82 protein-coding genes and 2 other RNA genes (1 of these 84 running past the window's edge) are annotated in these 115,343 nt (G+C 37.9%); 43 read left to right on the forward strand and 41 right to left on the reverse strand.

Annotated features, from left to right (window positions below):
- The first annotated feature begins 128 nt into the window (after positions 1–128).
- From AC2SLL_RS01515 to yfaE, 4 genes are all read left to right on the forward strand, one after another.
- On the forward strand, positions 129–302 hold the full coding sequence (locus AC2SLL_RS01515) for a hypothetical protein (protein WP_486529916.1): 174 nt from the start codon (positions 129–131) through the stop codon (positions 300–302).
- 851 nt (positions 303–1,153) lie between these two features.
- A complete protein-coding gene (locus AC2SLL_RS01520) occupies positions 1,154–1,348 on the forward strand; it encodes a hypothetical protein (RefSeq protein WP_486529917.1) in 195 nt (64 codons plus the stop codon).
- Between the two features lie 162 nt (positions 1,349–1,510).
- Positions 1,511–2,644, forward strand: a complete 1,134-nt coding sequence (gene nrdB, locus AC2SLL_RS01525; RefSeq protein ID WP_486529918.1) for a class Ia ribonucleoside-diphosphate reductase subunit beta — start codon at positions 1,511–1,513, stop codon at positions 2,642–2,644.
- Positions 2,645–2,991: 347 nt separating this feature from the next.
- Positions 2,992–3,249: a class I ribonucleotide reductase maintenance protein YfaE gene (gene yfaE / locus AC2SLL_RS01530; protein ID WP_486529919.1), complete on the forward strand. Its 258-nt coding sequence runs from the start codon at positions 2,992–2,994 to the stop codon at positions 3,247–3,249.
- Between the two features lie 264 nt (positions 3,250–3,513).
- On the opposite strand, the gene AC2SLL_RS01535 is transcribed toward yfaE, so the two are convergent.
- The gene (locus tag AC2SLL_RS01535; RefSeq protein WP_486529920.1) at positions 3,514–4,848 is read right to left on the reverse strand and encodes a S1C family serine protease; all 1,335 of its coding nucleotides are present in this window, start codon (positions 4,846–4,848) and stop codon (positions 3,514–3,516) included.
- A 720-nt stretch (positions 4,849–5,568) separates the two neighbouring features.
- Here AC2SLL_RS01535 and AC2SLL_RS01540 point away from each other — a divergent pair.
- Entirely contained in the window at positions 5,569–6,366 is a 798-nt protein-coding gene (locus AC2SLL_RS01540; protein ID WP_486529921.1) for a Nif3-like dinuclear metal center hexameric protein, read from the forward strand.
- Positions 6,367–7,387: 1,021 nt separating this feature from the next.
- Entirely contained in the window at positions 7,388–8,623 is a 1,236-nt protein-coding gene (locus AC2SLL_RS01545; RefSeq protein WP_486529922.1) for an MltF family protein, read from the forward strand.
- A 354-nt stretch (positions 8,624–8,977) separates the two neighbouring features.
- Here the strand turns inward: AC2SLL_RS01545 and AC2SLL_RS01550 are convergent, their stop codons facing one another.
- From AC2SLL_RS01550 to AC2SLL_RS01635, 18 genes are all read right to left on the reverse strand, one after another.
- Positions 8,978–12,328 carry a LysM peptidoglycan-binding domain-containing protein gene (locus AC2SLL_RS01550; protein ID WP_486529923.1) on the reverse strand — a complete coding sequence of 1,117 codons (3,351 nt, stop codon included), beginning with the start codon at positions 12,326–12,328 and terminating at the stop codon, positions 8,978–8,980.
- A 371-nt stretch (positions 12,329–12,699) separates the two neighbouring features.
- On the reverse strand, positions 12,700–13,194 hold the full coding sequence (locus AC2SLL_RS01555) for a hypothetical protein (RefSeq protein ID WP_486529924.1): 495 nt from the start codon (positions 13,192–13,194) through the stop codon (positions 12,700–12,702).
- Positions 13,195–13,731: 537 nt separating this feature from the next.
- Positions 13,732–14,955: a CNNM domain-containing protein gene (locus AC2SLL_RS01560; RefSeq protein WP_486529925.1), complete on the reverse strand. Its 1,224-nt coding sequence runs from the start codon at positions 14,953–14,955 to the stop codon at positions 13,732–13,734.
- Between the two features lie 81 nt (positions 14,956–15,036).
- Positions 15,037–15,330 carry an HU family DNA-binding protein gene (locus AC2SLL_RS01565; protein WP_486529926.1) on the reverse strand — a complete coding sequence of 98 codons (294 nt, stop codon included), beginning with the start codon at positions 15,328–15,330 and terminating at the stop codon, positions 15,037–15,039.
- 445 nt (positions 15,331–15,775) lie between these two features.
- Entirely contained in the window at positions 15,776–17,455 is a 1,680-nt protein-coding gene (gene rpsA, locus AC2SLL_RS01570) for a 30S ribosomal protein S1 (protein ID WP_486530169.1), read from the reverse strand.
- Positions 17,456–17,729: 274 nt separating this feature from the next.
- Positions 17,730–18,437 carry a (d)CMP kinase gene (gene cmk / locus AC2SLL_RS01575; RefSeq protein WP_486529927.1) on the reverse strand — a complete coding sequence of 236 codons (708 nt, stop codon included), beginning with the start codon at positions 18,435–18,437 and terminating at the stop codon, positions 17,730–17,732.
- Positions 18,438–18,837: 400 nt separating this feature from the next.
- Positions 18,838–19,407 (reverse strand): tRNA adenosine(34) deaminase TadA, encoded by a 570-nt coding sequence (gene tadA / locus AC2SLL_RS01580; RefSeq protein WP_486529928.1) that lies wholly within the window; start codon positions 19,405–19,407, stop codon positions 18,838–18,840.
- A gap of 10 nt (positions 19,408–19,417) precedes the next feature.
- Positions 19,418–20,086: a uracil-DNA glycosylase gene (ung, locus tag AC2SLL_RS01585; protein ID WP_486530170.1), complete on the reverse strand. Its 669-nt coding sequence runs from the start codon at positions 20,084–20,086 to the stop codon at positions 19,418–19,420.
- Between the two features lie 106 nt (positions 20,087–20,192).
- Positions 20,193–22,844, reverse strand: a complete 2,652-nt coding sequence (locus AC2SLL_RS01590; protein ID WP_486529929.1) for an AAA family ATPase — start codon at positions 22,842–22,844, stop codon at positions 20,193–20,195.
- Between the two features lie 630 nt (positions 22,845–23,474).
- On the reverse strand, positions 23,475–23,927 hold the full coding sequence (locus AC2SLL_RS01595) for an ATP-dependent Clp protease adaptor ClpS (protein WP_486529930.1): 453 nt from the start codon (positions 23,925–23,927) through the stop codon (positions 23,475–23,477).
- Between the two features lie 344 nt (positions 23,928–24,271).
- Positions 24,272–25,042, reverse strand: a complete 771-nt coding sequence (locus tag AC2SLL_RS01600; protein WP_486529931.1) for a hypothetical protein — start codon at positions 25,040–25,042, stop codon at positions 24,272–24,274.
- 266 nt (positions 25,043–25,308) lie between these two features.
- Positions 25,309–26,376: an N-acetyl-gamma-glutamyl-phosphate reductase gene (argC, locus tag AC2SLL_RS01605; RefSeq protein WP_486529932.1), complete on the reverse strand. Its 1,068-nt coding sequence runs from the start codon at positions 26,374–26,376 to the stop codon at positions 25,309–25,311.
- Between the two features lie 154 nt (positions 26,377–26,530).
- Positions 26,531–27,685, reverse strand: coding sequence for a uroporphyrinogen decarboxylase (gene hemE / locus AC2SLL_RS01610; protein ID WP_486529933.1), 1,155 nt, complete (start codon positions 27,683–27,685; stop codon positions 26,531–26,533).
- 146 nt (positions 27,686–27,831) lie between these two features.
- On the reverse strand, positions 27,832–29,013 hold the full coding sequence (proB, locus tag AC2SLL_RS01615) for a glutamate 5-kinase (RefSeq protein WP_486530171.1): 1,182 nt from the start codon (positions 29,011–29,013) through the stop codon (positions 27,832–27,834).
- A gap of 295 nt (positions 29,014–29,308) precedes the next feature.
- A complete protein-coding gene (obgE, locus tag AC2SLL_RS01620) occupies positions 29,309–30,529 on the reverse strand; it encodes a GTPase ObgE (protein WP_486529934.1) in 1,221 nt (406 codons plus the stop codon).
- Between the two features lie 489 nt (positions 30,530–31,018).
- Complete coding sequence (locus AC2SLL_RS01625; protein ID WP_486529935.1) at positions 31,019–32,461, reverse strand: glyceraldehyde-3-phosphate dehydrogenase; 1,443 nt, start codon at positions 32,459–32,461, stop codon at positions 31,019–31,021.
- A 501-nt stretch (positions 32,462–32,962) separates the two neighbouring features.
- Positions 32,963–33,202, reverse strand: a complete 240-nt coding sequence (locus AC2SLL_RS01630) for a hypothetical protein (protein WP_486529936.1) — start codon at positions 33,200–33,202, stop codon at positions 32,963–32,965.
- A 330-nt stretch (positions 33,203–33,532) separates the two neighbouring features.
- Positions 33,533–34,717 carry an NUDIX domain-containing protein gene (locus AC2SLL_RS01635; RefSeq protein WP_486529937.1) on the reverse strand — a complete coding sequence of 395 codons (1,185 nt, stop codon included), beginning with the start codon at positions 34,715–34,717 and terminating at the stop codon, positions 33,533–33,535.
- Positions 34,718–35,050: 333 nt separating this feature from the next.
- On the opposite strand from AC2SLL_RS01635, the gene hemP reads away from it, so the two are divergent.
- Entirely contained in the window at positions 35,051–35,215 is a 165-nt protein-coding gene (gene hemP, locus AC2SLL_RS01640) for a hemin uptake protein HemP (RefSeq protein WP_486529938.1), read from the forward strand.
- 285 nt (positions 35,216–35,500) lie between these two features.
- On the opposite strand, the gene AC2SLL_RS01645 is transcribed toward hemP, so the two are convergent.
- Together AC2SLL_RS01645 and AC2SLL_RS01650 are read right to left on the reverse strand one after the other, a co-directional pair.
- Positions 35,501–40,558, reverse strand: coding sequence for a translocation/assembly module TamB domain-containing protein (locus AC2SLL_RS01645; RefSeq protein WP_486529939.1), 5,058 nt, complete (start codon positions 40,556–40,558; stop codon positions 35,501–35,503).
- A gap of 308 nt (positions 40,559–40,866) precedes the next feature.
- Positions 40,867–44,259: an autotransporter assembly complex protein TamA gene (locus tag AC2SLL_RS01650; RefSeq protein ID WP_486529940.1), complete on the reverse strand. Its 3,393-nt coding sequence runs from the start codon at positions 44,257–44,259 to the stop codon at positions 40,867–40,869.
- A 422-nt stretch (positions 44,260–44,681) separates the two neighbouring features.
- On the opposite strand from AC2SLL_RS01650, the gene AC2SLL_RS01655 reads away from it, so the two are divergent.
- Positions 44,682–46,004: an MFS transporter gene (locus AC2SLL_RS01655; RefSeq protein ID WP_486529941.1), complete on the forward strand. Its 1,323-nt coding sequence runs from the start codon at positions 44,682–44,684 to the stop codon at positions 46,002–46,004.
- A gap of 312 nt (positions 46,005–46,316) precedes the next feature.
- Here AC2SLL_RS01655 and AC2SLL_RS01660 read toward each other — a convergent pair whose 3' ends face one another.
- Complete coding sequence (locus AC2SLL_RS01660; protein ID WP_486529942.1) at positions 46,317–46,508, reverse strand: hypothetical protein; 192 nt, start codon at positions 46,506–46,508, stop codon at positions 46,317–46,319.
- A 310-nt stretch (positions 46,509–46,818) separates the two neighbouring features.
- On the opposite strand from AC2SLL_RS01660, the gene AC2SLL_RS01665 reads away from it, so the two are divergent.
- The 5 genes from AC2SLL_RS01665 to AC2SLL_RS01685 all read left to right on the forward strand — a co-directional run bounded on the left by AC2SLL_RS01665 (position 46,819) and on the right by AC2SLL_RS01685 (position 54,601).
- Complete coding sequence (locus AC2SLL_RS01665) at positions 46,819–48,591, forward strand: DUF389 domain-containing protein (RefSeq protein ID WP_486529943.1); 1,773 nt, start codon at positions 46,819–46,821, stop codon at positions 48,589–48,591.
- Between the two features lie 428 nt (positions 48,592–49,019).
- Positions 49,020–51,734 carry an alanine--tRNA ligase gene (gene alaS, locus AC2SLL_RS01670; protein WP_486529944.1) on the forward strand — a complete coding sequence of 905 codons (2,715 nt, stop codon included), beginning with the start codon at positions 49,020–49,022 and terminating at the stop codon, positions 51,732–51,734.
- A 398-nt stretch (positions 51,735–52,132) separates the two neighbouring features.
- Positions 52,133–53,416, forward strand: coding sequence for an aspartate kinase (locus AC2SLL_RS01675; protein WP_486529945.1), 1,284 nt, complete (start codon positions 52,133–52,135; stop codon positions 53,414–53,416).
- A gap of 454 nt (positions 53,417–53,870) precedes the next feature.
- Positions 53,871–54,116, forward strand: a complete 246-nt coding sequence (gene csrA, locus AC2SLL_RS01680; protein WP_486529946.1) for a carbon storage regulator CsrA — start codon at positions 53,871–53,873, stop codon at positions 54,114–54,116.
- Positions 54,117–54,226: 110 nt separating this feature from the next.
- Positions 54,227–54,601, forward strand: coding sequence for a HopJ type III effector protein (locus tag AC2SLL_RS01685; protein WP_486529947.1), 375 nt, complete (start codon positions 54,227–54,229; stop codon positions 54,599–54,601).
- A gap of 241 nt (positions 54,602–54,842) precedes the next feature.
- On the opposite strand, the gene AC2SLL_RS01690 is transcribed toward AC2SLL_RS01685, so the two are convergent.
- Entirely contained in the window at positions 54,843–55,151 is a 309-nt protein-coding gene (locus AC2SLL_RS01690) for a YeaC family protein (protein ID WP_486529948.1), read from the reverse strand.
- A gap of 86 nt (positions 55,152–55,237) precedes the next feature.
- Positions 55,238–56,224, reverse strand: coding sequence for an NAD(+) kinase (locus AC2SLL_RS01695; protein ID WP_486529949.1), 987 nt, complete (start codon positions 56,222–56,224; stop codon positions 55,238–55,240).
- A 515-nt stretch (positions 56,225–56,739) separates the two neighbouring features.
- Here AC2SLL_RS01695 and AC2SLL_RS01700 point away from each other — a divergent pair.
- The gene (locus tag AC2SLL_RS01700; protein ID WP_486529950.1) at positions 56,740–57,459 is read left to right on the forward strand and encodes a Bax inhibitor-1/YccA family protein; all 720 of its coding nucleotides are present in this window, start codon (positions 56,740–56,742) and stop codon (positions 57,457–57,459) included.
- Between the two features lie 103 nt (positions 57,460–57,562).
- On the opposite strand, the gene AC2SLL_RS01705 is transcribed toward AC2SLL_RS01700, so the two are convergent.
- A complete protein-coding gene (locus AC2SLL_RS01705) occupies positions 57,563–60,556 on the reverse strand; it encodes a heavy metal translocating P-type ATPase (protein WP_486529951.1) in 2,994 nt (997 codons plus the stop codon).
- A gap of 543 nt (positions 60,557–61,099) precedes the next feature.
- Between AC2SLL_RS01705 and mrcB the strand changes: the two genes are divergently transcribed.
- The 6 genes from mrcB to purH all read left to right on the forward strand — a co-directional run bounded on the left by mrcB (position 61,100) and on the right by purH (position 69,346).
- Complete coding sequence (mrcB, locus tag AC2SLL_RS01710) at positions 61,100–63,508, forward strand: penicillin-binding protein 1B (protein ID WP_486530172.1); 2,409 nt, start codon at positions 61,100–61,102, stop codon at positions 63,506–63,508.
- Positions 63,509–63,617: 109 nt separating this feature from the next.
- Positions 63,618–64,511: a tetratricopeptide repeat protein gene (locus AC2SLL_RS01715; RefSeq protein WP_486529952.1), complete on the forward strand. Its 894-nt coding sequence runs from the start codon at positions 63,618–63,620 to the stop codon at positions 64,509–64,511.
- Between the two features lie 67 nt (positions 64,512–64,578).
- A complete protein-coding gene (prmA, locus tag AC2SLL_RS01720) occupies positions 64,579–65,493 on the forward strand; it encodes a 50S ribosomal protein L11 methyltransferase (RefSeq protein ID WP_486529953.1) in 915 nt (304 codons plus the stop codon).
- 243 nt (positions 65,494–65,736) lie between these two features.
- Positions 65,737–66,792, forward strand: coding sequence for a DUF3426 domain-containing protein (locus AC2SLL_RS01725; protein ID WP_486529954.1), 1,056 nt, complete (start codon positions 65,737–65,739; stop codon positions 66,790–66,792).
- Between the two features lie 279 nt (positions 66,793–67,071).
- Positions 67,072–67,392: a helix-turn-helix domain-containing protein gene (locus tag AC2SLL_RS01730; protein WP_486529955.1), complete on the forward strand. Its 321-nt coding sequence runs from the start codon at positions 67,072–67,074 to the stop codon at positions 67,390–67,392.
- Positions 67,393–67,741: 349 nt separating this feature from the next.
- Positions 67,742–69,346 carry a bifunctional phosphoribosylaminoimidazolecarboxamide formyltransferase/IMP cyclohydrolase gene (gene purH / locus AC2SLL_RS01735; RefSeq protein WP_486529956.1) on the forward strand — a complete coding sequence of 535 codons (1,605 nt, stop codon included), beginning with the start codon at positions 67,742–67,744 and terminating at the stop codon, positions 69,344–69,346.
- A gap of 156 nt (positions 69,347–69,502) precedes the next feature.
- Here the strand turns inward: purH and AC2SLL_RS01740 are convergent, their stop codons facing one another.
- Positions 69,503–71,377 (reverse strand): SurA N-terminal domain-containing protein, encoded by a 1,875-nt coding sequence (locus tag AC2SLL_RS01740; RefSeq protein ID WP_486529957.1) that lies wholly within the window; start codon positions 71,375–71,377, stop codon positions 69,503–69,505.
- A gap of 138 nt (positions 71,378–71,515) precedes the next feature.
- Positions 71,516–71,788, reverse strand: coding sequence for an HU family DNA-binding protein (locus tag AC2SLL_RS01745; RefSeq protein WP_486529958.1), 273 nt, complete (start codon positions 71,786–71,788; stop codon positions 71,516–71,518).
- 696 nt (positions 71,789–72,484) lie between these two features.
- On the opposite strand from AC2SLL_RS01745, the gene AC2SLL_RS01750 reads away from it, so the two are divergent.
- The 8 genes from AC2SLL_RS01750 (at position 72,485) to fdx (ending at position 79,721) form a co-directional block, all read left to right on the forward strand.
- The gene (locus tag AC2SLL_RS01750) at positions 72,485–73,129 is read left to right on the forward strand and encodes a hypothetical protein (protein ID WP_486529959.1); all 645 of its coding nucleotides are present in this window, start codon (positions 72,485–72,487) and stop codon (positions 73,127–73,129) included.
- A 404-nt stretch (positions 73,130–73,533) separates the two neighbouring features.
- Positions 73,534–74,043, forward strand: a complete 510-nt coding sequence (locus AC2SLL_RS01755) for an Rrf2 family transcriptional regulator (protein ID WP_486529960.1) — start codon at positions 73,534–73,536, stop codon at positions 74,041–74,043.
- Positions 74,040–75,266 (forward strand): IscS subfamily cysteine desulfurase, encoded by a 1,227-nt coding sequence (locus AC2SLL_RS01760; RefSeq protein WP_486529961.1) that lies wholly within the window; start codon positions 74,040–74,042, stop codon positions 75,264–75,266. The genes AC2SLL_RS01755 and AC2SLL_RS01760 overlap by 4 nt, the downstream gene beginning before the upstream one ends.
- 135 nt (positions 75,267–75,401) lie before the next feature.
- The gene (gene iscU / locus AC2SLL_RS01765; RefSeq protein WP_486529962.1) at positions 75,402–75,794 is read left to right on the forward strand and encodes a Fe-S cluster assembly scaffold IscU; all 393 of its coding nucleotides are present in this window, start codon (positions 75,402–75,404) and stop codon (positions 75,792–75,794) included.
- A gap of 189 nt (positions 75,795–75,983) precedes the next feature.
- Positions 75,984–76,304 (forward strand): iron-sulfur cluster assembly protein IscA, encoded by a 321-nt coding sequence (gene iscA, locus AC2SLL_RS01770; RefSeq protein ID WP_486529963.1) that lies wholly within the window; start codon positions 75,984–75,986, stop codon positions 76,302–76,304.
- A 411-nt stretch (positions 76,305–76,715) separates the two neighbouring features.
- The gene (gene hscB / locus AC2SLL_RS01775; protein WP_486529964.1) at positions 76,716–77,270 is read left to right on the forward strand and encodes a Fe-S protein assembly co-chaperone HscB; all 555 of its coding nucleotides are present in this window, start codon (positions 76,716–76,718) and stop codon (positions 77,268–77,270) included.
- Between the two features lie 80 nt (positions 77,271–77,350).
- On the forward strand, positions 77,351–79,300 hold the full coding sequence (gene hscA / locus AC2SLL_RS01780) for a Fe-S protein assembly chaperone HscA (protein WP_486529965.1): 1,950 nt from the start codon (positions 77,351–77,353) through the stop codon (positions 79,298–79,300).
- Between the two features lie 82 nt (positions 79,301–79,382).
- On the forward strand, positions 79,383–79,721 hold the full coding sequence (fdx, locus tag AC2SLL_RS01785) for an ISC system 2Fe-2S type ferredoxin (RefSeq protein ID WP_486529966.1): 339 nt from the start codon (positions 79,383–79,385) through the stop codon (positions 79,719–79,721).
- 162 nt (positions 79,722–79,883) lie between these two features.
- Here the strand turns inward: fdx and AC2SLL_RS01790 are convergent, their stop codons facing one another.
- The 4 genes from AC2SLL_RS01790 to AC2SLL_RS01805 all read right to left on the reverse strand — a co-directional run bounded on the left by AC2SLL_RS01790 (position 79,884) and on the right by AC2SLL_RS01805 (position 86,591).
- A complete protein-coding gene (locus AC2SLL_RS01790) occupies positions 79,884–80,318 on the reverse strand; it encodes an HIT domain-containing protein (RefSeq protein ID WP_486529967.1) in 435 nt (144 codons plus the stop codon).
- 744 nt (positions 80,319–81,062) lie between these two features.
- Complete coding sequence (mfd, locus tag AC2SLL_RS01795) at positions 81,063–84,821, reverse strand: transcription-repair coupling factor (protein ID WP_486529968.1); 3,759 nt, start codon at positions 84,819–84,821, stop codon at positions 81,063–81,065.
- A 419-nt stretch (positions 84,822–85,240) separates the two neighbouring features.
- On the reverse strand, positions 85,241–85,756 hold the full coding sequence (gene rraA, locus AC2SLL_RS01800) for a ribonuclease E activity regulator RraA (protein WP_486530173.1): 516 nt from the start codon (positions 85,754–85,756) through the stop codon (positions 85,241–85,243).
- A 136-nt stretch (positions 85,757–85,892) separates the two neighbouring features.
- Entirely contained in the window at positions 85,893–86,591 is a 699-nt protein-coding gene (locus tag AC2SLL_RS01805) for a Rossmann-fold NAD(P)-binding domain-containing protein (protein ID WP_486529969.1), read from the reverse strand.
- A gap of 425 nt (positions 86,592–87,016) precedes the next feature.
- Here AC2SLL_RS01805 and rpsF point away from each other — a divergent pair, with 425 nt between their 5' ends.
- The 4 genes from rpsF (at position 87,017) to ssrA (ending at position 88,795) form a co-directional block, all read left to right on the forward strand.
- Positions 87,017–87,418 carry a 30S ribosomal protein S6 gene (gene rpsF / locus AC2SLL_RS01810; protein WP_486529970.1) on the forward strand — a complete coding sequence of 134 codons (402 nt, stop codon included), beginning with the start codon at positions 87,017–87,019 and terminating at the stop codon, positions 87,416–87,418.
- Positions 87,419–87,444: 26 nt separating this feature from the next.
- Positions 87,445–87,672, forward strand: a complete 228-nt coding sequence (rpsR, locus tag AC2SLL_RS01815) for a 30S ribosomal protein S18 (protein WP_486529971.1) — start codon at positions 87,445–87,447, stop codon at positions 87,670–87,672.
- A gap of 19 nt (positions 87,673–87,691) precedes the next feature.
- Entirely contained in the window at positions 87,692–88,198 is a 507-nt protein-coding gene (gene rplI, locus AC2SLL_RS01820) for a 50S ribosomal protein L9 (protein ID WP_486529972.1), read from the forward strand.
- Positions 88,199–88,436: 238 nt separating this feature from the next.
- Positions 88,437–88,795: a transfer-messenger RNA gene (gene ssrA, locus AC2SLL_RS01825) on the forward strand.
- Between the two features lie 191 nt (positions 88,796–88,986).
- On the opposite strand, the gene AC2SLL_RS01830 is transcribed toward ssrA, so the two are convergent.
- Together AC2SLL_RS01830 and ffs are read right to left on the reverse strand one after the other, a co-directional pair.
- Positions 88,987–89,436: a hypothetical protein gene (locus tag AC2SLL_RS01830; protein WP_486529973.1), complete on the reverse strand. Its 450-nt coding sequence runs from the start codon at positions 89,434–89,436 to the stop codon at positions 88,987–88,989.
- Between the two features lie 479 nt (positions 89,437–89,915).
- Positions 89,916–90,012: signal recognition particle sRNA small type (gene ffs / locus AC2SLL_RS01835), an RNA gene on the reverse strand.
- 299 nt (positions 90,013–90,311) lie between these two features.
- On the opposite strand from ffs, the gene AC2SLL_RS01840 reads away from it, so the two are divergent.
- Positions 90,312–91,037, forward strand: a complete 726-nt coding sequence (locus tag AC2SLL_RS01840) for an SIMPL domain-containing protein (protein ID WP_486529974.1) — start codon at positions 90,312–90,314, stop codon at positions 91,035–91,037.
- Positions 91,038–91,360: 323 nt separating this feature from the next.
- Here the strand turns inward: AC2SLL_RS01840 and AC2SLL_RS01845 are convergent, their stop codons facing one another.
- Positions 91,361–92,026 carry a hypothetical protein gene (locus AC2SLL_RS01845; RefSeq protein WP_486529975.1) on the reverse strand — a complete coding sequence of 222 codons (666 nt, stop codon included), beginning with the start codon at positions 92,024–92,026 and terminating at the stop codon, positions 91,361–91,363.
- A gap of 306 nt (positions 92,027–92,332) precedes the next feature.
- Positions 92,333–93,742 (reverse strand): type I glutamate--ammonia ligase, encoded by a 1,410-nt coding sequence (gene glnA, locus AC2SLL_RS01850; protein ID WP_486529976.1) that lies wholly within the window; start codon positions 93,740–93,742, stop codon positions 92,333–92,335.
- A gap of 643 nt (positions 93,743–94,385) precedes the next feature.
- On the opposite strand from glnA, the gene AC2SLL_RS01855 reads away from it, so the two are divergent.
- From AC2SLL_RS01855 to AC2SLL_RS01870, 4 genes are all read left to right on the forward strand, one after another.
- Complete coding sequence (locus AC2SLL_RS01855) at positions 94,386–94,997, forward strand: anthranilate synthase component II (protein ID WP_486529977.1); 612 nt, start codon at positions 94,386–94,388, stop codon at positions 94,995–94,997.
- Between the two features lie 291 nt (positions 94,998–95,288).
- On the forward strand, positions 95,289–96,419 hold the full coding sequence (gene trpD, locus AC2SLL_RS01860) for an anthranilate phosphoribosyltransferase (protein WP_486529978.1): 1,131 nt from the start codon (positions 95,289–95,291) through the stop codon (positions 96,417–96,419).
- A 70-nt stretch (positions 96,420–96,489) separates the two neighbouring features.
- Positions 96,490–97,362: an indole-3-glycerol phosphate synthase TrpC gene (gene trpC / locus AC2SLL_RS01865; RefSeq protein ID WP_486529979.1), complete on the forward strand. Its 873-nt coding sequence runs from the start codon at positions 96,490–96,492 to the stop codon at positions 97,360–97,362.
- Between the two features lie 350 nt (positions 97,363–97,712).
- A complete protein-coding gene (locus AC2SLL_RS01870) occupies positions 97,713–98,441 on the forward strand; it encodes a Smr/MutS family protein (protein WP_486529980.1) in 729 nt (242 codons plus the stop codon).
- Between the two features lie 243 nt (positions 98,442–98,684).
- On the opposite strand, the gene AC2SLL_RS01875 is transcribed toward AC2SLL_RS01870, so the two are convergent.
- On the reverse strand, positions 98,685–100,430 hold the full coding sequence (locus AC2SLL_RS01875) for a mechanosensitive ion channel family protein (protein ID WP_486529981.1): 1,746 nt from the start codon (positions 100,428–100,430) through the stop codon (positions 98,685–98,687).
- 374 nt (positions 100,431–100,804) lie between these two features.
- Here AC2SLL_RS01875 and AC2SLL_RS01880 point away from each other — a divergent pair, with 374 nt between their 5' ends.
- Complete coding sequence (locus AC2SLL_RS01880; RefSeq protein WP_486529982.1) at positions 100,805–102,787, forward strand: TonB-dependent receptor plug domain-containing protein; 1,983 nt, start codon at positions 100,805–100,807, stop codon at positions 102,785–102,787.
- Between the two features lie 56 nt (positions 102,788–102,843).
- Here AC2SLL_RS01880 and AC2SLL_RS01885 read toward each other — a convergent pair whose 3' ends face one another.
- The 4 genes from AC2SLL_RS01885 to hemW all read right to left on the reverse strand — a co-directional run bounded on the left by AC2SLL_RS01885 (position 102,844) and on the right by hemW (position 107,793).
- Positions 102,844–103,536: a TetR/AcrR family transcriptional regulator gene (locus AC2SLL_RS01885; RefSeq protein ID WP_486529983.1), complete on the reverse strand. Its 693-nt coding sequence runs from the start codon at positions 103,534–103,536 to the stop codon at positions 102,844–102,846.
- 166 nt (positions 103,537–103,702) lie between these two features.
- A complete protein-coding gene (locus tag AC2SLL_RS01890) occupies positions 103,703–104,722 on the reverse strand; it encodes an endonuclease/exonuclease/phosphatase family protein (RefSeq protein WP_486529984.1) in 1,020 nt (339 codons plus the stop codon).
- A 186-nt stretch (positions 104,723–104,908) separates the two neighbouring features.
- On the reverse strand, positions 104,909–106,501 hold the full coding sequence (gene glpK, locus AC2SLL_RS01895; protein ID WP_486529985.1) for a glycerol kinase GlpK: 1,593 nt from the start codon (positions 106,499–106,501) through the stop codon (positions 104,909–104,911).
- A 32-nt stretch (positions 106,502–106,533) separates the two neighbouring features.
- Entirely contained in the window at positions 106,534–107,793 is a 1,260-nt protein-coding gene (hemW, locus tag AC2SLL_RS01900) for a radical SAM family heme chaperone HemW (RefSeq protein ID WP_486529986.1), read from the reverse strand.
- Between the two features lie 412 nt (positions 107,794–108,205).
- Between hemW and AC2SLL_RS01905 the strand changes: the two genes are divergently transcribed.
- The 4 genes from AC2SLL_RS01905 (at position 108,206) to accC (ending at position 112,798) form a co-directional block, all read left to right on the forward strand.
- Positions 108,206–109,240 carry a hypothetical protein gene (locus AC2SLL_RS01905; RefSeq protein ID WP_486529987.1) on the forward strand — a complete coding sequence of 345 codons (1,035 nt, stop codon included), beginning with the start codon at positions 108,206–108,208 and terminating at the stop codon, positions 109,238–109,240.
- 240 nt (positions 109,241–109,480) lie between these two features.
- On the forward strand, positions 109,481–110,842 hold the full coding sequence (locus tag AC2SLL_RS01910) for an MATE family efflux transporter (RefSeq protein ID WP_486529988.1): 1,362 nt from the start codon (positions 109,481–109,483) through the stop codon (positions 110,840–110,842).
- A gap of 171 nt (positions 110,843–111,013) precedes the next feature.
- Positions 111,014–111,433, forward strand: a complete 420-nt coding sequence (accB, locus tag AC2SLL_RS01915) for an acetyl-CoA carboxylase biotin carboxyl carrier protein (RefSeq protein WP_486529989.1) — start codon at positions 111,014–111,016, stop codon at positions 111,431–111,433.
- Positions 111,434–111,448: 15 nt separating this feature from the next.
- Positions 111,449–112,798: an acetyl-CoA carboxylase biotin carboxylase subunit gene (gene accC / locus AC2SLL_RS01920; RefSeq protein ID WP_486529990.1), complete on the forward strand. Its 1,350-nt coding sequence runs from the start codon at positions 111,449–111,451 to the stop codon at positions 112,796–112,798.
- A gap of 94 nt (positions 112,799–112,892) precedes the next feature.
- On the opposite strand, the gene AC2SLL_RS01925 is transcribed toward accC, so the two are convergent.
- On the reverse strand, positions 112,893–114,131 hold the full coding sequence (locus tag AC2SLL_RS01925; protein WP_486529991.1) for an argininosuccinate synthase: 1,239 nt from the start codon (positions 114,129–114,131) through the stop codon (positions 112,893–112,895).
- Positions 114,132–114,529: 398 nt separating this feature from the next.
- On the opposite strand from AC2SLL_RS01925, the gene pyrC reads away from it, so the two are divergent.
- On the forward strand, positions 114,530–115,343 hold the 5' portion of the coding sequence (gene pyrC / locus AC2SLL_RS01930; protein WP_486529992.1) for a dihydroorotase. The gene runs 296 nt beyond the window's last position; only the first 814 of its 1,110 coding nucleotides appear in the window; the start codon lies at positions 114,530–114,532; its stop codon lies beyond the right edge, outside the window.

Raw genomic sequence — 115,343 nt, forward strand, 5'->3', positions numbered from 1 at the left:
TTACATAGCACGATTGGTTATGTGTCGCCTTTTGAGTTTGAGAGACGATACTATGATAGTTTTAGTGAGTCAGACAAAGCTGCCTGACTCAAGCAATCCACTCTCCGATATAGTCGGGGCGGTTCAAAATGTCTGATGAAGATTTTGATATGGTGTCTGCAAAAATGTTTGACTTACTTAATTTTATAGTCAGAAAAGGGATTTCAGAACCTTTGGAGCTTGAACAGTTGTATGAAATGACCCCAGAAGCTCCTAGAAAAAGTGCAGAAGCTACAGATGCTAAAGCTAATTTAGGTAAGTAAGCTTAGACTTGGTATAATCACGTAAAAACATGAATAAATAGTATTTTTGCTTTTTATAAAATTTATCAGTTGTTATTGTATTAATAGGCGATAATTTATACAAGGAATTGAAATGAAAAATAAACTTCTGAATATATTAAGTGATGTTTTGTTCGGTAATAATCAATCTGACTATCAGAAAACTACCTCAATTTATATATTAAAAGCAATATGTATTTTTATGAGTGTCTTATATAGTGCTATTAATATCAATATAGTAAGTAGTCTAATGATAATACTTTCATTTATTATAGTTGCACTTAAATTTTCAAGTTTGAGTTTTATAATTTGGCAAGCAATAAAGTATGATAATAATTTTAGAAATAAATTGCACTTATAATTGGGTTTAGGCTACGCACATTTTGCTAACTGAGCTTGGCTAAAGCCTCAGAAACTCACGGATTAGATAGTGCTTACGTTATCAAACAGTTCAACTGTTCTATTAATAGAATAGTAAGCTCAATTTTGGACAATAGCTTAATTCGTCGTGGGTTATCACCCACGCTACCGTAAATCGTACAAAAGTTCAGCTAAACTAACAAAGCACCCCGAAAGTACACTTAACCTTTCATTAAAACAGACTTATTAAAGAACTGTAGCGTGGGTGCAACACAGTGGAACCCACGGATTGAATAGCAATTGCGTTTTTAAATAGTTCAATCAATTTTTAAATATAATATTAAGTTCAATTTTGCATAATAGCTTGGCTCGTCGTGGGTTATCACCCACGCTACTATAAATCGTACAAAAGCAAGTGTAGCGTGGGTGCAACACAGTGGAACCCACGGATTGAATAGAGCTAACCGTAGTCTATGACTTACTATGATGTTTTAATTAATCTCTATAGTCGCCGTGTGATGCGGTTTAGCCCCGATTGTAACGGATATACTTGGTACAGCATGGCGATGCAGGTGCTTAGCCAGTGGCGTTATCGTAGCGCAGGAACGACACTGGCTTTTAGCACCTGCCGCCGTGCTAGCCAAGATAGTAGTGAAAAGCGGGATTAGCTACCAACCCTCAATTAAATATTTTTAAAACTTTTTTAAAACAAGCGTTTAATCAGTCATAGAATATTGGAAATAATGAAAACAAACGAGTTAAACGTTCATAATATAAGCCATACTTAATGCAATACACCCACATTAATTTAATGTTATAAAGGTAACGCCATGACATATTCAATATTTTGCCAAACTAAAAATGATACGATGAAAGAACCCATGTTTTTTGGTCAGCCTGTCAACGTGGCCCGTTATGACCAGCAAAAGCATCCGATTTTTGAGCAACTCATCGAAAAGCAGTTGTCATTCTTTTGGCGTCCTGAAGAGGTTGATGTGTCAAAAGACCGTATCGACTACGGCGAGCTATCCAGTCATGAACAACATATTTTTATCAGTAACCTAAAGTATCAAACTCTACTCGATTCAATTCAGGGTCGTAGTCCTAACGTGGTGCTGTTGCCACTGGTGTCTATTCCAGAATTAGAGACATGGATTGAGACGTGGTCATTCTCTGAGACTATACATTCACGTAGCTATACCCATATTATCCGCAACATCGTTAATGATCCTAGTGTTGTGTTTGATGATATTATGGAAAATGAGCATATCCTGCATCGTGCTGAAGATATCGCAGAATATTATGACGAGTTATACCGATACTCACAGCTTTACAGCTTATTCGGCCCGGGTACACATATTGTCAATGGTGAAGAAAAGTTCGTCGATTTACGCAAACTTAAAAAGATGCTTTATCTGTGCTTGATGGCAGTAAACGTCTTAGAGGCGATTCGATTTTATGTGTCATTTGCCTGTTCGTTCGCTTTTGCAGAACGTAAACTGATGGAAGGTAATGCCAAAATTATTAAGTTAATTGCCCGTGATGAAGCGCTACATCTGACCAGTACCCAGCACATGCTTAATATTATGGCAGCGGGTAAAGATGATCCAGAAATGGCGGAAATTGCTAAAGAGTGTTATGAGGAAAGTATAGAGATATTCCGTACGGCAGCTGAGCAGGAAAAAGAATGGGCGGGATATCTGTTTAGAGATGGTTCGATGATTGGACTTAACAAAGATATTCTGTGTCAATATGTGGAATATATAACCAATCTACGTATGGAAGCGGTCGGCCTACCGGCAATCTTTCCAAACTCTAAAAGTAATCCGATTCCATGGATTAATACATGGTTGTCCTCTGACAATGTACAGGTTGCCCCTCAAGAGACAGAAATAAGTTCGTATTTAGTGGGTCAAATTGATTCAGATTTATCAGACAGTGATTTCGATGATTTTGAACTGTGAAGAATTTGAACGCTAGTAACTCTAGGATGTAGAGTTGCAGCGTTTACCTAGCTATATTTATGGGTATATTTAATTGGGTATAGTAAAAATTGTTGGTAGCTCGGCTGTCATATTTTATTCATGAAGCTAGGTTACGGTAAATGCAGGACAAACTAACTAAACATTTGGACTTGATGTTTTGGGTTAAGTATTTTTTTAGAATCTGCTTAGGCTATTTTTATATAGTCGATTCAATTTAATTTTGCTACACGACAACCGACCGCAGATAGTACAAGTAGTACATCTAGGGCGGTTAACACCCTAGCAGGTTTAAAGTGGATTGACTATAGATGTAGTATGGTTAATTTATGACTTGGGTTTTTACCTCTAAAACACGCTTTTATTTACATGAAGATGAGACGTTATTAGATGGCTTGTTACGGACTGGTCATGATGTGAACTTCCAGTGTCGTGAAGGGTATTGTGGGAGCTGTCGGGTCAAACTAACTGCTTCATCGTACCCCGTCAATTACGTCACACCGCCCTTGGCAATGGTCGAAAATGATGAAATATTAACCTGTTGTTGTCAGGTAAAGGGTATGATTCATTTAAAAGATTTACACTAACGGCTTCGATTATCGAGCAGATTAATCCTCTTAGTCTGATCCACAATAACATTTGAATACTTACCCCATCACACACAAGAAGCCCGCACTATTATTGCGGGCTTCTTATTTATAACCTATCAACTCTGGACGCTAATTTGGTAGCCAGAACTTATGGAAGGTCTAAATTAAGCGAAAACATAGCAACAATCACATACTTAAAAGTAGACCAAACGCTTTTGTCACCACAAGACTACTTCATATAGTCGTTTAATTGTTAGTCGTTTAATTGTTGGGTCTTGCGCCTTTTTCAAATAGCTCAATTAATTCTTCACGTAATTTAGCTCTATCCTCTAAGCTCATCGGCGATTCGAGGCCAGGCTCTATCAGTTCTGACTCGTCTGGTACGCCCTCCTCACTATCGGGCGCAGGTAAAAACTCAGGTATTTGCTGCATACCTTTCTGGGTAGGACGTTCTGCAAGAGTAATATTGATAGTCATCGTATTAGACTTACGTACAACCTGAGCAGATAACACAGTATTTGGCATTTTTCGGGCAACATACTGAATAAGACTGTTAGCATCTTTCATCTCTTTGCCATCAATCGACAAAATAACATCACCCACTTGTAAATTACTTTTAGCAGCTGGGCTATCGGGTATCACATTCAATACCTCAACCCCTGTGCTACTATCAAATGAAGTAGGGTCACGTAGCTGGGACTGCACTTCAATGCCTAACCAACCACGGCTTACTTTACCCTCTTTAATAATGGCATTCATTACCTGCTCTACCAAAGCCGTCGGGATGGCAAAGCCAATACCCATTGACCCACCAGAACGTGAAAAAATAGCCGTATTAATACCCACAAGCTCGCCTCTAGCATCCACTAATGCCCCGCCAGAGTTGCCTGGGTTAATCGCTGCATCGGTTTGAATAAAGTCCTCAAAGGTATTAATACCAAGCCCTGTACGACCCGTGGCTGAAATAATGCCTTGCGTAACCGTCTGACCCACACCAAAAGGGTTACCAATAGCCAATGCCACATCGCCAACCTCAATGGGTGCTTCTCGGAACGATAGCGGGTTAAGCCCATCCATATCAACTTTAATAACGGCTAAATCACTATCTGGGTCTGTACCAACCACTTTAGCCACGGCTTTACGACCATCATTTAATGCGACAACAATCTCGTCGGCTTTAGCGATCACATGGGCGTTGGTCACAATGAACCCATCTTTAGAGACGATAACCCCTGAACCAAGGTTAGTTGAACTACCTCCCTGCTCTGGTAATTGACCGTGAAACTCATAGAAGCGGCGCAAGATTGGGTCATTCATGTAAGGATGCTCTGTGACTGCCTGAGTAGTGTAAATATTGACCACAGAATGCGACGCGCGTGCCACAGCATCATGATAAGATGAGATGGGCTCTGGCTTATCTAGTGTGTTATTAGAGCCTAAGGGGATGCTTGTCGTATCACTACGCGGTGGCTGCCAAGTATTTTGCTGGCTGGCTTTTAAATCAATATATACCCAAATAAATGCCATTAATACAGCCACCAATAATAACCATGGCAGTATTTTCCATAAGACATTTGTGTTTGATTTTGCGGACATATCGCTCCTTAGGGTTTAAAATTCAACTTTTATTACTAATACATCTATCATTGGTAGACAGTAAGTTGATATAACGGCACTATTGAAATTTTGCGGTACTCGGTAAAAGATTACGCAGTAGCAGCGTAAAGATAGCAATACAAAATAAGCAGGAATGCATATTAACAGCGTCAATTATATCAGTGTTCACAACCAAACTGGATGACACACTAAGCTTTATGATGAATACAAACTTATGCGAAATTCTATAGAAAACATATACCAACAAGCAATGTAACATTTGTAATCTATATAATTAGGTTTGACGCTATTTGATCTAAATTGCTATTTTATGCCCTTACTGTAGCCACTAACCAAGATAGTTTACACTAGGTAAAATCTCTACAAATTATTTAATAATGAGTCAACACATCATTAATTCATTACTTACTTATTATAGTTTGAGTCTATCTAGAAAAAAATCCAGTAATTTACTCGACCAGTAAGTAGCAACCAGTAGCCCGCAATTAACCTGCAATTAAATAGTTAAGCAAGCATAATGGTTAATATAAATGAGATAGCTCATTAAATACCTAAATTAAATACCTAAAGCTTAGCAAATCTTATACCAATATAAGATAAAAGTGGGAATATAAGATAGAAGTAAGATAATTAAATACACAAACTATCATTATAGTAAAGTTTATATTAAAAGATGATCTCACAATAAATGAGGATAATATGATTCACGGTCAAACAACCCCGTTAGAATTAGAACGTTGGTGTAATACCTATTTGAGAGCAGATGATTTCAATGACTATTGCCCAAACGGATTACAAGTTGATGCAGATGCGCCAATCAAAAAAATTATCACTGGCGTTACCGCTAGCCAAAATTTAATTAATGCGGCTGTGACTCAAAATGCAGACGCTATTTTAGTCCATCATGGCTATTTTTGGAAAGGAGAACCCCAACCTATTACCGGAATAAAAGGAAAACGCATTCGTACTTTAATGCAAAACAACATCTCATTACTCGCATACCATTTGCCACTCGATGCCCATCCAGAAATCGGCAATAATGCAGTGTTAGCCAATCAGCTTGGCCTAACCATTACTGGGGCACTCTACCCTACAGAAAAACATCCCGTTGGCAATATTGCAGAAGGTAATCCTCAGTCTATTGGCGAATTAATTACTAAAGTAACGGAGATATTAGGTAGAACGCCACTGCATATTTCAGCTAACGGTAGTTCAACAACGAACGATCAAACATCTGATAAATGGATCAAGAAAGTTGGTATTTGCACGGGTGGTGCTCAAGATATGATTGAACAGGCTGCAAAAATGGGCTGCCAGCTTTATATATCTGGTGAGATATCTGAGCGTACCACGCACTGCGCACGAGAATTGGGTATAGATTATTTGGCAGCGGGGCATCATGCCACTGAGAGAGGCGGTATCAAAAATCTGGGAGAGTTAATTCAGAAAAGACTGGGTATTGAGGTATTATTTGTTGATGACCCAAACCCTGCTTAATTATTCACGTTAATACTCCTCCGCCACTACTAGAGTGACAAATGTTTTGATTTAGTAAATCGTAGGGGTTTAAATTATAACTCTATAATTGTTTCACTAAATATTATATAATTGAGCAGTTACGGGTCTGCCTTTTTTATTTTATTCGGCGTTTTGAACCCTATTCAAGTTGAATATTAAACTTGAATTAATGTAGTAACAGCCCAATATAGAGTACACTTAAACAAAATATTGCCTATGTAATATTTTGTCTAGATATTTTTAGATGTATTTTCTTTTTGCTATAAACTGGCAAATTTTACAAATCATCGCAAGTGCGGATTTTAGTTGCTTTAGCTATTTAGTTACATTTGATGGATGTTATTTTAGAGTTATCAAACTCAATCATAATATTTAATCGTAACTATTTGCCTCATTCAACTAATGCACAGGTTTAGGCTATCTTAATCTTAAAACCTGTATTCATAAGCTAAAGTTAGGGGATTTTTAAAATAAAATGAGTCAATACGAAGCAAAATTGGGTTAAATAGTCATTCTGTTTAATGCTAATTTTAACGAAGTAGGGGCTTGTTTTTGCAGAAAACAGCCAATTATAAGTTATGAATGCAGGTTCTAAGACTGTGTATAAGATTTATTAAGAATAATGATAGGTTGCATCAATACCCTATAGATTAAGGTATTAAAACCTCATTAATGCAAATTAATATTTTATATTTGCATCTGTACAAGATTGACGCCCTTTCTTGTATATATCTTAAACGTCTTAAGTTCGTCTGCTAGCAACTCTTGTAGATAGAGTAACGCAGTATTCGCTTTTTAATTACTGCCTTATTACGCTTCTCAAGACCTATGCCCAGCACATTAGCTAATATGATGTGTTTAAACGCATTGATCGATTAATTTTAAAATCAATGCGCTAAATGGCATTAAATGTTGCTCATATATGTGGTTTTAACGAGAATTCGATGCAATGGTGTATCAGTCTCTACACATTATGGATGGTTGGACAAAGGAGACATCCATGCAACGCATGACCTATTGGTTACAACGCAAAAGCACTTACCTATCAAAACCTCTTAAAACTTTAAATACTACTAAAAGCCTTCGCGGTTTTTTATCAGTACCTTCTATAAAAAGACTTGACGCTTACCAAATACCACCTGCTAAAAGATTTTCAAAAACAAAGAAATTTGCTCAACTCTCTAGTATTGCATTTTTATCCTTACCTGCCCAAAGCATTACCTTGACTATGACTCAAGGCAGTGATCATGCTGCGTATGATAAAGTGCAATCTTCAAACACACTTGTGGTGGCATCAGTAAAAGGTGAGAGTACATTTTTTTCGACTGATGGCTTTCAGCACGGATTTGGTTACGACCTCGCTCGTACTTACGCTCAACAATTGGGCGTGGAAATTAAAGTCATAGATTTTGAGAACGATGCCAAAGCTTTAAAGGCGGTGAACCTTGGTCAAGCAGACATGGCTTTAACCACAGCCAGTACTCGAGATACGGAAAATGCGGGTCTATCCGCAATGAATGTTAGCTGTGGCTACGATCAATCATTAGTAAATAATGGTTTACACCCAAAAACAAACTGGAGCTTTAAAAATGGCACTGACCCATTAGCCATTGAAGCCAGTCATTTTTTATGTGCGAATGATCAGTTAGTCCGTACCGCAAAACTTGCAGATTTTTATGATCAGAACTTATTAAAAGACGACTATAATCGTGAACACTTTGAGAAATCACTGAATACCAATCTACCAAGCTATAAGACCTCATTCCAAGAACAAGCAAACAACTATGATCACGATTGGCAACTCTTGGTGGCTATGGGGTATCAAGAATCACATCTTGATGCTAACGCTGTATCGCCTACCGGCGTCAGAGGGCTAATGATGCTTACCAATAGCACTGCTAAAGCTATGGGAGTATCTAACCGGGTTGACCCCTACCAGAGTATTGGTGGCGGTGCTCGCTATCTTGAGCAAATGAAAGCAACTTTCAGTGATGTTCCAAATCCAGATAGATTATGGTTTGCTCTTGCTTCATATAATATGGGACCCAATGCGGTTAAAAAAATTCAGCGCAAACTTGAAACGAAAGGTTTAAATCCAAACAGCTGGGCTAACGTATACGCATATTTATCAAATAATGCCTCAAGAAACTCACGTTATATTCAATGTATGCATTATGTGACTAACATCCGTAGTTATTTGGAAGTATTAAAAACCAGACCGACAGAATTAACCTAAGGCTTGACTTCTTGCTCCTTACTTTCAGCTCTTTAAATAGAGTCAAATACCATTGATTCAGGTAGTAAGGTAGTAGTAAGATAACTGGCATTAGTAACTATATTATTAATTACTACATCAGTAAAATAAACGAAGGTATCGCCGTAACAAACTTTGAAATGTTTTTCTATGATTGATAATCATCTTCCACACTTAAACTTCGCTATAATTGAATAGTTTATATTGAAAGAGCCCACCTATTAATAGAATAGTTGGGCTCTTTTATATATAACCGCTTTTAAATGTATATAACTTTGCCAAATTGACTATCAAAAAGCATCAGTATCATAACAAGACACTTATTAGCTCACAAATTTATTTAACTGGCACTTTAATTACTTGACCTTTTTGCAACATCGTATTACTGTCGATGCCATTTAATGTTGCTAATTGAGAGCTTGATATGCCATATTCTCTGGATAACTTAATTAAGCTATCTCCTGCTTGAACCCTATAAGTTGTTATCGTCGCGGGAATAGCTATCTTCTGACCAATTTGAAGTTGGGCATTGGTCGTTAAGTCATTTGCGGCAGCCAACTTACTGACACTCATCTTATACTTATTAGCCAACCCAATTAATGAATCCCCTGATTTTACCGTATAATTGGCTGACGAATTTGACCTAACAACCTCTGACTTCCTAGCGCTTGTTGAATGAGAAGGTATATTCTTAGAACTATTGGCAACACGGCTTGGCACTTTTAAGCGTTGACCAATACGTAGCTGACTATTGGTGTTCATATCATTAGCAGAGGCCAAATCTGCCACTGAGACATCATATAACTTTGCTAAACCAATAAGCGTATCTCCAGATTTAACTCTGTAAGTATTTTTATAATCAGCGCTTGGGCTCGATGAGGTCGATTTATCATTTGACTGGCTAGCACCATTTGGAATGCTTAATCTCTGACCAATCCTTAACTGCGAATTAGTTGAAAGATTATTCGCGTCAGCCAAGCTAGAAACTGAAACCCCCAATCTATTGGCCACACCAATTAAGGTGTCGCCAGAGCTCACTGTATAATTAGTCAGATTAGTAGCAGAGGTAGTCTGATTGACTTTTGAAGATGGTTTCGACTGCGCGTCTGTTTTCTTAGAGTGAATATCGTCAGCACCTGGAATGACAATGGTACTACCAAGTAGTAGCTGCGAGCTGGTCGACAAGTTATTGGCTGCTGCTAACTCACTGAGAGCCACATTGTATTTGTTAGCAATACCAATTAAGGAATCCCCAGATTGTACTTTATACTTTATCGATTCATTATTTAACACTACCGCAACTTTTTGTTTATCAACAGGTAACTTAATACTCTGACCCCGTTGCAAACGTGTATTTTCAGAAAAATTGTTTATTTCAGCAATGTCACTGACCGATATCCCAATTTTTCTGGATATACCGATTAAAGACTCTCCTGCTTTTACTTTGTAATTAGTAGTCTTACCGCTGTATTTTGAATTACTACTACTAGATGTCGTTGCTTTTTTTGACGCATCAGACTGTTTGTTAGCAGGTACAACTAGACGCTGTCCTACTAATAATTGTTCAGAAGCGCTCAAATCATTCATTGCAGCAAGCGTAGATAAAGACACACCAAATGAGTTTGCAAGTCCAATTAGGCTCTCTCCACGCTTTACTGTATACGACTGTGTATCGCCTTTATAGTCTGATTTTGCACTTGCACTATTTTTAGCTTCGCGCTTTGAAGATTCTACCATGCCTGGGATTAACCACAGCTTATCACCAACTCTAAGATCAGCTTTAGTTGATAATCCGTTATAGCTTGCTAATCGAGAAACACTAAGCCCCACTCTGTTTGCTGTACCAATCAATGTATCTCCTGGACGAACAACATAAGTATTAGGTTGACTATTAACTGCGTTAGCGTCTTTAGGTTTTGCTGACTCACTAAGTGGTACAACAGGTTTTGCATTATAGAGATAAAGCTTAGTGCCAGATAATAGTGTGGCATTTGGATTAATATGGTTCCAATCGGCAATATCTCGCCAATATAGGCCAGCTCTAGAGGCAATATTAATTAGGGTATCACCAGGCATAACGGTGTAGGTTGTACGTTTACCTGAGGGTTTAGGGGCACTTTTTTGCGTGTCTTCATTATTAGTCGCGCCAAAACTTATACGCTTCTCTTGGCCTTTGGCCTCTAAGATTGACTGCTGAGTTTGAACAGCATCCAGTTTAATATTACCGTCAATAGAACTTACCACCTCACCGACATCGGAAGTCTGACTCTTAATCTGAGCGGATATAAACTCTTTTTCCGAAGCTGATAGAGGCGGCTCTTGTACAATAGTTGCATTCTTTGTAATTTGAGCTGACGTAGTTGGCAAGGTGTTAGAGGTAGCCAGCTCTGCTTCTATTCTCTTTTTCTCAGAAGCACTTAGCGGTGGTTCAGTGTATGTCGTTGTTGTAGGTGTTGGTACGATATAGGTACTGTTTTGTACAGGCGCACTGGCTTTACTAGCGAACTCTGCTAACCCCTCAGAGGTTCTTACCATTTTTTTATATTCAGTATCTGGAATACTCGCCGTAAAGGTACCGCTTCCAGAACCACTTAGCTTACTTAATGTATTATCAAGGGTAATATTAACCTCATTTGGAATAATAATACGATTCGGTCCTGCCATATCAACTGTTGAATTAGTAAGAGCTGGGTTTAACATGCGTAGCTCATCATAACTTACATTAGTGAGTCTAGCCACCTCATGCAAGCTTACGCCGTAGTTAACGGGCACACTGCGGAAATGCTGTCGATTCGCAATTGCAGGTAAATAGATGCTATGTTTACTGGTATCTTTCACAATTTGTGCTACTGCTAAAAAGCGAGGAACATAATTCATTGTTTCAGTTGGCAAGCTTAATGACCAAAAATCGGTAGGTAACCCCTGGGCACGGTTGGCATCAATTGCCTTTTGCACTCTTCCTGGACCCGCATTGTAAGCAGCTAAAGCAAGCTCCCAACTACCAAACTGATTGTACAAAGAGGTTAAAAAGTCGTAGGCTGCACGCGTTGACTCAACAACATCCCGTCTACCATCATAGCTTGGTGTTTGAGTTAAGCCATAAATACGGCCTGTACTTGGAATAAATTGCCATAGCCCCGCAGCTGCGGCATTACTTGTACCCGTTGGGTCATAAGAGCTTTCAATGACTGGTAGTAGAGCAAGTTCGGTCGGTATATTCCGACGTTCAGCTTCACGCACGGTATGATATAAGTAGCGGCTGGCTCGTGCCGTAAGCCTATTAATATATTCCTGTCGAGTTATGAACCAACTTTTCTGCGCCTCAATCCTTTGATTGTTCTGATATTGGGACTGATTAAAACTAAAACCAGCACGTACCCTATCCCATAAGTTACCAAACTTTTGGATGGCTAATTTGTCATCTTCGACCATCTTCATGTCAGTTGCTTCTAGCAAATTAGCCAACTCTTCGAGGCTCTCATCATCGAGTAAAGACGTACTATAGCCATCGCCTGCTGGCACTGAAGACACTGCTTCTGACTGAGCGACAGGGATACGATGCGATGAATTAACACCGCTGCTATTACCCATATTGGAATTGCTACTACAAGCAACCATCAATATCGAACTGACGGCAATGACTAAAGGAAGCTTAAAAAAATGCAGAGAGGTAGTTTTAAAATTCATGGTAATGATGACCCATTAATGATCCATTAATATAGATACATAGTGATGTGATTTATTATATGTTATCCAAAAAATTATCTTATCGTAATAAATTCTGTAGTCATAAGGACTTTAATAATAATGCTTGTATTATAGTAAGTGTCATATTAATACTCATTATTTACTACGCTTTTTTGGATTAGCTTTTTGGATTTCATATTGGTTAGTGTATAAAAATTAACTTACCAGAAAGTTCATGCAGAGATATAGCAGCAATAAATAGGTCGTTATCGCTGCATCATTGAATGCAACTTAAGACAGTATTATAGGCTTGTTATTGAGTTATTTGTTTTATTTCGTCATTTACATTTAGCTTTTGTTTTATTCAACTTTTATTCGATCGAAACTTGTGCAACCGCTCTCAATAAAACGGCATTATTATTATCCGCTTTTAAAGTCGCACGTGACGAAGTAGTAAGTGTGGTTTGAGTGCCATCTTTAACCCACTTTTCCACAGTAACAACGTTAGCCTTAGCTTGATTACCACTAATTACAATGTTAGACACTTGAATATCATATTGATAATTACTGGTTTGCGACCAACTGTCCTGTAAAAGTCTAAGGTAAGCAGACTTATCGAGGCTGGTTGTTTTGCCTTTACGCGACATAGATATAAGTGCATCGTCTGCAACTAACTTAGCTACTTGTGAAATATTTTTACTGTTAGCCGCTTGGCGCATAGTAGTCGCATAATTATTGACCGACGCTTCTGTTATAGTTGCTGCATGTGCCCCAACGGCAACAGTTACCATTAAGACACTAGCAATCGCTACTGGTAGTGAAGCGTTTAATATGTTTGATGTTGATGAATAAGTTCTATTGAACATGAGTCTTCCTTTTTAGTTAACTTTTGATACTTAGTAATAAATAACTTCGCATATTATGACTATAGTAAGTGCTCTTAAGTAACCCTATTTGATCAATAATATTTAAACATAAGAACTTAATCATATTACTCAATCGATTTCATAACAAAATACTGTACCAGTTATATACACATGATTATTTAATACGAGCTTTCAATACCTTAAGTAATACTAAGACCTGATCATGGCATAGATATTACTGATGACCCTAATGGTTTGAATTACAGTCCTTTAGCATATCCTCATGGTAGTACATTTAAGATAAGGCAATCTTAATCTCGCGTAATATTTAGTCACAGAATGACTCATACTGAATATTTATTTAAAATCTAAAATCCACCAGTTTAAACATTTGATGACAAATAATGTGTACTGTCCATATCTCTAAAACTCAACAAGAAACTAGGTATTATCGTATTAGGTAATCTATGTTAATGACAGTAGGGCTAAGAAAAATTTTGCCAACATATGTGCAAATATATGTATTAGGAAAGACCCTTATTGAATAATCTTATCTTCTGGATTATCATTCTCAACCAACATTCCTAACCTTGCAGATCTTTTCTGCATCAATTGCCTAGCAAGATCTTGCATATCTTCAACTCTGTCTATCTCATCAACAATCTCTAAACCCAATAAGGTCTCAAGCACATCTTCTAAGGTTACAAGCCCCTTAACTTCGCCAAATTCGCCCACAGTGACAGCAATATGGATACGCGTATTGAGCATTAAGTCCAATAAATCAAACAACTTCATTTTAGAGAAAACAAACGTTATTTCACGTTTATAGCTCTCTAAAGGTTTATCCATGTGGTTGTTTGCTTTAGCCAAAAGTAAGTCTGTTTTTAATACAAATCCTGTAACATTATCTAGATCTTTATCATAGATTGGTAGTCTGGAAAATATAAGTTTGGGACGGTTTGCTAATAGCTCTGCAACAGTCATTGATTGCTCAAACGCATGTATGACTGATCGTGGGGTCATAATATCTTCAGCTTTAATCGCCCCAAAAGCCAATAGGTTTCTAATAATACGCGATTCTAAAGGATCTATTTGACCTGACTTTTCTCCCACACTAGCAAGAGCTGCAAACTCATTGCGGCTAAAAGTGTGTGCTTGCTGACCACGCGTAAGTAGCTTTGTCAGTTTTTCAGAGACCCAAATTAAAGGATATAAAAGAAATATAATACCTTTAACAAAATAAGCAATAGGCCCAGATAATTGACGCCAATATATGGTGCCCATAGTTTTAGGAATGATTTCTGAACCAATCAGTATCAATAACGTCATCGCTGCAGAGAAAGCCCCAAACCATTCACTACCAAATACAATGATTGCCTGTGCGCCAGCACCTAAAGAGCCAATGGTATTCGCAACTGTATTTAAAGTTAAAATAGCAACAATAGACTGATCTATGTTGTCAATCTTAATATCTTGCAACATCATAGATTTTTTAGGGTTTTCTTCAGCGATTGAGGCCACATATGAGGGTGTCATCGTTAATAATGAGGCTTCAGAAACCGAACAAACAAAGGAAACCACGACTGACAATACGATAAATAGTGTCAAAAACACTACATGAATGCTATATCCAGAGCTTTGAATCGCTGCATCAGCATCTTGTCCAGCAGCAAAAGCTAGCAAGGGTGCGAGAATAATAATTATAAGAATTGGAGTTAAAAAACGAGGAACCCATGCGGTTGTTCGGAATCGATCTTTCAAGTCAAGAACCTAATATAGTTAGACGTTATAAAAAAAGATATAATAAGTACCAAGGATAGCATTAAACGTTATCTATTACATCTATTTATCATTTACACCCTCACGCAGTGCTTTACCTGGTTTAAAATGTGGAATGGCTTTAGCTGGCACTATCACAGTTTTACCCGATTTAGGATTACGGCCTTTTCTAGATTTACGGTGATGTAAACAGAATGTACCAAACCCCCTGACTTCAATCCTATCATTAGCTACCAAGCTTTTTGATAGTAAATCTAAGATTTCGCGTACTGCTAAATCCACTTCTGAATCTGCAACAAAGTCGCATCTTGCAGCTATATTATGCATTAAATCTGATTTATTAATAACTTCTGTCATATCCATTTGACCTTTCAAGGCTTCCCTATTCTAATTAATCTAAAATACTTAAATTATAGCTTAAAGGCTTCCCTATTCTAATTAATCTAAAATACTTAAATTATAGCTTAAAAATTAAACTGTCAATCTATAAAAAATAAGTTATCTGCTACCAGTAAATCCAACCAAAACAAATACGTTTAGACTTCAAATTCAAAGTCTATAGAAACGTGTTCTTATAAACATCTTATCTAGCATTAAGTCTACCACAGAAGAAATAAACTCATAAAACAAACTAAAACTTTTAAGTAACAGTATCATTTATAAGACAGAGCACTTTTATACTATAAGTTAAATTTTTGTAAAATGAAATAACTATTATTTCCTATTTAAACCAAAAGGGAGTAACCGAAGTTACTCCCTTTTAATTTAAATTTCATTACAATATAAATCTATAACAATAGACTTACTGCATTTGCTCTTTGATTAAGTCGCCAATTGTTTTAGGCTGAGCTTCAGTAGATGATGTAGCAGTACTACCCAGTTCTTTAATCGCTTGACGTTCTTCGGCTTCGTCTTTGGCTTTAATTGATAAGCTAATACCACGTGACTTCCGATCCACACTGATAATTTTCGCTTCAACACTATCGCCTTCATTTAAATGCTTAGTCGCATCTTCAACTTTATCACGTTGAATCTCAGAGGCACGTAAGTAACCTTCAACGTCATCCGCTAAAGTAATAACAGCCCCTTTAGCATCAACTTCTTTTACCGTACCAGTAACGAGTGAACCGCGATCATTATCTACTAGGTATTCGTTAAATGGGTCAGAGGTTAGCTGTTTAATACCTAAACTAATGCGATTAGCTTCTGCATCGACTGAAAGCACCATAGCTTCAACAGTATCACCTTTGTTGTAGTTACGAATTGCTTCTTCACCCGTCTCATTCCAAGAGATATCAGATAAGTGAACCAAACCATCGATTCCGCCATCAAGACCAATAAAGATACCAAAGTCAGTAATTGACTTAATAGTACCCGTTAGCTTATCGCCACGGTCAAATTTCTTATCAAACTCTTCCCATGGGTTAGGCATAGTTTGCTTGATACCTAAGCTAATACGACGACGCTCTTCGTCAATATCAAGGATCATTACATCAACTTCATCACCAATCTGTACAACTTTAGAGGGGTGGATGTTTTTGTTTGTATGATCCATTTCTGATACGTGAACTAGACCTTCGATACCGTCAGAGATTTCTGCGAAGCAACCATAATCAGTTAGGTTAGTTACCCGGGCTTTAACGATGCTACCTACTGGGTAAGTACCGCCAACATTATCCCAAGGATCCGTACCTAATTGCTTAAGACCTAAGCTAACGCGGTTACGTTCACGATCAAACTTCAGAACTTTAACTTTAAGGTCTTGACCCACTTCTACAACTTCAGATGGATGCTTAATACGGCGCCATGCCATATCAGTAATATGTAATAGACCATCGATACCGCCTAAGTCTACGAATGCACCATAATCAGTTAGATTTTTAACGATACCATCAACCTCGATACCTTCTTCAAGCTTATTAAGTAGCTCTTCACGTTCAGCTGAGTTCTCAGCTTCCATAACCGCTTTACGGCTAACGACAACGTTATTGCGCTTTTGATCTAGTTTAATAATTTTGAACTCAAGCTCTTTGCCTTCAAGATGCGTCGTATCACGAATAGGACGAACATCAACTAAAGAACCTGGTAAGAATGCTCTTACTGAACCAATATCAACTGTAAAACCACCTTTAACTTTACTAGAGATGATACCCTTAACGATCTCATCGCCTTCAAATAATTTTTCAAGTGCGTTCCATGTTTCTACACGCTTAGCTTTTTCACGTGACAATAGGGTTTGACCCATACCGTTATCAACGGCTTCTACCACCACATCAACGCTATCGCCCACTGCTACTTCAAGCTCGCCATTGTCATCTAAGAACTCTTCACGAGCAACAACACCCTCAGATTTCAATCCAGTATCAACTGTAATCCAATCGCTATCGATTGCTACAACAGAGCCGCTAATTACCGAGCCACGCTCGATATCAAGACCCTGCTCTCCTAGACTCGCTTCAAATAGTTCAGCAAATGATTCCATTGATTCCATTATGTTTACCTTAATATAGCCGTATCCTGTCCAGCACAGTACGGTTCAAGTTTATGAGCACAAAAGATTTACGCTGGTTTTACTCTTCTACACTCATTTAATAAATGGTTAATTATAATATCAATTTGATATTCATGCCCAATAGTTATTATGCCTATGCACAATAAATAAAAAATAGGCTAAAATCTGTAAAATCTTAGTGCGACTTATCCCTAAAATAATAGGAGTAACACCTTAATAAATAAAAATTTTAAGTCACTGTCATTTAACCACTAAAGCAAATGCCTTTTTCTTGACAGAATTTTTTTATCACTTGATAAACCTGCTCCGCATTCATCTCAGAACTATCGACAATTAAAGCATCTGTTGCGGGTACCGATGGGGAGATACTGCGATTTTCGTCTCGCCTATCACGTTCTTCAATGTTTGCTAATATGGTATCATAATCAGCATCTTGCCCCGATTCTTGTAATTGCAAAACTCGACGGCTTGCTCGTGCTTCAGGGCTTGCTGTTAAATAAACTTTTGCATCTGCATCTGGGAAAATCACTGTCCCCATATCCCGACCATCTGCAATCAACCCTCTTTGAGAAGCCATATTCTTTTGCAACTGTAGAAGTGCCGCTCTAACATCTGGTAGTGAAGCAACTTTAGAAGCGTAGCCTCCAACAGACTCATTACGAATTTTGCCTGCGACATTAACACCATCTACAATGATATCAACTCGTCCTGTGTTATCATCGGCTACAAACTGAATGTCTAAATTAGCAGTCAGTTCAGTAATTTTTTGCTTTGCATCCTCAGTCGGCTCATTATCTGCTAGGAGACCCGCTTCAAAAGCTTTCAATCCTGCAATACGATATAGAGCACCTGAGTCAAGCAGATTAAATCCAAGTACTTGAGCAAGCTTAAAGCAGACCGTGCCCTTACCAGCACCACTAGGTCCATCAATTGTGATAACAGGATAATTCATTGGATATGGCTAGCCCTTAATGATATCAACTAGTATCGCGCTATATTACACTCAAAAATTAAACTCAAAACTTATCGATAAAATCTAGATAATATACTTTGACAAACTTATGCGAGAGTACGATAAATACAAATAGGGGCGGATTATAGCAAATATCAACTTCAAAATCCAGATATTATTTATAGCTTGGACAAGAGTAAGATACTCTAATCTATAAAGGAAACGGCGTAACTTTTTGATGAGATGATAATTTGATTAGATGATAATATCTATACTTATTTAATACAGGTAAATATGATTTTTTAAGTGGAAGCTAACATAAAAAGATTACTTATAACTTATGATAGGTAGATAACTCATAGTAAGGTCCATGGATGAATGACTATTACTTTAAAGAGTATTATTTAGAGTTAAGTTTAGGCCTATGTTTATACGCCAATGCCTTTTGCCGCCTTACCTTAAAAAACTGTTTCAACAGTGACTGACTTTGCGACTGTAGAAGCCCTGAACGAATCAAAATTTTGTGATTATAACATTCAAGACCGGTAAGGTTTAATTGGCTGCCTACCATTCCAGAACGGGGTTCATGAGTAGCAAATACAAGTCGCCAGAGCCTTGCATGTATTAAGGCACCAATACACATTGTGCAAGGCTCTAGGGTCACGTAAAGTGTTGTGTTTGGAGGGAGGCGATAATTCTCAATATTTGTACACGCTAAACGTAACGCCACAATTTCCGCATGTGCAGTAGGGTCTGAACAGCTGATTGGTCTGTTATACCCTTCCCCTATTATTTCATTATTACACACCATAACTGCGCCAACAGGTACTTCACCCTGATCATTACCCTGCTTTGCAAGTATAAGCGCCTGCTGCATAAATCTAAAATCATCCAGCGTCCAAAACTTAGCATCTGCTAGAACAATAGGTCTAGCAGCAAACTTGTAATCAGGTAATAATGATCTATTCATAAACACAAATTTATTGAGGCAATTGCCAGTCAATCGGCTGCTTACCATGCTGTATTAAATAGTCGTTGGCTTTTGAAAAAGGTCGAGTACCAAAGAAACCACCACGGTTCGCTGCCAATGGAGAGGGATGAACAGCTGACAACACAAGATGTTTATCTGTATCAATAAATTTACCTTTTTGTTTCGCTTTACTGCCCCATAAAATAAACACAGTATGCTGGGTCTGCTTATTAATAGCTTCTATGACAGCATCAGTAAACTGCTCCCAACCTATACCTTGATGGCTACCTGCATTACCCTCTTCTACAGTGAGCGATGTATTTAAAAGTAACACGCCTTGTTTTGCCCAATGCGTCAAATCGCCATGTGCAGAATAAGTGGTGCCAATATCATCAGCCATCTCTTTAAGAATATTATTTAAAGACGGCGGCTTAGGTATTATTTTAGGGACAGAAAAAGACAAGCCCATCGCTTGACCTGGGCCATGATATGGGTCTTGTCCTAGAATTACCACCTTAACATTATTGAAGGGTGTAAGATTAAATGCATTGAACATCTTAGAAGCTGGTGGATATATAGTTTTACCAAGTTTATATTCTTGCTTTAAAAAATCCCGCAAGCTGTCCATATTTTGAGAGAGTAACTCATCTGCTAATACCTGTTTCCAATCCTCAGGCATTTGTACACGCGCTAAAATCGCTTGTTTCTCAGTCTCTGTCTTAATATTTAATATATCCTTCGATGCTTCAGAAAATGTCTGCATATAATAACTCTAAACGGTTTGATTAACTCTCTTCGAGCCCTTCTACAAATTTTTTATTATGATGAGTATGCTTTTCAACAACCGTCAGTAAAATGCGGCTATTTTCAGCAGCAGCTTTGCCGTTTTCATCCAGTGGCTGCTCAAAGGGTGTGTCACTCAATGTAACATGAACCGCGCCACCTTCAGATAAATTACCAAACAGCACCATATTGGCTAATGGTTTTTTAATCTCATTCTGGATTAACCGCTGCATTGGTCTTGCACCCATCAAACGATCATAACCCTTCTCAGCAAGATAATCACGTACCGCATCATCGATTTCAAGTACCACTTGTTTGTCATCAAGTTGCGCTTGTAATTCGACTAAGAACTTATCCACTACAGATACGACCACTATCGGATCAAGTGGATTGAACTGAATAATAGCATCTAGACGATTACGGAACTCAGGCGTAAAAACTCGATTCATTGCTTCTGTATTGTCTTTACTATGATCTTGCTTAGTAAAGCCCATAGAGGCACGGCTAATATTCTCAGCACCGACGTTTGTCGTCATAATTAGAATGACCTGCTTAAAGCTTGCCATTCGACCATTATTATCTGTCAACGTACCATGATCCATTACTTGTAACAGCAAGTTAAACACATCTGGATGTGCTTTTTCAATTTCATCCAAAAGTAGCACACAATGGGGATGTTGGTTAATCTTTTCCGTTAATAAACCACCTTGATCAAATCCAACATACCCAGGAGGTGCACCAATTAACCGAGAAGCCGTATGCGCTTCCATATACTCTGACATATCAAAGCGTATTAGCTCAATACCCATCAAGTTAGCCAGTTGTTTAGACACTTCAGTTTTACCAACACCCGTAGGTCCTGCAAACATGAACGAACCGATTGGTTTATCCGCTGGTTTTAACCCCGCCCGTGATAGCTTTATCGCATCAGACAAGGTTTTAATAGCTTCATCCTGACCGAATACCAAACGTTTTAAATCACGCTCTAAATGCTCAAGTAAAGACTTATCATCATTAGATACAGATTTTGGTGGAATACGAGCAAGTTTGGCAATAATTGCTTCAATATCTTCAACATCAATGACGGTAGGTTCCACATTTTCTGACTCTGTCTCCAAAGTCGAATCCGTATCTGACACATTCTTTTTATCATTGACCAAATTACTGTCTGGGTCTAGGTCAACCGGATCTTTTGAGTTGTCAGAGGCTAAAGCGATGTCTGAGTCTTTTTCAACCTCTGATATATCAGTTGCATCTTCTAGTAGTTGTTCTTCTTTGCCTTCTTGGCTGTCTTCTTGTTTATCAACTTGTGTACTAGGTGGCTGCTGATTTTTATCAGACTGCGCTAAATGAAATTCGTTTTTCGTAATTTCATCAATTAATTGATTTTCGTCTTCAATTTGATCCAAGTCTGGCGTGATGCCTAAGCGTTTATAAGCACCAGCTTCATCGATAACATCAATGGCTTTATCTGGTAAAAAACGTTCATGAATATGTTTAGCTGACAGTTTAACAGCACTGACTAAGGCAGCATCTGTATATTCGACATTATGAAACTCTTCATAACGAGGTTTTAACCCTCTCAATATCTCAATGCTATCTTCAATATTTGGCTCATTCACATCAATTTTTTGGAAACGACGTGATAGCGCATGATCTTTTTCAAATACTTGTCGGTATTCTGTATAGGTAGTTGAACCAATACACCTTAATTCGCCGTTTGCTAGAGCAGGTTTGATAAGGTTAGAGACATCCATATTACTGCTCATTGATGAACCAGCCCCAATGATCATGTGAATCTCATCAATAAACAAAATAGCATTAGGCTTATTTTTTAGAGCGTCTAATAGCCCTTTCATACGCTTCTCAAAATCCCCTCTGTATTTTGTACCGGCAACTAATGAGCCTATATCTAGACTATAAATCACACAGCCCTGAAGAGGTTTAGGCGCTTTGTCGTTAATAATAAGCCAAGCAAGTCCTTCGGCGATTGAAGTTTTACCAACACCCGGCTCCCCTACGAGTAACGGGTTATTTTTACGCCGACGGCATAAAACTTGTGCCGTTCTCTCAATTTCAACCTCCCGACCAATTAAAGGGTCAGTCTTACCTTCAGCCGCACGCTTATTTAGGTTCGTAGCAAACTCTGCTAGCAGATCTTTTTTGGCTCTATCATCTTTCTTAGCACCCTCTTCACCCTTAGCTGACGTGCGTACCTCATCCTCTTCATTGCCATGTGACAAATACTGAGTTAGCTCTAGACGACTTACGCCTTGTTTTTTAAGTAAATATACAGCATAGGTATCATGTTCTGAGAACATAGAAACTAAGATGTCTGAGCCTTGCACAAGACGTCCAGAACCAATGGATTGCACATGAAAAATAGCACGCTGCAAAATACGATCAAAACTTTGGGTAGCTTGTGGGGTTTGCTCGGTATCTTCATCAATCGTAGGCGTGTGCTTCTCAATGTAGGCTTCCAGATCAGTACGTAACTCAGCAATATTTGCACCACAAGCTTTTAATGTAGTTGAGGCATTATTATTTTCAAGCAAAGCCAGAAGAAGATGCTCCACCGTTAAGTATTCGTGTGATTTTTGTCTCGCCAACGTCATGGCTAACCGTAATGAAACTTCAAGATGACGACTTAACATAGAACTTTCCTGATATTTTTATTTAAATAATGTAATTGAATAATAAGATAATAAGTATTTGTTTAAAAATGGGAATGTACATCATTAATATAGTCCAAATTCTCGTTATAAATCAAAGACAATTAATGATAACTCATACCTAGTAGGTAGGGTTAACAACTACAAATATCAAGTCGTTATATAAGATGTATTTAAAGATGGCAAAGGTTTTAAGTAATTATTAATATAAAATGAAAGGGTAATACCACGTGAAAGGGTTGTTAAAGGGAAGAAGCAGGTCTAATATTGGACTTTTAAAGAAGAGCAACTCATAAAGAGTTTTAGTAATGTCTAAGAACCGCTCTGCTCTAATAGAAACGCTTTGCTCTAATAGAAAATAGAAAAATAAAAGCAAAATGTGCTATATAACAAGTTTTTACTAGGTAAAACCTCTAAGAAAATCTTATCCTCAGGTTTAGGTTGAGTTATAATCAATCAAGAATACACTCATTAATAAATATAATCTAAGTATATATAATGAGATGTAAAAATTATGTAAAAATTTAATGAAATTATATTTCAGTTATTAATGTGTATTTTAAAAGTGATTTAACCTATAGAGAAAAGAGAAAGAAGTTAATAGATGCACTATTACTCTTGATGAGGTTCTATTTGAGTTAAAAGTGGATAACCTTCCTTACGCGCAATCGTATTAACCTTTTTTGCTTTTGTTTCCGCAATATCTTTAGGATATATACCAGCAGTACCACGTCCATTATGATGGATATCTAACATGATTTGAACGGCTTTATCGATTGAATGCTTAAACTCAGATTCTAAGATATAAACCACAAACTCCATAGGCGTATAATTGTCATTATACATAATGACGGCATACATGGGTGGCTTAGCGATTTCTGGTTCAGCAATTAATACATCAACATCTTTTTGATGCTCTTCATCATCATCCGACATTATGTCAGGCAATCTCTTTACAAGATTAATTACTGGTATGGCAGCAGGATGATGCCAGTCGCCCATTTGGTTTGATTGATTTAAAAGGCACGTAATTGGGGCGTCATGTGATATTTTTACATTTGTCATAATGGGTATCGATTCTATGCCGAGTATCCTATATTCATTCAAATGAATTCTAACTACTTTACGCAGTTAACCAGATTAATATCTTATTCAACTTTATTTTAGCTCACTACTATATTAGTTTTTTGACATGCACTATTTATGATTTATGGATCTTAATTTATGGTATTAAAATAGTATTAAAGAATGAGTGAACATTATCAAAAATTAAACCTACCTTCTGGCATTACGTCATAAACATTAGAGATGATAATTGTGTACTCAATAGATTTTAGGGTAACTATCTTTAGTTTATAGATAACTAAAGAAGTTAATATATTCATTATGTATAACACCCCTGAATATCATTAATCATCTGTCACAGGACGTTGATCCGTTTTAGGCACTTCAGAGAGCGACATTGGCATTTTATCCACTGGACTGGATAAACGCCAGTTATATATCTGCTCAACTTGTTCGTTATTCGCTGTTAAAATAAGTTTGACCTGACGAGGCTGAAAACCAGTAGGCATTATAAATCTACCTCTAATTCTTGAAATACCCTTAATATCGTAGGTAAGTGGTTGCAATGGCACTTCTACTAGACTGGTCTCATCAAGCAGTATTAACTGTGGTCTTAGCTTATGTGATTTTCCATCTGCAGCCAGCATTGCAACATCAAATCGATACTCAAACGCATTTTCAGGTAATGGTTCAATTTTGGCACCCATAACTTGTAAGGGTAATCCTTTTTGCTCAATCAAAGCATCGGCATAAAAATCGTTGACTTGCTGCAACTGTAAATTAACCACTTCTATATCTTCAAGTTTCTTACGCATAACTCCAAGGTTATTTAAACTAATATCTCTTTCTTGTTTAGCTGTATTTAATGATTGATTAAGCGAGTCAACTTTGCGAGTCAGCTCTTTAACTTCTTGAGAGGTCAGTTCCGCATTAACACCATGTGCGTTAATATTAGACTGAGATGCATTAAATCCCCTTTGATACCCAAATTTATGCCCAAAAACTGCCATAATGATGCCTGTCAATATGACAGCGCAGGCAAATAGCGCTAATAAAAAAGGACTCAACACATTAGGTGATGGTCTCTTAGCAGATGTGGGATTAGACTTGCTCATCTCAGTTGACATTTCATTTCGGCTCGTATTAGGTGTGTCTGTCTATAAATTGAAATTTGCGAAAGTTGCAATGCTGCATTGCCACTTTCTTTTCAACAGACTTTTGGGGCACGCTATTATACCTAACTATTATTATTATACCTAACAATTGCTCACAGCCTATCACACTCTTACGACTGCGTTAAAAACACTGCGAGCTTATTCATCAAAATTACAAAGTTTTAATGTAAAAATTTTCTACTATGGATAATAGTGGCACTATTAGATTAGGGTACTATAGGAATTTGGTTAAGACCAAGTGTTTCATCAAAGCCAAACATTACATTCATACATTGAATAGCTTGGCCTGCAGCCCCTTTAACTAAATTATCTTGAACCACCAAAATAGTCGCCTCAGATCTGCTATTGTTTTGATATATTGAAATATGCATTCTATTACTCGCCCTAACACTACGTGTATCAGGCAACTTTCCAGCTGGTAATACTTCAATAAACGGCTCATCTTTATAAGCAGCTTCATACAAGCTTTGTAAATCCTGCTCAATACCCATTTCGGTTAAGCTCAAATGAATCGTGGTAAACATACCACGTATCATAGGAACTAAATGCGGCACAAATCGAATACTATGGGTAAATACACTCTCTAAAATCTGATGTACGCCCTGTTCTATTTCTGGCAGATGTCGATGTCCACTAACGCTATACGCCTTAAAATTATCGGTTGTTTCTGCATAGTTTAAATCAAGCTTAGCTTGCCTACCTGCACCTGATACGCCAGATTTAGCATCAATAATAATACGTTTTTCAACCAGTGCTTCATTCAGTTTATTTTGTGCTTTGATAATCGGATTTAATCCCAATATTGCTGTTGTGGGGTAGCATCCTGGATTTCCAATAACTTTAGCGGATTTTATAGCATCACGATTAACTTCCGGTAGACCGTAAGCGGCTTCTTTTAGTAAATCAGGACAAACATGTTTATGCTTATACCAGTTCTCGAAGTCCTCTAACGACTGGAGTCTAAAGTCGGCTGCCAAATCAATAACCTTAACTCCGTTATTAACCAATGCTTGAGCCTGCTGCATGGCGACACCATGGGGTGTCGCAAAAAACACCACATCACACTTTGATAGTGCCTCAACAGTACCTTCGCCTAAGTCGCTATATATTAAATCTGTGAACCCACTTAAACTAGGAAATATTTCAGTGACTGGCTTGCCTGCTTCACTACGTGAAGTAAGCCATTTAATGGACACTTTTGGATGAACTGATAGCAATCGAATTAGCTCAACACCTGTATATCCTGTTCCACCGACTATAGCTGCTTGTAGCATGGTATCTCCTAACCCTTTTTGAGCATCAAAATTCGATAAGAAAATTAAATATTCTAAATTGAAACCGTTTTATCATTATCAGAAACTAGATATGTTTTCTTCTAATAGAGGTTCTAAACTCAACATTTTAAAACATATTCCCTATTACCAATGTTTATATTTGATATTCGTGTACAGCATCAACAAATATCTTCGCATTATCAGGATTTACCCATTGGGTAATCCCATGACCCAAATTTGCAACATACCCTGATTTCTCGCCAGTAGAATAGGCATCATCAAGCATTTGCTTAACATTTTGTTTTATGGTTTCTGCCGAACCATACAGCGTTGCAGGATCTAAATTTCCTTGAATGGCTTTGTTCGTTCGCTTATTTTTATGTTTTGTAGTCAGCCCTTCTTGTTCATTGGCTAAAATTCTTCTAGCGCGATCTATTGGCATTGTCCAGTCTAGCCCTAAACAATCTGCCGCACTATCCGCTTGAACATCTAACCATAGCCCGCCCCCTTTAGTAAATAACACAACGGGAACATCTGGATGACGCTGTTTTAATTGAGCAACCACTCTTTTATTGTACTGATGAGAAAATTCAATAAATTGACGGTGTGCTAGTGCACCGCCCCAACTATCAAATATCTGCACTAATTGCGCACCAGCATTAATTTGAGCATCAAGATAGTCTACAATCGCAATCGCGATATGGTCTAAAACTAAATGCAAAAACTCAGGCTTACTGAATAAAAGCTCTTTGGTATGACGGTAGTCTTTTGAGCTGCCACCTTCAATCATATAAGTCGCAAGTGTCCACGCACTGCCAGAAAAACCAAACAAAGGCACTGCACCATTTAACTCTTTACGGATGCTTGTCACTGCCCGCATAACATAATCAAGTGAATCATTAACATCTAAAGTTGGTAACTGCTTTAAGTCTGCTTCCGTACGAACTGTTTTCTTAAACTTAGGACCCTCACCTGCCTCAAAATAAAGACCAAGCCCCATAGCATCTGGGATGGTTAAAATATCACTAAATAATATAGCGGCATCCAAATCAAAACGCCTAAGAGGCTGCAATGTAACTTCCGTCGCCCGTTCAGTATCTTTACATAGGCTTAAAAAGTCTCCAGCTTCTGCTCGAGTAGCTTTGTATTCTGGTAAATATCTTCCTGCTTGACGCATCATCCAAACAGGCGTGACATCGACCGTCTCAAAGCGTAATGCTCTCAATAAACGATCGTTTTTTAAAGGGGCAAATTCATCACTTATTACAACAGAATCAATTTCAGGGGAGGAAGCATTAATTATTGTCATTTTTTTCTCTTATCGAAAGCTTGAAAGTAGCCTCATAATGTCAGCACTTAGTATTAACACTTTTATCAAAAACGGACTCAGAAGTGTATACCCATAAACTTAATTTTTAATTATGTGCCGATGACATAGTGAAGTGAATACACATATTATTTATTGACTATCGCCATATCATCACGATGAATCATAACCACACGGTCTTCGGACTCGCCTAAAATCTTATCAAAGTTTTGGGTACGCTCTCTTGCCACACGTCGCGCTTCCGAGGCAGCAAAGTTAACTTGACCAACGGCAACTCGTTCTTTTGTATTGATATCGACAACAGCCACTACATCCCCTTTATCAAAGTCGCCTTGTATTTCGACCACCCCAACTGGAAGCAGACTTTTATTTTGAATAGTAATGGCATTGACTGCACCAGAGTCAATAAATAGCGTGCCTGCCATACGTAAATGTGCAGCCAGCCACTGCTTGCGTGCAATTATTTTGTCAGCTTGGTTGGTTTTAAGCAACGTACCCACAGGTTCGCCTTGCACAATACGTGTGATAACCTTATCTTTGCTACCATTTGCTATAACGGTAGGACACCCGCCCATCGCTGCTAGCCGTGCAGCGCGTATTTTTGTGAGCATACCGCCACTACCAAGCTTACCACCTTCACCTGCTATATCAAAAAGATAGTCTGCCATTGCACGCTCTTGCAGTATCATTTTTGCATCCGGATTATCTCTTGGGTTATCAGTAAACACACCTTCTTGGTCAGTCAAAATAATATATAAATCTGCACTAACCATAGCAGCTGTCATAGCAGCAAGCGTATCATTGTCACCAAACTTTATTTCATCAACTGTGATAGTATCATTTTCATTAATGACAGGTATAACACGCCAATCTAGTAATCTATCTAAAGTATTAGCAGTATTGAGATACCTTTCTCGGTTAGCTAAATCATCATGGGTTAGTAAAATCTGTGCACTTTGTATGCCACTTTGAATCAATGCTGACGACCACGTTTGAAGAAGCCCCATTTGTCCAATAGCTGCACAAGCTTGCAGTGCTTCTAACTTCTTAGGACGCTCTTCCAAATTCATCCTTACCACGCCCTCAGCAACCGCACCTGAAGACACAATAATGACCTCTTTACCCTCTTTATGAAGCTTAGCAAGTTGGCTAGCCCATTCATATATGGCAGTTCGATCTAATCCCTTGCCATTATTAGTTAACAAAGATGACCCTATTTTTACAATTACTCGTTGTATACTAAAGTCACGTTCTTGACTAATAAATCGTTCATCATTTGCATTAGTCGGTTTTGGAATGCTTACTTTCATAGGGTTAGAATGTGAGTCTTCGCGTTTCTTTTGAATACTCATAAATCTCCTAAAAATTTAAATTAAATTCAAAACTATTAACGACTTAAATATAAATGACACATTATTGACAATAAAACCAAATTCGTTTGAGTGTTTATAGGTCAATAATGAATGGGGTAATGATATGTTAGGGTCTAGCCAACACTATCGTGCTTTTCAATGATACATCATCGTAGCTCATTTACATGAGTAAATATGAAAACATCAGGTTAAATTTATTTACATGCTGCAAGAAACTATTACCCTGTAACATTTATGGTGCATAAATAATCTCTACACCATCATTATCGTCGTCAGCATCATCGTCATCTAATCCAAGCTCAGCTGCCGCCTCACGTTGCGCTTTCCTAGCAGCTCGATAGGCTTCTTTTTGCTCTTCGGTATTCAGCCTTACTTCCGCCTCTAAGCGTTCAAACCGTTCTTTTTGCGCTTCAGCAAATATTGGATCTTCCTCTTCACGCTCTCGTTCACGTTCAATCTCATTCATTAAATGATACTTAACGTCATCCACACCTTCACCGGTCAATGTAGAGGTACGAAATACCATTCCTGTCCACCCAAGTTCAGCAACAATGTGAGTACACAGTTCATTTAGTTCTTGAGCATCCGGCACTTGATCAATTTTGTTTAAAATTAATATTTGCGGTAGATTGGCCAACTCGGGAGAAAACCTTTCTAACTCATTAAGAATAACCTCAGTATTCTCAACAGGGTCGCTACCATCAATGGGTTTTATATCAACTATGTGTAGTAGTCTACGAGTTCGAGCAACATGCTTTAAAAAACGAATGCCAAGGCCAGCCCCTTCAGATGCCCCTTCAATCAACCCTGGAATATCAGCCATAACGAATGATCGCTGTAAGCCAACATCTACGACACCTAGATTTGGCACTAAAGTGGTAAATGGGTAATCTGCTACTTTAGGCTTGGCTGAAGAAACTTGTCTAATAAAAGTTGATTTTCCCGCATTAGGTAACCCAATTAATCCAACATCAGCCACTACTTTTAGCTCAAACTTTAATTCTTTTAGTTCACCGGCAAAACCCGAAGTTGCTTTACGCGGCGCTTGATTGGTTGAGCTTTTGAAATGAGTATTTCCTAATCCACCATCTCCACCCTTAGCAATAAGTAACTCTTGACCCATTTCAGTCAAGTCTCCGATAACTTCGCCTGTCTCGTTATCTATAATGGTGGTACCTACTGGTACACGCAGATAAATATTGTCTGCACCTTTTCCTGAGCAATTTTTACTATGTCCATTTTCGCCTCGACCAGCATCATAACGACGGGTATATCTGTAATCTACGAGTGTATTGGTATTATCATCTGCCACAACAATAACATCACCTCCCTTCCCCCCATCTCCACCATCAGGGCCCCCACGTGGCACATATTTTTCACGACGAAAGCTCACAATGCCGTTACCGCCATCTCCTGCTTTGACAGTAACAATTGCTTCATCAATAAATCGCATTGGTCTTGCTCCCTTAACTTCTCTTAATATATAAATAATTCTTGATATATAAATAACATTAAATTGCTATAAATTATAGATTATTCCTAACCTTAAACGCATCTATTTTAAAGCTTTAATAGCATAAACACTGGAAATGTACGACAAAGTTTAACACCATGACCTGTAGACTAACTGTTCACTTAATATTATATAAATATAGCTAGTGTGTAATAATCGATATATAGGTAATATTTTAAAAGACCCTCAAAACTCATCACGTTGACCCTTCATATACCTATGCGTTACTAAAAGTATAAATCATAAGTTTATAAACATTGAACTTATAAGCACTAAATCTATACGCGGCATTTAAAACAGTATTAAAATTTCATGCCATATTCTACAGCATTATAAAAAAATAAATACCCGATAACCTTAAAGATTATCGGGCATTGTTAAAAATGATCTCGGTCACTCATTTAGCACACTTATTACAGCCATATTTAATTAAACGCTGATATTAATATAATTAATGCCAGCCATTTGCGCAGCAACTCTCAATACTTGAGTGCTATAACCTACCTCATTATCATACCAGATATAAACAGTAGCATGATTATCAGTAACTATCGTAGCTTGTGCGTCAACAATACCAACTTGCTTGGTTCCGATAAAATCGGTGGATACAGCTTCGGTCGAATCAGTATAAGCAATTTGTGATTGCCACTTATCGCTATTTGCCACCTCTTTAAAAAAACTATTTAACGCATCTGCGCTTTCAGGAGCTTCCTTTAGATTTAAATTTAAAATGGCCATGCTTACATTTGGCGTTGGCACACGGATAGCGTTACCAGTAAGTTTGCCATTTAATTCAGGTAGCGCTTTACCGACCGCTTTAGCAGCCCCTGTACTAGTAATAACCATATTTAATACAGCACTACGACCACGACGGTCAGCCTTGTGATAATTATCAATGAGGTTTTGATCGTTTGTAAATGCGTGAATCGTTTCTACATGGCCATTCTCAATACCATACTTATCATTTAACACTTTTAATGAAGGAGTAATGGCATTGGTAGTACAACTGGCAGCACTAACAATAGTATCATCGCCAATGGTATCACTATTAACATTGTATACGATATTCTTAATGTCGCCTTTAGCAGGAGCAGTCAGCAATACTTTTTTAACACCTTTAGCATGCAAATGTTTACCTAAGCCTTCCTCATCTTTCCAGATACCGGTATTATCAATCACGATTGCATCGTTAATGCCGTAGCTGGTGTAATCAATTTCACTAGGGTCATTAGCATAGATTACTTGAATAAAGCGGCCATTAACAATAATACCTTGATTCTCTTCATCAACAATGACTGAACCTTTGAACGTACCATGGACAGAGTCACGCTCTAATAGAGAGGCGCGTTTAGCAATATCTCCCTGTTTACCCGGACGCACCACAAAAGCTTTTAATTGCAATCCTTTATCAGTCGCAGCTTCATCTAGCAGCAATCTGGTTAGGATACGGCCAATACGTCCAAAGCCGTATAATACAACATCAGTAGCGTCACTATTTGCTGTCTGGGTTTTATCAATCTTATTAATTGCGTCAACAACCCTAACGTTATGTTTAAGTAGTTGCCCTACTTCAACAGTCGCAGTTTGTAAATCATCTACGTCTCTAATATCTTCTACAACTGCCAATACGGCATCAATGGTTAAGGCAGCGCCATTATTGCGAGTAGAGGATTGCTGGAATTTAGTTAACAGATCAGCGGTTGACAGCCCATTGAGAGACTCACCAAACAACGTCACTTTTATATCTTTATTAGTATAAAGATCATGTAATAGACTAACCAGCTTAAGCGCTTTTGTTTCTTGTTTTTGGTATGCAGTCAAGTGGTCTTGATGCAACTTACGGCACGAATCAGCGTTACTCACAATAGTCATCCTATAATAATCAATGAAAAATCAGTACAAACTGTCAATCAACAGAATGTTAACTGTTTTATTTAACTTACTTACCTTTTGAGGTCAATTTTAAATGAAAATCCCTATTTAAGCCAGTTTAATGAATACCTAAACTATACTAGGTAAATTTTTATGGTTGAAAGGGTAAAAGTGAGCGGATATATAATACTAACCTACTAAAAAAAACTTAATACAACAATGGCATTAGAAATGTTGCTGTATTAAGGTTAATTTTAATAAATGGCTAGCTATGTAAAAAAGATAGATAACATCGTCAATTAGAGAAACACTTAGAAACTATAATGTAGAAACTATAATGAAAATACTTTTTGTAATTTACATAACTCAGTTAGTAGAGCCTAGAGCCTTAAAATTATCATTAAATATTTATTACTAAATATATAGTTACTTGACCATGACATAATATCAAACGCCTATTTCAGGACATATCAATTTCAGAACGTATTAATCAATATATTTTTAATAAGAAACACTATTAGTCATTTGATTGTCAATAGGTGTAGAAGGTGTTACGTTTGCTACTTTATCTGTCATTAAAGAGGTATCTGAACTACTTTGCGCAGATGTAGATATTGTGGCTGCTTCAGCAAGCGATGAATATGCAGCTAATGGCACTAATATAGCCAAAGCGATACCGGTATGCTTTAGTAAAGTTGTCATGAAACGACGTTCATGAAAAGCATTATTTAAATCAGACATAATAGTATACCTCGTGTTATAGCGTCATTTATCTTAAATAGATTCTTCAAATTTAAAAACTTAAGTCTTTTAAAATATAAGTGTTTTAAAATAAATGTTAACTTGAGAAAGTTCTCAAATCATATATTTTGATTAGGTAGTAATGGTAATAGGTAGTAACTTGAAGTTAGTATAGCTTCCTCTACTTTTAGCACCATACAAATAATGTATATATAAGCAACGGTTTGTAAATAATGTATATAAATATAAATTTTTGAATACGAATCTTTATTGATAATAGGGTCTGCTGAACCTTTAAAACGCTTTCAGCAGAGATAAATCATATTAGCTTTAAGTCATGAAATAACGTATACCTGCAACTTTATCGCCACCATGTTGCCGAACGGTTATTAAATCACTAGGGTCCAACCCTCCTAACCCAATCACAGGCACATGCATTGCTTCCGCAAGTTCTGAAAATTTTTCATATCCTAAAGGTTTATGATTAGGATGAGACTGAGTCACTGAGATTGGAGAGATAAAAGCACCAACGACTGGAGATAGATCCTCTTCAATTCTTTGTTGAGCCAGTGCATTTGCTTGCTGAATACTTTCAACATCATGGCAACTTACCACAATCGGTAAGTTAAATTGCTGACTGTCAAACTGAGATAAGGTTTTCTTATCTTTTACTAGCGTTGTCAATTGATTATGGGTAAGGTGCTGGGCAATAATCTGCTTAGGTAATCCCATACCTTGTGCTGCCATTTTTTCACTAAGAACCGTAGCCGCATCTTTATTAATGATTAATGTTAAGTCCGGTCTTTTTTCTATTAAAGAAATGATAGCGTGTTGCTGTTGCTCCATAGTCGCCCGCTTGAGTCGAACATAAACACACCCTTTGTGAGGAAGCTTTTCTGAATGAAAGACTAACCATTGAGTTAATATATCAGTGCCATTTAGAGATTGATAACCTTCAAATACAGCTAAGGCATCATTTGTTTTATCAACATCATTATCACCAACATTTAATGCATTAAATAATAAGTCATACGTTATTACAATTGTATTAGGCAACTTTAACCACTCTAAGATAGATTTGTTGGCATCCGGCAGCTTATATTGCCCCTCCACTAAGCTTTTTAAGCTAACCCATTTTAGAGTTTGACCTTCACACCCTTCATTTTTTATTATCAGCTGTTGATACTGTTGCTGCGATAGCGTTACTCTGAACACATGCAAGCAAACCTTTTTTACCCACGTGATGTGATCGACTTTTTGTTCAACATAGGTGTGGTTTAGAACGCCTAGTTGATTAATGACATTTGTACTATCAATTATTAAACCAACTTCTTCCTTTACCTCTCTTATTAAAGCTTGATCAGGTCTTTCGTGAGGCTCAATTTTACCTCCAACAAATTCATATCGATTGCCTTGATGTTGCTGACCATTTCTAAATCCCAGTAGATATTGATCATTATAGTGGATAACACCTATTGCTACGCTGATCGGTTTACCTTTACTATTTTTATACATTAGCAACCCTACTTTGCAAAGATTTAAAGCGCAAAAAAATGAAAGCGGATAAATTTAATTAAAAAAAACTTGCAATATCCAAGGTAATTGTGAATAATAAATATAAATGATAATTATTATCAAATAGAAAAAAGACTCAACTTGTGAATTGAATATATCTTATTAACGTTTTTCTTATTCAATTTTTTATCATGCAGTCAATTTTCTTAGTAGATATAACCACAGTAGATCTAAAAGATGACTGGATAAAGTAATTATCATTGCAATTTCAAACCTAGTTTAATCGAGTTTCCATTTACCTAAAACAGCAACTTCTTTTAAAAGGATTCAGCCATGTCTACTATTATCTCACGCTCACTACGTCTACGTGACAACCAGCTCCCTATGCTTCAGTCTCAGCATTTGTTTGCCTTAACAAAAGAGGTAAGAATTCAGCATGAGGGCGAGGAATATCGTTTAAGACTTACCAGAAACAATCGTCTTATCCTAACAAAGTAAATAGTGCTTAAACCACTTTCTTTTACACGCATCACGATATATAAAAAAAAGTACAGCTCCCATGAGTTGTACTTTTTTAATGCATCACTTATTCAATTTCAATATGAAATGATTTCAAATAAAACGATACCTTGCAGCGAATGATTGAGAAAACCATTACAACTCTTACCTAGTAGGGCGTTTAATCATGACAAATTTTGCGCTAACGGCAATAAATTATCAATACATTAAACCTGTTAATAAAATCCATATTAACTAAGCGCGTATCAATTAAGTACATAGGGATTAAAACTGGAAGCTATAGACAAAATCAATAGCACTTTCTGCTGATGAGGTTGCTTCCACATAAATTCTATTAGTTAACTGGTAACGCAACGTTAAAACACTTTGGGCATTAAACACCCCCACACCATAACGTATATACAAGTCTGGTGTAATATAACCCGTCACATTAACATTCGCATCTTTGTCAGAGCCTGAAGCATCAATCGTCAATCGCTGTAAACCTAAGGCATTACCTAATGTATTCGTTAAACTACGAGTGCCACTCAAACCTAAACTTAAACCTGCCGCAGCTAGGTGATTGGTTACCTCAGACTTAAAGCCCTCTTCACTGGTCTGCGTGGCGCCTGGGTTCGATATCCTACCTGTTATTAACGCATTCATCGCTTGCTGCTGTGTTAATCCTGCATCATTAAACACGACAATATTAGGATCTGAGGCGTTACCTTTAACTCTAACACCTACTGTCTGACCTTCAATTTTTTTAATTGCTTCAATACTCAGACGAGGATTCATGACATCGCCATTAAATCGAACTTGACCGTAGTTTAGCTCAAGGTTTTGACCAAACGCATCGATATCACTTCGACGACTGACTTGGACAACGCCAAGTGCATTCATCACACCCTGACCTTTTTGAGTGACATGAATGGCACCGGCAAGGGGTAATACAGCGCCAAATCCGCGAAATTCAACATCGTTACCTAGGTCAATACCAATGTCAGCATTGATAGACCAAGGTTTAGATATCGCTAAAACTTCATCGATATTACCAATGAGACGACGATCTAATACCACCACATCACTAGATTTAGTAATGACATCCTCATTTGCTTCAGGTGGTCTTATTGTTGCCGTAGGCACTGACACAGCACCAACAATATTAACGTACTGCTGCTTAGGCTTAACAATGATATTGAGATCCGGACTGACTTCCGCAAACAAAAGTGGTGGCTGGGTAAGTACTAAGCGCTCACCTTTTAAGCGTAATTTAGCTTGCAAATCCTGTTGCCAATTAATTGAACCTCCCAGACTACCTGTTCCCTCTCCACTCATAAAAGTGCCATCGAGGGTTGCACTCTGGCCACGTATTTTTGCCTTAGCATTAATATTAGTTAGATTAACTGGTAAATCTAGTATTGAAACACTGGCATTTTTAAGGTTCGCGTCGCCAAAGAATACAGGGCTAGTTAGCGTTCCACCCAAGCCACCTGCCATCGTAATATTGCCTTTTAAAGTGCGCATACCCGGAAAGAAGGGTTTGATGATCGCAAGATTAAACTCGTTTAACACCAATGCACCTGATATTGGTTTATCTTCTTTAAAAGGATCAACCACGATATCCGCGTATCCTCGTGCACCTGTACCACTATTTATATCTGTTCGTAACTTCAACCCATCCTCAAAAGACTTAACAATTAAAGAGACGCGTTTGTAAGGCAACGTTACCGATGTCACATCTTCTTGAGTCATGCCCACTTTACCATTATCGGAATATAAAGTAGCATTAATTGAAGGGTTGCTACCCTGCTGCCATGCGACAACGGCTTTACCATTAAGCTTAGCTTGCCAACTTAAATCCTTGGGTAAAAATGGGGTAAATAAAGTGGTATCTATCTGCTGTATGGCTAGATTTATCTGACCTTTATGAGCAGATGCAATCAATTTTTCACGTAAGCATAATTTACCAGTTTGATCTGTTGCTTGCCAACAATGTGCCGCCAACTGAATTTGCGGCGAGTCTCCAGTAAAAGAGGCAATAAGCTGAGCTGGCTGATTTTGTTTTAGAGATACATGTTTGGTAGAAATATTACCATTACCAATTACACCGCTCCAGCGCCTAGCACTTCTCTCAAACCCACCTTTGACTGTGGCCTTAATCCCTACTTCAGTTGTACCTCGTCTGGTTGTGCCATTTAACGACAATGAATGATTTTGCTCAGTACCACTGAATACCATTTGAATGTTATTCAAGTTAGCACTTGAAGCCTCCAGACCGTCTGCATTAATAACAAGTTTGCTGTTACTCTTCGCAAGATCGACAATTTTTCCTTTAATTGACCCGTTGCTTAGAACAAAATTTGGCAGAGTCATTTTTTTACCAATCAAATCAACATATAGTGTTGGCAATGATCTGCCATCTGGTTGAATAAGCGTTATACCACCCACCAAGGATCCTGTCAGGTTGTCTGAGAGTTGATATAAACTGCTAATATCAACCTTAGCTTGTAAACGTTCTGCATTACCATTAGCCACTATTTGATTATTCGACCATTTAACTAATAAATCATCCACCTGAAGCGTATCAATAAGGGCGTTAACTTGGGAAGCTTGACCTTTAACATCTGCGGCTCTTATCGTTTTAAGATAAGCGTTCATATCTTTAGGTAGGTGCAAAATGGTATTTAAATTTCCTCTGGCAACAAGCGGTTTGCCCTTTAACTGACCATTTGCTTCTAGTTGGCTTATTTGAATCCGTTGTTCCGAATCTTTCCAGCGACCAGTACTTACAACTCGACCTGTCAGACTACTAGGCATATCTTTAACAAAATAGCCCACATTAAATTGATCCATAACAGCATTTATATTCCATGCAATACCATCAGTAACATCCACTGTTCCCTTAGCAAGCAGCTGACCCGCAGCGCCAACATGACTAAACTGACGTACTTTAATGGCTTTAGCATTACCACCAGCATCAATAATAAGTTTACCTTGTGGTAGAGTTGGTGTATCTACGCTACCATCAAATTTAATATTAAAGGCTTCTAACACTCCATTGTCACGTTGATTTTTGACTGTTTTTTTGTCACGCCATTGACCCGATGTGATTAAGTTTCCAGAAATAACACCTTCAGTTTTTGGAGTAAAAAAACCAATATTTAGAGCGTTGGCATTCGCCTTAACATCCCATGCTACCCCATTAACAAGATTAACTTTTCCTGAGGCTATCAGTCTTCCCGCTTCGCCTTCGTGATTGAATTTATTGATGGTTATGTTCTGTAAAGTGCCCTTAGCATCTACCTCATACTGACCTTTTGGAACTCCTTGCGAGCCTAGAGTCCCCTTATATCTTGCATCAAAACTTTGTAACTTACCTTCAATAATGTCAACTGCTGCATCTGCTATACCAGCCACTGTTACATAGCGGTTTTCAGCCACAGTCGCTTGGCGACTTCTGTTGTCGTTACGCTTATCAACGGCTGTACTGGATGAGCTAGGCGCAACTTGCGAGGTTAAAATGGCATTTAAATCAGCACCCTTGACAGTAATAATATGACGCTGTCCACTCAAAGTTTTCCCTTTAACTTTTTTGCTGATATCAATGAACTGACCTTTAGCATCTATATTACCAACTAACCGTTCGACTGGCACATCTTTATTATAATCATTAAGCAGAAGCGCTTTAGTACGAGCCGTTATTTCCCAACTTAGTGGCTTATTTTTGCTAGCTAATAAGATATTGCCTTGTCCATTTAAATTGCCGATGACACCATCATAGTCAAGCGATCGAATATTGATTCGATTATTAACCTTACTCAATTTCAGCTTATAGTATCCAACTGGGGCTGCATTAAGTTCATTGATTTTAGCATCTGCATCGACCCATATACGACTATCTCGGACAATAACATTTCCTCTTCCTACTGGACTATTTATATTACCAATACTTGGCACATTAACACGGCGGTAGTTCTGCCAACTACCCGTAATAAACCATGGTGCTTCAAACCTTGGATTCTTTGGTTGCTCGCCTCTCACTATCTTAGCGTTAATATGTTCGCCATCTCGTTGCTGTAAATCAGCATTCATCTGTAGCAAACCATCCCTGTTTTTGGTATACAATATAAACGCTAACTGACCATCAATTACTTTTGGAGCATAGGGAACAGCATCTTTTGGTACGAATGCTCTGATGTCAAAGTCACGACCATTGGCCAAGAGTTTGGCGGTAAAATCTTTCTCCCAATCTAATATGCCTTTGACATTTACTCGACCTTCAGGGGTATCTGCTAATAGATGTTCAATATGCATCTTGCTATTATTTATACGCGCCCGTCCATGATACTCTCCAGTCGGTATATTTTCTGCAAGAATGCGACTTTTGATGCGTAAATCAATATCTGAGATAACGCCAGAAGCCACTGCTAAGCCATTTTGTAATGTTATATTTTGGCTTTGAGCATAGGGTAATGTGGCTTCATCCCATGTCAACTTAGCATCAAACGGGGCATTTTTATCCATGCCTTGTACCACAAACTCGCCATTGACATTGCTATCGTTGTATTTACTACTGACTAATCCATGTGTACGTTTTAGACTGCCCGAGGCTTGGACTTTAAGTGGGTCAATATAAATATCTTCGAAGCTATCTAGCGTGACTGTGGCATCTAGATCTAACGGATAGTTATCATATAAATCTATAAAACCAGTTAAGTCAGCAATATTAACCACGTCACTATACTGGAAATGTCCATCTCCAACCTCTAATTTTGTACCTACCCAATTTAAGTCATCAGCAGAAACATCTGTTACCACGATAGGCTCATTACCAACTTGATTATAGGTAATGCTGTTGATACGTGCTCTATCAAATCGCAAATTAACAGGCAACTCTAACTTGTTGTATTCAAAAGGCTCACCTGTAGAGGGCTTACGATTGACAATTTCTATTTTATCAACTTCAGCATCTCTGAGATGCACCTCTTTCATAAAAATAGCACGCCAACCAATTTTTACGTAGGTGTTTAAAAAGTGAATATCTATGTCTTTATTGACACTTAAGGCAATATCTTTGACAACCAAACCATCACGCAGGTTCCCTCTTTCATATTCAATATCTACCCCTGTCTCTGAGATGATTTTCTCAACTATAAACTTAGTACCGCGTGGTGTGCCTGCCATGAAGTAAAAAACAATGCATATAATCAAAAATATGGCAACTAAAAATGCCAATAGCTTTAGTAAAAAGGATAACGGGTAATGGCGTTTTACCCGTTCTGCATCACGCTGAGCAGGATCTTCAGGTTTTTTAGGAGAGGGCGTTTGCGATAGGGTCATGGATAAAACAACTTTTTAAAATAATCATATTAAAGTGATCATAAAAACAAATAACAGTAAGTTAAATATTTATATAACTTAAACTACAATCTGCCTTAAAATATATCGAGTATTGGCTAAGCTGATTGTCACGCTGATAAAGCAAAAAACTGCCCTATAGTAATGTATATTCAAACTTGGGGCAATGAAATCGGATAACGACACTTTGTCATATTTGTTTGGTTGCTATGCCAAACATCAGTAACCCTATGCTCCAAGTTTCTACTCTTGATGAACCTACTCAATATTTAGCATTTAGCGTTCTCAAACTATTGTAGAGGCGAACCAATAAAGAAGTGAAGACGCACTGGAATACTATCTTCTAACACACCAGCAGCTAAATCCAACCTAACCATACCAACCGGTGAGGCCCAGCGTACACCGACACCGACACCCAGCTTAGTATCGTTTGAAAAGTCAGTATCATAAGCATTACCAACATCAGCAAACACTGCCCCACGCAAACCAGGCTTGAACTCATAATTATACTCAGTACTACCTAATGCGAGAACTTGACCACCTTTAAGATATCCTTTTTCAAGAGGGGATAAACTATTGTAGTCATACCCTCTAATACTACGGTCTCCACCAGCGAAAAATCTGAGCATATAAGGTACATTATTAAAATCGTCAGCCCAAATATAGCCCCCCTCAATACTTCCCACAAGTTGGTGCCTATTATAATCGCCAAAGCTATAAACGCCATTTATTCCCGCTCTAGCAATGGCCATATTCGTATCCGTTACTGCATTTTCCGAACCCGCTTCAATAGAATAAAACTGATGCCAGCCTTTAGTTGGGTTAGTCAAATCATCAGTAGATGTTTTGTCAATCGCATAACCCAATAATAGGGCTTGCTGATCAAACTGAGCACTCTCACGATTAAATGGGACCGGTAAGTCTGCTCTTTTAGTACCCTTAATACCACTTTCTAGTTCATCTAGACGATAGCGTACTGAATAAGTTCTGTTCCATCCTGAATCACTACGGATTTTACGCGCGAGCCCAGCTTCTATGGTATTGGTCAGTAGGTCTAAATTACCTTTACCTTGATTAGCGTCTTTTTGTACAAAGGATAGTCTTGCTGATAAAGTATCATCAAGCGGATGCTTCCATGGGCGTTTAGCATGAAGACTGATAGACTTGTTAATTTCAGATGCGCCCACTTCTATCCCTGCTTGATAACCATCACGATTAATAAGATTATGCTCAAGTCTCGCCACTGCTCTCACGCCTGTATCGGTGCCATAACCAATACCCAAATCAACATCTTTAGGCTTGTCTGCAGTAACAAAAACATATAGGGGTACCGCTTTGTTTTCAGCAACATCTTCGGACGTTTTGCGATTATCAAGCCTACTTTGAGCACCGTTTGCTAATATTTGAGCATCAGATAAGTCGTCTTCATCATCAGGTAATATTTTCTCTACAGCATTACTAATAGCGTTACTTACTTTTCCTAACAGGCTTTTTGCATCTTCTTTTTCGGTATCTAGAACTCTATCATCAGGCAACTGAGACAAACGTTCAGCCTTAGTTTTAATTGCCTGTAACCGCTCGCTGGTTTGATCATCTATTGAATACTCAATTGGCTGCATTTCAGTGTCATCTTGCGGTGCGTTTGTGTCAGCTTGTAGATCAACTAAAACGCTTTTGTCTGTATTATTATCAATACCTACTCCATCATCAATATTATCTTGATTTTCAAACCCTAGTGTGGAATTGTTTGAGTCTAAAGTAACAGGCCTAACACTTTCAACGTTTACCGCATTAAAATAGCGGGTTTCAGATAAATTGTTGGCAAAATCAGTAATCAAAGGACGATAAAAGTCATCGCCCTTTTCAAAGTCATACAACTGATGTAAAAGCTCGGGTTTAACTGGCAGTTTATCGGGGTCGGTGGTCAGCTTGCCTGCCTCTTTATCGATAGTATAAAATACGACTTCATCAAACTTATAACGCTTTCCAGTGTCGTAAATTAAGTCAACGTCTGCGGTGTTATCAGGCAATATGATATCTACTGATTTGTTCAACCATTGCGCATCAAAAAAACCAAAGTCTTCTGCAACAGTTTCTATATCTGATTTAGTTTTAATGTACTGCCCGTGGTTAAAAGTCGAAGCCTCTAAAGGGGCTGCATTCTCTGCAATTGACTGATATTCAGGCAGATCTGACCCATCACCACGAATGTCTACAATACGACTATTTACCTGCACAGGCTTACCAAGTTTGTTAATAATCACATTAACGTGGCTTTGATCAACACGTTCAAATCTCATATTTATGTCATAGTAACCAACTGCTTGGGCAGCATTGGTAGATACTTCCCGTAACTTAGGCATAGCTGCGGTAAAATCACTGATAGATTCAATGGTAATGTTTTCCATTGCTGCTTTTATATTACTAGCAGGTTGCGAATCTTTATCTGCCTCAACTAATAATGGATTGCCAGATGAATCCTGCTTACGATTATCGGGGATAAAGACTTTAGCTTTAATTTTAGGTAAGCTTGCATACCCATCGTTAAATAAACGATTATATAAACCTTTAAAAAAGCCCGTTTCGTTTACGTCAGCCGTCTCTTTATTAGCTGATGTCACTGTAGTATCCGCTAAATTTTTAGCTGATGTTTCATCGTACTCAGGAAGATATTGATCTGGATCTATGCCAGCTGAGCTATCAGCGGCAGCTGAAATATTCGTATCTGACAATTCTTGACTGCCCTTTTTATTGGTTGGTTTTATACTCGCGTCTTTATGATTGATACTCTCATTTTCGCTATTTACTGCCACAATATCATCCAGACCCAGGGTTTTTCTATTATTGGGTTGAATAAGTCCTAAGTCGTCCGCTCCCCTATCCAGACCAATTGGTAATTCAGTAGAGTCGAGCGTAGCGACTGGCAAAGTGCTCTCCAAGTTATCAGACACTTCAATTTGAGCTAATGTCTGTTCAAGCTCTTCTGGGGTGCTGATACTTTGCTCATCAATGCCTAAAGACCCTTCAGCTTCACTATGTGAGATATCGCTGTCAGCTAAAGTATTGTCGAATTTTTGATTCATATTATTAGCGACATCTAAGTTAGTGCTATTACTTTGTATTGGACGTGGGCGGTTATCAAAGGACTCTAATACATTTGATTTTTTTGATACTAATGGATTATTTCCATTGACGTTTCTATTGGATATTGCGGGAGTATTTTTGATAGTAGAGTCTTGCTTTGGTTTAGCTTGAGCAGCATTTTGTACTCGGGACGGCACTGGCGTGTTCAAGGTTTCACGCTTATAATCTTCTAAAACGCTTTCATCAATAAGACCTCTCTCAACCGCTTGCTTTAGCTTTAACGCAATCAATGCCTCTTCAAGTTGTTCTTGTTCTGTACTACTTGTCACAGCTGAAGCTAAACCAGCGTTTCTATCAGCTTCTGTACGTTGAGTACCTTTGCCGACTTGCATATTACTATCGACGTCATTGCTACTTTGTATTGTTTGGCCATGCGCATTGTGCTGGGCACATAGTTGCGCCATCAAACAAACCGACAAACTTAACGCCAGTCTTGAATATTTAAAAGAATTAGGGAGATGATTTTTAACTGACGTTGACGTTAATTCTATTTGTCGTATCATTTCATTTTTTTGTTTAATCACAGTGTGTCTACCCATTTATTTAGACCTATTATTTAAACCAATTTAAATATAGCCTATTGAACAACAGCAATATATCAGATGACGTTTACGCATTTTAATACGCAATTAACAGCTATTAATACAGACATTTAACACAAGTTTGATAATTAGAGGTTATGATACCTCGACTCAAATGATTTGGCTGTTAATATTTAAATCTTATAGCAAATTTTACAACTCGGCATCTTATACAAGATGACATTACAATAATGTAGTGTACTAACCTGACAAATCATCAGTTAGATAGCCATTAATGGTTTGGAAATAACCCTAGTCTACTGGCTAATTTAGTTATTAACGTCTTTAAAGGTTCATTTATCTTCTTCGTTAGCTTTTTAAAACCAGTTTATAATAGCCCCCATCAATTGTAATATATTTATAGGATAGGAAGCCAAATTATGGCATCTCAATTTAATCTATTTAAGCACCGCCGCTTCACACCCATGTTTTTTACTCAATTTTTAGGTGCGTTCAATGATAACTTTTTTAAACAAGCATTATTATTGGTACTAACCTATTCAGCTGCTGCAAAGCTTGGTGCCTCCATAAGCTTACTCAATAATCTTGCAGCAATGCTATTTATTCTACCTTTCTTTTTATTTTCTGCGCTTGCTGGACAACTGGCGGATAAATACGAAAAGTCGCGTTTAACCTTCTATATAAAAGTGCTTGAAATCATGATTATGTTAATTGCGGCTATTGGGCTGATAATGGAGTTATATTGGCTGTTATTTATTGCTCTTTTTTTGTTAGGCGCACAGTCTACTTTTTTTGGCCCAATTAAATACGCTTATCTTCCTCAAGCTATGCACAAAGAAGAGCTTGTTGGGGCTAATGGCTTATTTCAGACAGGAACATCGCTCTCAATTTTATTGGGTATGATTTTTGCGGGCATAATGACTCAAATGGATTATTATTTATATTGGGTCAGTGGCCTCATAATTTTGATCGCAGGTTTGGGGTTATTTAGCGCAAAGCTGGTCCCTATAATGCCTGCTGTACAGCCTAGTCTTAAAATTAACTGGAATATATTTACCACCAGTCTAGACACTGTAAAATATCTATATTCATTGCCATTGCTTTTCTATATTATTTTAGGTAACAGTTGGTTTTGGTTTTATGGCGCGACCTTCTTAACCCAAACGCCTGAGTTCAGCAAAGTCATTTTACACGGCAATGAATCGGTCGTGATATTCCTACTTACTTTATTTTCAATCGGGGTGGCAACAGGCTCATTACTTTGTAAGACGCTGACTAAAAATGAAGTCAGCTTTAAGCTATTACCATTTGGAATTTTAGGTTTAAGTGTTTTCGCTTTTGACCTGTATTTGTCGCTATCAAATTTAAACGTAGCCACTGATACATTATTAAACCTTAGCGAGGTTCGTGCATTAGCAGGTAGTTGGCGAGTATTTACAGACTTATTCTTTTTAGGATTCAGTGGCGGTATATACATTGTTCCACTCTATGCATCAATGCAAGCTTATTCGCCTATTAGCCATCGTGCTAGAATTATTGGATCTAATAATATTTTTAATGCGATATTTATGGTTACGTCTGCCATATTTGCCATTGTAATTTTAAATGTGCTTAAACTGTCTTTGCCACAACTATTTTTAGTAACAGGCATTCTAAATTTATCGTTCGGTATTTTTCTCTACTTTAAACTCAATAAACTTAAAGACACAATGACAATCAAAGATGACGGCTTTGCCCATTAATACATTAGGTAGGTAGATGTTGGCATAAGCTCGATTGCAATATAGGTTAAAAACCATACTATAAGTTTAAAAAGCATAATAAGCGCTTGAACTATTTTTTTTACGTATTCAACCTTTTTTATGTATTCAACTTTATAAAATCAACTATACACGTAAAAATATGCAAAAAAACTGACAGTAAAAACTAATCTAGGTGTTTTTACGATATTAATCATAAAATCAGGCAAATTGGTAAGGATTTATTCTTGTTAATAATTTATAGATGAATAGTGGATATTAGTTTACAGCTAAATATGAACCACCTTTTGAAAACTACTCTTTAATTCTATTTACTTTTTTAGTAACAACATATGCAATTGGAAAAGAGAGAATCATTCCAACGATAACTGCACCTATAATCTCAGGTATATCATCAAATCCTACCACCAGTGCGATAACTATCAAAACACCTGTCAATACGGTAGATGAAATAGACAAAATGATACTAAATAGCTGTAAGTTCATGCTGTTTACCTTAAGTTAACTGTTTATATTCTATTTATACACTAATTCCACAAGTTTTTTAAGGGTTTTAAAGATATACTCGCTATTCAGCAGTCGCTTTTTGTTAAAGTAACCGTGTCATTAAATTGTTATAATGCTAAGAATTGCGAAAACAGTCTGTGTTTTTCAAGCTTAATAGTTTAGAAACCTTATTTTTAAATAACATGATCATAAGTTAACCCTGTTTTTACCGCACACGTTTTAACCACTCCTATACTAACCATATTATAAGTTTGACTCCACAAACCACTAAATCTGTCTTAGGTTTACTATGTCTCAAATTAGCTTGTTGCCTGTTCCTTATTATCAATTTTTTACAAATCCAGCTATTACCGATCTATCCCTCTACAATTATAAAACGGTTCCTAATAAGAGAATAAACTTCCACTATCCCTTTATTGTTATTAACCTTAAACTCATTGAGTTGCCATTAGAGGATATTGCTATTGTAGAAGCTAGCGATTATGAGGATCAGCAACCAAATACTCCTGTTATCTTTGCTGACACTCCTCCTTTTTTGGCTAAACAATTATTCTATTTAAATAACCTTCCTAATTTTAAGACTTGTATTTTTGTTCCCGCCATTCATAAAAAGACTGAAATCGACCCTACAACTGAAGTCGATGTCGCCACACAAATGAGTGCTCAAAAATCAAATCAGCATCAATACCAGCCCGCCATAGAGCCACCTTCTCATGCGAATGATTTATCACAAAACAAATCGAAAAAAGATGACAATCCCCCTGGTCCCTTGCAAGAGGCGCAATCTAATCAAATTATCAGAGATGGCTCATCTTTAAAACCCCATGAGAATCAAACAATGACAAATGACTCGGCTGGTAGCTCATATAGCATTGATAATTCTGATATATCTTCGATTGATTCAAATGATAAAACAAAGAAAGCTAAATTAGATGAGGGATTGAGTGGTGAAGAAAAAGAGCAGGCGGTTAAAGAAGCACAGCTAGAGTCTTATAAACAGTTTTTAGCAACTCAGCAGAATCAAGTTAAAATTGATTATAAAGGTATACGTGTTCGTATTGAAGCAAACGCGATGCCGAGCCGCTTGTATTTTATTATGAATGCCCTTTCTGCGATTATTGCCAGCTACGGTTTGGTTATCAACTCTTCAGCAGTCGTTATTGGTGCAATGTTGGTAGCTATGATGCTTGGCCCAATTACGGGAGTAGCACTGGCTTTAATTGATTATAGAACCCCATTCTTACGCAAATCTTTATTCACAGTTTTAGCAGGGGGCTTGATGGTGGTTAGCATAGGATTTATCGTTGGACTGCTACATCAAGATACCCCTTTAACCACTGAAATTCTATCGAGAACACAGCCTACTTCAATGGACCTGATGATTGCTTTAGCCGGTGGTACTGCGGGTGCTTACGCTATGATATCGCCGCACCTATCGGTGGCAGTTGTAGGAGTAGCGGTAGCCACTGCTTTAGTACCACCACTTGCTGCCAGTGGCATATTAATGGCGCATGGCGAAGGATCACTTGGTCTCGGTGCGCTACTTTTAGCCATAACAAACATTATTGCTATTCAATTTACCAATGCGCTGGTGCTTTGGTTTACTGGATTTAGAAGGCTGGTTAAAGATGATTATAAAACCAGCACACTGGTTGCTTTTTTTCGACGCAATACCGTTCCCCTAATACTTTTAGTGGGTATTGGTGGGTATTTAACCTACAACTTTAATACGATTACGAAACAACAAAAGTTTGAAAATGAGGTTAAAAAAACCATTAATACCTACTTTGAACAAACTGGCAATATATTAACAACCGCACAGTTTGTTAACCATGAGGTTCATCAAACGGTGCGTGCCGTGATTCGCGGAGAAACCCAACCCTCAGTTGGAGATGCAAAAATTATTGAAAACAAAGTAGACGATCTTATTAAGCGTTCCTATTCGGGTTTTAAGCCTGTCTTGATACAGATTCGTTATTTACCTGTTGTTGTGATCAATTCAAGCCCTTCTACCGAAGATAATATTAGCAATACAGATGCAAAAATTCTGTCGCAAGAGTAAAAAGCAGTTTTATGAGACCTCATCTTAATATGGGTCTTTAATCTGACATATATATAGGTTTATGTATATCTTAGAGAGCTAGATTGCAACACCATCTTCAGGTAAGCATATAATAAAAAGTATGGTATAGACAAGTAGTCTCAGTGCAGTAAGCCGCTTGGCTATTAAGCTATCTAGCCATGCATCAAACTTGCAGAGATCAGCTATAAATTAGTAATAAAGCTTTTATTATGTAACTCATGTTTAGCGTTAAATGTGATAAACTTTAGCGTTATAATTTTTATACCTGAATTTTTCAACCCAATTTTCATTTCTTTATGCGGGCTATTAAAAATTATCAATAGCCCCCATTTAGAAAGCGCAGTTTTTTAAATAAACCCTATTTTGAACATAACATATTTTCGCCTTCAGCCCTTAAAGGAGTTCAAGTGACTCAGCCTGCCAATAATACACAACCTAATTCTAATAAGTTTTTTAGCTCAGCTGATATTCGCCAAGCGTTTATAGATTTTTTTGTGAGTAAGCAGCATACACAGGTACCCTCGTCTAGCTTGGTACCTTTTAACGATCCAACCCTCTTGTTTACCAATGCGGGTATGAACCAGTTCAAGGATTGTTTTTTAGGCTCTGAAAAACGTGACTACACTCGTGCCGTTACCTCGCAAAAATGTGTACGTGCAGGTGGTAAGCACAATGATTTAGATAATGTTGGTTACACGGCCCGCCATCATACTTTCTTTGAAATGCTAGGTAACTTCTCTTTTGGGGACTATTTTAAACAAAATGCAATTCAATATGCTTGGGAGTTTTTGACCTCAAAAGACTGGTTGGGACTCGATGAGGATAAGTTGTATGTCACTATCTACGCAACAGATGACGAAGCCTTTGACATTTGGCATAACGAAGTTGGTTTAGCTGCTAATCGTATTATCCGTATTGGCGATAATAAAGGTGCTCCCTATGCTTCTGACAACTTTTGGGCAATGGGCGACACTGGACCTTGTGGACCTTGTACAGAAATATTTTATGACCATGGGGAACACGTTGAGGGAGGTCTACCTGGCACGCCAGAAGAAGATGGCGACCGCTATATAGAAGTATGGAATTTGGTTTTCATGCAGTTCAATCGTCAGCCAGATGGGTCAATGCAGCCATTACCAGCTCCAAGTGTAGATACTGGCATGGGGCTTGAACGTATCAGTGCAATTTTGCAAGGCGTTCATAGTAACTATGACATCGATTTGTTTGCTAATTTAATCACTGCTGCTGCACAAATTCTTGACATCGAAAACAAGGGTCAAGCATCATTAAAAGTCATCGCTGATCATATTCGTGCCGTGAGCTTTTTGATTGCTGATGGTGTCTTACCAAGTAATGAAGGACGTGGGTACGTGCTTCGCCGTATCATCCGTCGTGCAGTGCGTCATGGTAATAAGTTGGGTGCTACAGAAGGCTTTTTCTACAAGATGGTGTCGCCTCTTGTCATGGAGATGGGTCATGCCTATCCACAGCTGACTGAAAAACAATCCTATATTGAGGCGGCAATTGAAAAAGAAGAAGGGCAATTTGCCAAAACATTGGCTCATGGTTTGCGTTTATTAGATAGCGAGCTACAAAACTTAAAGTCTGGTGATGTTTTGTCAGGTAAAACTGCTTTTAAATTATATGATACTTATGGCTTTCCCGTTGACTTAACTGCCGATATTACCAGAGAGCGAGGTATCAGTATAGATGTGGCAGGCTTTGATGAGCAGATGGATATTCAGCGTCAGCGTGCTCGTGATGCAGGAAAATTTGATGTTGATTATTCAAGTTGTATTAAAGCTGACATACCAACTGAATTTGTTGGTTATGATCAATTGTTTGAAAAAGACATCAAGATTATCGGTGTTTACAAAGAAGGTAATGACGTAACCTCACTTAACGAAGGAGAGGAAGGCGTGATTGTTTTAGACCGCACTCCTTTTTATGCAGAAGGCGGTGGCCAAGTGGGTGAGATGGGCGAAATTCGCACAAACAGTGGCGTATTTAGCGTTCAAGATACCAAAAAATCTGGGCAGGCCATTATTCATCATGGTGTGGTAAATATGGGTAGTCTGGACAATAATCAAGTTGCTGAAGCACAGGTCATCTCAGCCCTCCGCGCAGCAAGTGCCCGCAACCATTCAGCGACCCACTTGCTTCATGCTGCTTTACGAAAGGTTTTAGGTAATGATGTCCATCAAAAAGGGTCACTTGTTACTAGCGACGTGTTAAGGTTTGACTTTTCATTTGATTCGCCAGTAAGTGCAAAAGACTTAGCAACAATTGAACGTTTGGTAAACGAACAGATTTTAGCGAATGTTGAATCAAAAATTGAATACATGAATATTGATGACGCAATGGCAAAAGGAGCAGCTGCTTTATTTGGCGAAAAATATGGCAAAACTGTGCGTGTATTGACAATGGGTACACATGAATATATTGATGGAAAAGACCTGCCTTTCTCTATCGAGCTATGTGGTGGGCTGCATGTTAAACGTACAGGAGATATTGGCTTATTTAAAATCACATCTGAAGCTGGAATAGCAGCAGGTATTCGCCGTATCGAAGCACTAACCGGTATTGGTGCACTTAAGTATGTTCAACAAGCCGACAGCCAATTAACCACGCTAGCTAACCAACTCAAGACAAAACGTCATGAAGTAGCGGACAGAGTTCAATCCATGGCAGATAAGCAGCGTGAACTGGAAAAAGAAATCGAACGTTTAAATCAAAAGCTCGCCAGTAGTCAAGCAGCCGCCTTGGTAGAGAATGTTCAACAGATTGCGGGACATAACGTACTTATCGCTAAAATATCTGGAATTGACGGTAAATCAATGCGAGGTTTGATGGATGATATGAAGTCGAAGCTACAAAATCATATCATCGTATTGATTGGCGAAAAAGACGAACAACTCGCGTTGGCTGCGTCTGTAGGTAAAAGTCTGATTTCTACTATCAAAGCTGGCGATATTATTAGACACATAGCAACTGAACTTGGGGGTAAAGGTGGCGGTAAACCAGATTACGCTCAAGGTGGTGCACCAAATGGCGAGCAATTATCAAAACTGCTTGAGCAGCTACCCAGCTGGTTAGAGTCACAGCTTATGAGTAGTCACTAGGTTAAGAAAGTGTCCTCATTTAAATGATGAGGACTAGACATACTTAACCTATGCTAAAGTCATAATGGTTAACACTTAATGATAAAGTCATTAAAGAAATGGATTATTTAATAAATGAGAAGTAATGAGTTCTTAAGCTTAATCACTAATGCTAAATTTAGGTATTAATATCAATAAGTTATAAATATAATAACTATTTACCATCATTAAACCCCTACTCTCCCTTTGATGGTATGCCAAGGTTATGTTATAAAATACGATTGTTTTATGGCACTATGCCCATAAATCAAGTTTAATTAATAAATTGCATTGCAACTTTGTTTAATCGTCCAATTTTTTTATGTTTTAATCTTTGGAATAAGCAATTCGCAATAGCCAAATTTTAAAAAGGGTTCAACATGGCGTTGATTGTACAAAAATATGGCGGTACGTCTATGGGCAGTATTGACCGTATCAAAAATGTTGCAAAGCGGGTAAAACGCTGGCATGACCATGGTCATCAAGTGGTGGTGGTGGTTTCAGCAATGAGTGGCGAAACAAACCGATTAATCGATTTAGCATTTCAGATCAGTAAACACCCCAATCCTCGTGAATACGATCAAATGGTTTCTACTGGAGAACAGGTTTCAATCTCATTATTATCTATGGCAATCAACGAGCTAGGAATAGGTGCCCGTTCATTTACTGGTGGTCAAGTCGCTATACTGACCGATAGTATGCACAACAAAGCTCGGATTGAGCATATAGACAGCAACCATATTAGAAGCGAATTAGATGCTGGCAATATTGTGGTTGTCGCAGGTTTTCAGGGTGTGGATGATAAAGGTAATATTACCACCCTTGGGCGTGGGGGATCTGATACCACAGGGGTTGCTTTGGCAGCTGCACTTGGTGCCGATGAATGTCAAATTTATACCGATGTGGATGGGGTTTATACCACAGATCCAAGGGTAACCTCTAAAGCACGTAAGCTTGATAAAATTACCTTTGAAGAGATGTTAGAAATGGCCAGTTTAGGTTCAAAGGTATTGCAAATACGAGCAGTTGAATTTGCTGGTAAATACCAAGTACCTCTACGTGTTCTCTCAAGCTTTGATGAGAGTCTTGATGGTAGTTTTGACGAAAATTTTCGCCAGAATGTTGGCACACTGATTACAGTAGACGAAGGAGACGACATGGAACAGCCAGTCATTTCAGGCATCGCATTTAATAGAGATGAAGCTAAGATTGTAGTACGCGGTGTGCCTGACCACCCTGGCGTTGCTTCTTCCATTTTAACACCAATTAGTAATGCAAATATTGAAATAGATATGATCTTACAGAACCTTTCTACTCAAGGTTTAACGGACTTTACATTTACTGTAAACCGCCCAGATTTCGATAAAGCGTTGAATATCCTAGAAGACGTTAAAGAAGATATTGAAGCTAAAGAAATTCATGGTGATAGTGACGTGGTTAAAGTATCTTTAGTTGGTGTTGGGATGCGCTCTCATGCAGGAGTCGCTAGTAAGATGTTCCAAGTTTTAGCTGAAAATAATATTAATATTCAAATGATTTCTACAAGCGAAATCAAAATTTCTGTATTAATTAAAGAGCAGTATCTGGATAAGGCTGTTAAGTCTTTACACACCGCCTTTGGTTTAGATAGAACAGAGGGCGAAAGCAAAGTGGCAGGAATTTAAACTTCAGGCTACAACATTTAGTTGTACGTTTAGATATATGAAAGAGCTTTAGTAGCTCTTTTTATCATTTATTATAAGCAGATTAAAAAGACAAGCATTAGTAACGGACTGAGTTACATAGTTTAAATTAACTGTAACCATAATTAATGCATATTTAATGACAGTTGCTTAATAAATGATTATAATGCCATGTTCTGTTGCGGCCCAAAGTATCATTATTTTGAGTATCAGTATGATGAGATATTTTACTGTATTTCTGGGCAAAATATTGATGTATGCCGTACTTTAGGCTGACTTACAGATATGTTTGCATATTTTCATGCTACTATATTTGAGATGGCTCTAAGCATATAGGATCACCTCTTTACAGGGCAAACTTTAAGGGCAACGTTATGTTTAAATTTACTTATGACATTGGTCATTCTTTTTTATTGCGACATAAGGAGTGTGACGCATGTTAATTTTAACTCGCCGTGTTGGCGAGACTCTAATGATAGGTGATGAAGTTAGTGTTACCGTTTTAGGCGTTAAGGGAAATCAAGTTCGAATTGGTGTTAATGCCCCAAAAGACATAGCGGTGCATCGTGAAGAAATTTATCAGCGCATTCAACATGAACGTGCAATGCAATCTCAGATGCAGCATTTAGAGCAAGACAGTTTCCCTGCTTCGTTTGACGATGATGATTTCTTTAATCGTTAATATTACAACTTTAGTCTTTTGTTAACGTTCTTATAGTGTCTTATTCTGATCGACACACTATTTCAAATCACTTTAATTGACAACTATTAATTAATGATAATGAGACTGTTATGAGTATCCGTTATTCTGACGTATCCGCGCTTTTAAATGGGTTGAATAAGAAAGCAATCGGTTTTAATGATGTTATAAATTTCATCGATGATTTTTATCGTTATACCCCCGTTAAATTTGTTAATGGGGAGGTTCACAATTATCCAGGACAAAATGAAGGTAGTGCAAAGATATTTGGTTTTGCCAAAATTCATGGTCTAAGTCAGTTAGATACGCTAAAACTATTTGGTGAACATTATGACTCTGTTTTAGCCTCACCAAATGGTAATGATCATGCTAATATCCGTAACTTTATGCATTGGGGTTGGCAGGCATTTCTTATGGAGAAAAATCCATTAACACCGCGCCCTGAAGTTAATGTAGCAAATATTTAATAACCTAATTATAAACACTTTACTTATAGTTTATCTTGGCAATAAAAGAGACTAATGTGTTAGCCTTTTTTTATCGCCTCTCGTTTTGTGCAATGATCCAAAAGTAGCTGATATTTAGTATAGCCAAAGTCGTATGAAATACAAAATGTATCAGAAACAGTGATCAGGTAACAAATAATGCGATATTTGGATGAATACTATATTTGTCTAAATGCCTTTTTTAACAGGGTATTTTAAAAAGCTATTTTTTAAACTTTACCGGCTGAATGCGGCCTGTTGGATTGGGAAGATTGGGGTAATGATGATTATGCTCAACATCGCACTCCTCCCCGACTACCGTTCCATCTTCTTTTACCGGCTTATGTATGAAACCTATACGTTCTTCCGCAGGTAGGTTTTCATGCTCCCAAACCATCACTGCTTGCAGACACGTTTCACGCTGTTCAGCGGTCAATTTTGTACCATCAGGCCATTTTCCTATCTCAATGGCTGTACGAAAAGATGCCACTATCTCTGGTGTCATAGCGGCTAAGATATTTTCTTTATTCATCTTATAAAACCTTTTAAATTCAATTAGCTTACAGGGGCTGGCTGCCCACTACTCATTATTTAGTCTTAAAACAATGCTTGTCATATCTAATCCAAGTCATCTAATGCAAACTCTTCAGCATGCACGTTCCAATTAAGTTTGGTACGACATGCTTCATAAAAATCAAAGCCGGGAGGATGGAGTAGTGTCAGCTTATCAGGATGCTTGCGGATATATAATCTATGATGCTGATCTAATGAAATGCTTGGTTTGCCATCCGCACTGACCATGGGTTGAGTACGGTTATCTTTGTGAATTCTAATAATAATTTCACTTTGACCACTAACCACAATAGGACGACTTGATAAAGTATGTGGATGCATTGGGACTAGACAAATTGCATCCATACTTGGATGTATAATTGGTCCTCCACCTGATAATGCATACGCAGTTGACCCAGTAGGCGTTGCTACTATCAATCCATCACTGTGCTGTCGATAAACATCTAGACCATCAATTTTCATTTGAAAATCAATCATGTGTACTGATTTACCAGCATGAAGCACAACATCATTTAGCGCCATATCCTGATGAATGACTTTATTATTTTCGTGAACTTCCATCATTAATAAAAAGCGTTGATCAAGCTGATAGTCTCCCAATAACACTTGACGCAATTTTAAACTCACTTCATGCGGATTCACATCGGTCAAAAATCCAAGACGGCCACGGTTTACACCGAGTACTGGGACTCTATAGCGAGCAAGTGATTGAGCAGCGTGAAGAATCGATCCATCACCACCGACAACAATAACAAGGTCACAAAATTCGCCAATTAAACTTCGTTTTACAATTTGATACTCACTTAGCTGATCAAGATCTAAATCAGGCAAACTTGCGGTATCAGAATCTATATATAAACTTAGTCCCATAATATTAATTTTATGGGCAACCTCTTTTATAGTAGTGACTACACTGCGTTTTTTAGCTCTACCCATGATGCCAATTCGTCTAAAAGCAGGGTTTTTAATAGAATGAAAGTGAGGCGATTCAGTTAGGTTTGGTAATTTATCAGACTGGGCGGAATTTTCCATAAGAATTCAGCTTAATAAGTTAATCAAGTTATAATACTTTTTGGCTAAGGATGCTAAAATAAGCGTGTTACATAGAACTTTTAATATAGGGCAGTTAAAGTAGACATTTTATATAAAAAAAATCTAAAACATCCGTAAATTAAGTCTTAATATAATGGTGGACTTAATCATTCTAAAATTATGATTTTGTAATGAACACAATGACGACCATTGAATTTTTATTAGGCCGCAAGCGTACCATATTATTAAAGCTTTCGCATTAAATGGCTCTATGACATTCTTTTATAATTTACGATGCATTGTTGATCTAAGAGTTATTATATTTCAAAAATCGTTTATCTTTTAGTAGATTAAGGTTTTTATATATTCACAAAAATCTACTATTTTTATTTAGTTTAGTTATCATAATAAATATATCCATGTTATTGCATTTATTTAAGAACTATTAGATTAACATCAATCTTTTATGGTTATTATTCAACATAGTCATTTTTCAAATTATTAAGGAGAGTATTATGGCAAATCCCATTGTCAGTCGCACCGATCTGGCCGTTGGCGGCGAAGCGATGACGGTAAAAGGCGTCATCCGTAAAACTACTTTTTTATTGTCACTTAGTGCCATAGCAGCTCTCGGTTTTTTCTTCTATATCATTAGTGGCTCTATTAGCGCTAGCATGGCTCAAATGGTAACGTTTGGCAGTATGTTTATTGCCTTTGGCTTAGCTATTTTTATAACGTTCAAACCTCAAAAGGCTAAAACATTTGCCGCGCCCTATGCAATTCTGGAAGGTTTATTTCTGGGCGGCGTATCTATTATGTTTATGGGTATTGACCCAAGTATTCCGACAAATGCACTTGCCGCAACCTTTGTTACTGCGGCTGTTATGTTAGGTCTATATCGTTCCGGCATGATTAAAGTGACCGAAAAGTTCCGTTCAATCATGATGTCAGCTATATTTGCAATTATGTTACTTTACATCGTTCAATGGGGCTTTGTTCTTTTTGGCTCTAGCCTACCCTTCTTATTCAACGGTGGTATGATTTCGATTGGATTTAGCCTATTTGTAGTCGTTATTGCTTCATTTAGTTTATTATTAGACTTTGATAACATCGAACGTGGTGTTGCAATGGGTGTCTCTGAGGATTATGAATGGGTATTTGGTATTGGTGTGTTAGCAACACTAGTATGGATGTACTTTGAGTTTATGCGTTTGCTTAGCCACTTTAATGACTAAATTATTTTTTCAATTATGTATAAGTTGTAAACAGGCTTAATTTAACAAGATGTTCATTTTAAAGGCTGCCGATCACGGCGGCCTTTTTGATATTTAATTCATGCTATTCTTTTTTTAGGCGCAGAGCGTTTAACACGACAAACAATGAACTTATAGACATTCCAATAGCTGCAAGCCAAGGGGGAACATAGCCAAAAGCAGCGGGGAATAGAACAACTACGTTGTAGCCAATAGCCCAGCGTATGTTTTGCTGAATAATAACTTGAGCCTTATCGGCAACTCGTTTGGCATCATATACAGAAGTCACTGCACCATTTAAGATGACACTGTCACTCGATACTTGGGCTAAATCAGCCGCACCAGCAATAGCAGTAGAAATATTAGCAGCGGCCAAAACAGGCGCATCGTTTATACCGTCTCCTACCATCATAACCACATGACCAGCTTGTTGTAGCTTTTTAATATGGTTTACTTTATCTGATGGAGACAATCCTTTGTACATTTGATTCACACCCAGCTCAGCAGCAATTTTATTAGCATGATCACTGGGGTCTCCTGTTAAAATAAGGGTTTCAATATTTTTAGCTTGAAGCGCCGCTATCATCTCTGCCATGCCCTCTCTTACACTGTCACTGAAGTAGTACAAGGCAAGCGGCTGCCAGATGCCTTCTCTTTTTTGTTTCTCCTTTATTGCCTCTATATTTTGACAATCCCATCTAGAAAGCAGAACTGCGGAGCTGGCATTATGTGCTTTAAGGTTGATATCAATGTCACAATGGTTATCTACAGCCGAACTGACACCATCATTTTGTAGGGCAAAGTCAACATGTCCCAAACGGTATTTGTTATTTTTACCAATGCCCTCTACTTGTGCCTCAATACCACCCGCAGGATAATGTGTAAGCTTAGTGACAGAAGGGAGATGCAATTGATACGCAGCATCTAATAGCGCACTAGCAATGGGGTGTCTACTACCTACTTCTAATGAGGCAGCGATAGCCAATAAATCATCCTTGGTATGATTAAAGTTGGTATGATTAAAATTGGTATGGTTAAGCGAACCTTGTTGAGTCGCTAAATTATCGATAAACAGCAAGTTTGGCTTACCGTAAGTTAACGTCCCTGTTTTATCAAAAGCAACATGGCTTATCTCGCCCAAAGTTTGGATAGTATGCCCTCGAGTGGTCAAAAACCCATAACTGGCTAACCGATTTGTCGATACCGTTAATGCAATAGGTGTTGCCAGTGATAAAGCGCATGGACAAGTGGCGACTAATACAGCAACTGTTGCCCAAATTGCTTGCGAGGGATCAACAAAGTACCACGCTACGAATACGATAATTGATAGCAATAAAATTCGGGCAATAAACCACCTTGCCCATTTGTCCGCTTGCTCAGCTATTTTAGGTTTTTCACTCATTGCTCGGTTCATTAACCGGTCAATTAATGCAATTTGGCTATTTTCAGGTAAGGCAGTTACTAGCATAATAAAGGGCTGACTGTCATTTTGTGAGCCACCGATAATGTTATCACCCTGTTTTTTTACGATAAGATTACTCTCACCTGTTAGCAAACTTTGTGATACTGTCGCTGTCTCACTACACAGCACTCCATCTGCAACGACTTCAGACCCCGCCTCAATCATAATAACGTCGCCAATGTTTAAAGAGTGAGATGTGACCATTTGAGTCGCTGGTTTAGCTGTTATTTCATTTGCCGTTATTTCATTTACCGTTATATAGTTGCGTTCACTAGGCGCTGAATTTTGAGCATGTTGAATCAACTCGCCCAACTTTTTCAGTTGGCTAAGCTTGCTAAGGCTGATTGCATGACTTGAAAACGCCTCTGTTATTGAAGACTTATTAAGAGCAGTGTCTTTTATAGAAACATTATTGGTATCAAGGTAGAGGTCAAGACTACCATTATCTTTATTATTTTGCCTATCTACATTGAAGCTACTGGTATTGGGCTCAGCGGCGCTTGCTTCATCACTTTTGTTTAAAGTATTAATGGATAATGCATCGACTAACGAGAGAGCCAACTCTGGTTCAGAGGTTATCTTTTGTACAATTGTTGGTTCAACCACAACTAAGTCATTCGCCATGTTAGCGGCTTTTAAGCGGGCATTGTGCTCTATATATTTTCCTGCAAGCAAAAAGAACACGAACATGCTAACTGAATCAAAGTAGGTGTCGCCTCCACCGGTCATAGTTGCGTATAAACTTGCAAAAAAAGTTACGGTTAAAGCGATACTAACCGGTACATCCATATTAACTTGGCGAATTTTTAAGGCAGACCATGCAGAGGTAAAAAAGGGAACGGCTGAATAAAAGAAAACAGGTATGCTGACAAATAATGATACCCAACGTAAAAAATCCCGCTGCTCAACTAACATGCCGCTGTAATTACCAAAATATATTCCAACGGCAAACATCATCGCCTGCATCGCCCCTAAAGCCGCTATACCTAACCGAATCATCATGGTTTTGTTGTAACTTGCCAGCATCGCTTCATGTGTATCTTGACGATAAGGTTTGGCATCATAACCAATCTTATTAATCGTCATTAAAATCTCACTAATGGGCAACTTTTTTTCGTCCCATATAACTCGCATACGTTGGTTAGTTAAATTAACCTGACACTGCTTAATCCCATCAAGCTCATAGAGTCTTGATTCAATCAACCAAGTACATGCAGCACAGCGCAAATTATTAACGGACAATTCTGCGACAGATGCCCCCTCCTGTGAATAGATAAACTGGGACTTGATGTCATCATGATCGTAAGCTTGCAAACGTTCGAGCTCAGTTGGCATACTGGCTGTTCTATTAATCTCTGAACGGTCTAAATAATATTGCTCTAACCCTGCCTCTACGATACTCTCTGCCGCTAACTGACAGCCCATGCAGCACATTAATCTAGACTCGCCAAGTATAAATGCAGTAAAAGGGGGGGTTGGGACGGGATCACCACAATGGAAGCAGCAGCCTTCATCTGGCAACACTAAGTCGTTAATATCGTAAGCGACTTGGTTATTCATAATCGCGGAAGAAGGAGCATTATGCTTAAGCGAAGGCACGTTATTCTGATGAGTCATATTATTGTATACAGCACTAAATATTGAACAAAATGTATGTGCTATTGTATCAGGTAAAACCGTGGGGTAAGTTTTATAAATGAGAATTTGCCACAAGTTACCTTATCTTAATTAATCCATCATTGAATGGTTAACGCCAGTCGTATGACAGTTTAAAGTGCTGAAAACATAAACATCATTTTGATTTATACTTTTTTCATTTGGCACCCTGCGTTTGTAACTATCATAAATGTACCCTTAAGTAGTTTGAGTTATGTGTAATATCAATGAAAAAGATGAAATAATGTTGATTTAATTGTGTATTAACCTTAACCACGTTGAAAAAATCATTGTTTTAAGTCATTATAATCTGGTCTTTTTTTAGTTGGTAATTCTATCGTGCAAAGCAATTCATCTTATTCAAAATTAACCCTAGCAAAACAAGCATCAGCGGTTTCCCAAAATAAATTCAGTTTATCCAATAGTCCTGCTGGCAAACCAAACCAAAGCCATCAACGCGGGGTGGTTTTTAGCTTGTTATTATTAATCATCTTGATTGTAGGTATGTTGCTTTTAGCAATGTATCTTATTAAACAAGATAGAGTGATTACCGCTAAGTTTGAAGGTAAACGCTGGAATATACCTGCTAAAGTTTTCTCACAACCTTTAGAGCTCTATAAAGGAGCACCACTAACCAGTAAAAATCTAGAGTCTTGGCTTGGTATGCTTAATTACAAAGTGAGTGCCAACTATAAACAAACCGGTACTTATAGTAAATCTTCTAGCCAATATACAATACATACTCGAGGTTTTAAATATAGTGCCAATGATGTTGACCCAGACCAAGTCATAAAAATCAATATCCAAAACTCGCAAATTACTAGCATCAAAAGTACGCAGCCAAGTGATACGGGTATTGTTCGCATTGAGCCTATAACCATTGGTGGGATTTATCCGGATAATAATGAAGACCGAATGGTCGTGGCCATTGAAGATGTTCCTCAACCCCTAATCGATGCTCTAATTTCAACTGAAGACCGTAGTTTTTATGACCACAAAGGTGTATCAATACGAGGTATTGCTAGGGCTGTATTGAATAATTTAAAAGGTCAATCTATGCAAGGGGGATCTACCCTAACTCAGCAATTGGTTAAAAACTTTTATTTGAACTCAGATCGCACACTCAAACGTAAAGCCAATGAGGCAGTTATGGCATTACTGCTTGAGCTACATTATGATAAAGATGAAATTTTGCAAGCCTATTTAAATGAAATTACTTTAGGTCAAAATGGTAACCGTTCAATTAATGGCTTTGCTTTAGCGTCACAGTTTTATTTTGATCAGCCTCTTAAAGAGTTACGACTTGATCAACAAGCTATGTTAGTTGGATTGGCTAAAGGGACGACTACTTATAATCCAAGACGTAACCCAGAGCGTGCCCTTGAACGTCGTAATACCGTACTTATGAATATGCTGACCATGGGGAAAATTGACCAATCGACTTATGATGAAGCAATTAAAAGACCGCTAGATGTTGTTGAAAAACCAAACGTTGGTAAAAGTCGCTTCCCTGATTTTTTAGATATAGTAAAACGAGAGTTAAAGGCTAACTACCACCAAGAAGATTTAAAAAATGAAGGGTTACGTATCTTTAGTACCCTTGACCCAATCGCACAATCAGCAGCTGATTCAGCAGTTACCAAACAACTTAAAGCATTACGAAAGAAAAGCGCTAAAACTAAATCTTTGCAGGCAGCATTGGTCAGTGCTAATCCAGCTTCAGGCGAACTCGTCGCTGTTGTAGGTAGTGGCAGTGAATTTACTGGGTTTAATAGGGCCGTTGATGCCAAACGACAAGTTGGCTCGCTACTAAAGCCTTTCATATATATGACCGCACTAGAGAGCGGCAAGTATAATTTAGCGAGTCAAGTTAGTGATAATCCGGTGACGGTAACCTTATCAGATGGTACTACGTGGTCTCCTAAAAACTACGATGGTCGAGATCATGGATATGTTCCATTAACTATAGCATTAGCCAAATCTTATAACCAAGCGGCGGTTAATGTGGGTATGGAATTCGGTATAGGTACTTTCATCAATCAGCTCCACCGCTTAGGTATCACAACTGAAATCCACACCTATCCCTCGGTTCTATTAGGATCTGTTGAGCTTAGCCCTATGGATATGCTTGGCGTCTACCAAGTGTTAGCGGCCGGCGGATTTCGTACCCCAATTATCAGTATTCGCTCAGTAGTTGATGACAGAGGAAAAATCTTACAACGTTCGGGGCTTGATACCAAACGAAGCGTACCACCTGATGTGAACTACCTTACCAATTATGCGATGCAAGAAGTGGTACGTAATGGGACTGCCAAGTCTTTACAATCTCTCGGAAGCCAGTTAAAGCTTGCTGGCAAGACAGGAACGACCAATGACTATCGAGATGCATGGTTTGCAGGATATAGTGGCAACTATATTAGCGTTGCATGGGTGGGGCGTGATGACAATAAGCCTATAGGTCTTAGTGGTAGTAGCGGCGCACTCCCTGTTTGGAAAGACTATATGGGAAGATTACGCCTGACTCCTGTTAATTTGGCCCAACCTGAAAACATTGAATGGATGTGGTTAGAAAACGGTACTGGTAAGCTCTCGCATGAAAGTTGTGCTCAAGCGAAGTATCTACCGGTACGTAGTAAATATATACCTGAGGAGGCTAGTGAATGTGCCATTAGGCTCTATCAACAAGAGCAGGCTCGTAAGCAAATTCAGTGGCTCCAAAGTCAACAAGAGGCACTACGTGAACAAAGTAGGCAAGCTGCACCTGAACAAGGGGCTGGTGAACAACAACCTAATAGTCCTACTCAAAATGAAGATAATGTAGCCACGCCATCGGGAAATATTAGCAGTGAAAGTAATGGTCGTGAGCCCGCTAATGACAGTACTTGGTACGATCAGGCCCTTGAATGGTTTTAAGTTAATCATTATTTGATCAATACAAACGTCTGTGCTGGTTTGAAAGTATAGACGATTTAATTTATATTCTGCTTTCATACTTTTAAATAATAACTTTTGGGTTTTCAAAATGCTAACTAATACGAGTAATGATACTCAGAAAAAAATAGATAAGTTGCTAATAACGGCATCATGCTTTGGTTTTCTAACACTGACTGGCTGCCAAACAACCACAGGAGTGCCTCACCCTCAATCAAATAAAACCACAAACTACCCCACCATTTATCAAGCAGATTCGCAGACTATCAATGAGGGCTCTCATCAAAGTACCCAACATCAAAGTACCCAACATCAAAGTACCCAATATCAAAGTACAAAAGTAATCCAAAATAAAAACAAGCCTTTACAACAGCCTAGTAATCACACTATACAAGAGCAACCTAGCGATTATACAAATTCATCACAACCTGATTTATCTGCCCCTACTCCTGAATCCAGCTCTAAAACAAATAGCAAGAAATATGACCAACAACAACCAGTTATCCCAAGTATTAGCGAAAATAAACCTTCATCCGATAAACCTAATTCTATCTATATCATTAAGCCCCCAGAAAATGATGCCAAAACAGCCAGACAAATACTTCTAGAACAGGCAAGACAAAATTCGCAACAAAAGACAAAATCTTCTAGGGTTATTCAAAATGGCGATAATATTCCTGCATTTAGAAAACTAATGAACACGGGAGTTAGACAACTTCGTCAAGGTCAGCTATCTTCAGCCCAAAGCACTTTTACTAGAGCACAACGTCTCGCACCACAATCTTCAGCGGTTTACTTCTATTTAGGGCAAGTTGCCTTGAAACAAAATCAAGCCTTAAAAGCGGAAGCGATGGCAAGGCGCGGTTTGGTTGTTGCTCAATCTACTTCTAGAAAAAAAGCCCTATGGCAGCTGGTGTTAAAATCTGCTCAAATGCAAGGCAATCAAAGAGTCATCAATGAAGCTAGGGCTGCTTTATCTAAATAAGTAGCGCCTGTAAACTTTTATAACATATCAAGTACTGCTTATAATAGGCAAGCCTTTAAGGATTTTTATGAATTGGCAACAACTTTATCTACAATGCGAAAAAAAGGATGTTGAGTTAGCAGAGAGCTTGTTACTCGAGGAAGGCGCACTTTCTATAAGCCTAGAGGACGCTGGAGATCAGCCTTTATTTGAGCCTCTGCCTGGACATTCACCACTTTGGGATAACGTTGTCTTAACGGGTTTATTTGAAGCAGGCAGCGCGCACAGTATTGAAACAATAGCCCATGATATCGCTAGTCAAATTAATGCCAGCCGTGTTTGGACAACCCCACTTGAAGATAAAGATTGGGAACGAGAGTGGATGTCTCACTACAATCCGATTGAATGCACTAATAATTTGTGGATTGTGCCAAAATGGATGACACCCCCTAATCCGAATGCCATTAATATAATGATGGATCCTGGTCTAGCATTTGGTACAGGATATCACGCTACCACTCGCCTTTGTTTAGATTGGTTATCTGATCAAGATGTTAGAGATAAAGTTATTATTGATTATGGCTGCGGCTCAGGAATATTAGGCATTGCCGCTTTATTATTAGGCGCAAAACAAGTTTATAGTGTTGATATTGATCCTCAAGCTGTCTTGTCAACCAACCAAAATGCTGAACGCAATGGGATTAAAGATAAACTTAATGCCTACTTACCAGAGGATTTCTCAAAAGAGCTTAATAACAATAACATTCCCGATTCGGATATCATTATTGCAAATATATTGGCTAAGCCTTTGATCGACCTGGCTCCTTATTTTGCCACTTTAAGCAAACCAAATGGTAGTATCGTGCTGTCTGGGCTAATTAAAGAGCAAGTTAACGACGTCATAAAGGCCTATGAACCTTGGTTCGATCTTAGCTCGAATCATTCATATGAAAAGTTTGAAGATGCACATTGGCATCGCCTATCAGGCAAGTATAAACTGTAGCGATAGATAGCAACATCTGCTAATATATATCAGATAGTTGGTCTAAAATTGTCTATAGCCTCAATGGGCACTTAATGCTGTTAAGTCTTTCAAATATAATCTTTAAAGCTTTGGTAAACTTCAACAATTAAACATAAATCAATATTACAATTCCAATTATTACGGATGTTACATTAACCGACTTTACTATTAGCAACTTTGTAGTTTGTTGATTATATTTTTATTAGAGCCCCTTAAATTTTTATGAATGACTTTATTTTCATCCAATGCCCCAATTGTCAAACAGAATATCAAGTCAGCCTCGATGTGGTTTCTGCTGGAAAATCTAAAGCTAAATGTGGCAACTGCCATACTTCTTTTGTTATTAAAGAGAATATGGTAAATCATTCTTTTTTGGATACTACTTATCAAAAAAATAGCCAAAACACCCCGCAAGACAATAAACAGACAACATCCCTTTCCCAAGAAAATATTGGCTTAAAACAATCTAATGATTCTCAAAATTATTTAGAGAGTTTTGCCATTAACGACACTGATAAATTCGATTTTGAAGGAGAAAACCCTTTTTCTGATGATTTTGGTGATGAATGGTCGAAGCCAATCACAGAACTTCAGACCAAAGATAAACTCTATGATTTAAGTAATGCTCATATAAATAATAAGAAGGATACTTACACGTCTTGGTCTATTAAACGTCCTCCAATAGATTTAAATGGTGCCCCTCCGTATTATGTGAGCACTAATGCAGACCTTAGCATTCCATTTGAAAATATAACTTTCAAACCTGTCTCGTCTAAAACAAATTTTGAAAAGCTAAGTAAAAGAGCAAAGGCCGCACCCTATATCACACCTTTTGTTTGGTTTATAGGCTGTTTGTTTTTGACGCTTCTTTTAATCGCTCAATACACATTCTTTAACCTAGATAATTTGGTCAAAAATCCATCACATAGGCATCATTTACAGAGCTTCTGCAATATTTTTGCATGTGCCATACCTAACGCAGATATTTCTAAAATTTCAATCACAAACCAGATATTTAAACCGAGTAGCATTAAAGCAAATGCTACTGACATTATGGCTGCCATTACTAATATGAGCAGGGAAGATCAAATATTTCCAAACATCAAAGTAAAGATTTATGGATCAAAAGGTATTATTGGTGACTTTATAGCCTTGCCAGAAGAATACTTGCTAACACCGCAACGTATTATCGGGCACTCACAGCTTAGTATTTTTATGCTAACGGTACCTATTGAAAAAAGAAACATTAGTAAAATAGAGATTACCCCTTTCTACTAACAACTGTTTCTTAGCAATTTTCTATAAAAAACTCTCTAACGACACTAATATTATCTTCCAGCTCTTAAAGGTCAGCTGACATTAAAGACAGTTAACCTTAATCAATTAATAGTATTATAATGCTTCAAGGCATTACTGCCACAAGGTATACGCTTTTGTAAAATATACTGCATGCTTACGTCGTTTTGTTCAGCACACGCTGATAATAGTTCACTAATATTAAATAATTCTATGCCTTTTTTTGTGTTTTTAATATTATATTTGCTCGGGATAATTAGAATGGATATAACTACCTCAACGCCTAGTCAAGAATCTATTGTTGAGAAGGCTATTGAAAATGGAGATTCACTTCATACTTGTCATACTTCAGCAAAAACCCCTCTACGTGACCATGTACATGTAGCAGTTACCCAGTATTTATCAGAATTAGACGACCAACTTCCTACCAGCTTATATCAAACAGTCATGCAAGAAGTCGAAAGACCCCTATTGGAGGTGGTGCTTGCAAAGACACAAGGTAATCAATCAAAATCTGCGAAAATTTTGGGGTTAAATCGTGGAACTTTGAGAAAAAAACTAGAATTATATGGACTCATGTGACGTCTAGAGTTGTCTTAAAAAATATAAATTTTTAGAAAATAGATGCTTACGTGTATGGCATACTTTTTTGTTACGTCAAGTTTAAGCCACCTTAATTTTTAGCTTAGAAAACTTTAAGCTGCAAAAATTCACAACCTTTAAGCTAAAACGTGCTAGCTAGTTGTTAGGAAAATATAAGTTTAACTTTGTTATAATATCTATTTTTTTGATTCTCCACTCTATAAATATTATTTGTTTATGCGAGTGTGTTGAACGAGTGGGAATACACCTCTAACTTTTGCGCCACTCTTAAATTCTTCTATCAGGTCGTTTAAATTACATTACCTATCCTAAATAATTGGAAACTACTATGACTACAAAGCCCTATGCTCTTATTTCAGTTTCTGACAAATCTAAAATTGATACTTTTGCTCAAGGGTTACTTGATGCTGGCTATGATTTACTTTCGACAGGAGGCACTTATCGTTTATTATCTGATAAAGGGATAGCGGTAACAGAAGTAGCTGACTACACTGAATTTCCTGAAATGATGGACGGGCGCGTAAAAACACTGCACCCTAAAATTCATGGTGGTATTTTAGGTCGCCGTGGTCAAGATGATAGCGTAATGACTGAATACGGTATACGACCTATTGACTTAGTTATTGTCAATTTATATCCTTTTGCTCAAACAGTTGCAAATCCCAATGTTACCAAAATCGATGCCATTGAAAATATTGATATTGGCGGACCCACTATGGTCCGCGCGGCCGCCAAAAACCATGAGCATGTTGCCATTGTTACTAATCCAAATGACTATGAGAAAGTGTTGAGTGAGCTCAAAGAAGCAGGGCATCTCTCACAAAAAACCCGTTATGATTTAGCCGTTAAAGCGTTTGAGCATACTGCTCACTATGACGGTATGATTGCCAACTTCCTCGGTAGCCGTCTTAAATCATTTGAACAGCCTGAAGATTTTTCTCGTACTTTTAATGTGCATATGACCAAGTCACAAGATTTACGTTATGGAGAAAACCCGCATCAAAAAGCAGCTTTTTATGTAGAAGATAGTTATTCTCGAAATAGTAACTCCCCAAATAGTAAAAATGCTATAGCCAGTATCGCAACTGCTCAACAACATCAGGGTAAACAGTTATCATATAACAATATTGCTGACACTGATGCGGCACTTGAATGTGTAAAATCATTCGAACACTCAGCTTGTGTCATTGTTAAGCATGCTAATCCATGTGGTGTAGCTATTGATGCTGATCAAACTCAAGCGTATAAAATAGCCTTTAGTACTGATCCTGAATCTTCATTTGGCGGTATCATCGCCTTTAACCGGCCGTTAACACCTCAAACTGCACAAGCTATTATAGATACTCAGTTTGCTGAAGTTATTATCGCACCCAGTATAGAAGAAGGTGTTCTAGATATTACCGCTAAAAAGAAAAATGTACGTGTATTAACTTGTGGTAATTTACCTAGCCCGCTACAGCGTCAACCCCAGCTTGACTATAAACGTGTAACCGGGGGCTTACTTGTTCAAAATCAAGATCTTGATCTGATAACTGAAAGTGAGCTTACAATAGTAACGGATCTTAAGCCAACCGCTGAGCAAATTGAAGACTTATTATTTACTTGGACCGTCGCCAAATACGTTAAGTCTAATGCTATTGTATATGGTAAAGAAAAACGCACAATAGGTATTGGCGCCGGACAAATGAGCCGAGTTAATTCAGCTCGCATCGCAGCGATTAAGGCAGAGCATGCTAATCTTACTACTCAAGGGGCGGTCATGGCATCAGATGCATTCTTCCCATTTAGAGATGGTATCGATAATGCAGCAGGTGTCGGAATAAAAGCCATTATTCAACCAGGAGGCTCGATTCGAGATGATGAAACTATTGCGGCCGCTAATGAGCATGGCATCGCCATGGTATTTACAGGTATGCGTCATTTCCGTCATTAAAAGTAAATAACTTTTATGCATATTCTTTATCTTTTATGCACATTCTTTACATTGGACTAAAAAGAAGCCGTCAATATTGACGGCTTCTTTTGTTACCCATTATATAACGGGACTTTACAGGCATAAACGTTCACAGATATTCAAACCTATTATGTTTTATATTCCTGCAATCTCATTAATAACACTTTGATTTTTAACCACCTTAGTCGCCGTTTCTAAGTAATCCAAATAGTCAGAAAACTCCTCAAGTCCACGACTTTGCTTCTCATTACCAGCTACCATCATACGCTCAGCCGTAGAGACTTGGTCCGCTGTTTTTTGATTAATAACATCCATTACTAATACAGTTGCGCCCATATCAGTGGCCTGCGAGGTAGCAAGTAATTTACCTGGTGTGGTATTTTGACTAAACACAACTGCTTTTTCAATAGAAGTTAGTTGAGGGGTTTGCCGACTGACTTCTCCTAAAGATTCAAAGCTAATATCGACCGCATCTAAGCCGCCATTATTCACTTTTAATGCAATATCTTTAGCTTTAGCTAGAGCTAACTCTGTAGCCTTCTCCTTCACTAAAATCTGTTCGATATCTGCAGCAGCTTGTTCAAGTGTTAATGGTTTAATGGGACGATAATTAGTAGGCTGTACCCATACTATCTGATTATTTACTGAAATGCTGGTGCTTACTGACTCGTCATGTAATGCGTACTCATCAAAAGCCGCCTCAATTACCGCAGGTTGATTCAGTACGGTTGTATTGCTAAGCTCGGTATAATCTTTCAGTGTTTTTACTTGCAACTCTTCTTGTTGTGCAATATCTTCGATACTAACACCGTCTGTTGCCATCTCATTAATTCGAGTAATCTTATCGGCTATGAACGATTCTCTCTTTCGATTTTCCGCTCGAGTAACTAATTCTTCCCGCATACTATCTAGCGAGGGTATGTCATTACCTTCAATATTAGTAACTTGAAAAATCTGGTAGCCAAAGCTAGTTTTTACAGGATCAGAGATTTCCCCTTTTTTTAGGTCTTTTATTGCCAAAGCAACTTTTTCGCCATCTTCTCCAAATGCCTCAGGGTTAAATGTACCAATATCTCCACCCTTTTTTCGGCTAATAGGATCTTCAGAGAACTCTTTAGCAAGCACAGAGAACTTCTCACCATTCTTTATACGTTTTTGTATTTTTTCAATTGTACTGGTCGCATTGTCTCCAGTTAACAATATTTGACTTAATTGTTGAGTATACTGATCGCCATAAGATGTTTTAAAAAGATTATATTGAGCTTGAATATCCTCTTCCGTAACTGGCTCTAAAGCTGTTTTCGCGGGATCTAAAACCACATATGATAAATCAACCATTTTCAAACTATTTTGTTCATTAGCATGTTCTTTGTAGTAAGCTTCAATCTCATTGTTGTCAACTGAAACCTGTTTCTCGAAATTTTTCCATGGCAATCTATGCACCCAAACGGATCGGGTTTTTAGATGTAAAGCTAAAAAATTATCGACCTGTGAGTTTGGATAAAGGGCAGTTTGGACAATACCTGAAAACAATTGTCTTACATTCAGCTGTTGTCTATAGTCCTCGAATAATTGATCTTTGGTAATACCTGCTTGCTTTAATGCATAGGCAAATCGCTCATTAGAAAATTGGCCATTTTCATCTAAAAACTGCGGATCTTGTATCAGCATATCGTTGATTATTTCATCCGATAAATGCATGCCCAGTTTTTCTGAATGCTGACGTAATAATGCTCTGTTAATCAAGCCTTTTAAAACCTCTTCATTCAGCTGAGCATTATTGATATAGCTTGCGTCAATACCTGAAGCTGCAAGCTCACTTCGTTTATTATTGATAGCTTCTTGATACTCAGCGCGTGTAATGACTTGATCACCCACTTTGGCCACATCATTTGCGCTTGATCCGCCACTAAAATAGCTTTCAAGCCCAAGTATGACTAAAGGCGACAAACAAATTATAAGAAGAATTCTACCTGGCCAGCTTTTTAAAAAATCTCGAATGGAATCCATAGCAATCATCAATTAATAAGTTAAAATTAAAGTATCGCAATATCATACGTGAAAATAGTCTAGCACACAAAAAAAACGCACCCCTAGGTGCGTTATTATTTACATTTAAACGTATTTGAGTAAGCAAAAAATATTTGCTTAGTTTAAACGATCTTTAAGACCTTTGCCTGCTTTAAAATGAGGTACACGGCTTGCTGGAATTTGTAGTTCTTCACCAGTTTTAGGATTACGACCGGTGCGGGCTTTGCGATCTTTAACGCTAAAAGTACCAAAACCAACCAACGAAATTGATTCATTATTTTCTAAAGCTTCGCCTACACTTTCCATCATGGCATTCAATGCCTCTGACGCTTGGGTTTTATTAAGACCACTTTTTTCAGCGATGCTATCAACCAATTCTGATTTGTTCATAAGGTATTCCTTCAAAATGAATGTAATTCAACGTAAATTTTATAGCTTAACAAAAAAATAAGCAACAACTTAACCCAGAAAAATGACGTAATGATGACAAAACGTAAACTTTTCAAATAGAGTAATTTCTAATACATTAAGCGGTAAATGCAGTTATAGCAAGGGGCACAGCTTTGTGCAAGTAATTTTACACAATATTTCTAAAATTAGTACTTTTTAAGCTATTTAACGGTCTATTTCAAGAAAATTTACGCTATTTTAAGAAAGTTAAGGCTTTATCATATCAGCTATTAATTTTTTAGTAAGTAACACTTGTGACACTTTGGTCACAAACGATAGCAATTTTAATAATAGATAATTTAATTATGGAAAAAATTTAAAAAAACTTAGGGCATATAAATGAATTGCAGTTATCCAAGTTGAAAACACGAATTTTTTACGTTATATATTAAAATGGACTCCGCACATAATGCGATCAAGATTATTAAATCAACAAGCTGACATTAGTCATGGTTTAAATGAGCTATGGTGCGACCTTTCAATATGATATGATTCCCATCATCAAAAATTTATAATAATTTATAAGATAGATATTCAATAATAATGCGATATAAATTACATACCTCATTTTAGCACTATATTATCGTTAATTATCTTAGCTTTTAACTAGAGTCTTAAATCTATAATAGGTTCAATATGAGTCAACACTCCATCTCTAACTCTCTACTGAATGTAGCTCTTGTACTTGCAGAGTCAGCAATTACAATAGTTTTGAGAGTTGATCCAAAACTTCGCCAAGCTATGTATCCATTAGCAAAAAAAAATACAGTTGTGTCTATAAGAAGTTACCTACCGCATGTGCAGTTTTATGCGACATTTACGGCTCGAGGCATCTTGTTAGATAGCACTATTTCTAAAGAAAACGCTGAAGCTGATGTGGTTATTAATGCTTTTAGTCATCAGTTAATAAGCTCACTATTTAGTAACGATGTTAAGCAAGTTCACAAGCTAACTATGCGCGGTAATACCGAAACAGTTACTCAATTACGTCAGTTCCTAACTCAACTAGGCTTTGCTAGTCTCTTGAAAGGCGTTATTGAAACTGTCAAGGGTAATAAAAATAGTAAAGGTAAAGAGCCAAACGTCGAACAGAGAAAGGAGGCTGACTATAAAGCTAAAGTACAGGAACAACAATTACAGATTACTACATTATCCGTACGCAACCGTGAGCTTGAAGTTAGCATAAAAGAAGAACAAAGCAAATTAAAAACCACTCTAATAGCTTTAGTAGTAGCTTCCATCGTTGCCTTAGTATCCCTTATAGGATGGTTGTTTATGTAACGTTAGCCATGTTTGACGTTCGTTTATAAATAACATATATGGGTATGACCGTTTTCTATATCACTTATTTCTATATCACTTACCTAATCAATTAATAACTATTATACATTCATTTTTGTTTGTGTTGGTGTAAGCCCACTTACCGTAAATAAGACCTACTGTATGGCTACTCTCTTAAATAAACTCTCTTAAATAAAGCCTGCTTTATTAGAAATAATCTAGCTATTGGATGCAGGATAATACATTAAAACCCTTCAAAACTACTCTCACCTTCTTTTACTAACCTAAAACAAAACATAACTAATAATACAATAATTAATCTTGACTATTTTACTCGGGATTAACTATAATAAGTTACATACAAACTTATAGCAATCTTATAGCAATATCAGTGGAGATAAATTATGCGTTTAACGACTAGAGGAAGATATGCTGTTACAGCCCTACTTGACTTAGCAATTCAAGACGGTAATTCCTCTGAAGCTGTCTCATTATCGGATATTGCTAAACGGCAATCCATTTCAATCTCTTATCTCGAGCAATTATTCTCAAAGCTAAGAAAAGCAGGATTGGTAACAAGTACACGCGGAGCCTCAGGAGGCTATCATTTAGCTAAGCCATTAACTGATATTAATGTCATGGCTATTATCTCTGCGGTAGATGAATCCGTGAACTCCATGCAATGTGAAGGCAAAGGAAACTGTCAAGGCGGAGCAATGTGCCTAACGCATGATTTATGGTGTGCTTTGTCAAAACATATTGAGCAGTACTTGCAAAATATATCTTTAGCCCAATTATTACAGATGGAAAATGTTCCAGATGTATCACATCGTCAACAATTACTATCTGAAACAGTATCCGATAGACTTAATTCAAAAATAATTTTCTCAGCCAGTGAGGTTCACCCAGCATGAGCAATCAAGATCGCCCTATTTATTTAGACTATGCTTCAACCACCCCTGTCGACCCTCAGGTAGCTAAGAAGATGTCTGAGTACATGACATTTGACGGTATGTTTGGTAACCCAGCTTCTCGTTCACATGGCTATGGGTGGCAAGCCGAAGAAGCTGTCGAAATTGCACGTCAGAAAATTGCTGATTTAGTTCGAGCTGATCCTCGCGAGATTGTGTTTACTTCTGGTGCTACTGAATCTGATAACCTTGCTATAAAAGGAGCTGCGCATTTCTACGAGAGTCGTGGTAAACATATCATAACCAGTAAAATTGAACATAAAGCAGTACTCGATCCTTGTCGTCAATTAGAGCAAGAAGGGTTTGAAATTACTTATCTCGAGCCAGAGCCTAGTACTGGTCTTATTAAGCCCGATCAAGTTAAAGAGGCATTGCGTGAAGATACTATCTTAGTATCGTTAATGATGGTCAATAATGAGCTTGGCACCCTGACAGATATTAAAACGATTGGCGAAATCACTCGTGAAGCGGGGGTTGTTTTTCATGTTGATGGTGCTCAAGCCGCTGGTAAGATTAATATTAACTTAGAAGAACTTAAAGTAGATTTAATGAGTTTTTCCGCCCATAAAATATATGGTCCTAAAGGTATTGGTGCGTTATTTGTACGCCGTAAGCCACGTATCCGATTACGGGCTGAACAACATGGTGGTGGTCATGAACGTGGTATGCGTTCTGGAACGCTTGCAACCCATCAAATTGTTGGTATGGGAGAGGCTTTTGCTATTGCAGCCGAGCGTTTACAACAAGATCATGAGCACGCAAAAAAACTACGTCAAAAACTTTGGGATGGCATTCAGGATATTGAAGAAATTTATCTAAATGGCAGTGCTGAAAACAGTATTCCTAACATTGTTAATATTAGCTTTAACTTTGTTGAAGGTGAATCGCTAATGATGTCACTTAAAGACATGGCGGTATCTTCAGGGTCTGCATGTACATCAGCAACACTTGAACCCTCTTACGTATTACGTGCCATTGGACGCCCAGATGAACTTGCGCATAGCTCCATTCGCTTCAGCTTTGGACGCTATACGACAGAAGAAGATATTGATGTTATCTTAGTGCAAATCCATGAAGCCGTTGATAAATTAAGAGATTTGTCCCCACTTTGGGACATGTATAAAGATGGTGTAGATTTAAATTCAGTGGAATGGGCTGAACACTAAATTAAGCCAAACGAACACAGATGCGTCATGAATGAAGGTAACTCTTAACTAGGTTTATCCATAGTGCCGTTATCACGATCAATCATGATTTAATGAGTAACTTAAATATCTAGGTTAGAACCCAGGAGAATAAAAATGGCTTATAGTAACAAAGTAATTGACCACTATGAAAACCCACGTAATGTTGGCAATCTTGACAAAGATGCTGCTAATGTCGGCACGGGCATGGTTGGTGCTCCAGCTTGCGGTGACGTTATGCGTTTACAAATTCAGGTTGGGGATGATGGTATCATTGAAGATGCCAGATTTAAAACCTATGGCTGTGGCTCTGCTATTGCTTCAAGCTCACTGGTAACGGAATGGTTAAAAGGTAAAACTTTAGATCAAGCCTCTGAGATTAAAAATAAGCACATTGCAGAAGAGCTGGCACTACCTCCAGTTAAAGTACATTGCTCTGTACTGGCTGAAGATGCTATTAAAGCGGCGATTAATGACTACCGTATTAAATCTGAATCGACGACTGCCTAACTAAAGCTGGTTAAAAGGTACTATTTAGAAAGATATTATTTCCAATAAGTATTAGGGTTCTTTAGCTTTGCTAACGTCTCATTACGTATTCTTAAATGGAACTTTCAAGGTTCACATTTAAATTACTAAGTCTAAAATATTTAGTAAATTAGCATAATTGACTGATATATTAACAATAGGAAAGTCTTGATGATTGAATTGACCGAACGTGCTGCAAAACACGTTACAGATTATCTTAGCAACCGTGGTCACGGTGAAGGAATCCGAGTTGGCATCCGTACTGCAGGGTGTTCAGGGCTTGCCTATGTATTAGAATTTGTCGATGAGCCTGATGAGAGTGATAAAAAGTTTAATAGTAATGGTGTCAATATTTTCGTAGACCCAAAGAGTATGGTGTATCTTGATGGCTTACTAATGGATTATGTTAGCGAAGGATTGAATGAAGGCTTCAAATTTACGAATCCGAACCAAAAAGGCGAATGTGGCTGCGGTGAATCATTTACTGTTTAACTTTTATAAACTCATAATTTAGTTGCCACTCTACCGCTTAATATTTATATTATTCATTATAAAAAACCAAATCTGACGACTAAGCCTTGTCAGTTTTGGTTTTACAATAACAATAATCTTAATATAAGCTAACTTGCCAAGCTTATGGTATCCAACCTATTTTCATTGAATAAATAGCTGTTTAGACTTAATATAGCTTCAATATTTCAAGTGAATCGCAGTAGTAAACTAGCTTATAAGCAATCTAACGTATAAAACTGTAATGATGTAGTATCCATTAATTCATTCTGTAATTGATCCACAGTTATTTAATATCAGTTACTTAATATCAGTTACTTATTATCTATCAGTTATTCACTAATATTTCATGTTATGATAATGCATTAAACCACCTAACAGCACCCCTTGCCTATGACTAACACTGAACCTACCTTTGCTAATTTTTTTGAATTGTTTGATCAACCTATCAGTTTTAAGATTGATTCTGCAAAATTAAATACTCGTTTAAGACAATTACAAAGGCAGTTTCATCCTGATAAGTCAGATGAGTCTCTACCGCCAAACTCGCAGAAAAACTCTGCTCTTATTAACCATGCTTACAATATTCTTGTTCATCCTGATAGTCGTGCCAATTATTTATTAGAGCTTTCTGGTCAAGAGATGGATATGAATGCTTCAATTTCTGATTTAGGCTTTCTGGATGATGCTATGGATATGCGCATAAACTTAGATAATGCGGCCCATTCCTCTAATTTGTCTGCTATTAAATCACTGCAAGTTAATCTTGATGAACGGTTACATAAACAATCAACACGTTTTGAAGCTGCTTATCAAAGCAAGGATTGGCCCGTAGCTATCGATGCCACACAGAAGCTAAGGTTTCTCGTTAAACTTAAAAAAGATATGGATATCGCCATCGATGATTTACATCTGCAATCTGACAATGATGACGACATATATTTATAAGCAAACATTCCGTACTTTTCTGTGTTGTAGATTGTATAATTAAATAAAACCATTTAAATCTTTCTTACATTGAGTGTGTCATGTCCCTATTACAAATTGCAGAACCAAACCAAAGCACAAAACCCCATGAGCATACGTATGCCTTAGGTATAGACTTAGGTACAACACGCTCCATGGTTGCAGTTGTTCGTTCAGGGAGACCTGCTTTGATTGAAGCTGATGAGAGCGGAGATACTTTATTACCCTCTGTAGTCTATTACGGTAATAAAGCAAGCTCAACACCCATTGTTGGTAAACGAGCCTTATCATTTTTTGAATCAGACCCGGTCAATACGATTATTTCAGCAAAGCGTTTCATGGGGAGGAGCATACAGGATATTAAATTTTCACACCCATATGAACTAAAAACTAGCACAACCAGCCAAGATGCGATGCCCTCGTTCGTAACCGCCCGTGGAGACACTTCTCCAGTCCAAGTGTCTGCTGATATTTTACTTACTCTAAAGCAGCGCGCTATTGCCGCTTTGCCAGATGACAGTATTAAGGGTGCCGTTATAACCGTACCTGCTTATTTTGATGAAGCACAACGTCAAGCTACAAAAGATGCAGCACAATTAGCAGGTCTTAATGTATTACGCTTACTTAATGAGCCTACCGCTGCTGCCGTGGCTTATGGATTAGATAAACAGACTGAAAACAAATCGAACAATATTGTATCAACCAAAGAACAGTTATACCTCATTTATGATTTAGGCGGTGGGACTTTTGATGTCTCACTTTTGAGGATGAATGAGGGTGTCTTTGAGGTTTTAGCAACAGGTGGTAATAGTGCATTGGGTGGGGATGATATTGACCGCCTTATTATGGGATGGTTATTAAAGCAAGTCCATCTTACATCCAAAGACGTTACCGCCCAACAAAAAACGCAAATCGCTCGCCAAGCAGAAACCTTCAAACAAGCACTGAGCCTTGACAATAGCGTAGATATTTCAATAGATATCTCGGATAAGAGCTTCAAAGGTCAGCTTAATAACGAAACATTAACTAAAATTATTAACCCTATTATTAAACGCACTTTGTCAGCATGTGAACAGGTAATGCGTGATGCCAATGTGACTATATCTGATCTCAACGAGATTATCATGGTGGGTGGTTCTACTCGTATGCCCGTCATTCAAGATGCTGTAAAACAGTATTTCAATAAGCAGCCTTTAGCCCATCTCAATCCTGATGAAGTCGTTGCTTTAGGAGCAGCTCAAGTCGCTGAACAACTTATAAAAAAAGACAAATCTGATAATGTCTTACTATTGGATGTCACGCCTTTATCTTTAGGATTAGAGACGATGGGCGGTTTGGTAGAGGTACTTATTCCACGTAATACACCCATCCCGGTTGCAAAGCGCCAAACCTTTACCACTTATCAAGATGGGCAGACGGGTATGGTAATTCATGTTGTTCAAGGTGAACGAGATACCGTTGAAAATTGCCGTTCATTAGGTCAATTTGAGCTTTACGGTATTCCGCCTATGAAAGCTGGACTTGCCCGTATTGAGGTTACTTTTGATATTGATGCGAATGGTCAACTTTCTGTAAGTGCTCTAGAAACAACTACCGGAGTAAAAAGTGACATTATAATCACTCCCTCTTATGGTTTAAGTGATGAGCAACAAGAACAGCTCTTACGGGCAGGCTTTGAAAATGCAGAACACGATAAGCAAGCTCGAAGTTTAATCGAAACAAAAGTAGAAGCAGAACGTGAGATATTAGCCTTACACTCTGCTTTACTAGAGTTTAAAGACTTGATTTCCCATGATAATCTACAAAAACTCGAATACGCTATGGTGCAACTGCAAGAGTCATTGGATAAAGTTGAGTCTTCTAAGGCTTCGGACTTACTACAAATCAAATCAGAAATTGAGTCGAAGCAAGCTATGCTAAAACCACTAAGTGATGCTTTTGCAGCTCGCATTATGAACCAAAGTGTCAAGCAGTCGCTAGCAGGTACTCGTACCGAGGATTGGTCTAAATAGACTTATGATAAGCCATCTATATTCTCCTAAGTATTATACGTGTAGCTTATTAAATTTATTTGCAATGAAACTGGAAAACTGTATGCCAAAGATCACATTACTCCCTCATCATGAAATTTGCCCAGAAGGTGCAGAGGTTGAACTTGAAAGTGGCGACAACCTTTGTAAGGGCTTATTAAACAAAGGCTTTAAAATTGAGCACGCCTGTGAAATGTCGAAGGCGTGTACCACTTGTCACGTCATTGTTCGTAGAGGGTTCAATAGCCTTGAAGAAATGGATGATATTGAAGCAGACTTATTAGATAGAGCATGGGGGTTAGAACCTGATTCACGCTTATCCTGTCAGGTGCAAGTTGATGATACGGATTTAGTGGTGGAAATTCCAAAATACACGCTTAATCATGCTAAAGAAAATCATTAAACCAATCTACTATCACACATTACCGAAGCCTTTAAAAAAGCACCCAACTGGGTGCTTTCTTTTATTAATAAACCACTTAAATTATCAAACACTTGAATATCAGCAATAAAGCAATTAAACATGGATATCTTATGATTTAATGTCCATTAGTCAATTTCTATTTTACTGCATTTTCCAATCAAAAGGCATTTGGTTGTGACCACGCAATGCCATCATCAAGGTTTGTTGCATAGCAAGATATACCTCCTCAGTATACGGCACTGCTGGTGTACCCCAAACAGGATTAGGCCAAGCTAAGTCATTACTATAACGAACAATATGATGGAAATGTAACTGAGGTACTTGGTTGCCCAATGCAGCGACATTCATTTTATCAGCATTAAAAGTCTTTGCCATCTGGCTAGAAAGCCAACTAGACTCACGTAAAAATTGTGCCTGATCTGCTGCAGATAACTCATAAATTTCTTGTACACCAGCAACTCTAGGCACTAAAATCAACCAAGGAAACTGACAGTCGTTAATGAGACGGCAAGTTGATAAAGGAAAGTCACCCACTAAAAAAGAGTCTTTTGCAAGTTTTGGATGAAGTTGAAACATATTGGCTCTCTTATTTTTTTAATCATTCAGCAAACCATCATTTTATCAGGTATTGCATTTATATTATAGATGCTTAGCAATGTTTAGTTATGTATACTTAGTTATGCAAACGAATATGAAGGTAATACTAAATAGCTAACTATTTAAAATAGCTTATCTTACCCATAAAAAAAAGCCTTGATTTCTCAAGGCTGTCTAAAAAATTCATGAAACACTGTATCAGTCAAAGGAGCAAGTTATTATTATAATTATCTAATTTTTATTGTTATTATTATTTTATAATTATTATTTGATTCTCCTAAAAAATCTTAACTTAGTTTGAATTTGCATCTTTTTATTATAATTACCATAATAATTAAATTAAAGATTTTACATTTCCATTGCATCATCTACTTCATCATCAAACCAGTCAGGCAGTTGTAAATCTTCAAGTTCCACTGCTAAAGAAATATTTAAAAGTCGATTTTTCATTGTACTTTTCCCGTCTAGTCTTTTCTAGCTACTGTTGTTTACATCGTTTTAATTCAATCCCTTTTATTTAGTGTTTACAACAATACAGACACCATATGACAAATTAATGAACTCGTAGTGACAATTTGATTACGGCTCATATCACTAATCTAGAGCTACTTAAAGCTACTGTAGTCTGAATTAATTTTAACCTAAAAGCCAAACCAACTAGACTATATTTAGTTATGTCCGTATTCAGATTATGGTAAAACAGTCATATGCTAGTTAATCAGACTAGCCTATTTTATTCCCTGCATTTGCATCTTTTTTTACATGCTTAGCAAAATGGTTTAATAGCTCTTGCACTGCCACCACCCGCTTTTGTGGGTTATCCAACTTTTCGGAATTGGTATAGCGAATACCGGAGGCACCATTCATACGATATCGATTACCATCGGACTGTATAAGTTGTATGATTGCTATAGCATCGACTGGAGTATCTGGTGCAAATTCGAGTGTCACACTACTCGAAGTAGCATCTATTTTATGAATAGCCAAAAGGTCTGCTTGTAATCTCAGTTGATGGATAGCAAATAGTTGCTTAGTTTGATCTGGCAGACCACCAAAACGATCAATCATTTCGGTGCGAATGTCTATAAGAACCTCTTTATCATCAGCATTACTAATACGTTTGTAAAATAATAAACGTTGCGGCACATCGTTTACGTAATCCTCTGGTATCAAAGCCGAGCAATGCAGGTTAATTTCACTAGTTAGTGACAAAGGCGAATTCAAATCAGGCTCTTTACCAAGCTTTATGGCCTTTGTGGCCCTATCCAGCATGTCCATATACAGACTAAAGCCAATGGACTGCATATTACCGCTCTGCTGCTTCCCTAATATCTCTCCTGCCCCACGAATCTCTAAATCTTCACTAGCTAGCATGAAACCAGCACCCAACGTGTTAGCACGCTCAATAGCAGTCAGGCGCTTTTTAGCATCGCCTTTTAATCCTTTAATAGTAGGCACTAACAAATAACAATAAGCTTGGTGATGACTGCGCCCAACTCGTCCACGCAATTGATGCAATTGCGCCAGACCGAATTTATCAGCACGCTCAATAATGATGGTATTGGCATTAGGAATGTCAATACCGGTTTCAATAATGGTGGTACATACCAACACGTTAAAACTTTTGTGATAAAACTGACGCATCACTTGTTCAAGTCCACGTTCATTCATCTGACCATGTGCCACCCCTACTCGTGCTTCAGGAACAAGATCTCGAATATTTTCAGCCATCCGCTCAATACTGGCAACATCATTATGTAAAATAAACACTTGTCCACCACGCAATAGCTCACGTAGAATCGCCTCTTTCATAACTTGATCTGTTTTTTGCATCACAAACGTTTTAATAGCGAGTCGCCGCGCTGGCGGTGTAGCAATGATAGACATATCACGCATGCCAGTAAGCGCCATATTAAGCGTACGAGGAATTGGGGTTGCCGTCATCGAGAGGCTATCAATATCACTCTGCATCGCTTTGATACGTTCTTTATGACGTACCCCAAAGCGATGCTCTTCATCCACAATCATCAAACCTAAGTTAGCAAATTTGACATCTTTTTGTAGCAGCTTATGCGTGCCAATAACTATATCCACCTTGCCATTTTGCAAATCATCTAAGACTTTTTGCTGATATTTTTTGCCACCAAACCTTGAGAGTGACTCAATACGAATCGGCCAATCAGCAAAGCGATCTTGAAAGTTGTCTTCGTGCTGCCCTGCTAGCAAGGTCGTTGGCACCAACACCGCTACTTGATAACCGCTATTAACCGCTATAAAAGCAGCGCGCATAGCGACTTCTGTTTTACCAAAGCCAACATCACCACAAATGAGCCTATCCATAGGTTTATTTTGTTTCATATCATGAATAACGGCGTCAATAGCATTCGCTTGATCAGGTGTTTCTTCAAAAGCGAACTGACTGGCAAACAGCTCATACTGGGCAGCATCTACTTTAAAATGGATACCCTCTTTGGCAGCTCGGCGTGCCTGAATATTTAACAGTTCGGCAGCCACATCATGAATTTGTAGTAATGCTTTTTGTTTGGCTTTATCCCATTTACCACTGCCAATTTTATGTAATGGCGCTAGCGCTGGGTCGCCACCACTGTATCGACTAATCAGCTGTAAATTGGCCACGGGTACATAAATACTCGCACCTTCTGCATATTTAAGATGAATGAATTCCTGCTCTCCCTCACCCACATCAAGGGTTAGTAATCCATGGTACCGTCCTATACCTTGATCTATATGTACAACAGGACTACCTTCTGTCAATTCAGTCACACTTTTAATCAAAAACTCTTCAGATACATCACTTTGGCGGCGGCGCCGAGTTTGTAACACTTGCCGGCCAAATAGCTGGGTTTCACTAACGATAGAGAAATGCCCGATAATTATCGAACCCCGTTCAATTGGAGCAACAGTCAAGCCCACAGTTGGCTTAGTTGTTATACTATCTGTCGAGCTTACCGGTCTAGGATTCTGATATAGCTCACTGTTTAAAAATTGTGTTAAGTTGTCAAAAGTTTGTACATTTAGTTTATTTTTAAATAATTCTAATATAATTTCACGGCGACCAGCTGTCTCAGCAACGACTAAAATAGCCCGGTTGTTATTGCTTACCTTATCGCTAAAGTTATATAGCTCTTTGTCTGTTTGCCAACTCCCATTAGCATATTTAAGCAATTCGGCTAGTGGCTCAGCCTTCTGATGGCTCACAGTAAGCTCAGGTGGCGATAGCGTTGGCAGTGCTATTCGACCTGCTTTACTCGATTCATTTCCAGCGTCAATGCTATCATCAAGTTCATGACCCGTTAATATAACGCGGGGGTAGTTATTAAGCTTTTCATTTAACGAATTGCTTGGCAAATACAGAAGTGTCGGTTCCAAAATGGGTTTATCAATGTCATGACGTCGTTCTTCATAACGTCTTTGAATTTGTGACCAATAGTCTGCTTGCGACTCGGTTATACTTTCGTCAATAATAAAAAGAGAGTCTTGTGGAAAATATGAGAATAGATGGCCTGTTGAAGTCCAGTCATCTATATTAAAAAACAACGGTTGATAATATTCAATACCGCTACTGGCAATACCTGCCATAACATCTTTATGTAGCTCAAATTTACGGCTGCTTGCCGTCGGGAACATGGAGGCGAAATTAGTGCGGAACGTCTCTTTACCTTCGTCAAGCGGAAACTCTTTAGCAGGTAAGATTTGAAACTCAGTAATAGGTTTTGAAACATCAGGCAGCTTATGCAATAAAGATAGCGACTCAATAGAAATATCATTTGTTGATTTACCGCTGACCAGTTCATCTAAAGTTTGACTAGACAACGTACGCTGAGTTTGTGGATTAAAAAAACGAATGGACTCAATTTCATCATCAAATAAATCTAAGCGTAAAGGAAACGGCTGACCCATTGCAAAAATATCTATCACACTACCTCGAATCGCAAATTCGCCAGGTTCAAATACATTATCAACAGCACGATAACCCGCAGCAGCCAATTGTGTCCTTTGCGACTCAATATCAAAAGTATCTCCCACACTCAAATCAAAATGCTGACCAATCAGCCAACTTGGCGGCGCTACCCGTTGCATAAGGGTATGGATACTAATTAGTAAGATGCCACTTTTAGGCATCTCTGTTAACAAATTTATTCTTTCACTAACGATATCTTGATGCGGCGATAACTCGTCATAAGTTAAGGTTTCCCAATCTGGAAAAACATAGGCATCCACCCCGCAAAATGCGAGCTCAGTTTCAATTTGATTCAGCTGATTTTGATTTTTGGTAACCACCACCTTTAGCCGATTTTGAACATCCGCTATAGGACAGTCAGTCAAGCTAGCTAACCATAAACTGCCCGTTGCTCCATAAGCTTGCGATAACCAGCGCCGCTGCGACTCTGGAATGGGAAACAAATTATGATTAATAGGATCAAAAATATCACTAAGCGAAGAGGCAGATAATATAGACATAAAAACGCGGGATAATCCTTTAGGTGTCAAAAATTTTAGCGTCAGCTTTTCAAAAATAGACTTAAGCTAGGACACTACTATTAGGTTCTCGGTATTAATAGGTAAGTAACAGGTAAGTGAAAGGTAATAAATAGGTAAGTGATAGCATTGATTATAATCATTCAAATTATAACCTAAACTTATCAAGACTCTATTATACGAGTAATTCTTAAGAGTACCAGTAAATCCAAATATTGATTAGCTATACTCTTAGGATGTATTAGGGTCTGTTGAACATCCAAAATCAGGACTTCTGATCGGTAAAAAACACCTATAAATTGAGCATAATTTAAAACAAATAATCATGAGTCAGTATAGCCTATTCATAACTATACCGGTCTTTGAAAAACTGGTCTTTGAAACGCATACGACTTAAATAATTAAAGTAAAGGCTTTTCGCTTGCAATCATGCCGTTATTATCTGCATAAATATACATTCCAGAATGTAATGTGAAGCCGCCAAAACTAATTTCGATATCCGTTTGCCCTTCCCCTCTGCGCGTTGATTTACGAGGAATACATCCCAAAGCCCTAACCCCTATGTCCATTTGTGCCAAATCATCAACATCTCGCACACAGCCATAAACCACCACACCAGCCCATCCATTTTTAATGGCAGATAAGGCAATCATATCGCCTAATAAGGCACAGCGCATGGAGCCACCACCGTCAACGACCAGTACTTTGCCTTTGCCATTCGCATCTATACCGTTGCTATTCAGAAGCTCTTTCACTCGGCTATTATCTTCAAAACATTTAACGGTCACAACTTCACCACAAAATTTATCCTTACCGCCAAAGCTATAAAATGCCTTACCGTCAATATTTGACAAGCAGACTTGGCTTTCAGGATTGGCATCTAATAAATCACAGGTAACAAAGTTAGTTTTCGTCATGTCGGTCATAGTCATTCCCTTTTAAATGATTTAGATCTTCTCTTTTACTTAGTTGGCCAAAAATTAGTTGGCCAAAAATGCTTAATGGCATATAAAGAAACGAACAATTTGAGTTACTCTTACCTCTAGATTAAAACTATAGCTGTGTCATCGCAAGCAGTTGTCTATTGTCAAAGATCGTTACATTAGGGGTACTGCGCTTTGTATCGAGGAACTTATTCCGTTCATACAAATTTTGAGCTGTCATAACCATAGCTGCCGCAACAAACTTAGCAGAGATAGGGGTTACCCCTAGTGATTTTGGCACAATGGGGGATATAATTGTAAGCGCTTTTTGTGCTATTGCTTCTACTGGTCTTCTTTTATGTTTACCGAGCAACAATGAAGGTCTAAAAATAAGTAACTCGTCAAATCCCAGCTCAATAATGGCACTTTCAAGCTCTGCTTTCACTCTGCTATAAAAAAAACGGCTATTAATATCTGCACCTAGGGCTGAAAGCAAAAAAAACCGCTCCACACCTTTTGTGTGACATTGTTGTGCGAACTCTAAATTGTAATCAAAATCGACACGCCTAAACGCTTCCTCACTCCCAGCCAACTTTTTTGTTGTACCAAAGCAGGTAAACGCATCCGTATCCTCCCCCAAAGAAATATTACCCATCACTTGTTTTAAATTACTAAAATCTCCCAGCTGATAATATTGCATCTTTGCACACATGAGCTCTGGCGGCTTTCTAGCGATAATTATTAAACTATCATATATCAAACTAAGTTGGCGAACCAATTGTTTGCCCACTAACCCAGTTGCCCCAATTATAATGGCTTTCCGTTTCATATACCTCTCAACCTGTCATCTAGCACTACCTATAAGAGATGCTATTTAAAATAAGAGATGCTATTTAAAATAGTTGGAAACTAAACTCCAAATCATCTCTTTTTTATACAATGCTGTATCATTTTACTTCTTATTTTCATAAACAATATTTACATCGCATTAACTTTCTACTCTAAACATTTTTCGGGTAATGCTCAATCAATAATTAGATATTGAAACCATTTGATACAATACATAGTTATTGCTATAATACGCCGCTTTATAGCAATTCGTCAGTATAATCTTGTTTCTTAAAATTGGGTTTTATAGTTCGATTTTGAAATCGTTAGTTAAACTGGCTTTATATTGTCAACATAATATATTTGTTATAAATCTCCTTGCTATTGACATGGGGTCAATGGCTATTAATCCGTAAGGAGTCTTAAATGCGACATTACGAAGTGGTGCTTATCGTACACCCTGACCAAAGCGACCAAGTTGTCGGTATGGTCGAGCGATATATCAAATTGGTTCAAGACAATGGTGGTATGGTTCATCGTCTTGAAGATTGGGGCCGTCGTCAATTGGCTTACCCAATTAACAAAATCCACAAAGCACATTATGTTTTATTCAACATCGAGTGTAATGGCGAAACTCTATCTGAACTAGAAGAGTTATTCCGTTATAACGATGCCATTATCCGTAATTTAGTTGTTCGTCGTGACGAAGCAATTACTGAGCCTTCACAATTAGCTAAAAGTGCTGATGAAAAGCGTGCCCGTAAAACGCCACGCAGTGATGATGACTCTGATAGCTCTGATATTGATGAAGATGATTCTAACGACTAACACAAGCTTAATTAAGGAGAACTTCCATGGCACGTTTTTTTCGCCGTCGTAAATTTTGTCGTTTTACCGCAGAAGGTATCACGCACATCGATTATAAAGATGTTGAATTATTAAAACAGTACATCAGTGATAACGGTAAGATCGTTCCTAGCCGTATCACAGGCACATCTAATAAATACCAACGTCAACTAGCAACTGCTATTAAACAAGCACGCTTTTTGGCATTGCTTCCCTATACTGACAACCATCAGTAAGCCAAACTAGGAGTGACTCATGCAAGTTATTTTATTACAGCGTATCGTCAACCTTGGTAAGCTTGGCGAAACTGTAGATGTTAAATCAGGCTATGGCCGTAACTACCTTATTCCTCAAGGTAAAGCTTTACCTGCAACACCTGCAAACCTAGAAAAATTTGAAGCTCGTCGTGCCGAACTTGAAGCGATTGAAGCTGAAGAATTAGCCTCTGCTCAAAAGCGTGCTGAAGCACTAACAGACGTTAATGTTATTATGCGCTCTAAGTCGGGTGAAGATGGTAAACTGTTTGGTTCTATTGGTACTCGTGATATCGCTGATGCCTTAACCAAATCTGGTATCGAAGTTGATCGTTCTGAAGTTAAGTTACCTGAAGGCACACTTCGTCAAGTTGGTGAATACAATGTCGATATTCAACTACATCATGATGTATTTGCTAACATTTTAGTCACTATTTTATCCGAAGATGGTGACCTTCTGAAAGCTGCACAAGCTGAAGATGAAACCTCAGAATCTGAAGCTGAGTAATAAGATTTACTTTATATTAGCTTATTGTGCTAATTTTTAAGTAAAAAATATTATTGAGTAATGACTGTTATCGATAAACTATCGTATTAATCAAAGTATAATAATAAAGTCAGCTTCGGCTGGCTTTTTTATTGTATGGATAATTTCCAGCCCAACTTAAAAATGTAATGCATTGTAATTAAAGCAATTCTATACTTGCACATATGCTATATAAGCATATATAATACTTCGTTCTATTGGGGATGTTCTGGCTTCGACGCTGGTGATGAAACCTGATGGTGCATGCCGAGAGTATATGTCCTCTCGTAAATCTCACATATATTGTTATAATTGCAAACGACGAAAGTTACGCTCTAGCAGCCTAAACCCCTGCTTACTCAACTGCCTTTTACCCATAGTAGGTCAGTCGAGTTGAAGCGCACGCATATGGGTTCGCTTAAGTGACTGCCTTAGTTACTTAAGTTCAAACCTAAAGGATCGCCTAATCCAACCTGACTGTCGGTTCGGTGCGGGTTAAAACTATAGACAGAAACTAAGCATGTAGACCCACAGGCGTAATGCTGGCGGACGCGGGTTCAACTCCCGCCATCTCCACCAAACACTTAAAAAGCTCGTCGTATAAATACGGCGAGCTTTTTAATGTCTTTTTTTTAATATTATCTTTTATTTAAAAGGTTGGTTTAATAAGATTCTTGTATATTAACAATTGAGACTATTGTCTCTAGAGTTTTCAAAAGATGGCATTACTAACTTAGAATTAACTTGTAAACCTTACAATGAACAACTCTTTATAAATTAAATGTACCAAAATCAACTAGCTTGTCATTCTCATCGAATGAACATATTGCTTTACTATAAATATATCTATTGAACCCATTTCTTGCATAAAATTTAAAACAAACAATATTATATTTTGTATCGGGATCTGCGCTATGACGGGTAGTTCCAGCATCATAATCGAATGATAGTGGTTCTTTCAGCACCTCTCTCACTGCTAATTTACACTTATTGAAGCGAGCTCTTTCTTCTCTGTCTTTTATGATGTTAGCTGTGACATCTAAACTGCGATAAAGCTCTTTATCTAAAGCACTAGTCTTAGCTTCAACAACTGGATCTTGGTTTACCTCTGCGCTATTGACATGCTCATCAGGCTTAGCGTTATAGAATCTAGGTATGCTTGCTACTAAGATAAGTACGACTATGCATAGCCATATAAGATTCTTAGTTATTTTTTTCATAAGTCGATTGTTTTATTATTAAACATTTGATATCGCTAATTATTATAAATAGAATTTACATTATTTTTGCTGATAGATTTAAAATGATAAAATTTAAAATAAACCAGTCGCTTATCTTGATATACCAACTCTATATACTTCATTAAATTCTGAAAAAGGCCAATATAAATATAGCTGAGGTTCGTAAAGGTGCACCATTATCGCTAACTGTATTTTTATTTATTATAATTTACCGATGACACTTTAAAATACTTTGGTTATAAGCATTACTTATTGAGAAGTGTGTCATAAATAATGCTCGACTCAATATAAGTTAGGATTATTTAGTCTTCAATGTTTGACTCACTCTTTCTTTATGACATTTAGTGCGTGTAATACATATATCAAAAAAACCTAATAGTACTGATTAACTCAGGTTTCTCTTATTAAATTGCCCTAAAGATATTTTTTAAAATGAATTATCAGACATAAAAAAGCGACTCCATCAGCACATCCTCGGCACATATTATTTCTACTACCGTTGCTACCTTCCGGTCCTGGCGGGGTTCATAGAACAATATTGCGAGGCTACCAATGGAGCCACCAGCATGTATTATACACAAGCCTATTAAAATTTCAATATAATTTAGATTTTAAGATATGTCTTTAATATCTGTATGTTCTAAACTATATTTCGTTATTTAAAACAAATAAGAGCTTATTCAATATGCATATTTAACTACCAAAGCAGTGTGCTAAAAATTTTCACACTAATTAGGTTTTAATTTATCCCTAAGCTTGCTACTCTCAATACTATGAAGAAACCTTGAATACGCTTATTTATAGCGTAAAATGAAATAACTTCTAATTGACATTATTTACAAGGATTAAGAGTCATGTCTATTCTTATCAGCAAATTACTACCTAAAGTGGGTTTAATAACTCTTGCAACTTTTGTTGGGGCTTTCGTTCAAGCCGCACAGGCCGAATCTACAGGTTACAATAAAATTAGTTTTAACGCTCAAGCGAGTCAAGAGGTTGAAAATGACGAAGTAACGGCAACTTTATATAAAAAAGCTCAAGCGACAACCCCTAAGCGCCTAGCTACTGAGCTAAACACCGCTATAAATTTGGCAATTAAAACTGCTAAAAAATACCCAACAGTTATTGCCACTACTGGTGCACAGAACACCTATCCAAAATATGATAAAAATGGAAAGATAACGGGTTGGAATGGGTCGGTAAGTGTTAATCTTAAAAGTGATGACTTTCAGGCTGCCAGTAATTTAGTATCAGATTTACAGTCCGCATATGTGGTACAAAATATTCAATTTGGCGTGTCGGAGGTTAAGCAAAATAAAATTGAAAAAGAACTTATGCTCAAGGCCTCTAAAGCCTTTCAAGAGCAAGCTAATTCGATGGCAGAAGCTTGGAATGCGAGTGGATATCAAGTATTAGAAGTATCATTAAATACTAATGGTAATTATCAATATAATCCTATGCCAGTCATAGCTTCAAGCACTATGAGAAGTGAATCCATACCTTCTCAGGATTTTGCTGGAGGTAATAGCAAAGTAACGGTAATTGCTAATGGCTCAATAGAATTAATACCTTTTAAATAAGTGGCTAATTAATCGCTGTCTCGTCCTAAAATATCATCAATCTATTTTAGGATGAGACATATTCTTCCAGAGAACATTATTTATTAACTTAAAATACTGTACGAGTGTGTATTCTGATTTACAGTATGAGCATAAAACCACAAATTGACATCATTTAAGAGGCTTTCTAGTCATAGCTAACTGAGTGTTTTTCTATATATTTTCTATGTTTTAAGGAAGCAATTAGTGAATGTTTGCTAAAGTTAATATTGTTTTGCCATTTCTATACCAAGGCTGCTGAGCATAAGTTATAAATTTTTATGCTTACCAACGCTTGTAAACGTTTATTGGACTTGACGACGTTTATTTCGCATGATATTGCTATTTTGAATAATATAAAATGGCATTGTTGCAGACTTTATTACCTTACCATTATTTGTAACTATATTGACTTCTAGAAGATGGTCGCCAGGGTTAATCTTACTCGTGGGTATACTTGTAGTCTGTCCTAAACCTACCTGCCTGCCATCAACTAATACAATTACTTTATCGCCACCTACCAATGCTGGGATTATATTAACTTGAACATCGATAACCTCTACTGGTTTATGGTAAGCTCTGACTTTTTCGGGAGTGAGTATTTTTATCTTATAATTTGTAGCTTTTAGTTTATTAGACTCATTTTCAACAAATGTGTCATTAATCAAATGGTCATTGCTATCTAATCTTGTATCAGACTCATAATGAGATTGAAAATCTTGCAAACCAATCGCTGAGTTGGCAGCCTGCATTAGTTTTGATAACTCAACTTCTTGAGGGAGACTAACTCTTTCAATCTTATTTTTGTGAATACTTTTGTCAACCATGTCACGCTCATTGGTTGATAATTTATCTGTATACTTTACACTACCATCAGGATTAGTTATTTTGTATATATCTGCAAACCCCTGAGTGCTGGTTAACCCTAGCGATAGAGAAAAAATAATTGGGTAAAATAAGTTTGACTTCATAGAGTTACTCATTTAAAGGTATTTAAGGGTTATATAGAATTCACATATTAGCACTGTCAGCGATTTTGACAAATACCTACGTTCTGCACTTGGTTTCTTTGGAAACTTTTAGACTACTTTACTAGACGTTAATGTCGATCTCTACTATATTCTAATAAACCCTAGAATATCTCAAGATAAATTCAATAAAAAAACCAGCTACCGATAACGATAGCTGGTTCTAATGAATAGTACAATGCAAATTATATTTAAATTATTCGCTACATTAAGTATTTGTAGTCGGGCTTAATTTCCTAATGTCTAGCATTAGCAGCTGTAATACATATCGAACTCAACAGGGTGTACGGTCGTATTTAAACGGCGCACCTCTTCTTCTTTCAATTCAATAAACCCTTCTAACATACTCTTAGTGAATACATCACCTTTAAGTAGGAAATCATGGTCATCTTTAAGCGCTTGTAATGCCACCTCCAAGCTTTCAGCAACTGTTGGGATTGAGCCTTCTTCTTCTGGAGGCAAGTCATACAAGTTTTTATCAGCAGCATCGCCAGGGTGCATTTTATTCTGAATACCGTCAAGGCCAGCCATTAATAGTGCAGCAAACGCTAAGTAAGGGTTAGCAGTTGGATCAGGGAAGCGCGCTTCAACACGCACGCCTTTTGGAGAGTTTACGTATGGAATACGAATAGAAGCTGAACGGTTACGCGCTGAATAAGCAAGCATAATAGGCGCCTCATAATGAGGTACTAAACGCTTATAACTGTTCGTTGATGGGTTAACAATTGCATTTAGCGCGCGTGCATGTTTAATAATGCCGCCAATGAAGAAAAGAGCAGTTTCTGATAGCCCTGCATACTCATCACCTGCAAAGGTATTGACGCCATCTTTAGAAATAGACATGTGAACGTGCATACCAGAACCATTGTCGCCAACGATTGGCTTAGGCATAAAGGTTGCTGTCTTACCGAACTGATGGGCTACGTTATGCACAACATATTTAAATTGTTGCACTTCATCCGCTTTACGAACCATAGTGTTAAACGATACACCAATTTCAGATTGACATGAAGCCACTTCGTGATGATGTACTTCTACACGATCTGGGCCCATGATATCCTCTAAACGCTGACACATGACCGAACGTAAATCTTGTGAGCTATCTACTGGGGGCACTGGGAAATAACCACCTTTTACGCGTGGACGATGCGCCATATTGCCCCACTCGTATTCATTATCAGTCGACCATGCTGCTTCCTCAGCAGTGATACGGTGACGGGCGCCAGACATATCTACTGACCATTTTACATCATCAAATACGAAGAATTCTGGCTCTGGACCAAAATACGCAGTATCACCAATACCCGTTGATTTTAGGTATTCTTCAGCACGACGTGCAATTGAACGGGGGTCACGCTCATATCCTTGCATCGTGGTTGGTTCAATGATGTCACAAGTTACAACCACTGTGGTTGCATCAAAAAATGGATCGACAAATGCCGTTTCTGGATCAGGACGCAAAATCATGTCAGAGGCCTCAATACCTTTCCAGCCTGCGACTGAAGAACCGTCAAACATTTTACCATCTTCTAGTACGTCTTCATCAATGGTAGAAGCTGGATAACTGATATGCTGTTCTTTACCACGGGTATCCGTAAAACGAAAGTCCACCCATTTGGCTTGAGACTCTTTGATTAAATCAAATAATTTGTTCGACATTCTATATCTCCATTAGTTATGTCACATTGAAAGTGATTGTATTTTTATACTGTTTTAAACCTCATTTACTTTAAGATTCCTTACCAGTATTGTCATGTCACATCATGATTTTTGGGTATAAGAGGTTGACTCATAACGGCTTAGTGTAAAGCGTAATCATTTGCTATTATCTTAAACCTTATTAAGTATAGGTTACAGCGCACAAAAATCATAGTAGCAATTAAAAACACGCTATTGGCAACTGATAACGTCCACAGGCACGATGCCTTATTGTCGGCTTTTGACAGTGTAATACACCTTTATGAAATTGATATATGCAACTCATATGCCATATTAGATCTTATCGATAAAAATGATTTATCATGAAAAATACGAGGTTAAAAACGCAGTTTAAGCACAGATTCGAATGCAACATTTTTAAATAAAACCAAAATAGTGCATGGTCAAAAGGTCTATCTGCACACTTATAGTGCATGTGCATTAAATATGGGCATAGATAACCCTATATTTGCGACTAATTTTTCCAATAAAGGTAACCATTAAGTTTATATCAGAGGACAGAAAAATATATTTAGATAATATGTAACAACTATTAAAAATGATAAGATATTACCTTTTAAATTGAATCTGGTATCTCATCAGTATGGTTTTGCTATTAGATAATTACGACAGCTTTACATACAACATAGTTCAATATCTTGAAATATTAGGCGTCGAGGTTGTTGTATGCAGGAATGATGCTATCGATATTCAGGATATTATAAAGATGCAGCCACAAGGTATTGTGCTTGGCCCAGGTCCGGGGACTCCTGATGAGGCAGGCTTAACGTTAGCTTGTATATGTTATTTTACTGGAAAACTACCCATGTTCGGGGTGTGTCTTGGACACCAAGCTATAGCTCAGGCTTTCGGTGCAAGAATTGTAAGGGCTCAGCGAGTGATGCATGGACGAACATCAAGCGTGTATCATCATCAAGCTGGTGTTTTTAAAGGATTATCTAATCCCACTAATGTGACGCGCTATCATTCACTAATTATTGACAAAGCAACCTTGCCTGACGCCCTTGAAGTGACCGCTTGGACACCCTTAGCAACTTCAAACAGCCAAAAAAATGATAACGTTGTTAATGAGATAATGGCAATACGCCATAAAAAGTTTGCCATTGAGGGTGTGCAGTTTCATCCTGAATCTATTTTAAGTGAATCTGGACTGCATCTATTTAAGAATTTTTTAATAGTAAATAATTTGATATAAACAAGATTTTGTGATTTATCAGGCTACTATTAAGCTAAAATCAGCTTATGCCTATACATTATGAGCAAATACCCTTAACCATCACGCATATTCTATCAATCATCTATATTATGCAGCCAAAGACGTGCTTTAAAAAATACGCTTAAAAGAATATGCTATTTAGTTAACATAATAGATATGAGTAAAAGACCTCAATAGCGATACTGTTGATAACACGACATAAATAGCCTAACTTACCCAGCTTTGGTTCCACCACAGCCTTATTACTCCAACATTCTAGAGTTAAATATTATGATAGCCTTACCCGTATCTACAACCGTAAATATGACAGATGAACAAATACACAACCTTCTAACCACTGCACTAGAACGCATACTAAAACGTATTGACCTTACCCAAAAAGAGATGCGAGAAGTTATGTCTATCATCATGGAAGGTCGCTGTCCTGATGCCATGATGGGTGCCTTATTAGTGGGTTTGAATATGAAGAGTGAGTCCATTGATGAGATTACTGCTTCTGCCAGTGTCATGCTAGATTTTGCTAAAAAAGTTGATTTAGAGGGCTGTAGTCATCTTGTTGATATTGTCGGTACAGGCGGAGATGGCAGTAACTTATTTAATGTATCAACAGCGTCAGCTTTCGTTGCAGCAGCAGCAGGTGCCCACGTGGCTAAACATGGAAACCGCGGGGTTTCTTCTAAATCGGGTAGTTCAGATTTGCTCGACCAAGCTGGGATTAACTTAAATGTTACGACAGATCAGACCCGCCAGTGTATTGAATCACAACATATTGGTTTTCTCTTTGCGCCAAACCATCATCAAGCTATGAAACATGCCATTCCAATTCGTCGTCAACTTAAGGTGCGTACTATCTTTAATATTTTAGGGCCCCTAACTAATCCCGCTGGGGTTAAAAGCTCGGTCGTTGGTGTCTTTACTGATACATTATGCGAACCGCTTGCTTACGTCTTAAAGAATCTAGGTGCCAATCATGTGATGGTCGTAGGCTCAAAAGATGGTCTGGATGAGATTAGTCTCGCCACCAGTACCAAGGTCGCTGAACTAAAAGATGGCGAGGTCACCGTTTATGATATTTTCCCTGAAGACGCTGGTATAGATTCACAAACCTTAGTGGGTTTAAGTGTTGATTCTTCTCGCCAAAGCCTCGAACTTATTATCTCCGCTCTTTCAAGCAAAGAGGATAATGACTATGGCATTCATCCCAATAAGGTATCGAAGGCGCGTGATATGATTGCATTAAATGCAGGTGCTGCGATTTATGTGGCAGGACTAGCAAGTAACTTTGCTAATGGTGTCAATCAGGCACAAACGATCATCCAAAGTGGCGCTGCCCTAAAAAAATTAAATGATTTTGCAAAATTTACCCAGTCTTTTAACAATGCACCTACAAATAATCAGTAAGGTAATCCTTGTTAGAACAAATAATTCTTAAACCTATATTCAGTAAATCCATTAAAGACCTGAGCTAATTATGACAAACCAAGCCATTCCCTCTATCTTAAAAAAAATCGTTCTAACCAAAGAGAGGGAGGTTGCAGCGGCAAAACAAACTAAAGACCTAGCCTCGATAAAAGAAGAAGCCTTGGCACTTTATGAAAGCCAAAAAGTGCCAAGACGCGGATTTGCTATGGCTTTACGCCTAAAACAAGCTGATGGTTTAGTTGCTATCATCGCTGAAATTAAAAAAGCATCGCCATCAAAGGGGGTTATTTCTCAGAACTTTAATCCTACCAAAATTGCTAAGCAATATGAGAAAGCTGGTGCTGCTTGCTTATCTGTACTGACTGATGAACAGTACTTCCAAGGCCATTCGCAATATCTGACTGAGGTAAAACAAGCCTGCAATTTACCTGTACTATGCAAAGACTTCATGATTGATGCTTATCAGATTTATGAGTCTTACCTAATGGGTGCTGATTGTATATTATTGATTGTGGCCTGTTTAAATGATGAAAAATTGTATGATCTGCACCGCATTGCTTGTCAACTTGGTATGGATGTATTAATTGAGGTACATACGCAACTTGAGATGCAGCGGGCATTAAAACTACCAGAATCAAAGCATAATATATATGGCATCAACAATAGAGACTTAAACACTTTTGATACAAACCTTAACACCTCTATCAAGTTAAAAGCATTTATTGATGAGCATAATCATGAGAAGATTGAACACCCTCTCTCTGATGACTATTTACTCGTTACTGAGAGTGGCATTCATAATGCAAATGATATTGCTCTCATGCAAAACAACCATATCAACTGCTTCTTAATAGGTGAACAGTTTATGAAAACAGAACGCCCTGGCGATACACTTAAAGACTTATTAAACCAAATTGATTAAATGACCACTCAATAAATGTAGTTAATAATTTAATGCAGTCAGCGGTGTCAGTGTGTCAGTTACCTCGCACTCTCTTTCTAACACTATTTTAGGTTGCTTTGTTAGCTTACTTTGATAGTTACGGGTTAAAGCGTATATACTAAGATTTCGAGCTAAATACACTACATTAATTTATGATGACTTATTTTTACCAGATACTCATTTTTTTACCAGATACTAAATCAAAATCCGTAGGATATGAAACGACCACAACCTTTGATTGCAAACCAAGTCCTGTAAGTTGGATAAGTTTGATAACGTAGGGCAATTTTTGCAAGAGATATCAATTATTTAAAGCGATACGTATTATTATGTCAAATTCTCTATTTTCTAAAGAAGTTCAAGAACAACTAAAAGACCTTAAAAGTGAACTAAGTAAAGGGCGAGCAACCGCCTCAACTGATCCTCAAAATGAAAAACCCACTGAACCTGTTTCACTGCCAACTCAAAAGCAGGTTAATAAAACAGTTAGGCAGCTTGACAGTGAACATATTGACGATGATAAGGTTTTATTTATGCAAGCAATGGCTGGGGTTAAACCTATTGCAGACAATAACACCATTTCAGATGTGGCAAAACCGAAAGTCACTAAGCCAGACGCAACCACCTTATCAAAACGTGCCGCTGCACAAGGGGAGGATGCTGAGCTATTAGATTCAGGATTATCTGATATGCAGGCCTTGCTAAACCCTGTTAGCGGCGATGCCTATTTAATGTATAAAAAAACCACCCTACAAAACAAGGTGTTTAATCAGCTTAAACAAGGGAAGCTACGCTGGTATGATGCCGTAGATATCCATGGTTGTACCATTGATGAAGCACGTATAGCAATGACGAAGCTTATTGCTCAAGCAAAATCTAATAACGAAACTGTGGTAAAAATTGTCCACGGTAAAGGGGTTGATGCCGTTCTAAAAACTTGCGTCAATGGTTGGTTACGCCAATTACCTGAAGTATTGGGCTTCTGTTCTGCGCCGCCTAAAGATGGAGGCAATGGTGCTGTGCTTGTACTGTTGAAAAAAGATAAGTCTGATAAATGACTAACCACATTGATTTCAAAGAAATTTTAGCACGCTGTTAGAGCCTCGTCAGAAAGCTATTAGGTAGCTAATAGCAAATTATAGGTTTTTAATTTATCCACTTATGACTTAAAAGCCCCTCATTGCAGAGGGGCTTTTACCAACTTTAATCTGATATGAGAGAGGACAAGGTAATTTTACAATAAGTACTTTCAAGAAAATTACTTTTGCAACAAGTAGTTTTACGTTAATGAAGCTTGATGGTTAATCATTTCCGGCCTCACTCATGAGATTTGGCTGCTTTGATGCATATGACTGCTTTGATTCGATAGTAATTTGTTGTGCAGGGAGTGCATGTTCTACAGCGTAGTTTTCAACCTCTTTTAGTATGTCAATTATGAGCTGCGATTGCATTTCATAAAACTGCTTCAGTCCATCACTGGCATAAACATAAGCACGAATCTCAATCATCATTGAGTCTTGTCGTAGCTCAGCAATCCTCACTTGATTCCATTCAGAGTTTGTAAACTCATGATTTATAATAAATTCATTCATCCCTTGCAAAAAATGTTCTATAGTCTCCGCATCAACATTTCTTTTAATATAAATATTATGCAAGAAATGATGCATGTCTCTAGAAGTAAAGTTTTCGATAGACATTGATGAAAAATCGCCATTGGGCACAGTGACAACCGTACGGTTCATTGTTTTGATACGGGTCGAACGTATCCCGATATCAATAACCGTTCCTTCCAATTCTCCAAACTTACAGTAGTCCCCCACTCGCACTGGCTGATCTGCAACGACAACGACGCTACCCACCAAATTTTCAATCATTTTTTGTGCACCAAGTGCCAATGCTAAACCACCAACACCAAGAGCAGCTATCCCTGTGGTTAAATCAAAACCTAAGTTACCAAAAATAAAAATTGCCGCTAAAATCAAAAATAATGCTTTTACCAACTTTCTTAGTAAACTTAATATTGACACTCGCTCAGTGTGATTTCGCTTATAACTTTCGCGTTCAGCTCGATTAAAAACGGCATCTACCACACGCAGTAATAACCACGTTAGCGCAAACCAACCAACAATATCTTTAATTCGGTTGACAGGATCTCTTACTATCACTGAGACACCAGTGTAAACCATAACCTCATAAAGTATGATTGATGTAATAACTAAAGATAAAGGTAAGATGAATTTTGCATCGAAAGGTAATGGCTTTTTACGTACCGATGGATAATAACTCTTTAATACCAAATATAGTAGCCCAACAATTAGGTATGAGACGGCCACACAAAATAAAGCCAAAAAAATGACGGCCATAATGTCAGCGAAGTTATAGCCAGCAATTGCCTTACCTTTTAATGGCTCTAAAGTATATCTATCAATAATAGAGCTTTGCTGCGATAAATCAGCATTTTTAATAGCATTAACTGTCTCTGATGATATTTGCCAATATTTATTACCATGCTCAGCAGTTTTTCGCACCATCATTAAATCAATGAGCTGATCATCTACAGTTATGGTGCCTATTTTTTCTCTATGTGGAGGAAGCTTATCTGCCAAGTTACCTGCTGGATCATTGCTAATTTTTAACTCATTATTCAGTCGCCCTCCTGTATCCAAAGCCAACTTAATTTGACGCACTAGCTCCACTGAATTATCACTTGACTGCAACTCTAAGTAATTCGATGCTAATGATTCGTCATTTTGCGATAATGAATTGATGAATCCTTGAATTGTACTGCGTGGTGTCTGACGGCCAAAAGGATCTATTATATCGGCAGAAGATGCTACTGCTGTATCTTGAACGGCTTCTTCTGCATAAGCATTAAATGAAAATAGCACTCCCAATACAACAAAAGCCCTAACCAAAAAGGTCTTTATCCATATAAGTAAAGACGAAATAGAGCTATTTTTAGGACTTATGCTTAGGAGGTTAATATATAGCTTCTTTTCTTCCATATCGGTAGACTTATCCAACGATATTTTCGATGTTTTTTGCATATAAATATCAACTCTTTAATGGGGTTTAGTCTGAAGTATCCGTTTAATGACATTTAAAGTTCTAGTGTTAGTTTCTATATTAATTTTTTAGAAAATAAAAGGGTTTATACTCCAATATTATCTCATTAATGCAATCAAATAATAATTTATCTTTAAGGAGGCTCATTAGTAGAAGCTGCTAAACTTTTAAAGTTAATAGGTCATTGAGTAATATTGTATAGCTTTAAAAAAATAGTCGCATCATGAAAGCGATTAATCTAAACATGAAAAAAACTCGTCATATTAGCAATTATTTCAATTAAAATTCCCTCATAATATGTGTTACTGATTTGTAACTTTTTCTTAATATAGCTAACTAGATTGTAGGCCACTCAATGAAAATTCTTCACACTTCGTTATATAAAAGCATATATAAACATCTAAATAAAAGCACGATTAGTCTTAACTCTCAAGCACTGTTAAAAAATTCTGCATTAGCCATTACTGCATCCGCAATAGTGACCTTGCCAGCATTGGCACAAGATGAACTAAATTCACAGATGCCTAAAGTTACATTACCGACAATCATAGTTACCGCAATGCGGACCCCTACTACGATGAATAATACGATTGCGCAAACCCGAGTGATTGATAGCGAAGAATTAAAGCGCTATCAAGGCCAAAGTGTTTTAGATGTTATTAATCGTCAATCTGGTATTAACATTAATCGTAGTGGCGGAATGGGCACAACAAGTAACTTTTACATGCGAGGTTTCGATAGCAAGCAAGTTTTAATTTTAATTGATGGCACTCGCTATGGTTCAATTAGTACTGGTCAACCTTCTTTAAGCTTATTACCTGCTGATCAAATAGACAGAATAGAAGTGGTGTATGGAGCTTCAGGATCAAGTATATATGGTTCAGACGCTATGGGTGGCGTTATACAAATTTTTACTAAAGATGGTTCGAGTGTTCAAGGTAACACAGGCTCAGTTACTGCTGGAATAGGTTCAAACAATCATTATAATGTTGGTGCTACGGCTCAGTACGGCAATGATACAAGCTCTTTAAGTTTAGGAATAAGTCGTACTAAGACAGATGGCTTTAACGCTATAAAAAACCCCAGTTCTAGTGACTTTTATTCTGATGACGATGGATTTGAATCCAACAATGCTAGTTTAGCACTCAAGCACAAGTTTTCTAACAACTTAAGCGCGGGTATAAAGGCTCTATATGCAGATTCGACAACAGATATCGACTCTGGAGGGAGTGCATTTCCAAACGCTTATTCTGATCAGAAAAATGGGGGTATAAACGGTTATTTTGAGCATCAAACAGAGTTAACGACAACTATTTTAAGTTACGGGCAAAGCTTTGATAAAACAACTTCTCATGATGCAAACTCTATTGACTATAAACTGGGGGGTAAGTTTGATACCACACAAAAACAAGCACGTTTAGAAACTAGAGTCAGTGCCCAACCTGGTACAGCTATTGCCGGTGTTGAATGGTTGTCACAGGAGCTAGACGCTTCTGATGTACGAGATTTTTCAAACTATCCGAAGCCACCTGTAATTACCGCTTACAAACCCAATGACAGAAGGGTAAAAAGTGCTTTTTTGGGTTATCAGTTAGCCGATACTCATTATGACGCTCAAGCCAACTATCGTATCAATGATTATTCTAATTATGGTAATAAACATACCTATAACTTTGGCTTAGCTATCAAGCCTACTGAAGGATTTAGAGTGGGTGCTAACCATGCAACTGGGTTTAGAGCACCTACTTTTAATGATTTGTATTGGCCCGGTGGATCAAACCCAGATTTAAAACCTGAAACCAGTGAGACAACTGAGCTTTTCTTGGAGCTCTCCAACGATCTACAGACCACTCGTTTAACAGGCTATCATACAGATACTGAAGACTTAATTACGAGTGGTCGAAATATTGGCAAAGCTAAAATTAAAGGAATCAGTTTAACTTCTGATTGGATTTATGACTCATTATTATTCGGTTTTGGCTTCGACCATCTTAAAGCTAAAGATGATACTAAAGGCTCAAAAACTTATGGAAAACAGCTAGATCATCGCCCTGAGAATAGTGCTTTGTTATATCTCGGTTATCAAAAACCTCGTTTTGACGTGCGTTTAGAAGCTAAATATAATGATGAGCGCAACTCTGAAAGCGCAAAAATAAAACTTGATAATTATACTTTAGTTAATTTAGCAGGTAACTATCATGTTACCCCTAACTTATCTGCGGGTTTAAGGATTGATAATCTTACTGATGAAAACTATACGCTATCCAACCAATATGGTAATGAATACGCCACAGAGGGCACTAATTACTTTGGTTCACTTACTTATAGTTGGAAATAAACTAACGTTATTTAAGATTCTAAGCAAAAGGCCACTCAATTGAGTGGCTTTCTTATTTATACCTGCTTAAGAGGCAAGTTCTCTGGAAAATAACTACGCAAATAAGCTATCGCTGCAATTATTGCTTCATCAACCAACTCTTTAGTAATTCTACCATTTCGTCTATATGACATGGTAAATACACTATTAACAATGTTATAGGCCACTAAAAATAAATTATTAATATTATCAAGCTTGGGGATATCATAGTATTCCGTTAGTTTCTTTAAGATTAGAGCAGTAATTTGTCCATCAATTTCAACCCCATAATCATCGCCCTCAAAATCAGGCGTATTGGTCTCGTAAATTAATTTTGCCTTGGTAATGTCTTCAGCAAAAATATCTACCCCTTTTTGCATAACTGCTTTAACATATCCCTGCCATGATCCGCATTCAGCAACCTCTACTGTTTCGAGGGTGTCCAGTATTTCAATAGCATTTAGAAAACGCAGCGCTAAGAAAATCGCTTCAATATTTGGAAAAAAATGATACGCAGAAGCCCGAGGAATATCCGCCTTTTCACAAACATCAGCTAGAGTAACAGCATGCACCGGCTGAGTCTCACATAGCTCCTTAGCTGCCATCAAAAGTTTTTGGCGTCGTACTCTGCCTTGCTTACTGGTAAATTTGAATTTATTCGGTACTAACTTCTTTGCTAAATCAGAATCTACCAAAATATCTTCAATGATATCTTCACGAACGTCAAACATAATAAAACTCTTTAAATATAATTAAAAACTAGCTCATAAGGCCTATAGTCTCATAAGGCCTATAATAGTGTATGCAAATTTACCAACGATACTGTGCGTAGACTAGTAAAGGTACATTTAAAAACAATATCGAGTAAAAACAATATCGAGAGTTATAAGCCACACTTTATTGTAACTTGATTTTCGCTCGTACTATACCATGATCAGAAAATCTGTCTGCATAGTCACTTTTTAAATGGTCGTTGAAATAATCGACACGTTCTACTTCTCCAAGGGAATACTTACTATCTACTAAGAATTCTTCGGAAACAAACAACTGATCTATCACTTCTGGCATACCTTGGTAAAGATGGGTATAAGCAACATCTCTCATCCACCCATAGCTTGTTTGTACTCGAGCCGCATCAAACAATGCAACATCACGCATTGACTTATCATAAGTAACTTCACTTGTTTCAGCCAAGAGCTGTGTTGTGACACTATCCGTTACATCATTCATATCTCCCAGTAGAATGAGAGGATGATCGGTGCGGTAAAGTTTATCTATAATATATAGTCTTATTGAGGCTGCTTCAGCCGCTCTCATACACAAGCTTCTAAGCTTAGCACGCACTCTTAACAACGGATCGTCATAATCTTCCAAGCGCCTTCCCTCTTCATCACGCAAATAGTGAGGACGTTTACTTTTTAGATGGGCAGTCATTACCGTTATCGACTGACCAAACACATCTATTGTTGCTACTAACGGCGGACGGTTAAATTTCTCATAAAGCCCCTGATCGGGAATATCTATGACCGCTAATGGATTTAAGTCAGTTAATATCTCCCAGTGGCTAACTTTAAAGCGAGATATCAACCCTAAAGCAGGTGTATGCTGTGCACCGCGGCCTAAAGTAAGCAGATTGGTACTATCATTACTTGCCAAAGGTGCTAGAGCTTGTGACGGTTCGAAGCCAAGCTTCACTGCAAGATCTTGTAGCGCCTTTTCATCCCAAACCTCTTGAAAGGCATAGATATCCGCTCTGGCGTTTTTTAATAAAGCAGAGAGACCATTTACTTTATGTTGGTATTGCTGCTCAGTATATACATCCATGTTTTTATAGAATACCCGATTAGGGAGAGCCAAATTAAGCAAATTACTGGTAGCAATATAAAACTTTTTATCGTGAATAGGGTTATTTTTCATTTATGTGTGTATCCAACTCGATGCCATTTTTAAGCTTTAAGTGTCTATTTTTAGCTTTAAGCGTCTATTTTTAATAGTGTCAACGGTACAAGCATAATACAAGATATGACTCTAGAATACTTATTATGGTACAAATTTACTAACTTATCATCAAATCCCATCATCAAATAGTACGCGTGCTCACAATTACTGAAGAATCTTATCTATGGCGCTATGCCATTTAGATAAATGTGACTGGCGCTCATCTTCTGAAATTATTTGCTCAAAATATTTATCCAGTATCCAAGATTCATTTATAGTACTGTCATCATACAAACCACTTTTAATGCCAGCCATAAGCGCTGCACCTTTAGCAGTTATTTCCGTATCTTTTGGCCGACTGACTGGTACCCCAAGTAAGTCGGCTTGAAATTGCATTAATAAGTCATTTTTAGCGGCACCGCCATCTACTCTTAGTTCAGTCAATGGATTCGGGCTATCCTTTTGCATCGCATCTAGCACATCATAAGTTTGAAAGGCGATCGATTCTAGCGCTGCTCTTGCAATGTGTGATTTGGTAGTGCCACGCGTCATTCCAGAGATACTCGCTGTAATGTCTGAGCGCCAATATGGCGCACCTAACCCAGTAAACGCAGGAACTAATACAACACCTTCACTGTCATCAACGCTGCTAGCAAGTCGTTCAATATCATGCGACTTCGTAAACAAACCTATATTATCTCGTAGCCACTGCACAATAGCGCCAGCCATAAACACACTACCCTCTAATGCATAAGTTGTCTCACGTTTACTCGGATTTAAAATACGTCTTCCAGATTCCACAAGTCGGGTCAGCCTAGGCGACTCATGATCACTTTGAAGACTATATAGACGGCGCTGCCAAGCCACTGTGGTTAATAATTTATGCTGGCTTAATTTAGGGGTATCGCCAATATTCATCAGCATAAAACAGCCAGTGCCATAGGTGTTTTTTGCCATACCTGCTTTCAAACACCCCTGTCCAAACAAAGCAGCTTGTTGATCGCCTAATACAGCATTGATGGGTATTTGTTTTGCAAACAATCCTTTTTTAGTTTTGCCAAACTCTCCATCAGAAGGCACGACTCTTGGTAGGGTCTGCTCAGATATATTAAATTGACTGAGCAAACTCTGCGACCAACTCAAGCTATTAATATCATACAGCAAGGTACGTGAAGCATTGGTAACGTCAATAACGTGCTCCCCACCAGTCAGGTTATAAATAAGCCAGCTATCTATAGTGCCAAAGCATATCTCATTACGCTGTGCCTCCCCTTTTAGCTTTGGGTCATTATTTAAAAAGTTATCTAAAAGCCAAACTATCTTGCTAGCACTAAAATAGGGATCAATACGCAGACCGGTAATAGAGTGAATATAAGACTGCATATCAATCTTGGACTGATCAAGCGCCTGTTTTTTTAATGCTTGGCACCAACTTTCAGTGCGTCTATCTTGCCACACGATAGCTGGAGCCAATGGTTCTCCAGACTGTTTATCCCAAACAACTATTGTTTCACGCTGATTGGTTATGGCGAGGCTGGAAATATCTGTTGCTAGAAGCCCTGCCTCGTTGATTGCATCATGTGCACATCCTATTTGAGTGTGCCAAATTTGCAACGCATCTTGTTCAACGTAATTAGCTTTAGGTGTGCTTAACGTAATAGCTCGTTGTGAAATTTGAATGGGCTGAGCTTTATCATCATATATGATTGCTCGGCTTGAGGTTGTCCCTTGATCCAATGCTAAAACGTAGCCAGCCACACCATTCTCCTAATATACTAATAGTTAACGCGTTAAATAAAATATCCTAATACTGTGTTTAGATATCGACGTCCTAATTCTGTCGGTTGTATGATCTCGAGGTTATTAACTAATAACCCTCTATCACGCAGCTTATCAAGTATCGGTAAAATTGTATCTTCGTGAAGGCCAGTTCGCTCACTGAACAATCCAACGGGTACGCCTTGAGTTAAGCGTAGCGCATTTAGCATAAATTCCCCAGTGAGCGCTTCATCAGTCACAGCGGTCAAGCTGACATATTTGGGATAATTGTCATAGCTCATATAATCATTGGGTAATCTTGATTTACTAAAACGGTATATCCCTTCTCTTAGCTGTGTTTCTGAGTCAAACTTTGTATTGACTTGCCAGTTGTTATCTATGGTTATTTTGCCATGTGCGCCCGCGCCAATGGCCATATAATCGCCAAACCGCCAATAGTTCACATTGTGATGACAAGGTTGGTCTTTGTGCTCAAAACTTTCATTAACCCATGCTGAAACTTCATAGTTATTGTATCCCAGACTTTTAAGAAGCGCGCTCCCCTGCTCTTCAATTTCGCCTAGTTTTTCATCGTCTGGTAATACTGGTTTCTTTCGATAAAACACAGTATTCGGTTCGATTGTGAGCTGATACCATGATATATGCGTTGCTCCAGCATGGCTTGCTAGTTTAATATCCTTTAATGCATCTTCTAGCGTCTGTTGTGGTAAACCATGCATCAAATCTATATTAATTCGCTTGAATCCTGCTTCTCGCGCTGACCTTGCTGCCACAATCGCTTGATTGGCATCATGGATTCGTCCTAAAGCTTTAAGTTTGCTATCAGCAAAACTTTGCACACCAAGTGACAGCCTGTTGATACCAACCTCCAAATATTCTGAAAAAGGGGCGTGTTCTAGTGTGCCTGGATTGGCCTCCATAGTAACTTCCATACCATCAGCAAATGGTAAAACCTCACGTAAATGCTTAAAAAGTCGCTTGTACTGAACGATGGGTAGCAAAGAGGGTGTGCCGCCACCAATGAAGATAGAAGATATTTGACGATTTTGAATAAAGGGTAATTGCGAGTCAACATCAGCGATAAGAGCCGTCACATAATCTGAAAAATAATCAGTATTAGGCTCAGTTCGACCAAAAATTTTCGTTTTATTGCCGTCACTTTCCGGCAATGTGTGTGAGTTAAAGTCACAATAAGGGCATTTTTTAATACACCAAGGTATGTGAATGTATAAGGTAAGAGGTATTTTGGGAATATTAATCAAAGAGGACATATACTTAAGGTCTTATGCTAAAAGGCAGATGATGTTATAGTCATGACGTTTTTACGCTCATTTTTAAGGTAATAGTCTCATTTAAAAGTGGCACGTGACTTATTATACTGTGCTCTATTGTTAATATCATACTACGACCTGTGGCTAGGTCGTGTTTAATATTTGCTCAACGCATTATTAAATGCTGTATTAAAGCTTTGTTGATTCATTAAAGTCGAAATATATTTAATGTCATTTAACCTCACTACATCTTATAAAAATATAACGCTCTAAAATAGAGAAACGTAGGCAACAAGCAATATACGCGTACATATAACTGATGAGCTATTTGAATATGGTTTTTGATAAACAATACACTTAATTAACAATACACTTGCTTATTTTTGTCAAAAACTCATGAGGACTTAACGCAATGAAACACATAAAAAAACTGTGTGCATTAACGACTATTTTAGTCACAGCTATTATTATAACAGCCTGTGGCGGTAGCGATTCTGATGAGGTTACTAGTAAAGTCAAAGAAGAATATGATCGTATTGAAGATGATGTCAAAGACGAATACGCGAGAGTCGAAGATAAACTGAGCCCTGCTGAGAAAGATATGGCAACCATTTTAGAATCGATTTTTTTACCTGAAAATGCTGATGAAACTTTAGATAAATTTCTCGATAAAATTACCCCAGAAGGGGGTAAGGGTGGATTATACGCAGGACATTTTGTCGAACTAGAGGATGGCAATAACAGTGATATAGATATTGGCGCTGTTTATTTTGACATAAGTGAGCATGCCGCAGGCAGTGTTGATGGGCATATCAGCTATCAACAAGCCAAATGTCAAAACAACACAACTTTGTCTACTGATTCAGCAATTAAAGTAGATAACTTTTTTACAGGAAAACTGTCTGGCAGTCTAGATACACCAGAGTTTTTAGATGTTAAATATATTAGAGACTTAGATATTGCTACACCGAATATCTTATCAACCTTCAGCGGTAAATTTAATGATAAAATTGAGGGTAAGCCTTGGACAGGATCATTTGAGTACCAAGATGGGTTAGGAGGTAAAGAGCTGTCTTCTGGTAAATATAACTGTACGGTTACTTACACTTTATCTCAGCGCTCAAATTTCGCAGCATATCCACTTGATTTTAAACGTGGTGATTTAGATGTAAAACTAAGCGGTATTGGAACAACAAAACAGTTAAACTGGTCCGCACCTTTAAATGCCCACTTAACTCTAATCAGCCAAATCAATGTGAACAAAGCTGAAACTGGTGCGAATGGTTATGTGGTTAACCAGGTCATCCAAGGAAGTGACACTAACGTGTTTAATCCAATGATGACTACTGACCCTACTAACTATGCGTTTGTCATCCAAGTATTTGATAGTAGTAATCGTTTAATCGGTTTTGAGTCTACCATTGCTGATTTACCAGATGCTAAATGATGGATACACAAACACAGTAATGAGTGAAGTAAATTGAGTGTAAACATGGCCTGCCGTATAGGCAGGTTGTTTTATTTTTCAACCGCCTTAAAATGACACCAAACGGTATAGTCATTTAAAACCCTGATAATTGAGCGTCTCAAAATGTTCCTGCATTAAGCGGCAGTTTTTTCAAACCTAACTATAGCTCATTAAATTAAAGCACTTATTAAATTAAAGCGCTTTTTAAAAAGTTGAAATATGCTACCTAATTTAACTTTCTCTGACTTCAAACAGCACAGTAAACGCTTAACAGTCCTTGTACTTCCTATTTTAATTACTCAGTTTTGCCAAGCGGCACTGGGTGTGGTTGATGCCGTTATGGCTGGTAAAGTTTCCGCACTTGACCTTGCCGCCGTCTCTATTGGGTCTGGTGTATGGATGCCTCTGTTTTTACTAGCAACAGGGATATTAATAGCCACAACCCCCTTAATTGGCGAAAAAGTTGGGCAAGACAATCACCATCACGTGCCCCATATTACCCAACAATCTTTATGGGCATCTTTCGCCATTGGCATCGTCGGTTTTATACTGGTTAATTTAAGTCCTAATATATTAGGGGCTTTAGGTGTGCCTGAAAACATCCAACCCAAAGCAACCGCATACCTACATGGCATCGCTTGGGGCTTTCCTGCCATGGCCTGTTACGCAGTTCTACGCAGCTATTGTGAGGCCCTACAGAGACCAATACCCGTTACGATTATTAGCTTTATTGGTCTTTTAGCAAACATTCCGATGAATTATATTTTTATTTTCGGCAAGTTTGGTATGCCTGCTATGGGCGGTGCAGGATGTGGGTATGCAACCGCTGGCGTACTATGGATAAATGTCATTTTGCTCGGTGCCTATCTCTATTTCTCTAAAGATAGCTCATTTGAAAAAACGCGCTTCTTTTATAATTTTGCACGCCCTAATCGACAACAAATTAAGAAAATTTTTAGATTGGGTCTACCCATTGGCATTGCCATCTTTTTTGAAGCCAGCTTATTTAGCTTGGCGTCATTGGTCATAAGCCCATTGGGAGAGATTGCCGTAGCCTCACATCAAGTTGCATTAGCAGTAACCTCTCAACTTTTCATGATTCCGCTGTCTATTTCCATGGGGCTTACCATCATGGTATCCAATCGATATGGAGAGAAAAACTGGCTTGCACTACAGCAAGTTCAACGTACCGGCCTAATTTGGACAGTACTCATTGCGCTCGTTTGTATGATTAGTATTGCACTATTTCGCTCGCAACTGGCAAGCGCATTTACTGTAAATTCTGAGGTAAAAATTCAAGCAATGGGACTCTTATTGTTTGCGATAGGTTATCAATTGTTTGATGGCTGGCAAGTTAATATCGCAGGTATTTTGCGGGGCATGCAGGACACTCAAGTACCTATGTGGATTACTTTATTATGTTACTGGGGAGTCGCTCTACCACTCGGAACTTATCTCGTTCGCTATACCGAAACGGGAGCAAAAGGGTTTTGGATAGCGCTGGTAACCGGTTTGTTTTTATCATCAGTGTTACTAACCTTACGGTTAAACCATCGACAACGAAAAGTACTAGAAATTTAGCATCACACTGACACTTTGTGTATTTAAAAAATGATAATTGTTTGAATTTATCTATAAAAATTACATTTTACAGTTATCAGTTACGATAAAGTTTGTTACAATATCAATAATATGTACACTTGTTCACACAAACATCTCTAGCGACACTTATTTAGATGGGAAATTATATAAATGGAAATTGATAAAATTCGCCAGCTCATTGAGCTAATGGAAGAAAAAGACCTTGTTAAACTTGAATTAAAAAAAGACGACGATAGCATTAGTTTAACCCGACATTATGAAACTCCAGTGCATTCAATGGTGGCAGCACCTCAACCCACTGCCCCATCTGCACCCTCTAAACCTGTTAACATGGGTGCAGTAGAGCCCTCCCCAATGGTTGGTGTGTTTTATGTTGCACCTAGTCCTAATGATGCCCCTTTTGTCAAACCAGGTCAAAAGGTAAAAGCTGGAGACACTTTAGGTATTATTGAAGCCATGAAAATCATGAACCCACTTGAAGCTACACAAAGTGGCATCATCGATGAGATTTTGGTCGAAAACGGTGATGTTGTTCAATTTGGTCAACCTATTGTTCGCTATAAAAATTAATAAACAGGCATCATAATGATAAAAAAACTCCTAATTGCGAATCGTGGAGAGATTGCCCTACGCATCGTTCGTGCCTGTAAACAATTAGGCATCCAAACCGTCGGGGTATACTCTACTGCTGATAAAGAACTCATGCACTTGCGCTTTGTTGATGAAGCGGTTTGTATTGGCAAACCAAATGCCAACCAAAGCTATTTGAATACCAATGCTATTTTGACGGCTGCTGAAATTTGTGGTGCCGATGCTATTCATCCCGGATATGGTTTTCTATCTGAAAATGCTGAATTTGCTGAGCAGGTTGAGGAAGCCGGTTTAACCTTTGTCGGACCTCATCCTGACCATATTCGTTTGATGGGCAATAAGATTTCTGCCATTCATGCTATGAAACAAGCAGGTGTCCCAACAGTTCCTGGCTCTGTAGGAACAGTTAACTTGGATAATGCCGAAGAACAAGCGAAAAATATTGGTTTCCCATTACTCATCAAAGCTGCTGCTGGTGGCGGTGGTCGTGGCATGCGCATTGTCGAACACTTTGAACAGCTGAATCAACAAGTGCAGGCAGCTAAGCAGGAAGCAGAGCTGTGGTTTGGGGATGATAATGTATACATGGAACGCTATTTACAGAATCCGCGCCATATTGAAGTTCAGGTATTAGGCGACGGTAATGGAAACGCGATTCACTTATATGATCGTGATTGCTCAATTCAGCGCCGCCACCAAAAAGTACTAGAAGAAGCTCCAGCCGCCGATATTTCTGACGATGTGCGTGAGCCTATCCTGCAAGCCTGTGTGACTGCATGCGAAAAAATTGGCTACCGAGGTGCCGGCACATTTGAATTCTTGTTTGAAAATGATGAGTATTTTTTTATTGAAATGAATACTCGGGTTCAAGTTGAACATCCGGTAACTGAGATGGTAACGGGTATTGATATTGTCGTCGAACAATTGAAGATTGCTTCTGGATATGGCTTATCCTATCGTCAAGATGAAATTGATGTACACGGACATGCTATTGAATGCCGTATTAATGCAGAAGATCCTAAAACGTTTATGCCTTCACCTGGCGTGGTAACTCAGTATTTTGCCCCTAGTGGTGCGGGTATGCGATTTGATTCACATTTATATCCTGGATATGAAATTCCTTCTTACTACGATTCACTAATCGGTAAGATGATTTGTCATGGTCAAACCCGCCAACAAGCCATTGCTAAAAGTGTGCATGCTTTAGATGAACTTATTATTAGTGGTATAAAATCGAACATTCCATTACATCGTGATATCATCTTGCAAGATAAAGCTTTTGTCGAAAAACCGCAAAATATTCATTATCTTGAGAAGTGCTTATTGGCACCAAAAGAAAAATAAGGGTGCTATTCTATTAACCACTATGATTAGGCTAATAATAAAAAAGCAGAAACCAAGGTTTCTGCTTTTTTATGAGTTTCAATAATTAATTATTTCATTTTGATAAGTCACGACCTTTGCTGGCTTCGATGGCAAGACGCAAACCATTAAGACGAATAAATCCTTCAGCATCTTTTTGGTCATAAGCTCCTGCATCATCTTCAAAAGTAGCAATTTTTTCATCAAATAATGAGTTAGGAGATTTACGTCCTACCACACTAACACTGCCTTTATAAAGTTTCAAACGTACTGTACCACTCACATACTCTTGAGATTTATCAATCAAAGCTTGAAGCATTTCGCGTTCTGGACTAAACCAGTAACCATTATAAATAATTTTTGCATAGCGTGGCATCAATTCATCTTTAAGATGCGCCGCTTCACGATCTAAAGTTAAAGACTCAATAGCACGATGTGCTTTCATCATAATTGTGCCCGCTGGTGTTTCATAACAACCACGAGACTTCATACCTACGTAACGGTTTTCAACGATATCTAATCGTCCAATGCCATGTTTGCCACCCAATTCATTTAGCTTAATCATGACTTCATATGGCTCTAGCACCTTACCGTTAACCGCTACGATATCACCCTTTTCATACTCAACCTGAATATATTCAGGCTGGTCTGGAGCTTGCTCAGGGCTAACCGACCAACGCCACATGTCATCCTCGGCTTCTACATAAGGATCTTCTAAAATATCGCCCTCATAAGAGATGTGCAATAAATTGGCATCCATGGAATAGGGAGACTTCTTTTTATTGCTAGAGAAATCAATAGGGATATTACGCTCTTTAGCATATTGCATTAAGCTTTCACGGCTAGAGAGATCCCACTCGCGCCAAGGTGCTATGGTTTTGATGTCCGGCGCTAGCGCAATTGCACCCAGCTCAAAACGCACTTGGTCATTACCCTTACCCGTCGCACCATGACTGATGGCATCCGCATCATGCTCTTTTGCGATCTCAACCAACCGTTTGGCAATGAGCGGACGAGCTATCGAAGTGCCCAACAAATATTCGCCTTCATATATTGCATTGGCACGGAACATTGGGAATACATAATCACGGGCAAACTCTGCACGTAAATCCTCGATATGAATGTGCTTAATACCCATAGCTTTTGCTTTAGCACGAGCAGGTTCAACTTCCTCACCTTGACCAATATCAGCAGTAAAAGTAATTACCTCAGCTTCATAAGTATCTTGCAGCCACTGGGCAATAATTGAGGTGTCTAACCCCCCTGAATAAGCTAAAACAATTTTATTAATATTATCTTTATTTTCTATCGACATAATTCCCTACCTTAGTGAGCAACACTGACAACTGATAAATTTTTATAAACTAGCAGATCCAGCTTGTAAATAAGTTATAACTGATTCATCAATCATTTAATCTTAGTAAAATATTTGACCTAACCCTTTATATTACACTATTTAACATACTATCTAAAGACAACGTCTATATTAGCGCCATTATTTTTTTTTATCATATAGGTCATTTACCGTTATACGTCTGATTGTACGATTCTTTTATTCAAACTTATATGTCATTTGATACCTTCTGTTCATCAAATAAAAACGTAAAACCTGTTATCATAGACATATCTTATCAAGTTTTAATAATTTGTTTGAATGATCAATTTAAAAGATATTGATAACTATATTTACCTTACTATATATGAATGATGATTATGACTACGGATACAGCAGAAAGTTTATCAAACGCCAGTAAAAGTAATGCCAAAGAAATTACAATTATTCAGCCTGATGATTGGCATATTCACTTACGTGATGGCGAAGCACTTTTAACCACCGCTCCTCATGCAGCTATAAGTTTTAATCGCGTTATCTGCATGCCAAACCTTGTCCCTCCGGTAAAAAATACAGCAGACGCGGCGCAATATAGGTCTCGCATTTTAGAGGCAGTGCAATCATCAAATATTGTAGAAAGCCGTAAATCGGCATTTGACCCCCGTATGACCTTATACATGACGGATCAAACAACGCCTGAAGATATCAAAATTGCAGCAAACTCTGGTATTGTTCAAGCAGTGAAGCTCTACCCAGCCGGCGCTACTACCAATTCAGCCGATGGTGTCACTGATATTTCTAGCCGTGCAGATGTTTTAGATGCCTTACAAAAGTATGGTTTACCGCTGCTCATACATGGTGAGGCAACTGACGCACATATCGATATTTTTGATCGTGAAAAACAGTTTATTGATCAGGTATTAACTAACTTAGTTAACAAGTTCCCTGAACTCAAAATTGTTTTAGAACATATTACAACCAGTGATGCCGCTGATTTTGTTATAGATCAAAATGAATTTGTTGCTGCAACAATCACACCCCAACATCTATTATTTAACCGCAATCAGCTACTCGTGGGAGGCATCAAGCCTCACTTTTATTGCTTGCCTATTTTAAAGCGCCAAAAACACCAAGAAGTACTGTTAGACGTGGCCACCAGTGGCAATCCTAAATTCTTTTTAGGAACTGATTCTG

The sequence above is a fragment of the Psychrobacter sp. CX97 genome (assembly GCF_057396285.1).

Coding starts and splice junctions, on each gene's coding strand:
- AC2SLL_RS01885 (WP_486529983.1), bottom strand. CDS start 103,536: ATGTTTGACGTTCGTGAAGATATCATTGAAGATATTTTGGTAGATTCT.
- AC2SLL_RS01905 (WP_486529987.1), top strand. CDS start 108,206: ATGAAACACATAAAAAAACTGTGTGCATTAACGACTATTTTAGTCACA.
- AC2SLL_RS01550 (WP_486529923.1), bottom strand. CDS start 12,328: ATGAATTTTAAAACTACCTCTCTGCATTTTTTTAAGCTTCCTTTAGTC.
- AC2SLL_RS01760 (WP_486529961.1), top strand. CDS start 74,040: ATGAGCAATCAAGATCGCCCTATTTATTTAGACTATGCTTCAACCACC.
- hscB (WP_486529964.1), top strand. CDS start 76,716: ATGACTAACACTGAACCTACCTTTGCTAATTTTTTTGAATTGTTTGAT.
- tadA (WP_486529928.1), bottom strand. CDS start 19,407: ATGAATAGATCATTATTACCTGATTACAAGTTTGCTGCTAGACCTATT.
- yfaE (WP_486529919.1), top strand. CDS start 2,992: ATGACTTGGGTTTTTACCTCTAAAACACGCTTTTATTTACATGAAGAT.
- AC2SLL_RS01520 (WP_486529917.1), top strand. CDS start 1,154: ATGACTTACTATGATGTTTTAATTAATCTCTATAGTCGCCGTGTGATG.
- obgE (WP_486529934.1), bottom strand. CDS start 30,529: ATGCGATTTATTGATGAAGCAATTGTTACTGTCAAAGCAGGAGATGGC.
- trpC (WP_486529979.1), top strand. CDS start 96,490: ATGACAAACCAAGCCATTCCCTCTATCTTAAAAAAAATCGTTCTAACC.
- AC2SLL_RS01685 (WP_486529947.1), top strand. CDS start 54,227: ATGAGTATCCGTTATTCTGACGTATCCGCGCTTTTAAATGGGTTGAAT.
- rpsA (WP_486530169.1), bottom strand. CDS start 17,455: ATGGAATCATTTGCTGAACTATTTGAAGCGAGTCTAGGAGAGCAGGGT.
- hemE (WP_486529933.1), bottom strand. CDS start 27,685: ATGACAATAATTAATGCTTCCTCCCCTGAAATTGATTCTGTTGTAATA.
- AC2SLL_RS01875 (WP_486529981.1), bottom strand. CDS start 100,430: ATGCAAAAAACATCGAAAATATCGTTGGATAAGTCTACCGATATGGAA.
- AC2SLL_RS01910 (WP_486529988.1), top strand. CDS start 109,481: ATGCTACCTAATTTAACTTTCTCTGACTTCAAACAGCACAGTAAACGC.
- AC2SLL_RS01660 (WP_486529942.1), bottom strand. CDS start 46,508: ATGAACTTACAGCTATTTAGTATCATTTTGTCTATTTCATCTACCGTA.
- AC2SLL_RS01755 (WP_486529960.1), top strand. CDS start 73,534: ATGCGTTTAACGACTAGAGGAAGATATGCTGTTACAGCCCTACTTGAC.
- cmk (WP_486529927.1), bottom strand. CDS start 18,437: ATGAATTATCCTGTTATCACAATTGATGGACCTAGTGGTGCTGGTAAG.
- iscA (WP_486529963.1), top strand. CDS start 75,984: ATGATTGAATTGACCGAACGTGCTGCAAAACACGTTACAGATTATCTT.
- AC2SLL_RS01600 (WP_486529931.1), bottom strand. CDS start 25,042: ATGAGCAAGTCTAATCCCACATCTGCTAAGAGACCATCACCTAATGTG.
- AC2SLL_RS01890 (WP_486529984.1), bottom strand. CDS start 104,722: ATGAAAAATAACCCTATTCACGATAAAAAGTTTTATATTGCTACCAGT.
- AC2SLL_RS01545 (WP_486529922.1), top strand. CDS start 7,388: ATGCAACGCATGACCTATTGGTTACAACGCAAAAGCACTTACCTATCA.
- AC2SLL_RS01645 (WP_486529939.1), bottom strand. CDS start 40,558: ATGACCCTATCGCAAACGCCCTCTCCTAAAAAACCTGAAGATCCTGCT.
- AC2SLL_RS01665 (WP_486529943.1), top strand. CDS start 46,819: ATGTCTCAAATTAGCTTGTTGCCTGTTCCTTATTATCAATTTTTTACA.
- AC2SLL_RS01515 (WP_486529916.1), top strand. CDS start 129: ATGTCTGATGAAGATTTTGATATGGTGTCTGCAAAAATGTTTGACTTA.
- AC2SLL_RS01555 (WP_486529924.1), bottom strand. CDS start 13,194: ATGTTCAATAGAACTTATTCATCAACATCAAACATATTAAACGCTTCA.
- glnA (WP_486529976.1), bottom strand. CDS start 93,742: ATGTCGAACAAATTATTTGATTTAATCAAAGAGTCTCAAGCCAAATGG.
- accB (WP_486529989.1), top strand. CDS start 111,014: ATGGAAATTGATAAAATTCGCCAGCTCATTGAGCTAATGGAAGAAAAA.
- mrcB (WP_486530172.1), top strand. CDS start 61,100: ATGTTGCTTTTAGCAATGTATCTTATTAAACAAGATAGAGTGATTACC.
- fdx (WP_486529966.1), top strand. CDS start 79,383: ATGCCAAAGATCACATTACTCCCTCATCATGAAATTTGCCCAGAAGGT.
- trpD (WP_486529978.1), top strand. CDS start 95,289: ATGATAGCCTTACCCGTATCTACAACCGTAAATATGACAGATGAACAA.
- csrA (WP_486529946.1), top strand. CDS start 53,871: ATGTTAATTTTAACTCGCCGTGTTGGCGAGACTCTAATGATAGGTGAT.
- ung (WP_486530170.1), bottom strand. CDS start 20,086: ATGCCTGAGGATTGGAAACAGGTATTAGCAGATGAGTTACTCTCTCAA.
- AC2SLL_RS01725 (WP_486529954.1), top strand. CDS start 65,737: ATGAATGACTTTATTTTCATCCAATGCCCCAATTGTCAAACAGAATAT.
- rplI (WP_486529972.1), top strand. CDS start 87,692: ATGCAAGTTATTTTATTACAGCGTATCGTCAACCTTGGTAAGCTTGGC.
- AC2SLL_RS01790 (WP_486529967.1), bottom strand. CDS start 80,318: ATGTTTCAACTTCATCCAAAACTTGCAAAAGACTCTTTTTTAGTGGGT.
- AC2SLL_RS01845 (WP_486529975.1), bottom strand. CDS start 92,026: ATGAAGTCAAACTTATTTTACCCAATTATTTTTTCTCTATCGCTAGGG.
- AC2SLL_RS01535 (WP_486529920.1), bottom strand. CDS start 4,848: ATGTCCGCAAAATCAAACACAAATGTCTTATGGAAAATACTGCCATGG.
- hemP (WP_486529938.1), top strand. CDS start 35,051: ATGTCTACTATTATCTCACGCTCACTACGTCTACGTGACAACCAGCTC.
- AC2SLL_RS01655 (WP_486529941.1), top strand. CDS start 44,682: ATGGCATCTCAATTTAATCTATTTAAGCACCGCCGCTTCACACCCATG.
- AC2SLL_RS01635 (WP_486529937.1), bottom strand. CDS start 34,717: ATGTATAAAAATAGTAAAGGTAAACCGATCAGCGTAGCAATAGGTGTT.
- AC2SLL_RS01840 (WP_486529974.1), top strand. CDS start 90,312: ATGTCTATTCTTATCAGCAAATTACTACCTAAAGTGGGTTTAATAACT.
- AC2SLL_RS01595 (WP_486529930.1), bottom strand. CDS start 23,927: ATGACAAATGTAAAAATATCACATGACGCCCCAATTACGTGCCTTTTA.
- nrdB (WP_486529918.1), top strand. CDS start 1,511: ATGACATATTCAATATTTTGCCAAACTAAAAATGATACGATGAAAGAA.
- AC2SLL_RS01690 (WP_486529948.1), bottom strand. CDS start 55,151: ATGAATAAAGAAAATATCTTAGCCGCTATGACACCAGAGATAGTGGCA.
- AC2SLL_RS01675 (WP_486529945.1), top strand. CDS start 52,133: ATGGCGTTGATTGTACAAAAATATGGCGGTACGTCTATGGGCAGTATT.
- AC2SLL_RS01715 (WP_486529952.1), top strand. CDS start 63,618: ATGCTAACTAATACGAGTAATGATACTCAGAAAAAAATAGATAAGTTG.
- purH (WP_486529956.1), top strand. CDS start 67,742: ATGACTACAAAGCCCTATGCTCTTATTTCAGTTTCTGACAAATCTAAA.
- AC2SLL_RS01745 (WP_486529958.1), bottom strand. CDS start 71,788: ATGAACAAATCAGAATTGGTTGATAGCATCGCTGAAAAAAGTGGTCTT.
- argC (WP_486529932.1), bottom strand. CDS start 26,376: ATGCTACAAGCAGCTATAGTCGGTGGAACAGGATATACAGGTGTTGAG.
- iscU (WP_486529962.1), top strand. CDS start 75,402: ATGGCTTATAGTAACAAAGTAATTGACCACTATGAAAACCCACGTAAT.
- AC2SLL_RS01540 (WP_486529921.1), top strand. CDS start 5,569: ATGATTCACGGTCAAACAACCCCGTTAGAATTAGAACGTTGGTGTAAT.
- AC2SLL_RS01705 (WP_486529951.1), bottom strand. CDS start 60,556: ATGACTCATCAGAATAACGTGCCTTCGCTTAAGCATAATGCTCCTTCT.
- AC2SLL_RS01650 (WP_486529940.1), bottom strand. CDS start 44,259: ATGGGTAGACACACTGTGATTAAACAAAAAAATGAAATGATACGACAA.
- AC2SLL_RS01625 (WP_486529935.1), bottom strand. CDS start 32,461: ATGACTATTGTGAGTAACGCTGATTCGTGCCGTAAGTTGCATCAAGAC.
- AC2SLL_RS01750 (WP_486529959.1), top strand. CDS start 72,485: ATGAGTCAACACTCCATCTCTAACTCTCTACTGAATGTAGCTCTTGTA.
- AC2SLL_RS01805 (WP_486529969.1), bottom strand. CDS start 86,591: ATGAAACGGAAAGCCATTATAATTGGGGCAACTGGGTTAGTGGGCAAA.
- AC2SLL_RS01695 (WP_486529949.1), bottom strand. CDS start 56,224: ATGGAAAATTCCGCCCAGTCTGATAAATTACCAAACCTAACTGAATCG.
- AC2SLL_RS01925 (WP_486529991.1), bottom strand. CDS start 114,131: ATGTCGATAGAAAATAAAGATAATATTAATAAAATTGTTTTAGCTTAT.
- AC2SLL_RS01855 (WP_486529977.1), top strand. CDS start 94,386: ATGGTTTTGCTATTAGATAATTACGACAGCTTTACATACAACATAGTT.
- AC2SLL_RS01590 (WP_486529929.1), bottom strand. CDS start 22,844: ATGTTAAGTCGTCATCTTGAAGTTTCATTACGGTTAGCCATGACGTTG.
- AC2SLL_RS01730 (WP_486529955.1), top strand. CDS start 67,072: ATGGATATAACTACCTCAACGCCTAGTCAAGAATCTATTGTTGAGAAG.
- proB (WP_486530171.1), bottom strand. CDS start 29,013: ATGAAAGTAAGCATTCCAAAACCGACTAATGCAAATGATGAACGATTT.
- AC2SLL_RS01870 (WP_486529980.1), top strand. CDS start 97,713: ATGTCAAATTCTCTATTTTCTAAAGAAGTTCAAGAACAACTAAAAGAC.
- AC2SLL_RS01740 (WP_486529957.1), bottom strand. CDS start 71,377: ATGGATTCCATTCGAGATTTTTTAAAAAGCTGGCCAGGTAGAATTCTT.
- mfd (WP_486529968.1), bottom strand. CDS start 84,821: ATGTCTATATTATCTGCCTCTTCGCTTAGTGATATTTTTGATCCTATT.
- AC2SLL_RS01700 (WP_486529950.1), top strand. CDS start 56,740: ATGGCAAATCCCATTGTCAGTCGCACCGATCTGGCCGTTGGCGGCGAA.
- hemW (WP_486529986.1), bottom strand. CDS start 107,793: ATGTCCTCTTTGATTAATATTCCCAAAATACCTCTTACCTTATACATT.
- rpsR (WP_486529971.1), top strand. CDS start 87,445: ATGGCACGTTTTTTTCGCCGTCGTAAATTTTGTCGTTTTACCGCAGAA.
- AC2SLL_RS01565 (WP_486529926.1), bottom strand. CDS start 15,330: ATGACAGAAGTTATTAATAAATCAGATTTAATGCATAATATAGCTGCA.
- AC2SLL_RS01830 (WP_486529973.1), bottom strand. CDS start 89,436: ATGAAAAAAATAACTAAGAATCTTATATGGCTATGCATAGTCGTACTT.
- prmA (WP_486529953.1), top strand. CDS start 64,579: ATGAATTGGCAACAACTTTATCTACAATGCGAAAAAAAGGATGTTGAG.
- rraA (WP_486530173.1), bottom strand. CDS start 85,756: ATGACGAAAACTAACTTTGTTACCTGTGATTTATTAGATGCCAATCCT.
- rpsF (WP_486529970.1), top strand. CDS start 87,017: ATGCGACATTACGAAGTGGTGCTTATCGTACACCCTGACCAAAGCGAC.
- AC2SLL_RS01630 (WP_486529936.1), bottom strand. CDS start 33,202: ATGTCTGATTTAAATAATGCTTTTCATGAACGTCGTTTCATGACAACT.
- hscA (WP_486529965.1), top strand. CDS start 77,351: ATGTCCCTATTACAAATTGCAGAACCAAACCAAAGCACAAAACCCCAT.
- accC (WP_486529990.1), top strand. CDS start 111,449: ATGATAAAAAAACTCCTAATTGCGAATCGTGGAGAGATTGCCCTACGC.
- AC2SLL_RS01880 (WP_486529982.1), top strand. CDS start 100,805: ATGAAAATTCTTCACACTTCGTTATATAAAAGCATATATAAACATCTA.